General features: G+C 51.6%; 99 protein-coding genes, 1 tRNA gene and 1 pseudogene. 62 read left to right on the top strand and 39 right to left on the bottom strand.

The annotated features are described in order from the left end of the window. Nucleotides 1–245 precede the first annotated feature (245 nt). From V6E55_RS16060 to V6E55_RS16050, 3 genes are all read right to left on the bottom strand, one after another. Nucleotides 246–668 (bottom strand): hypothetical protein, encoded by a 423-nt coding sequence (locus V6E55_RS16060; protein ID WP_316943351.1) that lies wholly within the window; start codon nt 666–668, stop codon nt 246–248. Continuing rightward, the gene (locus tag V6E55_RS16055; RefSeq protein ID WP_017384395.1) at nt 668–868 is read right to left on the bottom strand and encodes a hypothetical protein; all 201 of its coding nucleotides are present in this window, start codon (nt 866–868) and stop codon (nt 668–670) included. Before V6E55_RS16055 ends, V6E55_RS16060 begins: the two co-directional genes overlap by 1 nt. 413 nt (nt 869–1281) lie before the next feature. Beyond that, nucleotides 1282–1989 carry an XRE family transcriptional regulator gene (locus tag V6E55_RS16050; RefSeq protein ID WP_023337033.1) on the bottom strand — a complete coding sequence of 236 codons (708 nt, stop codon included), beginning with the start codon at nt 1987–1989 and terminating at the stop codon, nt 1282–1284. A gap of 114 nt (nt 1990–2103) precedes the next feature. On the opposite strand from V6E55_RS16050, the gene V6E55_RS16045 reads away from it, so the two are divergent. The 13 genes from V6E55_RS16045 to V6E55_RS15990 all read left to right on the top strand — a co-directional run bounded on the left by V6E55_RS16045 (nt 2104) and on the right by V6E55_RS15990 (nt 10229). Next, nucleotides 2104–2322, top strand: a complete 219-nt coding sequence (locus V6E55_RS16045; RefSeq protein WP_032645228.1) for a transcriptional regulator — start codon at nt 2104–2106, stop codon at nt 2320–2322. Nucleotide 2323: 1 nt separating this feature from the next. Then, nucleotides 2324–2533 (top strand): DUF4222 domain-containing protein, encoded by a 210-nt coding sequence (locus tag V6E55_RS16040; protein ID WP_023306765.1) that lies wholly within the window; start codon nt 2324–2326, stop codon nt 2531–2533. Continuing rightward, nucleotides 2463–2891: an HNH endonuclease gene (locus tag V6E55_RS25865; protein WP_078310739.1), complete on the top strand. Its 429-nt coding sequence runs from the start codon at nt 2463–2465 to the stop codon at nt 2889–2891. Before V6E55_RS16040 ends, V6E55_RS25865 begins: the two co-directional genes overlap by 71 nt. Next, nucleotides 2878–3888, top strand: coding sequence for a hypothetical protein (locus V6E55_RS16035; protein ID WP_316943350.1), 1011 nt, complete (start codon nt 2878–2880; stop codon nt 3886–3888). Before V6E55_RS25865 ends, V6E55_RS16035 begins: the two co-directional genes overlap by 14 nt. 103 nt (nt 3889–3991) lie before the next feature. Next, nucleotides 3992–5863, top strand: a complete 1872-nt coding sequence (locus V6E55_RS16030; protein WP_316943349.1) for an AAA family ATPase — start codon at nt 3992–3994, stop codon at nt 5861–5863. A gap of 1 nt (nt 5864) precedes the next feature. Then, a complete protein-coding gene (locus tag V6E55_RS16025; RefSeq protein WP_001325077.1) occupies nt 5865–6176 on the top strand; it encodes a hypothetical protein in 312 nt (103 codons plus the stop codon). Continuing rightward, entirely contained in the window at nt 6173–6955 is a 783-nt protein-coding gene (locus V6E55_RS16020; RefSeq protein WP_316943348.1) for an antitermination protein, read from the top strand. The genes V6E55_RS16025 and V6E55_RS16020 overlap by 4 nt, the downstream gene beginning before the upstream one ends. Before the next feature lie 294 nt (nt 6956–7249). Then, complete coding sequence (locus V6E55_RS16015) at nt 7250–7735, top strand: HNH endonuclease (protein WP_023150205.1); 486 nt, start codon at nt 7250–7252, stop codon at nt 7733–7735. A gap of 779 nt (nt 7736–8514) precedes the next feature. Beyond that, nucleotides 8515–8904, top strand: coding sequence for a phage holin family protein (locus V6E55_RS16010; RefSeq protein WP_023150206.1), 390 nt, complete (start codon nt 8515–8517; stop codon nt 8902–8904). Beyond that, nucleotides 8894–9172, top strand: a complete 279-nt coding sequence (locus tag V6E55_RS16005; RefSeq protein WP_016042194.1) for a phage holin family protein — start codon at nt 8894–8896, stop codon at nt 9170–9172. Before V6E55_RS16010 ends, V6E55_RS16005 begins: the two co-directional genes overlap by 11 nt. Then, entirely contained in the window at nt 9172–9801 is a 630-nt protein-coding gene (locus tag V6E55_RS16000) for a glycoside hydrolase family 19 protein (protein ID WP_062676570.1), read from the top strand. Before V6E55_RS16005 ends, V6E55_RS16000 begins: the two co-directional genes overlap by 1 nt. 7 nt (nt 9802–9808) lie before the next feature. Beyond that, nucleotides 9809–10084, top strand: coding sequence for a hypothetical protein (locus tag V6E55_RS15995; protein ID WP_316943346.1), 276 nt, complete (start codon nt 9809–9811; stop codon nt 10082–10084). Continuing rightward, nucleotides 10035–10229 carry a hypothetical protein gene (locus tag V6E55_RS15990; protein ID WP_316943355.1) on the top strand — a complete coding sequence of 65 codons (195 nt, stop codon included), beginning with the start codon at nt 10035–10037 and terminating at the stop codon, nt 10227–10229. The genes V6E55_RS15995 and V6E55_RS15990 overlap by 50 nt, the downstream gene beginning before the upstream one ends. 214 nt (nt 10230–10443) lie before the next feature. Here the strand turns inward: V6E55_RS15990 and V6E55_RS15985 are convergent, their stop codons facing one another. Continuing rightward, a complete protein-coding gene (locus tag V6E55_RS15985) occupies nt 10444–10677 on the bottom strand; it encodes a hypothetical protein (RefSeq protein WP_063855691.1) in 234 nt (77 codons plus the stop codon). Between the two features lie 82 nt (nt 10678–10759). Between V6E55_RS15985 and V6E55_RS15980 the strand changes: the two genes are divergently transcribed. The 3 genes from V6E55_RS15980 to V6E55_RS15970 all read left to right on the top strand — a co-directional run bounded on the left by V6E55_RS15980 (nt 10760) and on the right by V6E55_RS15970 (nt 13224). Then, complete coding sequence (locus V6E55_RS15980) at nt 10760–10957, top strand: hypothetical protein (protein ID WP_316943344.1); 198 nt, start codon at nt 10760–10762, stop codon at nt 10955–10957. Nucleotides 10958–11203: 246 nt separating this feature from the next. Then, nucleotides 11204–11764, top strand: a complete 561-nt coding sequence (locus tag V6E55_RS15975; RefSeq protein WP_148748575.1) for an HNH endonuclease signature motif containing protein — start codon at nt 11204–11206, stop codon at nt 11762–11764. Next, entirely contained in the window at nt 11764–13224 is a 1461-nt protein-coding gene (locus tag V6E55_RS15970) for a glycosyltransferase family 2 protein (RefSeq protein WP_316943342.1), read from the top strand. Before V6E55_RS15975 ends, V6E55_RS15970 begins: the two co-directional genes overlap by 1 nt. Before the next feature lie 114 nt (nt 13225–13338). On the opposite strand, the gene V6E55_RS15965 is transcribed toward V6E55_RS15970, so the two are convergent. Next, on the bottom strand, nt 13339–13869 hold the full coding sequence (locus V6E55_RS15965) for a YkgJ family cysteine cluster protein (protein WP_126525340.1): 531 nt from the start codon (nt 13867–13869) through the stop codon (nt 13339–13341). A 133-nt stretch (nt 13870–14002) separates the two neighbouring features. Between V6E55_RS15965 and V6E55_RS15960 the strand changes: the two genes are divergently transcribed. The 15 genes and pseudogenes from V6E55_RS15960 (at nt 14003) to V6E55_RS15890 (ending at nt 23118) form a co-directional block, all read left to right on the top strand. Then, nucleotides 14003–14590 carry a hypothetical protein gene (locus tag V6E55_RS15960; RefSeq protein WP_410493460.1) on the top strand — a complete coding sequence of 196 codons (588 nt, stop codon included), beginning with the start codon at nt 14003–14005 and terminating at the stop codon, nt 14588–14590. After that, on the top strand, nt 14587–14928 hold the full coding sequence (locus V6E55_RS15955) for an HNH endonuclease signature motif containing protein (RefSeq protein WP_042863315.1): 342 nt from the start codon (nt 14587–14589) through the stop codon (nt 14926–14928). The genes V6E55_RS15960 and V6E55_RS15955 overlap by 4 nt, the downstream gene beginning before the upstream one ends. Continuing rightward, nucleotides 14928–15164, top strand: coding sequence for a hypothetical protein (locus V6E55_RS15950; protein WP_022648757.1), 237 nt, complete (start codon nt 14928–14930; stop codon nt 15162–15164). Before V6E55_RS15955 ends, V6E55_RS15950 begins: the two co-directional genes overlap by 1 nt. 149 nt (nt 15165–15313) lie before the next feature. Next, a complete protein-coding gene (locus V6E55_RS15945; RefSeq protein ID WP_316943341.1) occupies nt 15314–15799 on the top strand; it encodes a terminase in 486 nt (161 codons plus the stop codon). Between the two features lie 6 nt (nt 15800–15805). Further along, complete coding sequence (locus V6E55_RS15940; protein WP_000196671.1) at nt 15806–17320, top strand: terminase large subunit; 1515 nt, start codon at nt 15806–15808, stop codon at nt 17318–17320. Continuing rightward, on the top strand, nt 17320–18594 hold the full coding sequence (locus V6E55_RS15935) for a phage portal protein (protein ID WP_316943340.1): 1275 nt from the start codon (nt 17320–17322) through the stop codon (nt 18592–18594). The genes V6E55_RS15940 and V6E55_RS15935 overlap by 1 nt, the downstream gene beginning before the upstream one ends. Nucleotides 18595–18611: 17 nt before the next feature. Beyond that, entirely contained in the window at nt 18612–19289 is a 678-nt protein-coding gene (locus V6E55_RS15930; RefSeq protein WP_016063561.1) for an HK97 family phage prohead protease, read from the top strand. 2 nt (nt 19290–19291) lie between these two features. Further along, nucleotides 19292–20449 carry a phage major capsid protein gene (locus V6E55_RS15925; RefSeq protein ID WP_248200541.1) on the top strand — a complete coding sequence of 386 codons (1158 nt, stop codon included), beginning with the start codon at nt 19292–19294 and terminating at the stop codon, nt 20447–20449. Nucleotides 20450–20482: 33 nt separating this feature from the next. Next, nucleotides 20483–20809: a head-tail connector protein gene (locus tag V6E55_RS15920; protein ID WP_080396471.1), complete on the top strand. Its 327-nt coding sequence runs from the start codon at nt 20483–20485 to the stop codon at nt 20807–20809. Beyond that, nucleotides 20809–21147, top strand: a complete 339-nt coding sequence (locus V6E55_RS15915) for a phage head closure protein (RefSeq protein WP_016042205.1) — start codon at nt 20809–20811, stop codon at nt 21145–21147. The genes V6E55_RS15920 and V6E55_RS15915 overlap by 1 nt, the downstream gene beginning before the upstream one ends. Next, a complete protein-coding gene (locus tag V6E55_RS15910; protein WP_163373930.1) occupies nt 21144–21593 on the top strand; it encodes an HK97-gp10 family putative phage morphogenesis protein in 450 nt (149 codons plus the stop codon). The genes V6E55_RS15915 and V6E55_RS15910 overlap by 4 nt, the downstream gene beginning before the upstream one ends. Then, entirely contained in the window at nt 21590–21937 is a 348-nt protein-coding gene (gene gp17, locus V6E55_RS15905; RefSeq protein WP_045347753.1) for a tail completion protein gp17, read from the top strand. Before V6E55_RS15910 ends, gp17 begins: the two co-directional genes overlap by 4 nt. Nucleotides 21938–21995: 58 nt before the next feature. After that, nucleotides 21996–22415 (top strand): annotated as a pseudogene (locus tag V6E55_RS15900) (phage tail tube protein); the annotation flags it as partial. Nucleotides 22416–22447: 32 nt separating this feature from the next. Continuing rightward, a complete protein-coding gene (locus V6E55_RS15895) occupies nt 22448–22831 on the top strand; it encodes a phage tail assembly chaperone (protein WP_059444879.1) in 384 nt (127 codons plus the stop codon). Between the two features lie 8 nt (nt 22832–22839). Next, nucleotides 22840–23118, top strand: a complete 279-nt coding sequence (locus V6E55_RS15890) for a phage tail assembly protein T (RefSeq protein WP_032645834.1) — start codon at nt 22840–22842, stop codon at nt 23116–23118. Nucleotides 23119–23138: 20 nt separating this feature from the next. Here the strand turns inward: V6E55_RS15890 and V6E55_RS15885 are convergent, their stop codons facing one another. Next, nucleotides 23139–23558, bottom strand: a complete 420-nt coding sequence (locus V6E55_RS15885; protein WP_063154039.1) for a hypothetical protein — start codon at nt 23556–23558, stop codon at nt 23139–23141. An 84-nt stretch (nt 23559–23642) separates the two neighbouring features. Here V6E55_RS15885 and V6E55_RS15880 point away from each other — a divergent pair, with 84 nt between their 5' ends. The 7 genes from V6E55_RS15880 to V6E55_RS15850 all read left to right on the top strand — a co-directional run bounded on the left by V6E55_RS15880 (nt 23643) and on the right by V6E55_RS15850 (nt 35056). Further along, the gene (locus V6E55_RS15880) at nt 23643–27107 is read left to right on the top strand and encodes a phage tail tape measure protein (protein WP_316943353.1); all 3465 of its coding nucleotides are present in this window, start codon (nt 23643–23645) and stop codon (nt 27105–27107) included. Nucleotides 27108–27109: 2 nt separating this feature from the next. Beyond that, nucleotides 27110–27448 carry a phage tail protein gene (locus V6E55_RS15875; protein ID WP_045350813.1) on the top strand — a complete coding sequence of 113 codons (339 nt, stop codon included), beginning with the start codon at nt 27110–27112 and terminating at the stop codon, nt 27446–27448. Continuing rightward, complete coding sequence (locus tag V6E55_RS15870) at nt 27445–28203, top strand: phage minor tail protein L (protein ID WP_200923581.1); 759 nt, start codon at nt 27445–27447, stop codon at nt 28201–28203. The genes V6E55_RS15875 and V6E55_RS15870 overlap by 4 nt, the downstream gene beginning before the upstream one ends. A gap of 2 nt (nt 28204–28205) precedes the next feature. Further along, nucleotides 28206–28916 carry a C40 family peptidase gene (locus tag V6E55_RS15865; RefSeq protein ID WP_023296258.1) on the top strand — a complete coding sequence of 237 codons (711 nt, stop codon included), beginning with the start codon at nt 28206–28208 and terminating at the stop codon, nt 28914–28916. After that, nucleotides 28916–29503 carry a tail assembly protein gene (locus V6E55_RS15860; RefSeq protein WP_256044333.1) on the top strand — a complete coding sequence of 196 codons (588 nt, stop codon included), beginning with the start codon at nt 28916–28918 and terminating at the stop codon, nt 29501–29503. Before V6E55_RS15865 ends, V6E55_RS15860 begins: the two co-directional genes overlap by 1 nt. 53 nt (nt 29504–29556) lie before the next feature. Beyond that, the gene (locus V6E55_RS15855; protein WP_316943337.1) at nt 29557–33714 is read left to right on the top strand and encodes a phage tail protein; all 4158 of its coding nucleotides are present in this window, start codon (nt 29557–29559) and stop codon (nt 33712–33714) included. 175 nt (nt 33715–33889) lie between these two features. Then, nucleotides 33890–35056 carry a tail fiber domain-containing protein gene (locus V6E55_RS15850; protein ID WP_316943336.1) on the top strand — a complete coding sequence of 389 codons (1167 nt, stop codon included), beginning with the start codon at nt 33890–33892 and terminating at the stop codon, nt 35054–35056. Nucleotides 35057–35179: 123 nt separating this feature from the next. On the opposite strand, the gene V6E55_RS15845 is transcribed toward V6E55_RS15850, so the two are convergent. Next, nucleotides 35180–35443: a DinI family protein gene (locus V6E55_RS15845; RefSeq protein ID WP_316943335.1), complete on the bottom strand. Its 264-nt coding sequence runs from the start codon at nt 35441–35443 to the stop codon at nt 35180–35182. Between the two features lie 424 nt (nt 35444–35867). On the opposite strand from V6E55_RS15845, the gene pepN reads away from it, so the two are divergent. After that, a complete protein-coding gene (gene pepN / locus V6E55_RS15840) occupies nt 35868–38480 on the top strand; it encodes an aminopeptidase N (RefSeq protein WP_316943333.1) in 2613 nt (870 codons plus the stop codon). Nucleotides 38481–38530: 50 nt separating this feature from the next. Here pepN and ssuB read toward each other — a convergent pair whose 3' ends face one another. The 5 genes from ssuB to ssuE are packed head-to-tail and all read right to left on the bottom strand — an operon-like array spanning nt 38531 to nt 42771. Continuing rightward, entirely contained in the window at nt 38531–39301 is a 771-nt protein-coding gene (gene ssuB / locus V6E55_RS15835) for an aliphatic sulfonates ABC transporter ATP-binding protein (RefSeq protein WP_316943332.1), read from the bottom strand. Then, a complete protein-coding gene (gene ssuC, locus V6E55_RS15830) occupies nt 39298–40089 on the bottom strand; it encodes an aliphatic sulfonate ABC transporter permease SsuC (RefSeq protein WP_236920395.1) in 792 nt (263 codons plus the stop codon). The genes ssuB and ssuC overlap by 4 nt, the downstream gene beginning before the upstream one ends. A gap of 9 nt (nt 40090–40098) precedes the next feature. Next, complete coding sequence (gene ssuD / locus V6E55_RS15825) at nt 40099–41244, bottom strand: FMNH2-dependent alkanesulfonate monooxygenase (RefSeq protein ID WP_316943331.1); 1146 nt, start codon at nt 41242–41244, stop codon at nt 40099–40101. Next, entirely contained in the window at nt 41241–42203 is a 963-nt protein-coding gene (locus V6E55_RS15820) for a sulfonate ABC transporter substrate-binding protein (protein WP_316943330.1), read from the bottom strand. Before V6E55_RS15820 ends, ssuD begins: the two co-directional genes overlap by 4 nt. Continuing rightward, entirely contained in the window at nt 42196–42771 is a 576-nt protein-coding gene (ssuE, locus tag V6E55_RS15815; RefSeq protein ID WP_316943329.1) for an NADPH-dependent FMN reductase, read from the bottom strand. Before ssuE ends, V6E55_RS15820 begins: the two co-directional genes overlap by 8 nt. Before the next feature lie 248 nt (nt 42772–43019). Between ssuE and pyrD the strand changes: the two genes are divergently transcribed. Together pyrD and zapC are read left to right on the top strand one after the other, a co-directional pair. Continuing rightward, complete coding sequence (gene pyrD, locus V6E55_RS15810; protein WP_028019223.1) at nt 43020–44030, top strand: quinone-dependent dihydroorotate dehydrogenase; 1011 nt, start codon at nt 43020–43022, stop codon at nt 44028–44030. A 165-nt stretch (nt 44031–44195) separates the two neighbouring features. After that, entirely contained in the window at nt 44196–44738 is a 543-nt protein-coding gene (gene zapC, locus V6E55_RS15805; RefSeq protein ID WP_316943328.1) for a cell division protein ZapC, read from the top strand. Here the strand turns inward: zapC and V6E55_RS15800 are convergent. After that, complete coding sequence (locus V6E55_RS15800; RefSeq protein WP_316943327.1) at nt 44735–45844, bottom strand: YcbX family protein; 1110 nt, start codon at nt 45842–45844, stop codon at nt 44735–44737. The two genes, zapC and V6E55_RS15800, sit on opposite strands and share 4 nt — an antisense overlap. A 98-nt stretch (nt 45845–45942) precedes the next feature. Between V6E55_RS15800 and rlmKL the strand changes: the two genes are divergently transcribed. The 6 genes from rlmKL (at nt 45943) to rmf (ending at nt 53869) form a co-directional block, all read left to right on the top strand. Then, nucleotides 45943–48051 carry a bifunctional 23S rRNA (guanine(2069)-N(7))-methyltransferase RlmK/23S rRNA (guanine(2445)-N(2))-methyltransferase RlmL gene (gene rlmKL, locus V6E55_RS15795; RefSeq protein ID WP_114978358.1) on the top strand — a complete coding sequence of 703 codons (2109 nt, stop codon included), beginning with the start codon at nt 45943–45945 and terminating at the stop codon, nt 48049–48051. Between the two features lie 12 nt (nt 48052–48063). Then, entirely contained in the window at nt 48064–49971 is a 1908-nt protein-coding gene (locus tag V6E55_RS15790) for an ABC transporter ATP-binding protein (protein WP_114978357.1), read from the top strand. A gap of 13 nt (nt 49972–49984) precedes the next feature. Beyond that, a complete protein-coding gene (gene pqiA, locus V6E55_RS15785) occupies nt 49985–51238 on the top strand; it encodes a membrane integrity-associated transporter subunit PqiA (RefSeq protein WP_316943325.1) in 1254 nt (417 codons plus the stop codon). Between the two features lie 4 nt (nt 51239–51242). Then, nucleotides 51243–52883 (top strand): intermembrane transport protein PqiB, encoded by a 1641-nt coding sequence (gene pqiB / locus V6E55_RS15780; RefSeq protein ID WP_129996287.1) that lies wholly within the window; start codon nt 51243–51245, stop codon nt 52881–52883. Continuing rightward, complete coding sequence (gene pqiC / locus V6E55_RS15775) at nt 52880–53446, top strand: membrane integrity-associated transporter subunit PqiC (RefSeq protein WP_236920400.1); 567 nt, start codon at nt 52880–52882, stop codon at nt 53444–53446. Before pqiB ends, pqiC begins: the two co-directional genes overlap by 4 nt. Before the next feature lie 255 nt (nt 53447–53701). Continuing rightward, on the top strand, nt 53702–53869 hold the full coding sequence (rmf, locus tag V6E55_RS15770; protein ID WP_013097261.1) for a ribosome modulation factor: 168 nt from the start codon (nt 53702–53704) through the stop codon (nt 53867–53869). 70 nt (nt 53870–53939) lie between these two features. On the opposite strand, the gene fabA is transcribed toward rmf, so the two are convergent. Both fabA and V6E55_RS15760 read right to left on the bottom strand, forming a co-directional pair. Next, nucleotides 53940–54458 carry a 3-hydroxyacyl-[acyl-carrier-protein] dehydratase FabA gene (fabA, locus tag V6E55_RS15765; protein ID WP_008499931.1) on the bottom strand — a complete coding sequence of 173 codons (519 nt, stop codon included), beginning with the start codon at nt 54456–54458 and terminating at the stop codon, nt 53940–53942. Nucleotides 54459–54526: 68 nt separating this feature from the next. Beyond that, nucleotides 54527–56287 carry a Lon protease family protein gene (locus V6E55_RS15760; protein ID WP_316943323.1) on the bottom strand — a complete coding sequence of 587 codons (1761 nt, stop codon included), beginning with the start codon at nt 56285–56287 and terminating at the stop codon, nt 54527–54529. 185 nt (nt 56288–56472) lie between these two features. Here V6E55_RS15760 and matP point away from each other — a divergent pair, with 185 nt between their 5' ends. Further along, nucleotides 56473–56925, top strand: a complete 453-nt coding sequence (gene matP / locus V6E55_RS15755) for a macrodomain Ter protein MatP (RefSeq protein WP_008499929.1) — start codon at nt 56473–56475, stop codon at nt 56923–56925. Nucleotides 56926–56988: 63 nt separating this feature from the next. Here the strand turns inward: matP and ompA are convergent, their stop codons facing one another. Together ompA and sulA are read right to left on the bottom strand one after the other, a co-directional pair. Then, nucleotides 56989–58044, bottom strand: coding sequence for a porin OmpA (gene ompA / locus V6E55_RS15750; RefSeq protein ID WP_316943322.1), 1056 nt, complete (start codon nt 58042–58044; stop codon nt 56989–56991). A gap of 354 nt (nt 58045–58398) precedes the next feature. Next, nucleotides 58399–58908: an SOS-induced cell division inhibitor SulA gene (sulA, locus tag V6E55_RS15745; RefSeq protein ID WP_129997117.1), complete on the bottom strand. Its 510-nt coding sequence runs from the start codon at nt 58906–58908 to the stop codon at nt 58399–58401. Between the two features lie 216 nt (nt 58909–59124). Here sulA and V6E55_RS15740 point away from each other — a divergent pair, with 216 nt between their 5' ends. Beyond that, on the top strand, nt 59125–59751 hold the full coding sequence (locus tag V6E55_RS15740) for a TfoX/Sxy family DNA transformation protein (RefSeq protein WP_129996283.1): 627 nt from the start codon (nt 59125–59127) through the stop codon (nt 59749–59751). Here the strand turns inward: V6E55_RS15740 and yccS are convergent. Then, a complete protein-coding gene (gene yccS / locus V6E55_RS15735; RefSeq protein ID WP_316943321.1) occupies nt 59708–61870 on the bottom strand; it encodes a YccS family putative transporter in 2163 nt (720 codons plus the stop codon). The two genes, V6E55_RS15740 and yccS, sit on opposite strands and share 44 nt — an antisense overlap. Before the next feature lie 19 nt (nt 61871–61889). Further along, nucleotides 61890–62336, bottom strand: a complete 447-nt coding sequence (locus V6E55_RS15730) for a YccF domain-containing protein (RefSeq protein WP_023335159.1) — start codon at nt 62334–62336, stop codon at nt 61890–61892. A 123-nt stretch (nt 62337–62459) separates the two neighbouring features. Between V6E55_RS15730 and helD the strand changes: the two genes are divergently transcribed. Next, nucleotides 62460–64514: a DNA helicase IV gene (gene helD / locus V6E55_RS15725; RefSeq protein WP_316943320.1), complete on the top strand. Its 2055-nt coding sequence runs from the start codon at nt 62460–62462 to the stop codon at nt 64512–64514. Between the two features lie 57 nt (nt 64515–64571). On the opposite strand, the gene mgsA is transcribed toward helD, so the two are convergent. Then, nucleotides 64572–65030 carry a methylglyoxal synthase gene (mgsA, locus tag V6E55_RS15720; RefSeq protein ID WP_049006707.1) on the bottom strand — a complete coding sequence of 153 codons (459 nt, stop codon included), beginning with the start codon at nt 65028–65030 and terminating at the stop codon, nt 64572–64574. An 80-nt stretch (nt 65031–65110) separates the two neighbouring features. Beyond that, nucleotides 65111–65773 (bottom strand): curli synthesis inhibitor, encoded by a 663-nt coding sequence (gene csgI, locus V6E55_RS15715; RefSeq protein WP_114978348.1) that lies wholly within the window; start codon nt 65771–65773, stop codon nt 65111–65113. Between the two features lie 173 nt (nt 65774–65946). Here csgI and V6E55_RS15710 point away from each other — a divergent pair, with 173 nt between their 5' ends. Then, nucleotides 65947–66360: a CoA-binding protein gene (locus tag V6E55_RS15710; protein ID WP_316943319.1), complete on the top strand. Its 414-nt coding sequence runs from the start codon at nt 65947–65949 to the stop codon at nt 66358–66360. 36 nt (nt 66361–66396) lie between these two features. Here the strand turns inward: V6E55_RS15710 and hspQ are convergent, their stop codons facing one another. Next, nucleotides 66397–66714, bottom strand: a complete 318-nt coding sequence (hspQ, locus tag V6E55_RS15705) for a heat shock protein HspQ (protein WP_013097248.1) — start codon at nt 66712–66714, stop codon at nt 66397–66399. A gap of 60 nt (nt 66715–66774) precedes the next feature. Then, the gene (gene rlmI, locus V6E55_RS15700; RefSeq protein WP_316943318.1) at nt 66775–67965 is read right to left on the bottom strand and encodes a 23S rRNA (cytosine(1962)-C(5))-methyltransferase RlmI; all 1191 of its coding nucleotides are present in this window, start codon (nt 67963–67965) and stop codon (nt 66775–66777) included. A 172-nt stretch (nt 67966–68137) separates the two neighbouring features. Here rlmI and V6E55_RS15695 point away from each other — a divergent pair, with 172 nt between their 5' ends. The 3 genes from V6E55_RS15695 to yccX are packed head-to-tail and all read left to right on the top strand — an operon-like array spanning nt 68138 to nt 69787. Further along, nucleotides 68138–68695 (top strand): kinase inhibitor, encoded by a 558-nt coding sequence (locus V6E55_RS15695; protein ID WP_316943316.1) that lies wholly within the window; start codon nt 68138–68140, stop codon nt 68693–68695. Between the two features lie 10 nt (nt 68696–68705). Then, nucleotides 68706–69494, top strand: coding sequence for a helix-turn-helix transcriptional regulator (locus tag V6E55_RS15690; protein ID WP_316943314.1), 789 nt, complete (start codon nt 68706–68708; stop codon nt 69492–69494). A gap of 11 nt (nt 69495–69505) precedes the next feature. Further along, the gene (yccX, locus tag V6E55_RS15685; RefSeq protein WP_316943312.1) at nt 69506–69787 is read left to right on the top strand and encodes an acylphosphatase; all 282 of its coding nucleotides are present in this window, start codon (nt 69506–69508) and stop codon (nt 69785–69787) included. Here yccX and tusE read toward each other — a convergent pair. The 6 genes from tusE to V6E55_RS15655 form a co-directional block, all read right to left on the bottom strand. Further along, nucleotides 69784–70113, bottom strand: a complete 330-nt coding sequence (tusE, locus tag V6E55_RS15680; RefSeq protein WP_316943311.1) for a sulfurtransferase TusE — start codon at nt 70111–70113, stop codon at nt 69784–69786. The genes yccX and tusE overlap by 4 nt on opposite strands. A gap of 69 nt (nt 70114–70182) precedes the next feature. After that, nucleotides 70183–70734, bottom strand: coding sequence for a LuxR C-terminal-related transcriptional regulator (locus V6E55_RS15675; RefSeq protein WP_316943310.1), 552 nt, complete (start codon nt 70732–70734; stop codon nt 70183–70185). Nucleotides 70735–70744: 10 nt separating this feature from the next. After that, nucleotides 70745–71902, bottom strand: coding sequence for a CfaE/CblD family pilus tip adhesin (locus tag V6E55_RS15670; RefSeq protein WP_316943308.1), 1158 nt, complete (start codon nt 71900–71902; stop codon nt 70745–70747). A 1-nt stretch (nt 71903) separates the two neighbouring features. Continuing rightward, nucleotides 71904–74621: a TcfC E-set like domain-containing protein gene (locus V6E55_RS15665; protein ID WP_316943306.1), complete on the bottom strand. Its 2718-nt coding sequence runs from the start codon at nt 74619–74621 to the stop codon at nt 71904–71906. A gap of 72 nt (nt 74622–74693) precedes the next feature. Beyond that, nucleotides 74694–75200 (bottom strand): CS1 type fimbrial major subunit, encoded by a 507-nt coding sequence (locus V6E55_RS15660; protein WP_316943304.1) that lies wholly within the window; start codon nt 75198–75200, stop codon nt 74694–74696. A gap of 75 nt (nt 75201–75275) precedes the next feature. Beyond that, on the bottom strand, nt 75276–75995 hold the full coding sequence (locus tag V6E55_RS15655; protein ID WP_316943352.1) for a fimbrial protein: 720 nt from the start codon (nt 75993–75995) through the stop codon (nt 75276–75278). Between the two features lie 333 nt (nt 75996–76328). On the opposite strand from V6E55_RS15655, the gene V6E55_RS15650 reads away from it, so the two are divergent. Both V6E55_RS15650 and V6E55_RS15645 read left to right on the top strand, forming a co-directional pair. Beyond that, nucleotides 76329–77084: a winged helix-turn-helix domain-containing protein gene (locus V6E55_RS15650; protein ID WP_410493459.1), complete on the top strand. Its 756-nt coding sequence runs from the start codon at nt 76329–76331 to the stop codon at nt 77082–77084. After that, entirely contained in the window at nt 77081–77557 is a 477-nt protein-coding gene (locus tag V6E55_RS15645; protein ID WP_316943301.1) for a hypothetical protein, read from the top strand. The genes V6E55_RS15650 and V6E55_RS15645 overlap by 4 nt, the downstream gene beginning before the upstream one ends. A gap of 56 nt (nt 77558–77613) precedes the next feature. Here V6E55_RS15645 and yccA read toward each other — a convergent pair whose 3' ends face one another. Then, entirely contained in the window at nt 77614–78273 is a 660-nt protein-coding gene (yccA, locus tag V6E55_RS15640) for an FtsH protease modulator YccA (RefSeq protein ID WP_316943299.1), read from the bottom strand. A 269-nt stretch (nt 78274–78542) separates the two neighbouring features. Between yccA and V6E55_RS15635 the strand changes: the two genes are divergently transcribed. Both V6E55_RS15635 and V6E55_RS15630 read left to right on the top strand, forming a co-directional pair. Continuing rightward, nucleotides 78543–80171 (top strand): ABC transporter substrate-binding protein, encoded by a 1629-nt coding sequence (locus V6E55_RS15635; RefSeq protein ID WP_316943297.1) that lies wholly within the window; start codon nt 78543–78545, stop codon nt 80169–80171. Between the two features lie 130 nt (nt 80172–80301). Next, nucleotides 80302–80389 (top strand) — tRNA-Ser (locus V6E55_RS15630). A 104-nt stretch (nt 80390–80493) separates the two neighbouring features. Here the strand turns inward: V6E55_RS15630 and V6E55_RS15625 are convergent. The 3 genes from V6E55_RS15625 to V6E55_RS15615 all read right to left on the bottom strand — a co-directional run bounded on the left by V6E55_RS15625 (nt 80494) and on the right by V6E55_RS15615 (nt 82977). Next, nucleotides 80494–81024: a LuxR C-terminal-related transcriptional regulator gene (locus tag V6E55_RS15625; protein ID WP_316943296.1), complete on the bottom strand. Its 531-nt coding sequence runs from the start codon at nt 81022–81024 to the stop codon at nt 80494–80496. A gap of 120 nt (nt 81025–81144) precedes the next feature. Further along, nucleotides 81145–82026: a LysR family transcriptional regulator gene (locus tag V6E55_RS15620; protein WP_316943294.1), complete on the bottom strand. Its 882-nt coding sequence runs from the start codon at nt 82024–82026 to the stop codon at nt 81145–81147. Nucleotides 82027–82038: 12 nt separating this feature from the next. Continuing rightward, a complete protein-coding gene (locus tag V6E55_RS15615; protein WP_236920411.1) occupies nt 82039–82977 on the bottom strand; it encodes a LysR family transcriptional regulator in 939 nt (312 codons plus the stop codon). A 588-nt stretch (nt 82978–83565) separates the two neighbouring features. Here V6E55_RS15615 and V6E55_RS15610 point away from each other — a divergent pair. From V6E55_RS15610 to V6E55_RS15595, 4 genes are all read left to right on the top strand, one after another. After that, the gene (locus tag V6E55_RS15610; protein ID WP_316943291.1) at nt 83566–84090 is read left to right on the top strand and encodes a fimbrial protein; all 525 of its coding nucleotides are present in this window, start codon (nt 83566–83568) and stop codon (nt 84088–84090) included. A gap of 66 nt (nt 84091–84156) precedes the next feature. Then, nucleotides 84157–84858, top strand: coding sequence for a fimbrial biogenesis chaperone (locus tag V6E55_RS15605; protein ID WP_316943290.1), 702 nt, complete (start codon nt 84157–84159; stop codon nt 84856–84858). A gap of 20 nt (nt 84859–84878) precedes the next feature. Beyond that, nucleotides 84879–87359 carry a fimbria/pilus outer membrane usher protein gene (locus V6E55_RS15600; protein ID WP_316943289.1) on the top strand — a complete coding sequence of 827 codons (2481 nt, stop codon included), beginning with the start codon at nt 84879–84881 and terminating at the stop codon, nt 87357–87359. After that, complete coding sequence (locus V6E55_RS15595; RefSeq protein WP_316943287.1) at nt 87359–88258, top strand: fimbrial protein; 900 nt, start codon at nt 87359–87361, stop codon at nt 88256–88258. Before V6E55_RS15600 ends, V6E55_RS15595 begins: the two co-directional genes overlap by 1 nt. 8 nt (nt 88259–88266) lie before the next feature. Here V6E55_RS15595 and V6E55_RS15590 read toward each other — a convergent pair whose 3' ends face one another. The 6 genes from V6E55_RS15590 to V6E55_RS15565 all read right to left on the bottom strand — a co-directional run. Beyond that, nucleotides 88267–88959 carry a fimbria/pilus periplasmic chaperone gene (locus V6E55_RS15590; RefSeq protein ID WP_316943285.1) on the bottom strand — a complete coding sequence of 231 codons (693 nt, stop codon included), beginning with the start codon at nt 88957–88959 and terminating at the stop codon, nt 88267–88269. Continuing rightward, on the bottom strand, nt 88952–89479 hold the full coding sequence (locus V6E55_RS15585; RefSeq protein WP_316943284.1) for a fimbrial protein: 528 nt from the start codon (nt 89477–89479) through the stop codon (nt 88952–88954). The genes V6E55_RS15590 and V6E55_RS15585 overlap by 8 nt, the downstream gene beginning before the upstream one ends. A 9-nt stretch (nt 89480–89488) precedes the next feature. Next, a complete protein-coding gene (locus V6E55_RS15580; protein ID WP_236921698.1) occupies nt 89489–90028 on the bottom strand; it encodes a fimbrial protein in 540 nt (179 codons plus the stop codon). A gap of 9 nt (nt 90029–90037) precedes the next feature. Continuing rightward, nucleotides 90038–91075, bottom strand: a complete 1038-nt coding sequence (locus V6E55_RS15575) for a fimbrial protein (protein WP_316943282.1) — start codon at nt 91073–91075, stop codon at nt 90038–90040. Then, on the bottom strand, nt 91075–93648 hold the full coding sequence (locus V6E55_RS15570) for a fimbrial biogenesis usher protein (protein ID WP_316943281.1): 2574 nt from the start codon (nt 93646–93648) through the stop codon (nt 91075–91077). Before V6E55_RS15570 ends, V6E55_RS15575 begins: the two co-directional genes overlap by 1 nt. 46 nt (nt 93649–93694) lie before the next feature. Further along, nucleotides 93695–94193, bottom strand: a 499-nt coding sequence (locus V6E55_RS15565; RefSeq protein ID WP_316943279.1) for a fimbria/pilus periplasmic chaperone, incomplete at its 5' end; no start/stop codon positions are given.

Below are 94193 nucleotides of genomic sequence, written 5' to 3'. Positions count from 1 at the left end.
GAACGGTCTGCGTTGTCGGGAAGATGCGTGATCTGATCCTTCAACTCAGCAAAAGTTCGATTTATTCAACAAAGCCCATGAAAAGGTTAGAGATATGGCGGTATTCCTCACCATAGGTCGCGAAGAAAAGCCGTGCTGTTAAATACGCAGATTTATCTTTGATTAATGTCATTTTTAACCTAATCCTGTTTTCAGGTTGCAGGAAGCCACACCAGTGAAGGTGTTATTTGTTTTATTGTTTAGCGTTACTTATTGAATTCGATCTTGTCCGCTTTAGAGCTAATAATGCTCTGCATTTCATCCAGTTTTTGGGAGACGAGACTTAAAACCCCAATTGAGTTTGATTCTGTTGGTATATCATCCATTGCATTATAAACGGCAAGCTTACAATCGCCGATATCACAAGCCCAAGAGTTAAGTTGATTAGCTAGCGCTGTTAGCGACTCTAATTTTTGTCCCCGTTGACATTCAGCTCCAGCATGGATGCTAAGTTGCTCCACATACTCGTAAGCAGTTTGGCTGGTCTTTAGCATAGAACGAATCAGGCAGGCAATTGTGTTATCGGCTTCCGGTGAAAATTCATTTATGCGGTAAATAACCTCCAGTAACGAAGCATTCTCAGTGATTTCCGCAGCAATATCATTTAGCATTTCGATTGGATTTTTCATTATCGTTTATCCCATTCATTTTTATGGGCCTCGTTTGCATAGTTGCAGACAAACGCGAGAAGAATGTCGCTAATTTCTCTATACTCGTCATCATCAACCGCCGATAACAAACTAGCTGCTTCAACAATCAAGGACATATTCTTGAAGGCATCACAAGGATGGATGGACAACCCCTTAAATGTTTTTATCTTCTGAGACATTTTCTATCACCTCTGAGTTGATTTGATAGAATGATGATAGAGCCTGCTATTGGCCTTTGCAATAGGTATTGCTATTTAAATTGCTATTGATTTTTATGTCATTGATATCAAAAATAAAAAAATCTATTGCTGATGTGTTTGTAACAGCACGGTAGAAATAATTGTCCTTTAGACAGTGATCTACCAATACATGAGATATCGGGAGTTGGAGCATCGAAGCTTGAGAATAAAATGGACTGTGAAAGGGCGAGATACTCGCAGAGAGAAAGAGGGTAGGAGTTCCGATCAGGTAGTCGCCCGCCTGGTTGACTGGTGGTTACTATTGTGGGGGCACATAGAAAACCCGGCGCACTGGCCGGGTTAAGAATCTACTCAGCTTGTTATGCGTAAGTTTTTATTTTCATTTGCATTATTCACCCATGCTTCCTGTAGGTCTGCGGCATGCTGCCGATCACCTTTCCGAAGATGAAAATTTTGTTCATCTCTTCCTTCTCGATTGGTTCCCATGGCAGATAGGTATGGTTGTCAGAGATAACTAAGAGTTTGTCTTTCATCTTTTGTAAGCGCTTAACATGCGATGTGTCATCGTAGATGAACGCGTATATACCGTCGCCGTCGAAATGCTGAACGCTGATATCGACGAAGAGTAAGTCCCCTGGCTCTATGGTGCCAGACATGCTATCGCCTCGAACGTTGATGATGCGTATCTGCTCCTGTTTCCGGCCATTAAACATTTGACGGGCATCTTCAACTGAGTATTCCACGGAGCGCAGCACCTCCACGAATTCGCTGTTAATTATGCCCGGGCCAGCACTTACAGTAAGGTCGAGTACGTCAACTCTGAAGATGGCTGGATCTTTTTTGTTATTCATCGGTGGGGGTGGTTGTTGGTCGTCACCCCTCATTGGTCCAGTACCGTTTGATAGCCACTCCGAACGAACACCCAGGGCATTAGCTATTTCAACGATTTTAGTTGTGCCTCTAGCATTTCCAGATGTTATTCGCCATATGGTTGGTTGTGCCATATTCGCCGCTTTGGCTAACTGACCCTGGCTCATGCCCATCTCATGCATTGCGTAGTTAAGTCTGTCAGCTAGCGTCTTAAGTGTTCTCTCTTGCATATTTATAGCCTCCGCTATCACATTCTAGTCAAGCATGATAAACAAGTCTATTGCTCATTCCAATAGCAATTGCTATCATAATTTCGATAGCAACTGAACGGGATTAGCAAAAAAATGAAATCAGCAATTGAAAGAGCTATTGATGCTGCTGGAGGAGTAAATGCTCTAGCTCGCGCTATAGGTGTAAAACAACCCTCTGTCTCTCGCTGGAGAAAAGTTGGTGTTGTTGGGGTGGAACATGTGCCTGATGTTGCGGCCTTTACTGGGATTCCCGCCCATGAACTGAGACCTGACAAACCAAAATTATTCCCGCACCCGGGCAATGAGGTGTGATATGTCGCACTCAATCACTACCGAAAACCAAATTAAGCCATTGGATATCGATTATCGCGATCCGCGCGGTGTGATTGTGCATGTCACCGGCTGGAATCGGGATAAGCAGCAGGTGTATTTCACCAGGCAGAATTATCCGCATGAATGCATGCAGCCTGTCTGGAAGTTCCAACAATATTTTACGAAGGTCTCGGAGGCGCAAAATGCGTGATTACGGAAAGGTGCCGTCTGAGTTTTGGTTAGACCAGAACGGCAACAAATGGAAAGTGCCCACGATCAAAGGTCGCCTGAAAATGCGCGTACCTTGCCATCGCGCACTACGCGAATTTGTTCTTTGGCGCGACGGTTTCAAATGCCGTCATTGTGGCAGTCAAGACCGCATTAAATTGGTCGCAGATCACATTGTATCGCGACGTAATGGTGGTGCTCACCACCCAGACAACATGCAATGTTTGTGTGATTCCTGCAATGCGCGCAAGGCCTCCCTGGTAGATGCCAAATTCCAGTCAAAGTCTGATGTAAGTGGGGTTATTTGTGCTGATGGAGGGCTGATAGATGGCACGCATTAGAACAATTAAACCTGAGTTCTGGACCGATGAAAAGATTGTCGAGTGCTCATTTGAGGCGCGCCTGATGTTTATAGGCATGTTCAATTTTGCCGACGACAAAGGCAATCTGGTGCGCTCCCCGAAGCGTATCAAAATGCAGATTTTCCCTGCCGACATGATCGACTGCGAGCCGTTAATTAAAGAACTTAGCCAGGCTGGGTTAATCAGTGAGTATTCAGTGAGTGGTGTTGAATATATTCACATTGATGGTTTTTCTAAACACCAGAAAATTAACCGACCATCCGCAACAACAATACCTACTCCTGAAGACGTTGCTGATAACTCACGGAAACCAGCACCGAATTACATGTATGGCTCAGTGAGTGATGTTGATAAACAAACACATGATTCACATACAAGTAATGGAGCTAGCACTGAGGACTCAGTGAGTGCTCACGAAGAACTCACTGACGGAAAGGAAGGGAAAGGAAGGGAAGAGGAAAGGAATAAAACTAATTTGTCCGATTCGAATCGGACCGATGGCGATAAATCTGATGAGTCTAAAGGTAAACCTGCACAGGAAAAGCCTGATTCAGAATCAGATGATGCTGAAGGCCAAGATCCAGTCGATGTCGCTTTCGAAAATATTTTTTGGGGGGCAGGTCTGAGAAAGGATGCCAAGGTCAAGGCTAAGTCAGCGTTCAGGACCAAATATCGCGACTGGAAAAAAGCGAACCGAGGTACGCCTGAGAACTTCGCCGTTATGCTGGCTGAAGATATCAGCCTCCGGGTGAAAACACAGCAAATGGGGTTCGACAAACTCCTGCCAGCGTCATACCTGAACGGAGAGCGCTGGAACGATGAAAAACCAAATGGAGCTCCTCAGATATCCGCAAGCGCAAACGCCATCGGTGGGACAGGGGCTTCCTGGTTCGCAAAACCAAGTGACGGTTCGGCTGAGGTATTTATCAGCCAGGCAGCCATTGACCGCATGAAGCGCGGAGCTAACCGCCCATGAAAAGAATCCTCAAACGTCTACTGGTTGCTGGCTATAACCGCGGCTTTTTGCGTGAGGAATTCGTGACTATGTGCTTTATAAAATTCGATTTACGGAGTGTGTGATGACCCCTGCTGAGTTATCTGAAAAATTGTGGGACAACGCCGAAAGAGTTGCGAAATACCTGCTTCCACGAGGACACCTCGAGGGCAAGGAGTGGTGCGCTGGTAATACCAATGGTGATGCCGGTAAGAGCCTGAAAATTAATCTCGGTGGTAAGAAGACTTGGGCAGATTTTGCAAGCGGCGACAGCGGAGACCTGCTTGATCTTTGGGTGCTGGTGCGTAACTGCCAGCTGCACGACGCTATGCGGGAAGCGAAAGAGTTCCTTGGGCTGAAGGACGACGATAACCACTTCGAGGCGAAGAAAAAAACCTTCTCACGGCCAACCAAAAAAGGCGTTAAAAAGGCGAGCCATTGCTACGACTACCTCTCTTACCGTGGCATCACCCGAGAGACAGCTGATCAATTCCGTGTTTCGGACGCAGTCGTCTGGTACCACGATGAAAACCGCGAAATTCCGGCAGTGGCGTTTCCGTATCTTCGCAACGGTGAGCTGTTGCAGGTAAAGCGAATCGGCACTGAACGACCAAATGGCAAAAAGTTGATCATGGCTGAAGCTGATTGCGAGCCATGTCTGTTTGGCTGGCAGGCTATGGACGCGAAAGCTCGCGCTGTTGTGCTTTGCGAAGGAGAGATTGACTGTATGACCTACTCGCAATTCGGTATCAGTGCTCTATCGGTACCGTTCGGCGGTGGAAAAGGGGCCAAACAGCAATGGATCGAATACGAGTATCACAACCTCGACCGATTCGAAGAAATTTGGTTAAGCCTCGATAACGATGATGTAGGGCGCGAAGCCGCAAAAGAAATTGCTCGTCGTCTAGGGGAGCATCGTTGCCGCCTGGTAGAGCTGCCGCACAAAGATATCAATGAATGCCTGACCTCCGGGATGAGCGAGGATGAAATCTGGCACTACTTGGGGACCGCTAAATTCTTTGACCCTGATGAACTCTGCTCTGCGGGTGATCTCCTTCAGGAAACACTGGATGCGTTCGAGCATCGAGACGTTGGATTATTTTCCAGCCCGTGGGATTCGCTGAACAGTAATTTCAAATTCCGCGCCGGAGAGCTGACGCTGGTTAACGGAGTAAACGGCCACGGAAAAACCGAGCTGGTGGGACATATCGCCGTCAATGCCATGAGCCAGGGAGTCCGGGTATGCATTGCCTCGCTGGAGCTTAAGCCTGGGAAAATGTTGGCTCGTCTTACCCGGCAAACCATTTGTAGAAAAAACCCAGAACGTACTGAAATCATCATGACTAACGAGTGGTTTTCTGATCGTCTTTGGGTGTTCAAACTCACCGGAACAGCCAAGGCCGATCGACTGTTGGAAATATTTGCCTATGCCAGACGCCGCTATGGAATCGATCTTTTCGTTATCGACAACTTGGCAAAATGTGGACTCGATGAGGAGGACTACGGTGGACAAAAAGAATTTATCGATACCCTCTGCGACTTTAAAAACGAGCACAACTGCCATGTTCTGCTGGTAACGCATGCCAGAAAAACAAACGAAGCTGCACCAACAGGGAAAATGGATGTTAAAGGCACTGGCGCTTTAACTGACATGCCCGACAACGTTATGGCCGTCTGGCGTAATATCCCGCGCGAACTGGCGCAGCGCAAAGCTGAAAGAATGGGGTATGAGAGCCTTGATAAGGACGAACAGACTGCTATCCAAATGCCCGCTTCGATGATCCGCCTGTTGAAACAACGTGAAGGGGAAGGCTGGATCGGAGACATAGGGGCTAACTTTGATTCCCGATCACACCAGTTTATCGAGGGTGATAAAGGGCCCTTCAATTACTTGGCCGGCAAAGAGCAAAGTGAACTTGATATTGAGTGGGAAGCCACTAACGCAACGAGGTATTAAAATGGATCGCCTAATTAGAGAAATGTCGTATCTCTTTACCAAGCAGCGTTTTATGGAGCTTCAGGAAACGGCAAAAGACATCGCAATCGGTCATAGTGATTTTCCTGAGTGTTTCGGTCTTATTGCTGACGCCATCGCTGAATTTGTTGAAGACACTCCTGATGATGAGTGGCGAGAGCACGAAAAAATCCTTATGCACTACGTTGCTATGCGTGTTCTGACGCTGTGGGGTAACGGCGATAAAGTGACTGATGTCCAGTGGGCGCACCCTGGCTGGTTTGGCACTGCTGAAAAGGGGGAAACCATTCAATGAAGTTGGAAACATCACTCAAACATTTCAGCCCTCAGGGAATGCACATCAGCGACGACGTGAAGGGAACCTCTCCGGAGCGTCTCACCGGTACAGATGTTATGGCGGCGATTGGGACCACCAGCAGCCGTGCGCGCTTCGGCCTGGCGGCGTTCTTCGGTAAAGCGGGAATCAGCAAAACGGATGAACAGCTCGCAGTTCAGGCGCTGGCGCGATATGCGATGGATGTCGCACCGAAGAATGTTCGCAAAGCAGCTGGTGGGCAGTTCGGATGGTGTATGCAGATGCTGGCACAATTTGCCTTTGCTGATTACTCCCGTTCGGCGGCTACCAGCGTGACATGTCATAGTTGCAGCGGTACCGGGTTTATCTCCGGGAATGAGGATGTGGTTAAACATCCTGGTATTTTCGACGCCGACGGTGCCGAAGTGGTGGCTCCGAAGATTAAAAATGAGCTGGTGAATAGGGTTTGCGGAACATGCGGAGGAAAGAAAGTGATCCTTGCCCGGTGCAGGTGTGGAGGTAAAGGCGAAGTGTTGGACCGCAAAGCGACTAAAGACCGCGGCGCACCGGTTTTCAAAACGTGTGAACGTTGCTCTGGTAATGGCTTCTCTGCTATCTCCTCGGCGACGGTACACCGAGCCATTCTGAAGCGTCTCCCGGACCTCCATCAGTCCTCATGGTCACGTAACTGGAAACCATTCTATGAAATGCTGGTGGACACTTTGCGTCAGGGGGAGCGTCATGCAGCAGTAGAATTTGAGAAGGCGACAACTTATTAATATGATCGGAGCAAATAGCGACACTTTTTTGCACGTTAGTGTTGACTTTGCATAAGGTTGTCTTGTAAGCTTCTGATTATGGAGTATAACGCCTGTAGATAATTAACCTCGAAAAGCCCGCCACGTTGCGGGTTTTTTTGTACCCGCATTTCCCGCGCACCGCCCGCGCATTCAATACGTCGAACCAATCCATTTGAAATGAGCCTTTGAGGAAGTCAGTTAGCGCTGGCGAGCCTCGACGGGCTGGTTTCCTGTGCGGCAAAGGTTCATTTCAAAGTAAGGCATACGCATATCATGAGCATCACGCAAGAACGGCTGAAAGAGGTTCTGAAGTACGACCCTTTGACTGGTTTATTTGTTTGGATCAAGCGAACAAACTCTCGGTCTACGCCAGGCAATATAGCCGGGAACGCAGATACGTACGGCTATATCCAGATAATGATCGATAAGAAATTAATCTTCGCTCATCGGTTGGCTTTTTTATACATGGATGGTGCGCTGCCGCCAGCTGATAAGTGTGTCGATCATATCAATGGCAATCCCAAAGATAACCGATGGGACAACTTACGTATCGTTACCCAGTTTGTTAATCAGCAGAACAGGCATAAGGCCAGAAAAGGTGCGAAATCTGGGCTAATTGGAGCAAACTGGTGCAAGGATCGTGGCCTGTGGCGTTCTGCGATTAGCGTCAACGGGAAACGCAAAGATCTCGGTAGTTTCCAAACTGCGGAGTTGGCTCACGAGGCTTACATGAAAGCTAAAGCTGAAATGTGTCGTTAACGCCTACACGAATAAAATAAATTAAGCCCTGCCTGTATTAGTGGGGCTATTTATTTTCTACACAACGGAAATCGCTTTGAGTATGTGACGACATCCCGGTGAGACCAGGCACACTTCCCTGGCGCGGCAAAGCGATACCCATTGTGATGAAGCTCAGCGGCGAGCTAGGGAATAGTTTTGCGGTGAATATTCTGGATAAGTAGCCACAAGGCGCGCGTAACCCAATCGGCAGCGCACCGATGGAAGCTGGTTCGACTCCAGCCTTCACAATCATTACTACGGGCTACCTTCGGGTGGCCTTTTTTGTTTCCCCTCCTTCTGAGAGAACTCACGGCAATGAAGTATTGACCGGCGGAATGATTTCGGCGTAATTTGTTTGTGTGGTGAATCCTTTCTAAGCGAAAGGGCGTTCCAGTCAACTGCTATCTGCAGGTATGCGCGCGGCTTTGCTGACTGGGGTAGAGTCACCGGGAGGCACCCGGCACCATGACAACAACAATACAAGTTTCAAATTCCTTGAGAGCCTGCCATAAAACGCAGGCCTTTTTTTATGGTTTTGCAAACTGCTGCTACGCTTTGAGTTGTGGGAAGTAACTGAATGCCCGGTGGTTCTCCTGGACCGATAGTGAATCAGCCGATACAGCTTCACCTCTGAGCATAAGTCTTACTCACACCTACCTTACAAATAGTCAACTCATTAGCCCGCCATCAACAGCGGGCTTTTATTATTTCCCCTCAAACTTACTGAGAGGATTCATAGCAATTACAGAGGGGGCGTAATGTCCGATCCATTAACCGGCACTGGTGCAGTTCTCGGCGGAGGCCTGCTGGGTTCAGTCCTGTATGGTGTCTTTACTCATACAGATTTCGGCGTGGTGTTTGGAGCGTTTGGTGGTGCGGTGTTTTACGTCGCGACAGCTGCAAACCTTACGCGTGCTCGCCTGGCTGCATATTTCCTTACATCATTCATTGTTGGAGTGCTTGGCGCCGGGTTTGTTGGTTCATGGCTAAATGCTGCCTCGAGTTATGAAAAACCACTGGATGCACTCGGTGCAGTGATTTTGTCTGCACTGTGTATAAAAATCCTAACTTTTCTTAATAACCAGGACCTGAACACCCTGTTCGGTTTTTTCTCACGGTTACGCGGAGGAGGGGGAAATGGTAATTGACCCATCAGCTGTCTTTAACGCGTTTATCTGCTCGGTGATCGTCGTCGTTCTGATGTTCTACCAGCGCCATGGTGCCCGGCACCGTCCTTTCATCTCAATCCTGGCGTATATAACCATCCTGGTTTACGCAGTAATCCCGTGGCAATTCATCTTCGGTCTCTATCGTGACTCCAGTTGGCTGGTGGTGGTGGCAAACCTCCTGATATGCGCAGCTGTTATGAAGGTCCGGGGAAATCTGGCGCGTCTGGTTGATCTACTGAGGCACTAATGAACCAAATACTATTTCAAAAGGCGGCAGGTATAAGCGCCGGTCTAGCCGTGCGCTGGTTTCACTATATCGATGCTGCAATGAAGGAATTCGGCATAACCGCGCCGCTCGATCAGGCCATGTTTATAGCGCAGATGGGCCATGAGTCCGGCGGTTTCACCCGGCTGGTGGAAAATCTGAATTATGCGGCAGAAAACCTGGTACCTACGTTCGGCAAGCATCGCATTACTGCACAGCAGGCCGCTGCACTCGGCAGAACGGCAACGCAACCGGCAAATCAGAAAGCGATAGCCAATCTGGTTTATGGCGGTGAGTGGGGCAAAAAGAACCTGGGCAACCAGGTTGCTGGTGATGGCTGGAAATATCGCGGCCGAGGCCTTAAGCAAATCACCGGGCTTAGCAACTATCGCAACTGCGGCCAGGCTCTCAAACTGGATCTGGTTTCGTATCCCGAACTACTGGAACGAGATGAATACGCTGCGCGCTCCGCCGCATGGTTCTACGTCTCGCACGGATGCCTGCTCCATTCAGGCGATGTGGAGCGCGTCACGCTGCTTATCAATGGCGGCCGTAACGGTCTGGATAAACGCCGTGCGCTGTTTAACCTAGCAAAATCAGTGCTGTTGTGAGGTCACAATGGGGTTTGAAACTTTAATTGGTATTGCTGCAGCTGTCATTGCCGCCATCGCTGGCGCTTTCGGCCTGGGCCATATTCGCGGCACAAGCAAGGCTGAAGCGAAAGCAGATCAGCAGCGCACCGAAGATAACGCAGCGGCAATGGTCGCAGCAGCAGAACGCCGGGTAGAGACAACGAAAGAGGCCAGTAATGTGCAAGAAGCTGTTAAGCGTATGTCTGATGACGATGTTGATCGCGAGCTGCGCGAAAAATTCACCCGCCTCGGTGGTGGTTGATACAGGCTGCCTGTGGTCGCGAATTATCTACCTGACAGACCACGATATCGACGTGCTGGATAAGCAGACGAAGCGCGACATCCTGGCGCATAACAAAGCGTGGCAGGCGAACTGCCAAAAACCAAAAGAAGTGAGGCCCAAGTGATCGCAACCATCGGAACAATTCTTGTTTGGGCTCTAATCGTTGTTGCGGCAGCCGCTGGGCTGTTTTTCGCATTCATCGGCTTTATGTTTTTTATCAGCTGGCCTAAATGAATTCTCCAATATATCAGGAGGTATTATGGATAAAAAAGAGGCCAGCAATGTGGCCCCTTCGACGTTAGACAAATCCATTCAGCGTAGTGCTGAAGCAGCCATATCTAACTATCAGTCGCTGCTGAAGCAATATCAAACGCGGCCTGACGAACAACTTCATTAATCTGTACAGTCTCTTCTGGCTGCATTTTCTCGATTACAGCAAAGGTTTTCTCTAAGTTTGCCCTGAAATCCTTCGCCTGTTGCGCATCCAGCGTAGCGAGCAGGCTACGCACAACGACTTCCAATGCGCTATTTCTCACGCCAGTATCATGAACAGTGAATGGTGCAGTTTCCATGTGTAATCCCTCTTGTTAAGGAGTGGGAAGAATATCATTGTGCCTCGCAATAGCGGGGCTTTTTTCTAACTGAGGAATGAGCATGACAGTAGTTCTGACCACTAAACAGATTGAAGACCTGGCTACCTTCGCAAAAGAAGACGGTGCGCCTCAATACACCATCACCACCGGGACAATCCCGGAATTCGAAGCAGATGATGGTGAAATTATTCCTGAATATTCTGGTCTGATCGCGTATTCAGATTCACTTGAGCGTGGCGTGTTACAACTCGACGATTAAGTGGCCATTACAAAGCTCACCTGCTGGTGGGCTTGATAATGGTTATCCCCACAAGCGGATAAGGCAGCCATTATCCCCTGCAAGGTATAAAACGGCCTCGCACCCGCGGGGTTTTTTAATGCGCATCGCACGCGCACATCCTACTCAGAACCTTTCAGGATGACCCTTGAGGAACCGGCTGGCGTCGGAGCCTTCTGAGGGCTGGATCTCCTGTGCGACAAGGTTCATCACTAAAAGGTAACTCCGATGAGCGGACTTGTTAGAAATGCAGGAAAAACCTGTTCCGTTAATTCATGTGAACGGCCAGCGCATTGCAAAGGCATGTGCCAGATGCATTATCTGCGACTCTATAAAACTGGCTCCCTCGAAGCAAAATCACCACTCGATAGATTGAGCAGCAAGTATATGGTTGATGATTCAACCGGATGCTGGAACTGGCTTGCATATATAAATCCAGACGGATATGGAATGTTTAAACACAAAGGGATGATGACCCTGGCTCACAAAGCCAGTTATGAGCTATTGGTCAAGAATGTTCCTGATGGCTTTGAACTTGATCACCTCTGCCATAACCGAAAGTGTGTTAATCCAAAACACCTCAGGGTGGTTACACACACAGTAAACGTCTGGAACCGAATAAAGCCGGTGAGTTCCACTGGGGTAATGGGCGTATCTATCAGGGAAAGCGGAAAGTACAGGGCAACACTTACGCGAAACGGCGATGTCATTTTTCGAAAGGAATTTGGGACATTATCCGAAGCAACGGCTGCGGTTGAAAAAGCACGATACGAATTTGAGGGGAAATAATGGACGTCATTGTTGATGGGGTTCCTTATGTCCGCGCCGATAGCGTTTCTCACAATAAAATTGGGATCGCGATAACTACGTATAACAGACCGCAGGTACTTGCAAATTCACTTGAGCAACATCGTAAACATTTACCTGCCGGCGCTGTGGTATTCGTCATTGATGACGGGTCCAACCCTCCAGCAAAAGTGCCGGATTGGTGCAAGTTAATCCGGCACGATAAGTCACTTGGGATTGTCGCATCTAAAAATGCCAGCCTTGAATGCCTTATGGACTCAGGATGCGAACATTTATTTTTGTGGGATGACGATGCGTATGCCATCGCCGATAACTGGCATCTTCCCTACATCGAATCACCCGAGCCGCACCTGGCTTACCAGTTTCTCGATCTGGCAGGGACGAATAAGCTGAAGGATATGGCGGTCCTGTACCGGGATGATAAGCACATCGCTTACACCGGGCAGCGTGGCGTGATGCTGTACTACCACCGCAGCGCTATCGAGAAGGTGGGCGGATTCGATCCTGTTTATGGTCGCGGTATGTACGAGCACAGCGACCTCGCCCTACGGATTCATAACGCTGGCCTCACGACGTGGACTTACGCTGATGTCGTGGGTTCAGAAAAGCTGATTTATTCTCTCGATGAGCATGAGGCCGTGGAGCGTTCGGTACCGAAACCAGACCGGCAGGCGCTGGTGGAACGTAACGTTAAAATCCACAACGAACGGCGTGATGCCGGGTTTACCGGTTACGTGGAGTATCGGCGGCAGCGCGACGTGGTTATAACTACGTTACTGACCAGCCAGCCTGACCCTCAGCGCGGCACGAAAATGACGGCCTCGCCTGACATGCTGACCCGGTGGGCGGCCTCGCTTCGGAATTGTGGACGTATTGCGCTGGTGGATGAATTACTGACGGCCCCGGCAGATGTTGAGCTGTATCTCGTACCTGACGTGAAGATGAATGTCTACTTTCGTCGCTGGCTGCACATCTGGCAGCACCTGCGAGATCACCCGGAATACCGGTTCGTCTGGTGTACTGATGGTACCGATGTCGAAATGCTTCACGCGCCTTGGGAAGAAATGGAGCCCGGAAAGGTGTATGTCGGTTCTGAACCGAAGACCTACGCCGACACCTGGGCGAAACAGAATCATCCTGAGCGTATCTATCAGGAATTCATTGAAGCGCACCGCGGCGATGTGATGCTTAACGCTGGCCTGCTTGGTGGTACTCGCGCTGATGTAATGGCGTTCGCTCACGGCATCATTCGTCTTTACTACCGGATAGAGAGTTATCGCTTCTGGAAGAAAGAACAGGCTGGCGCCGCGGTGGGGGATATGATCGCTTTCTGCATTGTCGCGCAGTCATTTGGCGATCGAGTTGTCACCGGCCCGCGCATCCACACAGTGTTTAAGTCTGATGGTATCGGTAAGGAGTTTGCTTGGTGGAAGCACAAATAAGTGACCAGAAATTAATGAACGATATAAGTCAGCAACAAGGTTTTGATCTGGCAAAACTGAAAAAGATAAATTGTTTTAGTTTTAGCCAGCCAAAACCCAAGCTGATTATCCATCCTAATCATGTTCAGGAAGAGTCTGAGAGTGACGTGAGTGAAAAATAACGTTTCTCATGACTTGTCTGGCGGCCTGTAGATCTAAGTTGTCAACTGCAACCTTAATATGTTCATTGATGTTCATCATTGCGTTGCAATAGCCAGGGCGGGTTGGTATTGAAGTTTTAACTTCGATACCATTTGAAACCAGTGAACCTATAGCTTCTAGCACATTCTCATGAGTGAGGTTATTCATGTTTTCAGAACGCAATGGCTGAAATACAAAACCTGTTTCGTCTTGTTTGATTAGTATTTTTGAACGGTCTGGGCGCATGTCATCACGAAGGAAAGGCATCACCCGCCAGCCGCAATACCATGTCCGACAAACATCAGGCCTTTGATCATAGATACTGCAGCCTGTTTGGTTAGATAGGTAAGGGCAGCGTACATCTGCTTTCTTTGTTAACGCTGGGTTTTCAATCCGCAAGTTTATGCAGCAAACATTGCACTCATTGCACTGCCGATCTGCAACTAAGTAATCACTTAACGACATCTTGGCCTCATTAGTGTGATAGGAAAGTCTCAAGCTTTGTTTGCCCATACTTTATAGATGGGTAATGTTCATTCATATCCTGACAAATGATCAGTAGCCGCCATCGTGCGGCTTTTTTATTGGAGATTTGCTGGTGGCTGAAGACATAAAGTTTGTGGTGGTCGGCCATCACACCCGCTTAAGTAATGCACAACGTCTTGCTGCGCTGCTGGATGCCCATCTGCTTATTGATGACGGTAACCAAGGTGCGAACTGGAATCATCGCCGCGCGCTTGAGTGGGCAGCAGAACAAACCTGCCGGGTAGTGGTGCTGGAAGACGACGCGATACCGGTACCCGGATTCATCGAAAAGGTAACCGACTGGTTAGCGCGCTGCCCGGATGACCTTCTGAGTTTTTACCTCGGAACTGGTCGGCCTCCTCAGTATCAGAAAGAGATTGCCGGAATGCTGGTGGAATCAGACAGAGTAAACGCTGATTACCTTGTTCTTAGCAAACTGATTCACGGCGTATGTTATAGCCCTCCTCAGGGCAGGCTGGCGCGCATGCTTAACGCATGGAATAAAACGCTGGCAGCTGATTACGCCGTCGGTGAGGCATTCGGTGGCCGGGTGATTTATCCGTGTTACTCGCTGGTGGATCACGCTGACCTCCCGACGGTTGAGCGTCACCCTGACAACGAACCGAGGACGGAACGCCGCCGCGCATGGAGACTGGCATGAACAAAGAGCCCCGCGTATATGGCAGCCGATGGGATAAGGCCCGTCTGCGTTTCCTGCAGCAGCACCCACTATGTGTGATGTGCGAGCAGCAGGGGCGCATAACCCCAGCAACGGTGGTTGACCATATCGAGCCCCACAAACTTAAAGATGCGCTTAAGTCAGGTAACCCTCTGGCCATATCGAAAGCACAGCACCTGTTCTGGAGTAAAGAGAACTGGCAGCCACTGTGCAAAGCGCATCATGACTCAACGAAACAGAGAATGGAGAAGAGCGGCGCGGTAATAGGCTGTGATGCCAACGGCTACCCGCTCGATCCTGCGTCTCACTGGAGCACGTAATGAAAGACCTCATCATTGAATACCGAGACGGTAAGTTTGTTCAGCTGGCGATTGATGGCGTGGAGATGAAGCACGTAACGTCTATCCAGTTCTCCCACACCGTAGGCGAGAACGTACCGACACTGACCGTCTCAGGGCATGTGTGGTCCGAGTACGGGAAAGGCGATCAGAAACTCGAACAGGTTGATAAACAGACGTCCTGGAATGATGAAGTGAAGCGGATAATGAATGAGTGAAATCATTTCATATGCAATGAAATCAAATGAGAACGAATCGCATCAGGGCAGGGGGGGGATCAAATCTTCAAAACCTTTGCCCCAAATGACCGCCGCCAAAGTTTGATTTTAACGCTAACCCGATTTTTTTAGTTTTAAGGTGTTGACATATGGCAGATAAACGAACCCGTTCCGACAGTTCGGCGGCAGCGGTTCAGGCCATGAAAAATGCAGCAGTGGACACCATCGATCCTCCGTCCCATGCAGGTTTGGAAAAAAAAGCCGAACCATTCTGGCATGACAATATCAGATCGAAAGCTCTGGACAGCTGGACGCCAGCCGACCTTCTGGCCGCCGTAGAACTGGCAAATAACCAGCTCTATCTCACCGTTTTACGCAGAGATTTGCGTAAAGAAGAACGCGCGCGCGGTGAAGCGAGAAATGAGGCACTGATTAAAAATCTCCGCAAACAAATTCCTGATTTGCAGCGAACTATCCTGGCTCAGCGCCGTGACCTGCAGATCCATTCCCACGCAACCAACGGTGAAAGCCGCGACCAGAAGAAACGCAATCAGAATGATCGTGATGCACGAAACACGAAAAACGAGCATCAGGACCAGGACGACAACCTGATCGCCTTTCCCAAGCACGGATAAAAGACTATGACGCGAGGTGAGCGTGTAATAGCGTTCATTGAGCGCTATTGCATCGTGCCGGAAGGCAAGCTTCTGGGTAAGCCTATGAGGCTTGATCCCTTCCAGAAAGAATTCATCCTGGCGGTTTACGACAATCCAGTCGGAACCGATAAAGCGATACTGAGCATCGCGCGCAAAAACGGAAAGACAGGGCTGATAGCCGGTATCCTGTTGGCGCATCTGGTGGGGCCAGAGGCGGTACAGAATACCCAGATCGTAAGCGGCGCGCTTAGTCGCGAGCAGGCATCCATCGTTTTCAACCTCGCGGTGAAGATGGTGAACCTGAACCCGGACCTGCAGGTGTTAGTGCATATAATTCCCAGTGGCAAAAAGCTAATAGGGTTGCCGTGTAATGTCGAATACAAGGCGCTATCTGCTGAGGGTAAAACCACACACGGCCTTTCCCCGATTCTGGCGATTCTGGACGAAACCGGACAGGTAAGGGGGCCGCAGGATGATTTTATCGACGCGATTACTACAGCCCAGGGTGCGCATGAGAATCCGCTTCTTATCGTTATCAGCACCCAGGCGGCGAACGATGCCGACCTGTTGAGCATCTGGATTGATGATGCGGTCAAATCGAAAGACCCACACATTGTCTGCCACGTTTACGAAGCGCCAAAAGACGCTGATATCAGTAAGCGAGAATCCTGGCTTGCTGCGAACCCGGCGCTGGGAACGTTCAGATCTGAAAAAGACATGGCGCGCCAGGCTGAAATGGCAGGCCGAATGCCAAGCTTTGAGAACACTTTCCGCAACCTCAACCTTAATCAGAGAGTGTCGACCGTATCGCCGTTTATCTCCCGCAGCGTGTGGGAGTTGTGCGGTGGAGTACCGGTTAACACACCGAGGAAATGGTATGCCGGGCTGGATCTGTCGGCCAGGAACGACTTAACGGCGCTGGTTATCGCTGGTGAGGCTGATGATGGTGTCTGGGATATCTTTCCCTTCTTCTGGACCCCACAAAAGACATTGGAAGCACGGTCCAAAACAGACCGCGCGCCCTATGACGTATGGGCAAGGGAGGGGCTTTTGCGTACCACGCCCGGTGCGTCCGTCGATTACTCATTCGTGGTCGCCGACATCGCCGAAATCATCGGTGATTTTGACCTCACTTCGATGGCCTTCGACCGATGGCGCATTGACCAGTTCAGGAAAGAGGCTGACGACATCGGCCTGAGCCTTCCGCTGGTCGAGTTCGGCCAGGGCTTTAAGGATATGGGCCCGGCTGTAGACACCCTTGAGTCACTGATGCTTAACGGGCGGGTGAGGCATGGCATGCACCCGGTGTTAACCATGTGTGCCTGGAACGCGGTGATCGTAAAAGATGCTGCTGGCAACCGTAAGCTGGATAAATCCAAAGCAACGGGCCGTATTGATGGCATGGTCGCAATGACAATGTCCGTTGGTGCTGCTAATGGGGAAGTTACCGAACAGGGTGGTGACTTCGACGACTTCATTTTCCGACCGCTGAGCATGTGATGGAAGAACCTAAATACACGATTGACCTGCGAACCAATAACGGCTGGTGGGCAAGGCTGCAGTCCTGGTTTGTCGGCGGGCGTTTAGTCACCCCAAATCAGGGCTCACAAACGGGCCCCGTTTCGGCCCACGGACACCTGGGCGATTCATCCATTAACGATGAACGGATACTGCAAATTTCGACGGTGTGGCGCTGCGTGAGCCTGATTTCAACGCTCACGGCATGCTTACCGCTTGATGTCTTCGAAACCGACCAGAATGACAACCGTAAAAAAGTGGGTTTGAGCAATCCGCTGGCGCGACTGCTGCGCTACTCACCGAATCAGTACATGACCGCCCAGGAATTCAGGGAGGCCATGACGATGCAGCTCTGTTTCTACGGTAACGCGTATGCACTGGTGGACCGCAACAGCGCGGGTGACGTGATAAGCCTTCTCCCGCTTCAGTCTGCCAATATGGATGTGAAACTCGTGGGAAAAAAAGTGGTTTATCGCTATCAACGCGACAGCGAATACGCCGACTTTTCGCATAGAGAGATTTTTCACCTTAAAGGCTTCGGATTCACCGGGCTGGTCGGCCTGTCACCCATTGCTTTTGCCTGTAAATCGGCAGGTGTGGCAGTTGCGATGGAGGACCAGCAGCGAGATTTCTTTGCCAACGGCGCCAAGTCTCCGCAAATCCTCTCAACCGGCGAAAAAGTGCTAACTGAACAGCAGCGCTCGCAGGTCGAAGAGAACTTCAAAGAGATCGCCGGCGGTCCGGTTAAAAAACGCCTCTGGATTCTGGAAGCGGGCTTTTCCACATCGGCAATTGGCGTAACGCCGCAGGATGCCGAAATGATGGCGTCCCGAAAATTTCAGGTAAGTGAACTGGCGCGATTCTTTGGCGTACCGCCTCACCTTGTCGGCGACGTCGAGAAATCAACAAGCTGGGGATCGGGCATCGAGCAGCAGAATCTCGGCTTCCTGCAGTACACCCTGCAGCCCTATATCTCCCGGTGGGAAAACAGCATTCAGCGGTGGCTTATTCCTGCTAAGGATGTTGGCCGCATTCATGCTGAGCACAACCTCGACGGCCTGCTGAGGGGCGATTCGGCATCCCGCGCTGCCTTTATGAAGGCAATGGGAGAGGCAGGGCTACGCACCATCAACGAGATGCGACGAACGGACAACCTCCCGCCATTGCCGGGTGGCGATGTGGCAATGCGCCAGTCGCAATACGTGCCGATCACCGATTTAGGAACCAACAAAGAGCCCCGTAATCACGGGGCTTAATTTTTATGGGGGCCGTAATGCCTGAGATCGTAAAAACGCTGTCCTTCGACGAGACAGAAATCAAATTCACCGGTGACGGTAAACAGGGGATTTTTGAAGGCTACGCCTCTGTTTTTAATAACACCGATTCCGATGGCGACATCATTCTGCCCGGGGCGTTTAAAAACGCACTGGCGAACCAGACCCGCAAAGTGGCGATGTTTTTCAACCACAAGACGTGGGAGCTGCCGGTTGGTAAATGGGACAGCCTGGCCGAAGACGAAAAAGGCCTGTATGTGCGCGGTCAACTTACCCCAGGGCACAGCGGCGCCGCCGACCTGAAAGCGGCAATGCAGCACGGTACGGTTGAAGGTATGTCGGTTGGCTTTTCCGTTGCGAAAGACGATTACACCATCATTCCAACAGGCCGCATTTTTAAGAATATCCAGGCTCTGCGTGAAATTAGCGTCTGCACTTTCCCCGCCAACGAACAGGCTGGCATCGCAGCCATGAAGAGTGTCGATGGCATTGAAACGATTCGTGATGTGGAGAACTGGCTGAGGGATTCAGTCGGGCTCACCAAATCACAGGCAGTTGGGTTAATAGCCCGGTTTAAGTCAGCGATTCGGAGCGAGTCCGAGGGCGACGGAAACGAAGCACAAATCAACGCTCTGCTTCAGAGCATTAAATCTTTCCCTTCCAATTTAGGTAATTAATTATGTCTGAACTCGCTCTCATTCAAAAAGCAATCGAAGAATCCCAGCAGAAAATGACCCAGCTGTTCGATGCGCAGAAAGCTGAAATCGAAAGCACGGGCCAGGTTTCCAAACAGCTGCAGTCCGACCTGGCAAAAGTACAGGAAGAACTGTCCAAATCCGGTACACGCCTCTTCGATCTGGAACAGAAACTGGCTTCCGGTGCTGAAAATCCGGGTGAGAAGAAATCCTTCTCTGAACGTGCTGCTGAAGAGCTCATCAAGTCATGGGACGGTAAACAGGGCACCTTCGACGCGAAGACGTTTAACAAGTCTCTCGGCAGTGACGCTGATTCTGCTGGCTCACTGATCCAGCCGATGCAGATCCCTGGCATCATCATGCCGGGCCTGCGCCGTCTGACTATTCGTGACCTGCTGGCTCAGGGCCGAATTTCCAGCAACGCTCTCGAATACGTGCGTGAAGAGGTGTTTACCAATAACGCCGACGTAGTGGCAGAGAAGGCGCTTAAGCCAGAGTCGGATATCACCTTCAGCAAACAGACCGCGAACGTAAAGACCATCGCGCACTGGGTGCAGGCATCACGTCAGGTGATGGACGATGCGCCAATGCTGCAGTCCTACGTTAACAACCGCCTCATGTACGGTCTGGCACTGAAGGAAGAAGGTCAGCTGCTGAACGGCGACGGCACCGGGGATAACCTGGAAGGTCTGAACAAAGTGGCAACCGCCTACGACACCTCGCTGAATGCCACTGGCGACACCCGCGCTGACATTATCGCTCACGCTATTTACCAGGTGACAGAGTCTGAGTTTAGCGCTTCCGGTATCGTCCTGAACCCGCGCGACTGGCACAACATCGCGCTGCTGAAAGACAACGAAGGCCGCTATATCTTCGGTGGTCCTCAGGCGTTTACCAGCAACATCATGTGGGGCCTGCCAGTGGTTCCTACTAAGGCGCAGGCCGCAGGCACCTTTACGGTGGGCGGATTTGATATGGCCTCACAGGTGTGGGATCGCATGGATGCCACCGTGGAAGTCAGCCGTGAAGACCGCGATAACTTCGTGAAAAACATGCTGACCATCCTCTGTGAAGAGCGCCTGGCGCTGGCGCACTATCGCCCGACGGCAATCATCAAGGGCAGTTTCTCTTCTGGCTCATGATGGAGGGGGCGGGGAGACCCGCCCTTTTAACGTATGGCGATAGATGTTCTGGATGTAATTGGCCTCCGCCTGTTTAAGCAGCAGATTGAATTTGAGGAAGACGACAGGGACGAGCTGATTACCCTGTACGCTCAGGCAGCTTTTGACTACTGCATACGCTGGTGCGATGAACCAGCATGGAAAGTTGCAGCTGATATTCCTGCAGCCGTTAAGGGCGCCGTTCTCCTTGTCTTTGCTGACATGTTTGAACACCGCACCGCGCAAAGCGAAATACAGCTATATGAGAACGCTGCAGCAGAACGCATGATGTTCATCCATCGCAACTGGCGCGGTAAATCTGAACCTGAGGAGGGCTCCTGATGGAACCTGGACGATTCAGGCACCGGGTAAAAATTCTCACCTTCACGACTTCGCGCGATCCATCTGGTCAGCCGGTTGAATCGTGGACAGGTGGCAACCCGGTCCCGGCTGAGGTAAAGGGGATCAGCGGCAGAGAGCAGCTTTCAGGCGGCGCGGAAACGGCGCAGGCAACGATTCGCGTCTGGATGCGCTTCAGGTCAGAGCTGAATGCCTCTTCTCGTCTGGAAGTGCTCAGCGGCCCGTATAAAGGTCAGGTGCTAAATATCATCGGTCCTCCTGTAGCAAATGCGACTGGCACTCGCCTGGAAATTCTTTGCAAAACGGGAGCTGAAAAATGATTGAAACGAGCCTCGACTTTTCTGGTTTAAATGACATCGCAAAAGACCTTGAGGCGCTCAGCCGCGCTGAGAATAACAGGGTTCTGCGTGATGCCACGCGCGCCGGCGCCGAAGTGCTTAAGGAAGAAGTGATCGCCCGTGCACCGGTGCGCACCGGGAAACTGAAAAAAAACGTGGTGGTGGTGACCCAAAAAAGCCGCCGCCGCGGGGAAATTTCTTCCGGTGTCCACATTCGTGGTGTTAACCCGCGCACCGGAAACAGCGATAACACGATGAAGGCGAATAACCCGAGAAACGCCTTTTACTGGCGCTTTGTAGAGCTGGGCACTGCGAACATGCCTGCACATCCGTTTGTGCGACCCGCTTACGATACGCGCGAGGAAGAGGCCGCCAGCGTCGCCATTGCCAGGATGAATCAGGCTATTGATGAGGTATTGAGCAAGTGAATGAAGATAATATCTACGCCTTGCTTTCTCCCCTGGCAGAGGGGCGGGTATACCCCTATGTTGCGCCATTAGGTAGTGACGGGAAACCGTCTGTCTCTCCACCCTGGATTATCTTTTCCATCGTCGATGATGTTTCCGCTGACGTGCTGTGTGGCCAGGCAGAGAGCAGGGTTTCCGTTCAGGTCGATGTGTATTCCACAACGATCACTGAATCACGATCCCTGAGAGATTTGGTGCTCGCTTCGCTTGAGCCGTTAACCCCTACAGAGGTGGTAAAAATCCCCGGGTACGAGCCAGATTATCGGCTCTACCGTGCCACCCTGGATTTTAAAGTTACCCCCTGACAATTAATTCACCCACGAACCCGCCTGATGGCGGGTTTTCTTTTTCCAGGAGACAGCTATGTCTGCACTTTATGAAAAATCGCAGCTGACGAAGATCCTTATTTCCTCCCTGCCAGCCACCAAAGAAACGATGGATTCCGCAACCTTCCTCGATCTGAGTTGCACCATCAAAGAAATTCAGTTCACCGGTGGTCAGAAGCAGGATATCGACGTAACAACACTTTGCTCTACCGAGCAGGAGAACATCAACGGCCTGCCTTCTCCGTCAGAAATCTCTCTGTCCGGCAACTTCTACAAGAATCCGGCGCAGGACGCCTTGCGTGATGCGTATGACAACGATACGACCTACGCTTTCCAGGTCATTTTCCCGTCCGGCAAGGGCTTTAAGTTCCTGGCTGAAATCCGCCAGCACACCTGGTCTTCCGGTACCAACGGCGTAGTGGCGGCAACGTTCTCCCTGCGCCTGAAAGGTAAGCCTGAAAACATCGAGTCTGGCTCCTGAGAGGTCGCATGAAGAATATTAAAAATCTCGCCCTGGCTAAGATGTCGGGTTTTCGTCATAAGACGGTCGCCGTTCCTGAGTGGGAAGGCGTCAAAGTGGTTCTTCGTGAGCCGTCTGGTGAAGCCTGGCTGCGCTGGCAGGAAGTGGTGAAAGCGGGTGCTGATGATGAAAATGTGTCGGTATCGGAAAAGGCACACCGTAATCTTTGCGCTGACGTGGTGCTCTTCATTGACGTTCTGTGTGACACCAATAAGCAACCGGTATTCAGCGTAGACGAAGAAGAGCAGGTGCGTGAAATCTACGGTCCCGTCCATTCACGCCTGCTCAAACAGGCGCTTGACCTGATCAACAACGCGGACGAAGCGCGGGAAAAGTCTCAACCCCCGGCGTAAAGTTTCTGATGTCGCTTGCGCTCCGGATGGGGCGCACGCTCTCAGAGCTTCGGCAGAATATGACGGCAAGCGAGCTTCTGATGTGGATTGAGTTCGACAGGCAAAGTCCGGTTGGCGATATCCGTGGCGACATTCAGGCAGCCCAGCTCGTCTCTGCCATCTACGGTTCTCAGGGGGCAAAAGTACCGCTGGACGATGCGATCCTGCGCTGGGGTGGTGACGAGCAATCAGCACCGAAGGATCCGTTTGCGGGACTTGAGGCTGCTTTAATGGCTGCATCAAATTAGGGCGGTAAACCGCCCGTAACTTAGTTTATTTGCGATAATATAAAAACTATAAAGCCTATAAGAACTATAGCCCCTATAACTTTACCAATGTTCTCTGCTACATTTTCTGTCTGTTGTGCCTGCGCATTCAATTCTGAAGTTTTATCTAAAATGGTATCAGTAATTGCGTTAAATTCTTCGGAAAGAGTATTGTAAATAGAAACTTGAGCCTCTTCCGGCTCATTTTCAAAAAAATCGTTGATGACATCATTGCTCTCAAGTGTGGCTATATGAATATTCTCACCTAAAGAGGATATATAATCAAAATAGTCACACTGAGTTTTTGCTAACCCCCTTATTTTTAGGCGGTTAGGCTTATAGGAAAGCGTTCCATCTTCCTTTTCCCTAACTTCGTAGTAGTCATCCGGGTTGCCGGGAACTTCAAAGTTCAAGCTCAACATATATGTCTCCATGTGCAAAAAAAATCAAGCCTCTCAGGTGTTAGTCCGAGTGGCTATTCTATTTTCATTATTAAGGTACAAGAGATGGCGGCTCTACGCGAACTAATAATTAAAATCTCCGCGAACTCTCAGTCTTTCCAGAGTGAGATTGCTCGCGCCTCACGAATGGGGCAGGATTATTACCGCACCATGCAGAATGGCGGTCGGCAGGCCGCTGCTGCTGCCAGAGAGAGCGAAAGGGCGCTCTCTGATTTGACTGCCGGATTTGCATCTGCTGGAAGGGCTGCTGCCGCAGCTACGGCAGCTTTTGCAACTGGTAAAATTGTGCAGATTGCTGATGAGTGGAACTCCGTAAACGCTCGTCTTAAACAGGCATCATCTTCTGCTGATGATTTTGCCGCTTCACAGCGTCAGTTAATGGAAATCAGCCAAAGAACCGGCACGGCATTTTCAGATAACGCAAACCTTTTTTCCCGTGCAGCAGCCTCAATGCGCGAGTACGGTTATAGCTCTGACGAAGTTCTGAAAATTACCGAAGCTGTCTCTACCGGCCTCAAACTTTCTGGGGCTAACACTCAGGAGGCGAGCTCTGTTATTACTCAGTTCAGCCAGGCGCTCGCACAAGGCGTTCTTCGTGGTGAAGAATTTAATGCCGTTAACGAAGCCGGTGATCGGGTAATCCGCGCTCTGGCTGCGGGAATGGGTGTAGCCCGTAAAGACCTCAAGAGCATGGCTGACCAGGGACAGCTTACGATCGATAAGGTTGTCCCAGCTTTAATGAGCCAGTTAGGAGCATTGCAGGGCGAATTTGCCAGCATGCCACAAACGGTTTCCGGATCCCTTCAAAAAGTAACTAACTCATTCATGGCCTTGGTGGGCGGTGTAAACCAGGCAACCGGTGCTACTGATGCGTTGTCTGGCGGATTGGATAATGTTGCCCAGACGCTTGATTCTTTTACTTCATCAGCAGTGAGCGGCGCTCTGAATGACGTTGCTGACAATATGTCAACAATTACAACAGTCGCTGGGGCGCTTGTTGGTGTTGGGTTGGCAAGATACCTCAGCGGAGTTGTAACCAGCGCCAGTAGCGCAACAGGTGCGCTAATTTCAGCTGCGAAATCAGAGGTTGCCCTTGCTGTCGCGCAGGATAAAGCGGCTCAGTCTGCTGTTGCAGCTTCAAGGGCAGAAGTTTATCGAGCCCAGCAAGCTGTTCAAAGATCGCGAAGTGCAGATGTTCAGGCCGCTCAGCAAGAAAAAATTGCGGCAGCGGAAGCCAAAGTCACAGCAGCTCAAGCCAGGCTGACCACTGCTCTTGCAAGTGGCTCCGCCACAGAAAAAGTCAGGGCCAGAACTGCGCTTGAGCGTGCGCAGGCAGGGCTGGTGGCTGCAAAAAATGCCGACGCTCAGGCTATTGCTGAAAGACGGCTGGCTTCTGCGGAGGCAGCCAGAGACAGGAATCTGGCAAATCGCGTCTCCACCCAGCGAAATCTCAACAATGTAACATCAGTTGGTACTCGCCTGATGAGTGGTGCACTTGGTCTCATCGGTGGAGTTCCTGGTTTAGTTATGTTGGGTGCTGGAGCCTGGTATGCGATGTATCAAAACCAGGAGCAGGCACGTCGCTCTGCCCAGGAATACGCCAGTCAAATCGACGAAATACGAGAAAAAACTTCCCGCATGTCTTTGTCTGAAACAGACGACAATAGGGGGAGAACTGTTGGTGCTCTGGTAGAGCAAAATCGTTTGGTTGATGAGCAAGCCAAAAAGGTTGGTGAGCTGAAGAACCAGATCGACGATTTGAATGCATCGCGTGGAAAACCGGGCATTACCAGCGAGAACGATGCAAATATACTGAGAGCGATAGCTATCGTTACGGATCAACTTGCTGTTGAAGAGGGAAAATTAAATGACATGCGAGATAAATCTCGCGGCATACAGCAGGCTCTCGAAGAAATTGAGCGACGTCGCAATGATTTAATACGCGAACAAGCCTGGCGACAGAATGCGGTATATCAGTCGATGATCATGATGAATGGTCAGCATACTGAATTTAACCGTCTGCTGGGGCTGGGAAATCAGCTATTAATGGCCCGGCAAGGGCTGGCTAACGTCCCGCTCAGACTTCCTCAGGCCGACCTCGACAAAAAGCAAACTGATGCCCTCGAAAAGAGCCGCCGGGATCTGGAGTTGTCACGCCTGAAGGGTGAAGCAAAAGAGCGCCTGCGACTGAGTTATGCAGCCGATGACCTGGGGTTAACCAGTGATCCGCAATTCCAGACAGGCCGTCAGGAGTTGATTAATAACGGTCTTGCTGAATGGCGGAATAATGAGGCCAACAAACCTAAGGCGAAGGGTGGTAAAACCGAAGGCGAGAAAACCGAGGATGTGTATAAGCGCCTTATCAAGCAGCAAAAAGAGCAGATTGCCCTGCAAGGCCAGAATACTGAACTGGCGAAGGTTAAATACCAGGTCAGCCAGGGCGAACTTGCTTCTCTGACAGAAGCCCAGAAAAAGACGGTATTGCAGAATGCTGCGCTGATTGACCAGGTTAAATTACGTGAGCAACTGCGAAATTACGAATCCAACCTTGCCGACAGTAACGCCAGCGCCCGCGCAGCCAATGAAGCGCAACTGCTGGGATACGGGCAGGGCTCCCGGTTCCGTGAAAGACTTCAGGAGCAGTTCAATCTGCGTAAGGAGTTTGAGCAGAAGAATACCGATCTTCTCCGCCAGCGTCAGGCTGGTGAAATCGACGAGACGTTCTATCAGCAGGGGCTGGCACTTAATAAGCGCTACCTCGAAGAGCGCCTGCGCGACCAGGAGGGATATTACGCAGCTTCTGATGCGCAGCGTGACGACTGGATGACGGGACTGTCTGAGGGTTATGCGAACTGGGTGGACGAAGCTACTGATTATTCTTCCATGGCTGCTGACGGCATGAAGCAGGCCATGGGTGGCGCGGTCACCACGATCACCGACATGCTCAATGGCAACGTTGACAGCTGGAAGGACTGGGGCGTGAGCGTACTGAAGATCATCCAGAACGTTCTGGTGAACATGGCTGTTGCTAATGGCGTGAGCTCAATTGGATCACTGTTCAGTTTTGGTGCCTCGTCAGCCGCAACCGCCAGCAGCGGTACCGCTATTCAGAATGCCGGCGCGAACTTTACCTTTAATGCGAAGGGTAATGTTTACGACTCTCCGTCCCTGAGCGCTTACAGCAATGGCGTTTTCCAGACGCCTCAGCTGTTTGCTTTTGCCAAAGGCGCAGGGGTTTTTGCCGAGGCTGGTCCGGAAGCCATTATGCCGCTTACGCGCGCCGCTGATGGTTCGCTGGGAGTTCGGGCAGTTGGTACTCCGCAGGTCTCCGGCGGTGTGCCTTCAGTTAACTTCGGCGATATCAATATTCAGGGTGGATCACCACAGGCAGCCAGTCAGGGAACCGCCGGAGCAGCAGGCAGGCAGCTTAAGGATGCCATCACTGGTGTCATTAACGAACAGGCCAGCATGCCGGGCTCGCCTCTGTGGCGATTAATCAAGGGAGTTTAACCATGGCAGTCGAAACCTTCAGCTGGTGCCCAAAGGTTACCTCTCAGGTTGATACAAGTTTTCGTACCCGAAAGGCGCAGTTTGGCGATGGCTATACACAGGTGGCCGGGGACGGCATCAACCCGGTAACACCTCAGTGGAGTGTGAGCTTTACCGGCGATGAGGCTTACATTCAGGCCATTAAAAACTTTCTGAACAGACATGCAGGGTGGAAGTCATTTATCTGGAAGCCACCGCTTGAGCCTTCAGGTTTATGGCGCGCGGAATCCTTCCAGATATCTACCCACGGCAACAAAAAATACACCCTCAGCAGCACATTCATACAGGCATACCATCCATGAGTATTTCATCTGATGTCCAGAAACTGGAGCCGGGTAAGCGCGTCCGCCTGATTGAGGTAGACGGCTCAGCGTTCGGTGCGGGTATTCTTCGCTTTCACAACGAGACAATCCCGCATACCGAGGCGGAAATCATCGCCGCAGGCGGCGACGAGTCAAAACTTGAGCCGAAGTCAGTGTGGTGGCAGGGGCAGGAGTATGGCGCGTGGCCGTATGAACTGACCGGCATATCTGTAAGCAGTGACGGCCAGAGTTCACGGCCGTCACTCACTGTTGCAAACATCAGCGGTACGATTGGCGCGCTGTGCCGCAGGTTTCAGGGGATGGCTAAAGCAAAGGTGATCATCCATGACACCTTCGCTCACTACATGGACGCAAGAAATTTTCCTGGCGGGAACCCGACTGCGAATCCCAACGAGGAGCGCAAACAGGTTTATTACATCGACCGTAAATCAGGGTCAGACGATGAAACCGTAGAGTTTGAGCTTTCAAGTCCAGCCGATTTGCGAGGGCAACTCATTCCGACCCGGCAAATTCAGCCAATGTGCACGTGGTGCATGCGGGGCTGGTACAAAACCGGGAACGGCTGCACCTACGCCGGGCAAAACGGCTGGTTCGATAAAGACGGCAATCGGGTGGACGATCCTTCACAGGATGTTTGCTCCGGATTGCTGTCAACGGGCTGTAAACCTCGCTTCGGAGAGAATGAACAGCTGGATTATGGCGGGTTCCCCGGCTCTTCACTTCTGAGAGGATAATCATGCGCGACAAAACAGTTAGCGCCATTCTGGCGCATGCCGCCGCATCCTTCCCCGAGGAGTGCTGTGGCGTGGTTATTCAGAAGGGGCGGGTGGAGAAATACATCCCCTGCAAAAATAATGCTGAGTCGCCGACTGAGCAATTTGAACTTAATCCTGAGGATTATGCGGCCGCTGAAGAGCAGGGCACTGTGGTGGCGATCGTCCACAGCCATCCCGGCGACGGGGCAACAACTCAGCCGAGCGAGCTCGACATGCTGATGTGTGATGCCACGGAACTGCCCTGGATTATTGCATCGTGGCCGGAGGGCGACATTCGCACCGTCATGCCTCGCGGAGACCGTCCCCTCACAGGGCGCCAGTTTGTACTCGGGTATGCAGACTGCTGGTCTCTCATCATGGACTATTTCCGCATCGAGCACGGCATTGAACTGCCCAACTACAGCGTAGATCGCCACTGGTGGGAGCAGGGTGAAAACCTCTATATGGATAACTGGCAGGAATGCGGTTTCCGTGAGTACGACGGTCCCGCTCAGCCAGGTGACATGGTTATCATGCAGGTTCAGTCCACCGTCCCGAACCATGCCGGGATTTTGCTTGATGGCAACATGCTACTGCATCACATGTATGGCCAGCTAAGCCAGCGTATTCCCTACGGTGGCTATTACCGTGACCGTACCATCAAAATTCTGCGTTATAAGGATTTGATGTAATGGAAAGAAAAACCGTTATCAAACTCAGCGGCTCAATGGCTCAGCGATTTGGCAGGACACATCGCCGTGCACTAACGTCCGCCAGCGAAGTTTTCAGGGCGCTTTCTAACACTATTGATGGATTTGATTCCTACCTGCGCGAGACCAGAGCGAAAGGGCTGGACTTTGTCATCTTCCGAAACCAAATAAACATAGGCAAGGAAGAGTTTGATCTTCTTGGGCCTGGTGATGAGCTCCGCATTATCCCTGTCATACGCGGTAGTAAAAGGGCGGGGCTCTTTCAAATTGTTACTGCCGCCGCAATTGCGGCCTTTACCTGGTGGAACCCAATAGGATGGGCAGCAAGCACACAAATGGCACTATATGCCGCAGCTGGCTCTATGGCCGTTGGCGGTGTAGTGCAAATGCTCTCTCCTCAGGTCTCAGGTCTGCGAATGCGGCAAGATCCTGATAACAAACCTTCCTATGCGTTTGGTGGACCCGTTAATACGACAGCTTCCGGTAATCCCGTTCCCCTGCTTTATGGTCAGCGAGAAATAGGCGGCGCTATTATCTCCGCCGGGATATATGCAGAAGATCAGCAATAAACCAAACCACCCACTGTAAGCCACCTAACGGTGGCTTTTTTTATGGATGCGATATGACGACGACAATCATCAAAGGCCGCGGCAAAGGTGGCAGCAATCAGACCCGAACGCCTGTTGAGGCACCGGACAGCATTCAGTCCATTGCCAGGGCAAAAGTGCTTATTGCTCTTGGGGAGGGGGAGTTCGCCGGTGGGCTTGATGGTAAAAATATTTTCCTTGGTGACTCATCTTCATACACGCCTCTCCAGAACGCCGACGGAAGTTACAATTTCAATAATGTAAAATACGAGTTCCGTTCCGGTACTCAGGACCAGGATTACATTCAGGGCTTTCCGGGCATTGAAAACGAACTTCAGGTTTCATATGAGCTGAAACAGGCTGTGCCGTACGTGCGCGCGGTATCCAACACGCAGCTCTCTGCGCTGCGAATTCGCCTGGGATGGCCAACTCTTTTACTCCAGAAAAACAACGGCGATAAAGTCGGCACCCGCGTTGAGTATGCTATCGATCTGTCGGTCGATGGCGGGCCGTATGAAACGGTGGTTAACGGTGCTGTTGATGACAAAACCACGTCGCTTTATGAGCGCAGTCACCGCGTCAATCTTCCGAAAGCCTCGACTGGATGGCAGTTGCGGGTTCGCAGAATCACGCCGGATTCCACGAGCGTGAATATCGTCGACACCATGCGCGTTGTGGCCGTTACTGAAATTATTGACGCCAAACTTCGCTACGTTAACACAGCGCTGCTGTATGTAGAGTTTGACGCAAAGCAGTTCCCTAATGGCATTCCTCAGGTTGTGTGTAATCCGAAAGGGCGAATCATCCGTGTACCTGATACTTATGATCCCGAAACCCGCACTTATTCTGGTACATGGGAGGGCGTATTTAAATGGGCGTGGACGGATAACCCTGCCTGGATTTATTACGACATCATTCTGAACGAGCGCTTCGGGCTGGGTCAAAGAATCGATGCGACTCAGATAGACAAATGGGAACTTTATCGCATCGCCCAGTATTGCGATCAACTGGTACCAGACGGCAAGGGCGGCAGCGGGACGGAGCCTCGTTTTCGTTGCAACGTTTATATCCAGGACCGTAATGACGCCTGGACCGTACTTCGTGATCTGGCGGGTATATTTCGCGGCATGACGTACTGGGGCGACAATAAGATGTATGTCCTGGCCGATATGCCCCGGGATGTGTGGCACATCTACAACCACGCCAGCGTTGTTGAAGGAAAATTTACCTTTGCGGACCCGAGTGAAACCACCCGAAACACTGCCGCGCTGGTGAACTGGTCAGACCCTGCCAACCACTACAAAGATACGCCTGAGCCTGTTTACGATAGCGATCTGGCCATGCGTTTCGATTATCGTCAGCTCGAAATGACTGCGATCGGCTGCACCAGGCAGTCAGAGGCAAACCGGCGGGGGCGCTGGGCGCTGCTTACCAACGGTATCGGCGAGGTGGTGACCTTCAGCACAGGCATGGACGTCCCCCCTGTTGGTGAGGTGATCGGCGTGGCTGCTAACGAGCTGGCCGGAAGAACTATCGGCGGCAGGGTGAGTGCGGTTAACGGCCGCAACATAACCCTCGATCGCGCTGCTGATGTGAAAGCCGGTAATAGGCTGTTTTTGAATCTTCCGTCAGGCACAGCTCAGGCCAGAACCGTCCAGGCCGTTAACGGAAACACAGTCACTGTCACCACACCCTACAGCGAAACGCCGGAGGCTGAATGTAACTGGGGTGTGGACTCTGACGATCTGTTTATAGCGCTTTTCCGTGTTACGGGAACGCGGGACAACAACGACGGTACTTTCGAGGTCACCGGGACGACTTACAACCCTGATATCTATTCCGCTGTTGATACCGGCGCAAGACTGGACGAGCGGCCAGTCAGTGTCATTCCACCGGGGGTTCAGGCTCCCCCAGGAAATATTGTCGTAGACAGTTACTCTACGGTTAACCAGAACATTGCGATTACCACTATGCGCGTTGCCTGGGATTCTGTTCAGGGTGCAGTTGCGTACGAGGCGGAATGGCGGCGTGACAGCGGCAACTGGATTAGTGTGCCCCGAACGTCTTCTCTCGGCTTTGAAGTGCAGGGTATCTACTCGGGTCGCTATCTGGTCCGTGTCAGGGCGGTGAACGCCAGCGACGTTTCATCAGTATGGGCGACATCATCAGAAGTAAATCTTACGGGTAAAGTGGGCAATCCGCCGAAACCGGTCGGCTTCATCGCTTCTGATAATGTGGTTTTCGGTATCGAGCTTAGCTGGGGATTCCCGGCGAACACCGACGACACGCTGAAGACGGAAATTCAGTACAGCCCGACCGGTACCGAGGACGATGCGATGCTGCTGGCCGATGTGCCTTATCCGCAGCGCAAATATCAGCAGATGGGCCTTAAGGCTGGGCAGATATTCTGGTACCGTGCGCAGCTGGTTGACCGCAGCGGCAACGAGTCAGGTTATACCGGCTGGGTGCGTGGGCAGGCCAGTATCGATGTCTCCGATATCACCGATGCAATCCTGGAGGACATCAAAAGCTCTGAAGTCTTCAAGGACCTGATCGAGGATGCAGTAGCCAGTAGCGAGAAACTGGCCGAACTTTCAGAGGCAATTAAGGAGAATGCCGATGGTCTGGCTGCGGCAGTAGGCTCGAATAAACAAACAGCAGAAGCAATTATCGGCAATGCGCTGGCTATTGCTGATGTTGTCGTGCGACAGACCGCACAGCAGGGAGCTAATTCTGCGACATTCGAACAGCTCCGCGAGGTGATCGCTACTGAGACGGAGGCGCGTGTAACGGACGTAACACGTCTGGAGGCTAAGACAGAGCAAAACGAAGCGGGTGTTACCGAGGTTCGACAGGCTCTAGCAACAGAAGCGGAAGCTCGAGCCTCTGAGGTCAGTCAACTCACCGCGGCCACGAAGGTCGCTTCTGATAAAGCGGATTCTGCTGCTGCAGTCGGTGCGCAGAATACAGCTTCAATCACCAACCTTAGCCAGGTTGTCACAGACCTGGATTCATCAATGGCGTCACGACTTGAAGAGCTTGGAGCGAAAACAGACAAGGCCAGCGGAGGTATTCAGAACAATGCTATTGCGCTGATCACCAGTACTCTCGCACAGGTTAACCAGCGCAACCTTCTGAGCGTTCAGTATGGTGATAACAAAGCCAGTATAGAGCGAGTCGACAATGTCATGGCCGACGCAAGTAAGGCTGTCGCTGAGTCTCTGCGTACCCTGGATTCCAGCGCCGGTGGAAACACGGCGAATGTCACCGACCTGTCTAAGACGCTTGCTGATTTCACCAAGGCATCTGCTGCGCAAATTAACTCGCTCAAGGTCACGGTAAACGGTCAGTCTGCAGCTATTATCCAGAACAGCCAGGTATCAGCCGACATCAATAATAACCTCAGTGCGATGTACAACATCAAAGTAGCAGTTGATGCCAACGGGCGACAGTACGCCGCCGGGATGGGGATCGGAGTTGAGAACACGCCAGCTGGTATGCAATCCCAGGTGCTTTTCCTGGCTGACCGCTTCGCTGTTATGACTCAGGCCGGAGGCAACGTTACGCTGCCGTTTGTAATTCAGAACGGGCAAACGATAATCCGGGACACGGTCATTGGTGACGGGACAATTGGCAACCTCAAAATCGGCAGCTACATCCAGTCGACAACCTGGGACGGAACGGGAAATGTTGGCTGGCACATTAACAAATCAGGATATGCTGTTTTCAATAACGTAACAGTAAGAGGGATGGTTTATGCGTCAGGAGGAAAATTTACCGGAACAATAGAGGCAACGTCATTTGTTGGGGATATTGCCAACGTTGGTGTCGGTTCGGATGCTTCATTAAGCGGAACTGCTAATTTAGTTAAAAATATTACTTATACTGACTCAGGATCAAGTAGTCTCGCTAAGAATGCTCTTGTAGAAGCAACCTTTTATTCATCAGTGAATGCCGATTCCAGTATGAATGTCATTATTGATATTAATGGGACATCCAAAACATTTTCAAACCTTCCAGTGAAATCCGGCGCGTATGCTAATAATTTTTACACATTTAGATTTGGAGTTAAGGGAATAAATGCAAGCACGGTAACGGCAACATTAACTATCGTTAATGTTAACTCAGTAAGCAAAGTCATTTACTCCCCAAGTTTAACAATAACAAGAGGTACAGGATCGTTTGTTGGCTAGAAATAAAAAGTTTAAATAGTTTTTATTATTAGGGTGGAATGGCAATCCCTAGTTTAGGTAGTAATTAAAATATTCGGCTCGGTTATTTATTATGTCTGGTCCACCCTCGCTTTCAAACATTTAATCTAAATTATGCAAAGCCTGCTCAGGCGATGCACCGAGAACAGGAGAAAATATGCTTTATAACACCGGCACTATTGCCATCAGCGGAAATACCCTTACAGGTACGGGAACAAACTTCACTGCAGCTGGCTCGCTGATTCGTAACGGCTGTACCGTCATCGCGCTGACCAGCCCAGCGCAGGTTTTCCAGATCACCGCTATCGGCGGGGCAACCAGTCTCACCGTGACACCTGCGGCAAGTCCTGCAATACCGGCCGGAACGAAGTATTCCATTTTGCTGAGCGACAGCCTGAGCGTGGATGGCCTGGCGCAGGATATTGCTGAAACCTTCACTATGTACCAGCGTTACATGAGCGGTTTCGCTGATGTGATGAACGGTACTACAGACGTCACGATCACTATTAATGGTGTGGCCGTCACTGTTCCGGGTCAGAAATCGCTGGCGAAGAAAGGGGCAAACAGCGACATCACCAGCCTTTCCGGGCTGACTACAGCTCTCAGCGTTGGCCAGGGTGGAACAGGAGCTAAGACTGCCTCAGATGCTCGTACAAACATTGGTTTGGGAAGTTCAAGCGATGTTGGTTTCGCAAAGGTAGTTAGTACCGTAGTGGATGGCCGCGGGCTGAGCCACGTTGGCGCAAGACCAAACGTAAACGATATTTATACTTTTCAACCGGCAGACACCTCGACCGTTGGTGCTTATCCTAATGAAATTCGGGGGCAGTGGTTCAGTGATTTATGGCGAATTGGCGGTATTCGTGGTGGCGGGCAAGAGCTGGAATCCTTCTCAATCCGCATTACAGGGGCTACCACTCAATACTGGACCTTCAACCGCTCTAACAGCGCAGTAACAACAGCAGCTGGCACAATCACTCCAGTTGCTTCTGATGAGCGCGTGAAAAATATCATCAGAGAAATATCAGAGGAGGAGGCAGTTCAATTTATCCAGGGGTTAAGACCGATTCGTTATGCGTTCAAATGGAGTCCCGACCAGGTAAGGGTTGGGTACAGCGCCCAGAACGTGGAGGCCCTGGACGCAGAACTGATAGCTACCTCGTCACTCACGGTAAATGACGAGGAAGGCGAAACCACGACTTACGAAGACGGTAAGATTGTTGACCCTGGGGAGATTGGGGCGGCGTACCTTGTTCCCGTCGTTCAGCAACTTCTACGACGCGTAAGTGAGCTTGAAACCAGACTTACTCAGATGGTCAGTTAGGATGGACAGAAAGTTGATGGTAATAATTAATGATATGGCTGGGTGCACGCTTTATAGAAGTTTCCGGAGTGGCGTGCGTAAATGACAAAAGGGCAGCTGCTGAACTGACTGCCCGATATGGTGCTACCTATGCTGGCGAACAGTAGGATATTCAGAGGTCAGCCACATGTCAGAATCTTCAAACATTTCCTCCAGCATACGGTTCAGCTTTTCCCGATCGCTTTTGCTGGCATCGCTATTCAGGGCGTTTGCCTGCATCGGCTTCACCTTCACTTCGGCATCAGGGAAAATCTGGTGCACCCGCTTCGTCAGCTCGGCCAGAATGATTTCTCTGGCCCCTTCGAGCCCCTCAACATTACGCTTGTCATAAACCAGTTCTACGAACATAAATGCTCCGCTAATCACTGTTTGAATATACAGTATTTTTGCTTTGGCGGTTTTGTCTGTCAAGGCATGAACAACTTGTTTTTAAATTTTGGGGAACGTACTGCTGGCGTGTTTGTTATCGATTAGCCCTACAGGGCTGATGTGGTCTGGCGCTGACTAAAATTATGCGTGGGGCATGGATGGGGCAAAAGTGGTCTGTGAAGTTCGTTAAAGTTCGTTAATCAAGCTTTATCTCGATCTCGCTCATCCCATGTTTAAAGCGCTCCTGGACGATCTTTATCGATTTTAAAAACTATGAGTTCATATTATATAAATGTAGCAAAAAAGAGTTTTGTACCTGAAAAGATGAACATTCTGCATAGCGTGTTTTACACAACAGGAATATATTGAAACGTTACTCGACAAACGATGCATAAGGTTTTCTATGACACAACAGCCACAAGCCAAATACCGCCACGACTACCGTGCGCCGGAATACCTGATTAGCGATATCGATCTGACTTTTGACCTGGATGCCACTAAAACCGTTGTGACGGCGGTAAGCCAGGTGACGCGCCACAGTGCGACTGCTGTGCCACTGCGTCTTGATGGTGAAGACCTGACGCTGGTCTCCCTGCATATTAATGATGAAGCCTGGTCTGACTATAAAGAAGAAAACAACCAGCTGGTGATCGACAACCTGCCGGAACACTTTACGCTGCGCATCGTGAATGAAATCAGCCCGGCCGCCAACACGGCACTGGAAGGACTTTACCAGTCTGGTGTGGCGCTGTGCACTCAGTGTGAAGCGGAAGGTTTCCGTCACATCACATGGTATCTCGATCGCCCGGATGTGCTGGCACGCTTCACAACGAAAATTATCGCCGATAAAACGCTCTACCCATTCCTGCTCTCCAACGGTAATCGTGTGGGCGAAGGCGAACTGGAGAACGGCCGTCATTGGGTGCAATGGCAGGATCCGTTCCCGAAACCATGCTATCTGTTTGCGCTGGTGGCGGGTGATTTCGATGTGTTACGCGACACTTTCAAAACGCGCTCCGGCCGCGGAGTGGCACTGGAGCTGTTTGTTGACCGGGGCAACCTGGACCGTGCACCGTGGGCGATGACGTCGCTTATCAACTCCATGAAGTGGGACGAAGAGCGCTTTGGTCTCGAATATGATCTCGACATCTATATGATTGTGGCTGTCGATTTCTTCAACATGGGCGCGATGGAGAATAAGGGCCTTAACATCTTTAACTCTAAATACGTGCTGGCCCGCACTGATACTGCCACCGATAAAGATTACCTCGATATCGAACGTGTTATCGGTCACGAGTATTTCCATAACTGGACGGGTAACCGCGTCACGTGCCGCGACTGGTTCCAGTTGAGTCTGAAAGAGGGCCTGACCGTCTTCCGTGACCAGGAGTTCAGCTCCGATCTAGGTTCTCGTGCGGTTAACCGCATCAACAACGTGCGTACGATGCGCGGCCTGCAGTTTGCGGAAGATGCCAGCCCAATGGCGCACCCGATCCGCCCGGATAAAGTCATTGAGATGAACAACTTCTACACCCTGACGGTGTATGAAAAAGGTTCTGAAATTATCCGCATGATCCACACTCTGCTGGGTGAAGAGAACTTCCAGAAAGGTATGCAGCTCTACTTCGAACGTCATGATGGCAGCGCGGCCACTTGCGACGATTTTGTTCAGGCGATGGAAGATGCCTCCAATGTGGATCTCTCTCACTTCCGCCGCTGGTACAGCCAGGCGGGTACACCGATTGTCACCGTCAAAGACGATTACAATCCGGAAACCGAACAGTACACCCTGACCATCAGTCAGCGCACGCCGCCAACGGCAGAGCAGGAAGAGAAATATCCGCTGCACATTCCGTTCAGTATTGAACTGTATGATAACGAAGGTAAAGTGATCCCACTGCAGAAGGGCGGCCATCCGGTGCATTCCGTGCTGAATGTAACCCAATCTGAGCAGACCTTTATCTTCGACAACGTGTACTTCCAGCCGGTGCCTGCGCTGCTGTGTGAATTCTCTGCGCCAGTGAAGCTGGAGTATAAATGGAGCGATCAACAGTTGACGTTCCTGATGCGTCACGCGCGTAACGATTTCTCCCGTTGGGATGCCGCGCAAAGTCTGCTGGCGACTTACATCAAGCTGAATGTAAATCGCCATCAACAGGGGCAACCGCTGTCGCTGCCTGTCCATGTGGCTGACGCGTTCCGCGCAATCCTGCTGGATGAGAAGATTGATCCGGCTCTGGCGGCTGAAATCCTGACGCTACCATCGGCCAGTGAAATCGCCGAACTGTTTGACATCATCGACCCAATTGCCATCGTCGCGGTGCGTGAAGCGCTGACTCGCACGCTGGCGACCGAACTGGCAGATGAGTTCCTGGCTATTTATAACGCCAATAAACTTGATGCTTATCGCGTAGAGCACGCAGACATCGGTAAGCGTTCTCTGCGTAATACTTGCCTGCGCTATCTGGCGTTTGGTGAAACCGAGCTGGCGAACGCCCTGGTAAGCAAGCAGTATCACGAAGCGGATAACATGACTGACGCACTTGCTGCCCTGGCTGCAAGCGTCGCCGCCGAACTGCCGTGCCGTGATGCGCTAATGCAGGAGTATGACGACAAGTGGCATCAGGATGGCCTGGTGATGGACAAATGGTTCATCCTGCAGGCGACCAGCCCGGCGCAAGACGCACTCAGCAAAGTACGCAGCCTGCTGAAGCACCGTTCGTTCACTATGAGCAACCCGAACCGCGTACGTTCCCTGATTGGCGCGTTTGCCAGCAGTAACCCGGCTGCGTTCCACGCCGAAGACGGCAGCGGTTATGAGTTCATGGTGGAAATGCTGACTGAGCTGAACAGCCGTAACCCGCAGGTGGCGTCACGTCTGATCGAGCCGCTTATCCGTCTGAAACGCTACGATGCGAAGCGCCAGGCGAAAATGCGTGCTGCACTTGAGCAACTGAAAGGGCTGGAAAACTTGTCTGGCGATCTGTACGAGAAGATCGCTAAGGCACTGGCCTGATAGAAAGCTTTACCCGCCCTCTTCCTGTTGGAGAGGGCGGGGTGAGGGGTTCAGGCATTAGCCTTAACGCGCTGTATCTCTGTTTCCCCACGTTTCATTACCCGATCCAACACCTCTGCCTCCAGCTCCGCCAGTCTTGCTGATCCTACGCGGCGAGGACGCGCAATATCCACCATCAGATCCAGACCCATTTTCCCTTCTTCTATCAGAAGCACGCGGTCGGCCATCGCTACCGCCTCAGATACGTCATGCGTCACCAGTAGCACCGTAAAGCCATGCTTCTGCCACAGGGAGCCAATCAAATCCTGCATTTCGATTCGTGTCAGGGCGTCGAGTGCGCCGAGCGGCTCATCAAGCAACAACAGGCCCGGACGATGCATTAACGCCCGCGCCAGCGCTACGCGCTGCTTCTGCCCACCTGACAGCGTCGCAGGCCATTCATCCGCACGATTTTCCAGCCCTACAGCGGCAAGCGCCTGGCGGGCCTCATCTCGCCAGTTGCCTTTAAGCCCCAGCCCAACGTTATCAATTACCGTTTTCCAGGGAAGCAGGCGCGCATCCTGAAACATCATGCGGGTGTCGTTCTGAATATTTGCCAGCGGCGTTGTACCAGCAAGAATTTCTCCATCGTTGGGGGCCTCCAGTCCGGCTAACAGGCGTAACAGCGTACTCTTACCGCCGCCGCTGCGCCCGACAACAGCTACGAATTGTCCGGCAGGAATGTGCAAATCCAGCGCATTTAGAATGGTGTTTTCGCCATAGCGTTTGGTCACACCGCTGAGCAGCAGCGGTGTACCCTGAGTCAGTCGGGCTGTGTTCATGCTTTCGCCTCCTGAGTGGTATAGGCCGGGTTCCAGCGCAGCCAGCTGCGCTCCAGCCACTGGGCGCTGACGTCGGCGAGTTTGCCGAGCAGGGCATAAAGGATGATCGCGACCACCACCACGTCCGTTTGCAGGAATTCGCGGGCGTTCATCGCCAGATAGCCAATGCCAGAGTTGGCTGAGATGGTTTCAGCCACTATCAATGTTAGCCACATCAGGCCGAGCGCAAAGCGCACCCCGACCATAATGGAGGGTAGGGCACCTGGCAGAATCACGTGGGTAAAAAGCGCGAAGCCTGATAAACCATAGCTGCGCGCCATCTCGACCAGACCGCGATCGATGTTACGGATCCCATGCCATGTATTGATGTAAATCGGGAACAGCGTACCCAGCGCCACGAGGAATATTTTGGCGCTCTCATCAATACCAAACCACAAAATCACCAGCGGGATCAGCGCCAGATGCGGCACGTTGCGCAGCATCTGAATAGACGTATCCAGCAACCGTTCACCCCAGCGGGAAAGACCGCTCACCAGACCCAGCGCCAGCCCGATGCTGCCGCCGATGGAAAAACCAATCACCGCGCGCCAGGAACTGATCGCCAGATGTTGCCACAGCTCTCCGCTGACGCTCAGCGACCAGAACGCTTTTACGACGCCCTCCGGGGAGGGCAAAATGCGGCTCGACAACCAGCCTGTAGACGACGCGAGCTGCCAGACAGCCACAATGCCGACGGGCAAAAACCACGGGGCGGCACGCAGGAGCCATTTTTGTGAGGTGGCAGACATGGTCACTCCTTAGCTTTGCGCCGCTTTTCGTGGAATAAACTCGTTCGCCACGGCTTCGCCCTGAAGCTGGAGCGGTTGCGGCTGCGGAATTTCCGGGATGGCGACATCCAGATGGGGGAATAACAGCTCACCCACTTTGTACGCCTCTTCGAGATGCGGATAACCGGAGAGAATAAAGCTATCAATACCCAGGTCAGCGTATTCATTAATACGTGCTGCCACGGTCTCACCATCGCCAACCAGCGCCGTGCCCGCACCGCCACGAACCAGACCGACACCCGCCCACAGGTTTGGGCTGATTTCCAGGTTCTCGCGCTTGCCGTTGTGCAGGGATGCCATCCGGTGCTGCCCGACGGAGTCGGTTTTGGCAAACGCAGCCTGTGCTTTCGCGATGGTGGCATCATCCAGATGGGAGATGAGACGATCGGCCGCCTGCCAGGCTTCTTCGTTGGTCTCACGCACAATCACGTGCAGACGAATGCCAAAGCGCACTGTGCGACCATAGGCTGCGGCCTTAGCACGCACCTGGGCGATTTTCTCTTTGACCAGGTCTGGCGGTTCGCCCCAGGTCAGATAGAGATCAACCTGTTCTGCCGCAAGGTCCTGCGCCACGTCCGATGACCCACCAAAATAGAGAGGAGGGCGTGGTTGTTGGACGGGCGGGAAGTAGAGTTTCGCGTCACGAACATGAATATGTTTACCTTCGAACGTCACGGTTTCACCTTCCAGCAGACGTCGCCAGACGCGAGTGAATTCGGCAGAGGCTTCATAGCGCTCAGTGTGATCGAGGAACACACCGTCACCCGCCAGCTCCTGCGGATCGCTGCCCGTAACAAGGTTAAACAGGGCGCGGCCGTTGGACAGTCTGTCCAGGGTTGCCGCCTGACGCGCCGCCACGGTGGGTGAGACGACGCTCGGACGCAATGCCACCAGGAACTTCAGACGCTGAGTCACCGGAATCATTGATGCAGCAACCAGCCAGGCATCTTCGCACGAGCGTCCGGTCGGGATCAGTACGCCAGTGAAACCGATTCGGTCCGCTGCCTGCGCAATCTGTTGCAGATAGCCATGGTCAACCGGGCGTGAGCCCTCTTCCGTACCAAGATAGTGGCCATCACCATGGGTGGGTAAAAACCAGAAAAGATTCAGGCTCATGATTTTGTTCCTTCTTTACCGGCGGGCTGCCAGATACGTTCGCGAATATTCACCTGTTTTGGAACAAGGTGGTTTTGATAGAAGAGGTCGGCCGTTTGTTGCTGAAGTGCGGCGACGTGCGCGTCTAAGGGTGTAATGGTGGTCGGCGGACGGTGGTTGAGATAGCTCGCGATCACCGGTTCAGGTAAGCCCATGGTTTTGGCCAGCAGGGCGATACTCTCCTGACGCTGGTTTTGCGTCAGTGCGTCGGCCTGAGTAAAGGTATTGAGGACGTCCTGAACGAAGGCACCGTATTTTTCCGCATACGGTCTTGCTGCAAGATAGAACGAGCCGGTCTGTTTCAGCGTGGTACCGTCTTTCAGAACGCGAACGCCGCCCTGTAGCAATGCGGCGGAATAGTAAGGATCCCAGATTGCCCAGGCATCAACGTCCTTCTGCTGAAACGCGGCGCGCGCGTCGGCAGGCGTCAGATAAACGGGTTGAATGTCGGTAAACTTGAGCCCGGCTTCTTGCAGAGCGCGCAGCAGCAGGTTGTGTGAGCTGGAACCTTTCTGGAAAGCAACTTTATGCCCTTTAAGGTCGGCGACGCTTTTAATGTCGCTATTTTCAGGCACCAGGATCACTTCGGCCTTCGGTTTGGGCGGTTCAACGCCAACATAGAGCAGGTCTGCTCCCGCTGCCTGGGCGAATATCGGCGGAATATCGCCTGTGCTGCCCAAATCAATACTGCCAACGTTAAGCGCTTCCAGCATCTGCGGACCAGCCGGGAACTCAACCCAGGAGAATTTGGTGTCCGGGAAGCGTTTTTCCAGAAGCTGGTGGCTTTTTGCCAGCACCATGCTGACGCTGCCTTTCTGGTAACCAATGCGTAAGCTTTCAGGTGCAGTTTGCCCGGCATGGGCCAGCGACGTCAGCGCCATCAGTCCGGCCAGTCCAATACGGGTTACGGTTTTAAACATGTGCGACTCCTTGCGGATGACCAAACGCAGGTGCCTGGATATCCCTGCGATGCAGGGCATGCCAGAAGGTTTCCAGGGCGTTATCGAGGCGGGTTTGCAGATTGGGTGTAAAGTACGGTTTATGTTGATAGTCAATGACCTGGGAGTCGTCCGCGAACACTCCGTGAAGGATCTCCTGTGCTTTCAGGGCGTTCAGGACCGGCTTCAGGGCATAATCCACGGCCAGTAAATGCGCCACTGTGCCGCCGGTTGCCAGGGGCAGCACTACTTTGCCATCCAGCGCACGTTCAGGGAGCAGGTCAAGCAGGGTTTTCAGTGCCCCGGAAAAAGAGGCTTTATAAATGGGTGTCGCCACAATTAACCCATCAGCGCCTTTAAGCTGTTCAGTCAGGGTGTGAAGCGCCGGGCTGTCAAAACGGGCATAGAGCAAATCTTCAGGTTCGAAGTTATGCAGGTTCCAGTGGCACACTTCCACATCCAGGGCATTAAGTTTTTCACGGGCATATTCCAGCAGGGCGCTGGAGCGCGAAGGGAATCGTGGACTTCCGGCCAGAGTAATGACGCGCATACGTTCTCCTTATAACCAATTGTTTGCTTTTATCTAACATTCATAACAATTTTCAGGAGTGTGACACTGCGCGGTTATTCCACTAAATGATTTATCTGCAATTTAAATGCGAAAAAGTGCATAAGAAATGAGCCGGAAGGTAAACGATTGCGTTTTACGCTGATTTTTTGCCGCAGGTCAATTCCCTTTCGGCGTCGGATCGCCCATAATCCCCTCCCGGTTTGCACACCGGGAATCCAGGAGAGTTCATGTACTACCCCTTCGTTCGTAAAGCCCTTTTCCAGCTCGACCCTGAGCGCGCTCATGAATTTACATTCCAGCAATTACGTCGTATTACAGGAACGCCTCTGGTCGCTCTGGTGCGTCAAAATGTGCCGGAAAAACCTGTGCAATGCATGGGACTGACCTTTAAAAACCCGCTGGGTCTTGCGGCAGGTCTGGATAAAAATGGCGAGTGCATTGATGCCCTGGGCGCGATGGGCTTTGGATCTATCGAAATCGGTACTGTCACGCCGCGCCCACAGCCGGGAAATGACAAGCCGCGTCTGTTCCGTCTGGTCGAAGCCGAAGGCTTGATCAACCGCATGGGCTTTAATAACCTCGGTGTCGATCACCTCGTTGAGAATGTAAAAAAAGCCCATTTTGATGGTGTATTAGGTATCAATATTGGCAAAAATAAAGACACACCGGTAGAGCAGGGTAAAGATGACTATCTGATTTGTATGGAAAAAGTCTACGCCTATGCTGGTTATATTGCGGTGAATATTTCTTCGCCCAATACCCCGGGTCTGCGTTCTTTGCAATATGGTGAAGCGCTGGATGATCTTCTGAGTGCCATTAAAAATAAACAAAATGAGCTCCAGTCGATCCACCATAAATATGTTCCCGTCGCGGTTAAGATCGCCCCGGATCTTTCTGTCGAAGAATTGATCCAGGTTGCCGACAGTTTAGTTCGCCATAATATTGATGGTGTGATTGCGACCAATACCACACTCGATCGCTCCCTGGTTCAGGGAATGAAAAACTGTGACGAAGCGGGTGGGTTAAGTGGACGTCCGGTACAATTAAAAAGCACCGAAATTATTCGTGCATTGTCAGCGGAATTAAAAGGTCGTTTACCGATTATCGGCGTCGGTGGTATCGACTCAGTGATTGCTGCGCGTGAGAAGATGGCGGCAGGTGCATCACTGGTGCAAATCTATTCCGGCTTTATTTTTAAAGGACCGCCGCTGATTAAAGAAATCGTTACTCATATCTAATCTTTTCTCTTAATCAGACAACCAGGGCTTTATTTCCGGCCCTGGTTGTTTTATATTCCGTCATTGTTGCTTATTTAGACATTATAGTCTTTTATTAAATGGTGTTAAAAACGAAGCGACGAGCAGGACATTTTTAGTACAGGACGTTTGGGACGGGAGAGAAACATGCGAATTAAACCTGACGATAACTGGCGCTGGTATTTTTGCGACGAGCATGACCGTATGATGCTCGATTTAGCCAATGGTATGTTGTTTCGTTCTCGTTTTGCCCGCCGAATGTTAACCCCGGACGCTTTTTCTCCGTCAGGATTCTGTGTTGACGATGCTGCGCTTTATTTCTCCTTTGAAGAAAAATGTCGCGATCTGATGCTCTCTAAAGAGCAGCGTGCCGAACTGGTATTAAATGCACTGGTGGCTATTCGTTTTCTGAAACCACAAATGCCAAAAAGCTGGCATTTCCTGCCGCATGGCATGAGCTGGACGCCAGCAACGGGCGACGCGGCCAGTGTCAGTCTGAGTGATAGTGCAGAAGAGGTAAGCCTGCTGGTGGTTGAGCCTGGGGAAAATGCTGCGCTCTGTTTGCTGGCTCAGCCCGGCGTGACAATTGCCGGGCGGACGATGCAACTTGGGGATGCCATCAAAGTCATGAATGACAGGCTGAAACCCCAACTTCGTGTGGATTCTTTCAGCCTGGAACAGGCTGTTTAAGCTTCCAGTTGTACTGATGTTTTTGGGATACAGCTACAGCACAGAATTGTCCCGTCGTCGGCTATTGCGGATTTTTTCAGCGCACTGACTTCCCCCTCAACCAGCTTGATTCGACAGCAGCCACAGATCCCCGCACGACAGGAATACGGTATGCGGATACCTGCTTGTTCCAGCTGTTCAAGTAAAACCTGCTGATTATTGCCCCGGATGATGTTGCCCTGCCAGTGAATATCCACTGATGAGCTGACCTGTGTCTCAAGGTCTACGAACTCGTCTTCCTGACCGGAGCCATATACTCTTGCGGGTCCACGGGCAAGAATTTCTACCTCGTCACCGACACGGATCACGCCGCTGGAACGGGGGATCAGGTTCAGGCCAAAATCCACATCGCCATTGTCCTGCGCAGTGCGGAACGATTGCAGGGTTTTCAGCGGCTCTCCGGAAGGGTGCTTCTGGCCTTTTTCCGGGCTTACGGTGGTAAAAATACAGCGGCTGCATGGCTTCGCGACATCGAAAATCACACTGCCGATGCGAATCACTTTCCAGGTGTCTTCTTCCCAGGCTTCTGTACCGGTTACCACCAGATTGGGGCGAAATTGCTCCATCTGAACGCTGGCTTTACAACGGCGCTGCAGGTCGCGCAGGGAGGCTTCGCTGGTCAGCAGGAAAGGAAAACCGTCCGCAAATGAGAGCGGAACTGCGTCGTGACGCTTCACGCGGCGCGTCAGCGACGGGCCTACCCAGCGTAACTGCACATCGCGCGAGAAGAAGCCGCTAAGCCAGCGGTTAATCTCGTCTGTGGCAATACGCGCGGTAAAATGATTGCCCCACACTTCTGTTGGCGCATCCACAGGCGCAAAATCAGCAAAGCGGATCACCACACTGGAACCATCCGGCGCGGTAAGATGCAAACCGTCATGAAGGGGGGAAGGGATAAAGCGAACCATCTGCGGGAACTGGCGTGCAGTAATGAACGTACCGTCAGGCTCGGTGATCATAAAGATACGATCGAAGGCAAATCCGCTCATGTCGGCAAGTGCGTGAGAAATGCCGATGCCGCGCATGGATTTCACCGGATGAATAAAAAGCCTGGATAACGTCGCCACTGCACACTCCCTCGAATGAAAATAAGCCTTCAACTTTATGACATACACGCCATATTAGCTATAATGCGCGACAATTTTCTAAGAGTAAAAGTGACGATATGAATTCTCTGTTTGCCAGTACGGCCCGTGGGCTGGAAGAGCTGTTAAAAACTGAACTGGAAGCCCTGGGTGCGCAAGAGTGCCAGGTAGTTCAGGGTGGTGTCCATTTTGAGGGCGACACGCGGCTTATTTACCAGAGCCTGATGTGGAGCCGTCTGGCGTCGCGCATCATGCTGCCGATGAAAGAGTGCAAGGTCTATAGCGACCTTGATCTCTATACCGGCGTACAGATGATCGACTGGACAGAGATCTTCACACCTAATGCCACTTTTGCAGTGCATTTCAACGGCGTGAATGATGAGATCCGCAATAGCCAGTACGGTGCCCTGCGCGTTAAAGACGCCATTGTGGACTGCTTCACCCGTAAAAATAAGGAACGTCCGAACGTCGATCGCGAAAATCCGGATCTGCGTATTAATGTCTGGCTGAACGGCGACACCGCAAGCATCTCTCTGGATCTGAGCGGCGCAGGCCTCCACCTGCGCGGTTACCGCGACCGCACGGGTATGGCACCAATCAAAGAAACCCTCGCCGCAGCTATTGTGATGCGCTCCGGCTGGCTGCCGGGTACCCCACTGCTTGACCCGATGTGTGGTTCCGGAACATTGCTGATTGAAGCTGCCATGTTGGCCACCGACCGCGCGCCGGGCCTGCACCGTGGTCACTGGGGCTTCAAGGGCTGGGCACAGCACGATGAAGCACTGTGGAAAGAGGTCAAAGACGACGCGCAGACCCGTGCGCGTAAGGGCCTGGCGGAATACACCTCCCATTTCTATGGTTCGGACAGCGACCCGCGCGTAATTGAACGTGCTCGCAGCAACGCCCGTCGCGCCGGTATTGGCGAGCTGGTCACTTTCGAAGTGAAAGACGTGGCGAACCTGACCAACCCGCTGCCAAAAGGTCCCTACGGTACCGTTATCAGTAACCCGCCATACGGTGAGCGTCTGGACAGCGAGCCAGCGCTGATTGCCCTGCACAGCCTGCTGGGTCGCAATATGAAAGATTACTTTGGCGGCTGGAACCTCTCCCTGTTCAGCGCTTCACCTGAATTGCTGAGTTGCCTGCAGTTACGTGCCGATCGCCAGTTTAAGGCGAAAAACGGCCCGCTGGACTGTGTGCAGAAAAACTACCACCTGGCAGAGAAAGCAGCGGACAGTAAGCCATCCGGCGTGGCGGAAGATTACGCCAACCGTCTGCGCAAGAATCTGAAGAAATTCGAGAAATGGGCGAAGCAGGAAGGTATTGAATGCTATCGCCTGTACGATGCTGATCTGCCGGAATACAACGTGGCGGTTGACCGCTATGCGGACTGGGTGGTGATTCAGGAATACGCCCCACCGAAAACCATTGATGCGCAAAAAGCGCGTCAGCGTATGCTGGACGTCATTGCGGCAACCATCGCTGTGCTGGGTATTGCGCCAAACAAACTGGTGCTGAAAACCCGCGAACGTCAGAAAGGAAAAAATCAGTACCAGAAAATGGGTGAGAAGGGCGACTTCATTGAAGTGGGCGAATACAACGCTCGTCTGTGGGTTAACCTGACTGACTACCTTGATACCGGTCTGTTCCTTGACCACCGTATCGCCCGCCGCATGCTCGGACAGATGAGCAAGGGCAAAGATTTCCTCAACCTGTTCTCCTACACCGGCAGCGCCAGCGTGCATGCGGGTCTGGGTGGCGCGCGGAGCACGACCACGGTGGATATGTCCCGTACCTATCTGGAGTGGGCGGAGCGTAACCTGCGTCTTAACGGCCTCACCGGGCGTCAGCATCGTTTGATGCAGGCCGATGTGCTGGGCTGGTTGCGTGACACCAATGAACAGTTCGATCTGATCTTTATCGATCCGCCAACCTTCTCCAACTCCAAGCGTATGGAAGATAGCTTTGATGTACAACGCGATCACCTGCGCCTGATGACCGACCTGAAGCGCCTCCTGCGTAAAGGCGGCACCATTATGTTCTCGAACAACAAACGCGGCTTCCGTATGGATCATGACGGCTTAGCAGCCCTGGGGCTAAAAGCACAAGAAATCAGCCAAAAAACGCTGTCTCAGGATTTCGCCCGTAACCGTCAAATCCATAACTGCTGGTTGATTACCGCGGCCTGAAAGGAAAAATAAATGTCTTTAATTAGTATGCACGGTGCGTGGCTCTCTTTCAGCGACTCACCGCTTCTCGATAATGCAGAACTGCACATCGAAGATAACGAGCGTGTCTGTCTGGTGGGCCGTAATGGCGCAGGTAAATCCACGTTGATGAAAATCCTGAACCGTGAACAGGGTCTGGATGACGGCCGTATTGTTTACGAGCAGGATCTTATCGTTTCCCGCCTGCAACAGGATCCGCCGCGTCATGTGACCGGTAGCGTTTACGATTTCGTGGCTGAAGGTATTTCTGAGCAGGCTGAATACCTGAAGCGTTATCACGAGATCTCCCATCTGGTGATGACTGACCCGAGCGATAAGAATCTCAACGAACTGGCGAAAGTGCAGGAGATGCTCGATCACCACGGTCTGTGGCAGCTGGAAAACCGCATTAATGAAGTGCTGGCTCAGCTCGGTCTGGAAGCCGATATGGAGTTGTCAGCGCTCTCCGGCGGCTGGCTGCGTAAAGCGGCTCTGGGCCGTGCGCTGGTCAGTGGGCCGAAGGTTCTGCTACTGGACGAACCGACGAACCACCTGGATATCGAAGCGATTGACTGGCTGGAAGGGTTCCTGAAAACCTTCAGCGGCACCATCATCTTTATCTCTCACGACCGTTCGTTTATTCGCAACATGGCGACGCGCATTGTCGATCTCGATCGCGGCAAGCTGGTTACCTATCCTGGCGATTACGATACCTATCTGCTGGAAAAAGAAGAAAACCTGCGCGTGGAAGAGCTGCAGAATGCGGAGTTTGACCGCAAGCTGGCGCAGGAAGAAGTCTGGATCCGTCAGGGCATCAAAGCCCGTCGTACACGTAACGAAGGTCGCGTTCGTGCGCTGAAGGCGATGCGCCGTGAGCGTAGCGAGCGCCGCGAAGTGATGGGCAGCGCCAAAATGCAGGTGGAAGAGGCGTCCCGTTCCGGCAAGATTGTCTTCGAAATGGAAAACGTTAACTATCAGGTTGACGGTAAAGTGCTGGTGAAAGACTTCTCGGCACAGGTTCAGCGTGGTGACAAAATTGCACTGATTGGTCCGAACGGTTGCGGCAAAACCACGCTGTTGAAACTGATGCTGGGCCAATTGCAGGCTGACAGCGGTCGTATCCACTGCGGCACCAAGCTTGAAGTGGCCTACTTCGATCAGCACCGCGCAGAGCTGGATCCGGACAGAACGGTGATGGATAACCTCGCTGAAGGTAAGCAAGAGGTGATGGTAAATGGCAAGCCGCGCCATGTGCTGGGCTACCTGCAGGACTTCCTGTTCCATCCGAAACGTGCGATGACGCCGGTACGTGCGCTGTCAGGCGGTGAGCGCAATCGTCTTCTGCTGGCACGTCTGTTCCTGAAACCAAGTAACCTGTTGATTCTCGATGAACCGACGAACGACCTGGATGTCGAAACCCTGGAATTGCTGGAAGAACTGATCGACGGTTATCAGGGGACGGTGATGCTGGTTAGCCACGATCGTCAATTCGTGGATAACACCGTGACCGAGTGCTGGATCTTCGAAGGTGAAGGGCGAATTGGTCAGTATGTCGGCGGTTATCACGATGCAAAAGGGCAGCAGTCGCAGTCTCTGGCGCAGAAACAGTCAAAGTCCAAAATAAGTTCTGAACCTGCTGTAACAAAAGCAGAAACTGTCAAGAAAAGCTCGGCTAAACTAAGCTATAACCTGCAGCGCGAACTGGAGGGGCTACCGCAGCGTCTGGAAGAGCTGGAGGCCGCGCTTGAAGATCTGCAAGCTCAGGTTGCTGATGCGACATTCTTTACCCAATCGCACGACTATACTCAGAAAATACTGGCTGAACTGTCCGCGGCTGAAAAGGCCCTGGAAGAAGCATTTGAGCGCTGGGAGTACCTTGAGTCTCTGAAAAACGGCGCATAAACAGGGATAACATATGTGTGACCAGCACCATGCCGACAGGCATATATTATGCTCGCAATGCGATATGCTCGTGGCGTTGCCAGAGCTTGGTCACGGACATAAAGCGCTGTGTCCACGTTGCGGAGCAACGTTGACAACCGAGTGGGACGCGCCGCGGCAGCGTCCCACTGCTTACGCTCTGGCAGCATTGTTCATGCTGCTACTCTCCAATCTTTTCCCGTTTATCTATATGAAAGTGGGCGGGATCACCAGCCAGGTGGATTTACTTGAGATCCCGGGCGTCATGTTTTCGGAAGACTATGCCAGCCTCGGCACCTTCTTCCTTCTGTTTGTGCAGATCGTCCCGGCCTTTTGTCTGGTTGTCATCCTTTTGCTGGTCAACCGGGTAAAAATGCCTGCTGCGCTGAAAATCAAACTGGCGCGTATCCTGTTTCAGCTTAAAAGCTGGGGGATGGCCGAGATTTTTCTGGCGGGCATTCTGGTCAGCTTCGTGAAGCTGATGGCCTACGGTGACGTAGGGATTGGCAGCAGTTTTATTCCGTGGTGTCTGTACTGTGTACTGCAACTGCGTGCATTCCAGTGCGTGGACAGGCGTTGGGCATGGGACGATATCGCTCCGGCCCCTACACTTGCTCAGACGGTAAAGGTCGGCGTACCGGGGATCCGTCAGGGTCTACGCTCTTGCTCCTGCTGTACAGCCGTGCTGCCTGCCGATCTGGACGTCTGTCCGCGCTGTGAAACGAAAGGTCATTTACGACGTAAAAACAGCCTGCAGTGGACGATGGCACTACTGGTGACCTCTGTCATGCTGTATCTGCCAGCCAATATCTTGCCGATTATGATCACCGATTTGCTGGGCGACAAAATGCCCTCGACGATTCTGGCCGGGGTGATATTGCTGTGGGGTGAAGGTTCGTATCCGGTCGCCGGTGTAATCTTTATCGCCAGTATTATGGTGCCAACCCTGAAAATGATCGCGATCGCCTGGCTCTGTTGGGATGCAAAAGGTCACGGTAAACGCGACAGCGAACGCATGCACCTGATTTATGAAGTGGTCGAGTTTGTCGGACGCTGGTCAATGATTGACGTGTTTGTTATTGCCGTTCTCTCTGCACTGGTGCGGATGGGCGGATTGATGAGTATTTATCCCGCGATGGGGGCATTAATGTTTGCACTGGTCGTGATTATGACTATGTTTGCGGCCATGACCTTCGACCCTCGTTTATCGTGGGATCGTGAGCCTGAATCAAGCCATGAGGAAGAGTAAGAGCATGGAAAATAAGAGTGGAGAGGCGAAAGTGCAGAAGGTCAAGAACTGGTCACCGGTGTGGATTTTCCCCATCGTGACGGCGCTGATCGGGGCATGGATCCTGTTTTATCACTACAGCCATCAGGGGCCGGAAGTGACGCTGATTACCACCAATGCCGAGGGGATTGAGGGCGGTAAAACGACCATCAAGAGCCGCAGCGTGGATGTGGGTGTGGTTGAAAGCGCAACCCTGACCGATGATTTAACGCATGTGGAAATCAAGGCGCGCCTCAATGCTGGCATGGAAAAATTGCTGCATGGCGACTCGGTGTTTTGGGTGGTTAAACCTCAGGTGGGGCGTGAGGGGATTAGCGGGTTAGGAACGTTGTTGTCGGGTGCCTATATTGAGTTGCAACCTGGCGCTAAGGGTAACCAGCCAGCCAAATATCAGCTTCTGGATTCACCGCCGCTTGCACCGCCTGATGCCAAGGGCATCCGCGTGATCCTCGACAGCAAAAAAGCAGGTCAGCTCACGGCGGGTGATCCGGTGTTGTTCCGCGGTTACCGTGTCGGCTCGGTTGAAACCAGTACCTTTGATCCTCAAAAACGCGCCATCAGCTATCAGCTGTTTATTAATGCGCCAAATGATCGACTGGTTACCAGCAATGTCCGCTTCTGGAAGGACAGCGGGATCGCGGTTGATCTCACCTCAGCAGGTATGCGCGTTGAAATGGGGTCTCTGACAACACTGTTTGGTGGTGGCGTAAGCTTTGATGTGCCAGAAGGGTTGGATCTGGGTCAACCGGTTGCCGAGAAAACGGCATTCAGGCTCTTTGACGATCAAAAAAGCATTCAGGACGCGCTCTATACCGATCACATCGACTACCTGATGTTCTTCAAAGATTCCGTTCGCGGTCTGCAGCCGGGCGCACCTGTAGAATTCCGTGGTATCCGCTTGGGTACGGTAGGACAAGTACCGTTCTTTGTGCCGGGCCTCAAGCAGATGCTGGATGATGATTACCGCATCCCGGTGCTGATTCGCATCGAACCGGAACGTCTGCTCAACCAGATTGGTGGGGAGCAGGATATTGGAGAGCATATTACCACTCTGATGAATCGTGGTCTGCGTGGGTCGCTGAAAACCGGTAACCTGGTGACTGGCGCACTCTATGTGGATATGGACTTCTATCCAAAAGCACCGCCATTTACCGGTATTCATGAATTTGGTGGCTACAAGATCATCCCAACGGTGAGTAGTGGTTTGGCCCAGATCCAGCAACGCCTGATGGATACCCTGGACAAGATCAACAATCTGCCACTGAATCCGATGATTGAAGCAGCGACAGGCTCGTTGCATCAGAGTCAGGAGACAATGCGACGTCTGCAAGCCACGCTGGATAACATCAACAAGATCACGGCGAGCCAGAGCATGCAGCAACTGCCACAGGATATGCAGAAAACTCTGCGTGAGCTGAACCGCAGTATGCAGGGCTTCCAGCCGGGTTCTGCGGCTTACAACAAGATGGTGGCTGATATGCAGCGCCTTGATCAGGTCTTACGTGAACTGCAACCAGTGCTGAAGACGCTCAACGAGAAGAGCAACGCGCTGGTGTTCGAAGCGAAAGATAAAAAGGATCCTGAGCCTAAGAGGGCAAAAGAATGAATAAGTGGCTATTGATGGTTGGTGCTCTGCTGTTAACGGCGTGCAGTTCAGGGGTAGATAATAAAAGCTACTATCAGTTGCCTGTGGCGACCCACAGCGACGGGCAAAGCACGGCGAGTCAGGGAAACCGTCAGTTGTGGGTTGAGCAGGTTGCCGTGCCGGATTATCTGGCAGGAAACGGCGTGGTCTATCAGACCAGTGACGTTAAATACGTGATTGCGACCAACAATCTGTGGGCCAGCCCGCTGGATCAGCAACTGCGCAACACGCTGGTGGCCAATCTGGGCAGTCAGCTTCCGGGCTGGGTTGTCGCTTCGCAGCCGCTGGGTAACGATCAAGATACGCTGAACGTCACCGTAACAGGCTTCCACGGCCGTTATGACGGTGCGGTGGTGATCAGCGGGGAGTGGTTGCTGAATCATCAGGGGCAGCTGATTAAGCGTCCGTTCCATCTGGAGCTGAAGCAGCAGAAAGATGGCTATGACGAAATGGTGAAAGTCCTGGCTCAGGGTTGGGCACAGGAGTCGGCCAGTATTGCCAGGGAAATTTCCCGGCTGCCATAAGTAAAATTCATCGTCAAAAACCGCAATCGGTCTGCCACTGATTGCGGTTTTTTTTTCGTTTTCACTTCAGGTTGTTACTTGTGCCGGGTCACAATTTTTGTACAAATGATCTTCCAGCTAGCTCACAAATATGACACCCGTATGAATTTTGAACATTGACGCTGCGACTAATTCGGGGTATTCGTTATCTGTGCCTGTGCATTTGTGCAGACACTGTTTTCTTTCCACCAGACAAAAGAATGAGGGAAACGAGGCATGAAGAGACAGAAACGAGATCGCCTGGAACGGGCTCATCAACGTGGTTATCAGGCCGGCATCGCTGGACGTTCTAAAGAAATGTGTCCTTATCAGACGATAAACCAAAGGTCACAATGGCTTGGAGGCTGGCGAGAAGCCATCGGCGACAGGGCACTCATAGCCTGATAACGTCTCTTTAAAAAAAGAAACCTCCGCATGCGGAGGTTTCGCCTTTTTGAGATTGCGAAAAGCAATATCAGAACGCGGAAGTATCCTGGAACAGACCCACTTTCAGGTCGCTCGCGCTATAGATCAGGCGACCATCGACCAGCACTTCGCCATCCGCCAGGCCCATAATCAGGCGACGGTTAACAATGCGCTTGAAGTGAATACGATAGGTCACTTTCTTCGCAGTAGGCAGAACCTGGCCGGTGAATTTCACTTCGCCAACACCCAGTGCGCGGCCTTTACCTTCACCACCCAGCCAGCCCAGATAGAAGCCAACCAGCTGCCACATTGCATCCAGGCCCAGACAGCCAGGCATTACCGGATCGCCAATAAAGTGGCAACCGAAGAACCACAGGTCCGGATTGATATCGAGTTCTGCTTCTACGTAACCCTTATCGAAGTTGCCGCCGGTTTCGGTCATTTTCACGACACGGTCCATCATCAGCATGTTCGGGGCCGGTAACTGTGGGCCTTTCGCACCAAACAGTTCACCGCGACCAGAGGCAAGAAGATCTTCTTTTGTATAGGATTCGCGTTTATCTACCATGTTCTCAGTAAGCCTTATTTTAGTGAAGGACGCAGGATAGCTAACACGTGTACGCTGAACAAGTCCGATCAGTTCGAACCAAACCAGCCCAACCAGCGTAACGGCCATGGATAACGATGACGAGCATCCTGCTGTGTCGCCTGAGCAATGCGTTCCTGAATAGTCTGCATCAGGGTGGTTTGCCCTTCGCCATCCCATACCAGGTTTGTCAGTAAGGGTAGTGCATCCTCAATCCCTTCGATGGCCCAGATGGCGAATTGCTCTTGCTCCACCGCATCCAGAATATCCTGACTGAGGCTCAAATGGCGTGCATTGGGAGCAGGAATAATCACACCCTGTTTGCCATTTAAACCGCGCTGCTGACAGATAGAGAAGAAGCCTTCAATTTTTTCGTTGAGGCCTCCCACTGGCTGGGCACGACCGAATTGGTCCACCGAACCGGTGATCGCGATGTTCTGATTGATGGGCACTTCGGCCAGGGCGCTGATTAGGGCGCACAGTTCTGCCATAGAGGCGCTATCACCATCAACTTCGCTGTAGGACTGCTCAAATGTCAGCGAGGCGGAGAAGGGGATCTGTTGCTCGAGCTGCAGCTCTGACATCAAAAACGCCTGCATGATCATCATGCCTTTCGCGTGAATGTTTCCGCCCAGCTCGGCTTTCCGTTCGATATCGGTGAACTCGCCATCACCAATATGGACAACGCAGCTGATACGGGACGGTTCGCCGAAAGCGCGCGGATGGCCAGGAAACTCAATCACCGACAGGGCGTTGATCTGTCCAACGCGTTCGCCTTCGGTCTCGACCAGAATTTGTTCCAGCAGAATTTCATCCTGCATACGGTCAGCAAGATAGCCTTCTCGCCACTCACGCTGAGCCAGCATCTGTGTGAGCTGTTCTCCGGTGAACGCACCGTTACCGCTGACCACACCCACTTCACGCAGCTGTTTGCTGATCCAGAGTGGACAGAGGGGCAGCGTTTCCTGGTCACCGGTATAGCGCACCGCTTCGCGAATCAAGCCTGGCCACGCGTCAGCCGCAGGTGTTGGCAGCGAAAAACGTTCAGCAACCGCCATTACCCACTGGCACCACTGCGCCATATCGTCGGCATCGGCAATCTGGATGTTGTCTTCGTACTCGCTGTAGACTGCCTGCTCAGCCAGTTCCGGTTCCATTTCCTGGAAGTCTGCCAGAGATTCGCGGTCACCCGTCAGCACGACGGTCAGCGACAGAGGCATAGAGGGAACAGAGACAGGCAGAGGACGGGACTCATCGTAGCCGACCCAGTCAAAACGTTGCTGGTTCACAATCGTTTTCAGACGCATCCACAATAGCGGCTGCGAGAGTAGGGTACGCAGTGAGATGATAAGCACACCGCCATTTGCGCGATGTACCAGCCCCGGTTGCAGCGAAAGTTCACCATTAAACTGGCGCAGACAACCAAAGAGTTGTTCAGCCTCGACCCAGTTAGCGGTAATCACTTCACCTTTAACGGCAAAACGCCCATCAGCCTGAGCTGCTGGTTCGAAAGTGACATCATGTCCCGCGATACGATATTCGCCGCCAAAGACTGCATTCGCTTCCGGCTGCAACTGGCGCATGGCGTCCCCAAGAAGCGTCAGGTATTCCGCTTCTTCCGGGGCTTTAAGCAGCATGAAGGGCGCTGTTGCCCATGGGCTTAACACCTGCTCCAGCGCATAATGCAAACGTGGTTGCGTATCGCTAAGGATGAATTCGTGTTCTTTTGCGAGATCTGGCTGTGCAAACAGTTCCTGATAACTTTCGGTATCCGGAACAAGGTCACGCCATGCAAGTTTCGTAATGGTCAAAGTTGATGTTTTTTAGTCAGATGTAAAAGCGTGGAGTATACCGTAAGCGAGGGGGACTACCCAAGCAGGATTGGGGATTTCGACAGGGGGATTGCCTGCATTCACTCACAGATATGATTTCTTTTCAGCAGATTGCTAAAAAACTGATATTCTGAACAGAGTTACGTGGTAACACTGAGATCGCAATGAAATATCAACAACTGGAAAATCTCGAAAGCGGCTGGAAATGGAAGTACCTGGTCAAAAAGCACCGTGAAGGGGAGTTGATCACCTGCTACATCGAAGCCAGCGCTGCGCAAGAAGCCGTGGATATTTTGCTGACCCTCGAAAATGAACCGGTACAGGTTAACGGCTGGATTGAGAAGCACATCAATCCTGCGTTGTTAAACCGAATGAAGCAAACTATCCGCGCGCGACGCAAACGACATTTTAATGCGGAGCATCAGCACACGCGCAAAAAATCTATCGACCTTGAGTTCGTGGTCTGGCAGCGCCTGGCGGGGCTGGCACAACGGCGTGGTAAAACGCTGTCGGAAACGATCGTGCAGTTGATTGAGGATGCCGAGCATAAAGAGAAGTACGCCAACCAGATGTCGACGCTGAAGAACGACCTTCAGGCATTGTTGGGCAAAAAATAGACTTTAGTTTTCTTCAGATAATAAAAAACCCCGCATTGCGGGGTTTTTTTATAAGACGATAACTTATGCCGCTGGCTGAGTTACAACGTCTTTGATGCCTTTAACTTCGATCTCAACGCGACGATCTGGAGCCAGGCAGTCGATCAGTGCAGCGCGAGCTTTCACGTTGTCACAGGTGTTGCCAGTAACTGGGTTAGATTCGCCCATACCACGTGGGGAGATCTTGTTAGCTGGGATACCTTTAGAGATCAGGTAATCAACAACAGACTGAGCACGTTTCTCAGACAGTTTCTGGTTGTAAGCGTCAGAACCGATACGGTCGGTGAAGCCCAGAACCACTACAGAACCATCTTTAGGATCCAGATTGCTCAGCTGAGAGTACAGCTGATCCAGTGCCTGCTGGCCTTCTGGTTTCAGAGTTGCTTTGTTGAAGTTGAACAGAACGTCAGACTTCAGAGTGAAGTGCTTGGTCTGTACTTCTGGAGCTGGAGCCGGCGCTGGAGCAACAACTGGTGCTGCTTCTTCCTGCTGGCCGAAACGGTAGGAAACACCTACGCTCAGCATGCCGTTGTCTGGACGAACACCAACGGTGTTGCCGTCGCCGATGTTGTTAACCCACTGGTATTCCAGACGAGTAGCGATGTCACGGGTCATAGCCCACTCAACGCCACCAGCGAATACTGGGGAAACACCGGTGTCATGTTCGTCACCAGACTGGTTGTTGCTGGAGTCAGCGCGCCATACCATGCCGCCCAGACGGGTGTACACGTCCAGATCGTCAGTTACTGGGTAACCCAGTTTAGCGGTCAGCTGAACGCCCTGTGCTTTGAAAGCGCCGTTGTATTTATCGCCTTTGTATGGCATACGACCTAACCAGTCGTAACCCATTTCAAAACCAACATACGGGTTAACCTGATAGCCACCGAACGCACCTGCACCAAGCTGGCTCTCGTGAGTCGGGCCATCGTTGTTCAGTTTGCTGTTGTACCAGCCAGTGTCGTGGAACTGAGACCAGCCCAGTTTACCACCTGCATACCAGGTATTATCTTTCGGAGCGGCCTGCGCTACGGTAGCGAAGCCAGCCAGTGCCACTGCAATCGCGATAGCTGTCTTTTTCATTTTTTGCGCCTCGTTATCATCCAAAATTCGCCATGAAAATCTCAAGAGAGAATCACGGTTAAATCCTTCACCGGGGGGCGTGGTCAAATATAAATCTACCGATATCTTCGGCTTAGGCCGAGCACCCCTGGCGATGTAAAGTCTACAACGTAGCTGAAAACTTACAAGTGTGAAGTCCGTCAGGCATATGAAAAAAAAAGTTCCGTATACCTTTTATTTAACATTTTTCGCGCGAATTTTGTGCAATAAAATTAAGGAGAACCGCACCAGACAAGCCTTGCCGCAATTTTGAGGCCGGGAACTAAAAACACATCTTGTGGTCAAAAAAAATTCCAGGAAAAATCTTAATTTCACTCAATGATACAAATTTGAGTGAATTTTTAGCCCAGAAAGTTGTCCTCTGCGGTAAGAATCTGGACGAACCGGGCGCATGATAAACCCGATCGCACTCCCTTCTTCAGCCGCCTCAGTCAGACGAAAATGTTCCTCTTCAGTCAATTCCTCTGGTAACCATCCAATCACTACACTGTAATTTCCAGTGCGTAAAGCCCGGATCATCGACTCGACGGTATCGCAAGGAGAGAGTTGATTAATTTGCATGACCTTTGTCAGCGGAAGGCCGGCAGACTGAACCCATTCACGGCTCAGTTTTTGCTGTGGCGTCAGCCAAAGCTGCCAGCGAGACTGCTGACCAAGCTGCTGTAATAACGGCAGCAGCAGTAGTTGAGTTAACAGAGGCTGATCCTCACGATAAACCACTTCGCTAATAAGCCCTGTCGAAACACTGCCGACGGTGTTCTGCGCTACGTTGCCAGCGGTAGAAGTGATAAAGGTTGAGCGATTTGCATAGCCTGAAGTGTGCATATTCATTCCAGCTCTGTAGTTACTGTATGAATATACAGTAACCCCTGTATGCATAAAGATCAACCTCATTTTCGGAAAGCGACTCGCAAAATTCATTCAATCTTGATGCCCCTTGAAAAATCATCTTGCCCAACAGCGATAAGTTGCCTATTTTCCTGCTAACGGATCCGCTAGTAAGAAACTTCGTTGTTAATTTATGATTTATAAGGAAATATCATGAAAAAGATATCTTATGAACGGATCTATAAATCCCAGGAATATCTGTCTCCGCTGGGGGACATTCAACATCGTGCACTGTTCGGTGGCTATACCCTGGCAGTGGATGATGCGGTCTTTGCCATGGTGTCAGAGGGAGAACTCTACCTTCGCGCCTGTGAGGAAAGTGCGAAATACTGTGTAAAGAATGCCGCCTCGTTTTTGACACTCATGAAACGGGGGCGTCCGGTGCTTCTGAACTATTTTCGAGTTGATGACGGATTGTGGCAGGACAGGGAGCGTTTGCTCCAGCTCTCCTCGTTCGCACTGAGAGCGGCAAGAAAAGAGCGCTTTCAGCGCCATCAACGAAACCGGCTAAAGGATCTCCCGAACCTGACGTTTCAGCTTGAGGTCTTGCTTTTTGAAGCGGGTATTACCGACGAAGAAACACTTCGGACGCTTGGTGCGAAAGCGAGCTGGCTGAAGATGCGGGCAAAAAATAAAGCACTCAGTATTAAAGTGCTTTTCGCGCTGGAAGGTGCCATTGAGGGACTTCATGAAGCGGCACTCCCGGCGGGAATACGCCGGGAGCTGACGGAGTGGTTTAATGCGCTACCTGAGCCACAGGAGAATCACTCCTCCAGGTAGCGATTTGCTGTTGCAGTCGGCAAATTTCTGGCAGCAGAGCGATAAGCAGACCAATTTGCTGAAGAACCAGTGGCGCTTTGCTGTCGTTTCCTGGATCAAGATGGATAATGCGCTGGGCCAGTTCGTCCAGAGCCTGTTGAACACGCGGTTCATCGGCTGGCCGGTGATGAAGTGCGTCATCGACATAACAGACGGCATCATCCAGCAAAGTGAGGATACCCGGGTTGGTGAGTTTCTCACGGTGGGCACCCAGCGTGGAAATATAGCTGGTGAAGGTATGATTCAGACAGAGCAAGCGGAACGCCGTCTCACGAATCTCTGCGGTGGCACGAGGCTCTGTTGACATGTTAGAGACAACCGAGGCCAGTTCAGCATCGCTGTTGTGCGCATCGCGGCGTGCTATTCGGTAAGCCAGACGGTTATCCCGGCCCTGATGGTACTGTTCAAGGATGGCATCAAGGTACCGGCAGTTGGCATTCATAGCCCTGTCTAACACGCGCGGCAAATTACGGAAACGCCAGTCTGGCCAGATAAAGCTGACAGCCGCCCAGGCAATTGCACAGCCAATCAGGGTATCGATCACACGTGGCAGGGCGACCTCAAACCCTTCACCCAGCAGGTTAAAGCAGAGCAGAACCAGCAGCGTGATGAACATGGTGGCGTGGGCGTACTGCACATTGCGAAAGGCGAAGAACAACACACCGGTGATCACGATCAGGATCAGTTGCCCCTCAACGGACGGCACGAAATAGAGGACCGGCAGCCCAATGGCGACACCGACCAGCGTGCCGAGAATACGCAGTGCAAGGCGGTGCCGGGTGGCGTTGTAGTTCGGCTGGCAGACGAACAGGCTGGTCAGCAGGATCCAGTAGCCATGTTGCAATCCGGTTATTTGGATAAAGGCATAGCCTACGCACAATACCAGCGACATTCTCACCGCGTGGCGAAAGAGAGCCGACTCCGGCGTAAAGTTGCGGCTCAACCGCAACCACATATCGCTAAAGTTGTGGACGCTGTCATCTGCAAGCTGATTTTCTGCATCACTACCGGGTAACGCCATCGCCTGCTCTGACTCAATGGTCGCCAGCTGAGCATCTATCGCCCGCAGGTTATTCAGCAGATATCCCAGAGCTTTAATATGTTCCGGTGACGTTCCGCTGGCCTGAACGCGGTCAATTGCCGCATCAAGATGGCTAAACACACGTTCAAAACGTGGGTCATGCTGATAAGGCGTGCGCAGCAGAATAGAGCGTGCGAGCTGCTGGCATGCCTGGGACTGCATGGAAAGCAGTCGCTGGAAACGGAACATCACGTCGCTGTAGCGGAACTTCTCGCGCAGGGCGGCATACTGAACATGCGAGGAGCTGGCACGTTCATGTATATCCTGAGCGGCAAAGTAATAGTGTAAGGTTCTTCGGGTTCCGCGTTGACCGCGATCGCCACGCAGACGGGTAAGTAGCGATGCTTTAGTCTGGTTAAGGGTGGCAACTAACTGGCCGTTTGCCAGAGCCAGATCGTAGAGCGGGGCCTGGCTTTCTTCCTCGATATCCGGGTCGAAAAGCCGGGATTTTAGCTCCAGATAGTGGGCTAACTGCTCGTAGCTGCGGGCAAGGTTATCCTGCAGAGGGCGAACCGGGAAGATCAGATGGCCGGTTAGCGTCAGCAGGTTATACCAGATGGCGCCCAGCAACAGCAGAACGGGTTGCTGATACCACTGGTCATAAAGGGAAACACCCAGCATGGTATAGATGGCAATCAGCAAGGCACCAAAAGCGATGGTGGCGTAGCGCTGCCCAAGGCCGCCCAGCAAAATAAAACCACTGGTTGAGAGCGTAAGACCGAGGGCAAACAGCCAGGGCCACGGAAAGAGCAACTCAACGGAAGCAGACGCAATAAAAAAACAGACCAGCGTAATCACCAGGTTACGCAAACGTCCGGCCAGACGGTCATCCAGATCCGCAAGCGCCCCCGCAACCACCCCCAGCGTGAGCGGAATGGTGAGCTTGACATCATTCAACCACCACGGCAGGGCTACCGTGCCGCAAAGCGCGATAAAAATCCTGACGTTATAAAGCCAGGTGCTGTTCCAGGTATAACGGCGAAGCAGTGGGCTTAGCATAAGCGCGGCCAGTCCTTATTTACTGAAAACGACGACGAGCATTTGCTTCACGTGCTGCCTGAGCCACTTCAACCGGAACAACCCTGCGCCCGACGGGCCAAAGGGCGATCGCAGCGATTTTAAAGTTCGCGATCCCGACCGGAATACCAATAATCGTGATGCACTGCGCAATACCCGCAAAAATATGCATGATGCACAGCCACCAGCCGAAGAATATCAGCCACAGAATGTTGAGCAGGGTGCCCCCCGTGTTCATCAAGGCGTTTTTGCTCTCCGGATTCAGCTCGTCAACGTGGATGGCTTCATTTCCATACGGGATGAAGGAGAGTTTGGTGATTTCCCAGCATGAGCGGGTCAGGGGGAGTGTGAAAATCAGGACGATGCTCACCAGCGTGGCAAAAAGCCAGGAAAGGGTGGTGGCAAAACCGCCCAGTACAAAATTCAACACATTCAGAACGGTACGCATAAATCCTCACTTCCTTTCGATAAAATTAACGCCTGATGATTGTAACGTTTTTTTAGGCTGGAGCACCTTAAAACTGGCAGTTAAACTGTCAGGTAAACTATCTCTTCGTGGATTTGGCGGGACATGGAACTTAAAGCAACTTCATTAGGCAAACGCCTGGCGCAACACCCCTATGACAGGGTTGTTCTCCTCAACGCCGGGGTGAAAGTCTCCGGAGAACGCCACGAATACCTTATTCCGTTTAATCAACTTCTGGCTATCCACTGCAAACGTGGGTTGGTGTGGGGGGAACTGGAGTTCGTTCTGCCTGACGATAAAGTGGTGCGTCTGCACGGCACCGAGTGGGCGGAGACCCAGCGTTTCCATCATCATCTTAACGCGCTCTGGCAGCAGTGGAGCCACGACATGAGTGTGATTGCTGCCCAGGTACTGCAGCAGGTGCTGGATGATATCGCCCAAAGCAACGCGCAAAACACGTGGCTTACCCGCCAGCAGACCGCCGGGTTACAGCAAAAAATCAGGCAGGCACTCTCGGCGCTGCCGTTATCCGTGACGCGTCTCGATGAGTTCGATAATTGCCGCGATGCCTGGCGTCAGTGTCAGGCCTGGCTAAGCGATATGGATAAGAGCCGGTTCGCCCATAATCAGGCCTGGACTGACACCATGCTCACCCGATACGCCGATTTTTTCAGTACGGTTGAATCTTCTCCACTCAATCCTGCCCAGGCGCGTGCGGTGGTTAACGGTGAGCAGTCCTTGCTGGTGCTCGCGGGAGCCGGGAGCGGTAAAACGTCGGTGCTGGTGGCGCGCGCGGGCTGGTTGCTGACAACCGGGGAAGCCGTTGCTGAACAAATTCTGCTTCTGGCTTTTGGCCGCAAGGCTGCCCAGGAGATGGACGAGCGTATCCAGGAACGCCTGCACACCCAGGATATTACGGCCAGAACCTTCCATGCTCTGGCGTTGCACATCATTCAGCAGGGCAGCAAAAAAGTGCCAGCGGTGAGTAAACTGGAGAACGACACGCAGGCGCGCCAGGCTTTGTTTATCAAAACATGGCGCCAGCAGTGCAGTGAGAAAAAGGCGCAGGCAAAAGGATGGCGTCAGTGGCTGGAGGAAGAACTTAACTGGGAGGTGCCTGAGGGCAGTTTCTGGCAGGATGAAAAACTGGCGCGGCGTCTGGGCTCGAGACTTGACCGCTGGGTAAGCCTGATGCGGATGCACGGTGGGTCGCAGGCTGAAATGATTGACAGTGCGCCGGAGGAGATCCGCGATCTGTTTTCTAAGCGGGTTAAGCTTATGGCACCGTTGCTGAAAGCCTGGAAAACTGCCCTGAAAGCGGAAAATGCTGTCGATTTCTCTGGCCTGATCCATCAGGCCATTATCATTCTTGAGAAGGGGCGCTTTGTCAGCCCGTGGAAACATATTCTGGTGGATGAATTCCAGGATATCTCGCCGCAACGCGCAGCATTGCTTTCAGCGTTACGGGCACAAAACAAGCACACGTCGTTGTTTGCCGTGGGTGACGACTGGCAAGCCATCTATCGCTTCAGCGGTGCGCAGCTTTCACTGACGACCGCATTTCACCACTATTTTGGCGAAGGCGATCGCAGCGATCTGGATACCACCTACCGCTTCAACTCCCGTATTGGTGAAATCGCCAATCGCTTTATCCAGCAGAACCCGTATCAGCTGGCCAAGCCGCTTAACAGCCTGCGGTCAGGGGATAAAAAAGCGGTCACTCTGCTGGCGGATGACCAGCTGGAACCGCTGCTGGACAAGCTCAGCGGCTATGCAAAGCCTGAAGAACGTATTCTGGTGCTGGCGCGCTATCATCACCTGAAACCGGCTGCGCTGGAGAAAGCGGCCACCCGCTGGCCGAAACTGCAGCTTGAATTTATGACGATTCACGCCAGTAAAGGTCAACAGGCCGATTATGTGATTGTGATAGGGCTGAAAGAAGGTAGCGACGGTTTTCCGGCTCCGGCTCGTGAGTCAGTGATGGAGCAGGCTTTACTGCCTATGCCGGAAGATTTTCCGGATGCCGAGGAACGACGTTTGCTGTATGTGGCCATCACCCGCGCGCGTCATCGTGTGTGGCTGCTGTTCAATAAAGAAGAACCGTCAGTGTTTGTTGATATTCTGAAGAGTATTGATGTGCCAGTAGCGCGCAAGCCATAACGACGTCAGGCTTGTTTTTGGGGCCGGGTAAGGCGTAGCCGCCACCCGGCTTAAAATTTACTTTAATCTTTCAGACAGATAACGCTGGTAGTCCGGAATAAGGATATCAACCGGCGAGTTAAACTGCGGCGATTCGATGATGAAATCTGCCGTTGAAAGGTTAGTCGCCACTGGAATATTCCAGACAGTGGCAAGGCGCAGCAGTGCTTTCACGTCCGGGTCATGCGGAACCGCATTCAGCGGATCCCAGAAGAAAATCAGCACATCAATTTTCCCCTCAGAAATCTGCGCACCTACCTGCTGATCGCCGCCCATCGGGCCGCTCAGCATGGCATTGACTTCAAGACCCGTTTCGCGCTGGATCAGATTACCGGTTGTACCGGTCGCCGAGAGGGTGTGCTTTTCCAGCAAAGACTGATGGCGGCGAACCCAGTTAAGCAGCATTTGTTTACAGTGGTCGTGCGCAACCAGAGCAATGTGTTTGCGTTCAGGTAGCGTGCGTGTTGTCAGTTCCATAATCGTATCCATCAGGTTAACTGGCTACACGATGACGGGAACTGTCTGACGCTGCAAGAGAAAGGCGAAAAAAATGTGGCTTATGATGAAGGTTGTTGCTTCGCCCATTGTAAAAAGCGGGCTCGCGTGTCCGGATCGGCCTGCTGGAACCAGAATTTAAGGCGTTGTTCCGTCAGGGTTTGGGACTGAGGAGGAATGACATCCAGTTCAGATACACCGGATAACAGCGTACTGTCGTCTGCCATCATAGTGGCAAACTGGGGAAGCGATGCGCGTTTACCTGCTTTATTATAGGTCTGGGTCGCGGCCTCATAATCCGGGCCTTTAGGGGACGTGGTCAACGCCAGAATATCAAGCTTCACCGGAATCGGCATCGCATCGCCATCCAGCAGCTCAACGCGCGGTGAGGTGTCAAAGGCCGAAGATTCTTTCTCCGTTTCAAGGCGAGGCAGGGTGATGTTCACCTGACTGATTTGCCGGGTATTAAAGCTGACGATCAGCGGCGGGGAGATGTACATCCGTTGTTCATGATTAGCGAGACCGATCGACTTTTCTACCCGGAAGACCAACTGATGAGGCCCGTTATCTAGCTCGATGCTGTCTGCGCCGCGTAATAATGAACTGGAGACTTTTTTTCCATCCAGAACCAGCAGATCAATGTCGGTAGAGAGCCGGAGCGTGGTCGCAAAAACGCAAACCGGCATCACTAATGCAATCACAGCAGTGGCAATTCCGGTTTTCATAGAAGGCTCCTGTCAGAAATACTGATGTTGCATTAATGTATCTAAATCTTTCGAAAATCATCTTTACTAACATATAGACATATTTCACGGTTTTGCCCTCATACATCTGTATGGGATGGATGGTTGAGATATGCGCTTTGGCGTACACTTTGAAAAAAACCAGGAGAAAAACCATGAAAGAGAACGATATTGCCGAGATATTGACCTCCACGCGCACCATTGCGTTGGTGGGTGCGAGCGATAAACCGGATCGTCCAAGCTATCGGGTCATGAAGTACCTTCTCGATCAGGGTTATCACGTTATTCCGGTGTCGCCAAAAGTGGCCGGTAAAAGCTTACTGGGCCAGCAGGGATACGCCACCCTAAACGACGTACCTGAAAAAGTGGATATGGTAGATGTTTTCCGCAATTCTGAAGCCGCGTGGGAAGTGGCGCAAGAGGCCATCGCTATCGGCGCGAAAACGCTGTGGATGCAGCTAGGCGTCATTAACGAGCAGGCTGCTGTGCTGGCGCGCGATGCAGGTTTGAATGTGGTTATGGACCGCTGCCCGGCGATTGAACTCCCCCGCCTGGGGCTGGCGAAATAACAAAAAAAAGCCCGATTATCGGGCTTTCTTACACACTTAGTTCCGCAGGCGCGGAGCCTGTAACTGTTTGCGGATAGTCTGAGCAAGTTCATCCATCGTGGGTTGCTCCGGATGCTCATCCTGTAGTTCGCTACTCAGCTGCGCTTCAGCAAGATAGGTGTGAACGGGTTGTCCATCGTCACCTTCCATCACCACATGATACCAGGGCGCAGCGCGAAGCTCGGCGTTGACCGCCAGCTCGTCTGCAGACGGTTCATCAAGAGAATACTCCGGGTCGATATCCACGACCACACCCAAATACCCTAGCAAAGTGTGGCGGACCTGCTGGCCGATACCGAATTTGCTGGCAATCATAGTCACCTCCCGGGAAATACGACTTACACGTTATGTGCGGGCAATATTTCTCTTTTCAAGTTACATGACGCGACAGGCAAACCCTTTCAGATAGAGCCCTTCCGGGTAGGTAGCAATCACCGGGTGATCGGCTGCCTGACGGAACTGCTCTATAAATTGTACATCACGGCCAGCATCTATTGCGGCATCGGCGATGATTTTCTGAAATAAATCTGTGGTCATCAGGCCAGAGCAGGAGAAGGTAAGCAGAATGCCGCCCGGGTTCAGTAGCTGAATGGCCAGCATGTTGATGTCCTTATAGCCACGGCAGGCACCCATCAGCTGACTTTTGTTTTCCACAAACTTAGGGGGATCCATGACGATAACGTCGAATTTCTCGCCCTGATCGCGATACTTACGCAGCAGTTTGAAGACATCATCGCGAATAAATTCGGCTTTGCTCACATCCAGCTTGTTCAGCTCGACGTTCTGTTTTGCCACGTCCAGCGCTTCCTGCGAGGTATCCACACTGACAACCTGGGCACAGCCACCCATCAGCGCTGAAACGGCAAAACCGCCGGTATAGGAGAAGCAGTTCAGCACGCGTTTGTCGGCAACGTACTGACGCGTAGCCAGACGACTGTCGCGCTGGTCGAGGTAGTAACCCGTTTTGTGGCCGCCCTGAATATCCACCAGCAGTTTCATGCCGTGCTCTTCAATCGGCAGCAGGGCAGGCGGCAACCCGCCTGTCACTGGACCCTGGGTCAGCTCCATGCCCTCTTTTTTACGCACGGCCACATCGCTGCGGTCGTAAATGGCGCATTCCGGGAACAGCGTTTGCAGTGCGCTAATCAACGCCGCACGTTGATATTCCGCGCCAGCACTCAGGAGTTGCAGCACCAGGAAGTGACCAAAGCGGTCAATGGTGACGCCCGGCAGGCCGTCGGACTCACCAGCAATCAGGCGGTAGCTGTCCAGCCCGTCGCGTTTTGCCAGCCAGTCACGCCATTGCTGTGCCTGCTGCAGACGGCGAACGAAGAAGTCGATGTCGATGGTTTCATCTTTATCAAAGGTCCAGACGCGGGCACGGATCTGGGACGCTGGCGAGTAAGCACCTCGCGCTAACCATTTCCCCTGATGGTCAACGATATCAATGGTTTCACCGAGGCTGGCTTTACCTTCCATACGGGCAACCGCGCCGGAAAAGACCCAGGGATGACGGCGCAGTAATGACTTCTCGCGCCCTTTGGCTAACACTAAACGTACACTCATAATTTGCTGTTCTGTCGATTTCAGGAAATGGCGCGTAGAGTAGCACATTCAGCAAGGCGCAATCATCTGCGGATACCATTGAGCGTTTCGGCACAAAATCAAATCGCTTAAGCACATTACGGCATTGTCGCGTGCTTTACCTTAGGGCTTCCGGTTCAGCAAAGGAAACCCCATGAAAAAGCGCAGTGTAATCGCAATAACCGCTCTGGCGGCAATGAGTTTTCAGGTTTTAGCAGCAACACCTTTCAGCATCACCAGCCAGGATATTTCTGGCGAACGCCGTTTAGCGCAACAGCAGGTGTTTGAGGGATTTGGCTGCCACGGTGGGAATATCTCTCCGCAGCTGGCGTGGAAAAATCCGCCCGCTGCTACGAAAAGTTTTGCCGTCACGGTATATGACCCGGATGCGCCCACTGGCAGCGGCTGGTGGCACTGGACCGTAACCAATATTCCAGCGAGTACAATGATGTTGCCAGCCGATGCCGGTAACCCGAATGGTGAGAAATTACCTGAAGGCGTTGTGCAGGGACGTAATGATTTCGGCTATTCTGGATTCGGCGGTGCATGTCCGCCCGCAGGTGATAAGCCTCATCGCTATCAGATTACCGTCTGGGCTCTGGACGTGGATAAACTGCCCGTCGACAAAAATGCCAGCGGCGCGCTGGTCGGCTTTATGATCAATAGTCATGTTCTGGCGAAGGCCCAGTTAACAGCAACCTACAGCAGATAAGGATGGCGGGGTGCAGGAGTTCCATTTTCGACATAAACATCTCACGGCGGGTGAAGTGAGTGCCAGCAAAATGCATCGCCTGCACCAGGTTAAACTCTTTTTTCCGGCGATTTGTCATATCACTCACGGCAGTAAGGTGATTGTTCAGGATGACAACCGACTGGTGGCGACACGGGATGAGCTCATCATTATTCCTGCCAATACGGCGATGGAGATTATCAATCAGCCTGCGAACGGTATGTTTCGCTCGGACTTGCTGATGTTGTCTCCGGAGATCGTTACCGAATTTAAAACGCATTACCTGAAATCCTGGCCGCGCACGACGTTGCATTCGCTCTGCGCCCCGCTGAGCGAGGGGCTGGCGTTTATGTGGGATAACCTGCTGCAAGCCGTGCGTCAGGGTTTACCGGAAACGCTACAAAAGCATCAGGCCTTCGGTCTTTTGCTGGCATTGCTGCATGATGGCGTGGCAGGTCCGCTGCTTATTGAGCGAAATATTAACCTGACCGAACAGGTGCGGCAGTTCATTATGCTGTCGCCCGCCAGAGCCTGGACCGCGCAGGACATCGCCAGCCGTCTGGCCCTGAGCGTGCCGACGCTGCGCAGACGGTTACGTGAAGAGTCACAGAGCTTTCGCCAGATTGTGGAGGAGGTGAGGATGGCCGTTGCGCTGTCACAGTTACAGTCAACCCGATTACCGATTGGCGAAATCGCATTACAATGTGGGTATCTTTCCAGCTCTCGTTTCACCGCTCGTTTCCGGCAACACTATGGCTGTTTACCGAAAACGCTACGTTAAGGAGAAGAAAAATGGCAAAAGTCTGCACCATCGCCTGGGTTAACGGTGTCGTCCAGGGCGTCGGCTTCCGCTACAGCACCCAGCGTGAAGCGATTGAGCTTGGGCTAACGGGATACGCGCGAAACATGGATGACGGCAGCGTTGAGGTGGTCGCCTGTGGCGAAGCGGAACAGGTCGATAAGCTGGTGGCGTGGCTGAAAGCGGGGGGGCCGCGCAGCGCTCGGGTTGATAAGGTTTTGACGGAACCGCACCAACCCGGCCGGGAGTACGTTAACTTCGGTATTCGCTACTAAATGCATTTCACCGGTTTTGGCAGGCCGGCAATTTTGGTGGCCTGCTTTGCCGGGCCTTTAGGGAACAGACGATACAGATAGCGGCTGTTGCCTTTCTCTTCACCGAACTTATTGGCCATGGCCTTAACCAACATGCGGATGGCTGGAGAGGTGTTGAATTCGAGGTAGAACTCGCGCACAAAACGCACCACTTCCCAGTGTTCGGGGGAGAGGGTAATCCCTTCGTTTTCCGCAATTCTCTCCGCCAGCGGCTCGCTCCAGAGCATTGTATCTTTCAGATAGCCTTCGCTATCGGTCTCAATTTCCTGGCCTGCAAAAATCAACATAATCTTCTGTCGTGTGTGAAAAAATCGGCAACAGTGTAGCAAAAAAACGGCCGCAGGATAAACCGTGACCTACAGGAGTAGCTGTAGCAGATTGTTGGCATTGAGCTTTTTCAGTGCGTTGCATTTATGGGTCGAAACCTGTTTCTCTGACATATCCGTCACGATGGCAATGTGGCGTACCGGCAACCCGGTAAGCATGAGATCGAGCACGTTGAATTCAAGGCCGGTAAGACAGCAGTCAAGACTTCGAACGCGGCGAGGCTCCTTTGCCAGCAAATATGCCGCATCTGCGACAGCGATCCTGTCATCGATGATATAAAGGGTTAACGTACTGAAACGCTTGCGTAAATGCGTCGCCAGCGCCCACCCCTTTTCATTGCAGACCAGATAAAGGCTGCCTTTCCAGCGGGCGGTTTCCAGTCTGAGCAAAATGTTTATCAGCGCCTGATGCGTAGCCGCCACGGAAAAACGGCAGCGCACAACAAGCACGCGGCGGGTAAGCAGCGATGGTTGCCATTGTACGGTGTCGCTTTGGACCTCTAACTGAACGCCCCGACGAAGCAGCGCGTAGCGCAACCCTTCGGCGTAAAATCGATTATTGTCGAGAATGGCGTAACTCACGGTGACCTCGTTATAACGTGCTGGGCGTATAGATAACGCGCAGAGTGCCGGTATAGTCGCCCGCGTTTTTGCTGCTGGCAGCAAACGCAGGGGTTTTCAGGATAATAGGCGCAGGAATGCACAGTACGCTTTCTCGTCCGCCGGGCAGCACGACCTGGCGCAAATACTGCGGATCGTTAGTGCCTTGCCAGACCATCGTTTTACCGTTTGCGACGGATTCGGTTGCGCCTGTTATTGGATTGGTGACGGAGACCCGATAATCGAGACGATCCCGCGCATCCGTCTGGCTACCACCGCGCCGCCTGATAGAAAACGCGCCTTCGGCACGGACCGTAGACGTAAGTCCATCGTCCTCAAACCGAAGATAGGCGCGGGTGCTAGTACTGTTTTTGCCGTCGTACAGGCACATATCCAGCGTGTTTTCCCCCTGGATCTCGCTGCCCCCTGGCCGTCCCGGAAAATTGGTCAGGTTGAGGTTAACAATGGGCGTTGAGTGCGGAAATGCCGGCAAATAAATCTGCTGATTACCCGGATCGACCACTTCAATGCGTATATTTGCCTGCCAGTTGGCGATGGTGAGATAGCCAGGACAACCGACATTAACGTCATTGAAGTTCCCGCCGCAGTCGGCGCTTCCCCATTGACGCAGGTTCTGCTTCAGCGTTGCGGTCCAAATCCCCGGCAGGGCGAGCTTATCCAGCTCGCTTTTCACGATATAGAAATCGAAGTAGGGCTCTCTGTTCCAGGCGCTGAGATCGCTCGTTCCACCCGTGACAAAGCTGGCGAAGGTAAACACTTTATTGTTGATAAACATGTAGTGATCGCCATACACCTTGATATCCACCGTTTTGCTGGTGAGGGCATGCGTAAAACGTAAATTGATGGCGTAGGGCGCGGCCGGGTTCCCGGAGAACCAGACGGGAGCGTTCATGCAGGCTCCGTACGTGGTGTCAGTCCTGGAAAGACAGGTCAGTGTATTACGCCCCCACTTTTGCGGATCGGCGGCATCATAACCGCCTGATTCATGAAGCCAGATATCGAAACGCGCGGGCGGTGCCGTGCGGTCGAAGCTGATCCCTGCGCTGGTGTTTCGTCCCGCGGGGGCGCCCGCCAGCGTCTGGCCGGCCCACAGGCTTAAGAACAGTAAAAAAAAGAGGTACTTAATCACATCATTTCCCTTTCGTGAGGTTGTCGGCGTTCATGGCAGTTGGACCGGTTGGTACCGATCGTCCGGCGAGCATCAGCTGTGCCTGCTGTTGGACGGCATCCGGCAGGGCAGAGAAGGTTAACTCCCGGCAAGGAATTGAACCCACATAGCGCACCACGTCGCGCATACTCTTCACGTTGAGCGCGCACTGATAAAACTGCTGTTGACGCACCAGGTAGAGGTTATGCAGCAGGGCGTCGCTTTGGGCGCTAAACCCGCCGTTGCCAAGGTCGCTCCAGCCGTTCACGTTCAGGGGCACGCCACCAATAAACGGCGAATGGTGCTCGTCAGTTAACTGGCCGAGCCAGGTGTAGCTTGCGGTAGTTTGCACGTCCCGGCGCAGCAGTTTGCCTGGCACCATAAACAGCGTTCTGCTGCCTGAACCTTGCGTAATCTCACTGCTGGCCCCCCGCGAGACATCCAGCGATTCGTTAATCGTCAGCGTCGTCTGCTGATAGCCCGGTACCGCGAAGAGAGCGCGGCTATTACCCGGAATGTCTGCACTGCCGCTGTTATCCAGCGACACGGCGACGCTTGAAGCCTGGGTATCTTCCGGTGTAGCAACGTTAACCGCGATGGCGGAAGCAGGACGACCGTCGCTCCAGCGGCCCAGCCACAGGCCAGAACGAGACAGCGCAAGGGTCGAGCTGTAGTTGCCGCTGCTGCTCAGCGTGTGGCGGCTGTCCTGACGATCCCATGCATCGCTTACGGTCAGGCTACCGTTGCCGTATCGCCCACCCTGGCGCGTATAGGCTGAGGTATTCAGCGAGTCGCTGTTGATGCCAGACGCGCTAAGGCCGTACTCATTTTCGCCGCGGGCATCGGCATACCAGTTATGCGCAACGTTATAGCTCAGCTGGTTTTTTTCACGCTGCTGGTGCTGCCATGTCGCCCCAAGAGAGGTGTAGCTTGACGCATCACCCCGACGGTTATGCGCCATGGACAGGCTCATGCTTAGGTAGCCGCCTTTATCCCTGCCTTCGCGGGAATCATCGTTACGCATAAACAGGTTAATGCTGCTGTTAATGTTCAGGCCATGGGTGCTAAAGGCATTGCTCAGGCCTCCCTGCCAGGCACGCGTGCGCGTGCGGGTCATATAGACCGATTCCCACGGTAAACCCGCATCGTGGCGATCGTCGTTATCCGGGAGCTCCCGACGTGAAACGTACCGTCCTTCGTTACGGTTATCCGAATACCCCAGGCTCGCATACCAGGCGCCGACAGGCACGGAAAACATCACCGAGAGGGTTCGATAACAGCCGTTCACGGCGTCAAACCCCGCGCTTCGGGTGTTGCAGTTTTCCGCTGATAACGCGTTGCGATAGAGGCTCAGTGAAAAGCCGTCGTTGTAGCTGATTTGCTGGATATTGCCGCGCTGGCCTTCGCTGCCGTAAAGGTAGCTAAACCGGGTACTCAGCACGCCGTCGATCGGGCCCGCGTTGAAGCCCCGGCTCCAGTCGAGCGCATTTTCCAGGAAACGCTGGTTTTTCTTTATCGTTGCACCGCTGGTCAGCGCCAGCGTCGGGGTGACGGGCAGGCGTACGCCTGCCTGCGCAACCGCGCTACGTTCTTCGTTTTGATCGCTATTGTCGGTTTCGCCCGCCTGCAGGAACCACTCGACGCGGTCGAATGGCGTAATACCGGTTCGGGTAAACGGCACCTGCTCGGTACGTGTCAACCGGTTATTTTCATAGACCGACAGCGTGACGGTGTAGCTCCCGTCCGGAAACGATCGCGTGTCGAGGGTTTGCGCCCCGGCATTCAGATAAAAGCTGGCCAGCAGCTGATTGCCACGGCGCGCGTCGATACGCGCGTCATGGGAAAGCAGTACGGTGACAGGAGTTCCCTTTGACTGCTGAACCGGATTAATCCACGCTCGTGTTGAACCCGTGCGCAGACCGCGAATTTTGCCCAGCGGCAGCTGGCTGAGGTTGATATTCCCGCCGGCATTACTGAACAGATCGCGGGTATCCATCTCGCCCAGCTGGACATAGTACTGACGCAAGATATCCTGGCGGAACCAGGCGTTGTTGACTGTGATTTCCTGTTGCTGCTGGTGCCTTGAACGCTGTCCCAGCCAGGTCCAATCGAGGTTAACATAGCCGTCCTGCGTGAGCGCCAGGGCACCATTGCCCTGTACGGTAGCTGACTGATAGTCTCTGTCGGCAACAAAATTAACATTCTGCTGATGGATCAGCGCATTTTCAGTGTCCTGCGTGGGCTGATACCACTGATTTTCCGCGGTGGCTTTAGGCAGAAATTTCTTGTCCAAAAACAGGCTAATACGGGCGTTATTCTCGTCATAGATAATGGCCGCGCGGTCGGTATCAATGTAATCGCAGCCTGCTGCGGAGCCGTTGCTGCTGCAGGCCAGGTTGCCGTTACGGGCAAGCGGAACGGACAGCGCGGCAGACACGGTGGCCACCAGAGCAGGATCGTTATTAAACCGGCGTTTGATGGCCGCTATTACGGTTTCAGGTGCGACAAAGCTTACCGTTTCAAGCGTGATATCCGTTTCAAACAAGCCAAGCGACTCGCCGTAGAGGTTCACCTCTGTCCACAGGCGCTGCGTCTTCGCCAGATCTTCAAAACCCGGTGGGACGGCCATCCCTGCACAGGCGAGTTGGATGGATGCGGGTAACAAAGCAACAAAGAGGAGAGTATTTCTGTGAAACGCCATGAACGAGCCTCGACATCATCCTGACGTCAGAGGGTAGGCACCCTCTGACGTTATTCCTTAGGTGCTGTGGTGTTACGCACCGCCTTCCGTGGTCGTCGCCTGCGTCAGCATCAGGCTGACAACGCCGCTGTACTGACCGGTTTTCAGAATGCCTTTGGTTGTCTGAGAAATGGTCAGAGGTAGTACCGCTGAACCGTTTTCAATGCTCCCTGGGAACAGCTCGGTGCCGGTGTATTCAACATCGGTGGTGGAGAGGGTTTTATCGCCCAGCATCACCGTCATTGGGATGGCCTCAGCGCCGTCGGCATTCGCCAGTTTAGCCGCGCTAACCAGACGGACTTTCACGTTGCTGGTGGCGGAGTTAGACCACACCTTGGTATTCAGGCGATAGCTTTCCAGACCGCGGCCTGGCAGGTACTGCATATCGATGCTTGCTGGCAGCGGCGTGTTATCGGCCTGGGTCATGTCCAGCTGTGAATCAACGCTGGCGTTGACGGTAATATCTTTTTGGATCGCCAGCGCGCTAACGGACGTGGTCATCGCGGCAACAATCATCAGAGGTTTAAAATACTTACGCATTGATATCTCCATATTTACAAATGAGCCCCCTGGCTCTTTAAACAAACCCTTTTGGGTCTTTACGGTAACGTCGTGTTATTGCACGACGGGTAAATCAGCTTCTTCAGCGGTTTTATTCACCCAGTTGAAGTAGCGGAATTTATATTTCTGGCCTTGTATCTTTGTGAGCGTTTTTAATTTCCGTTCGGTGTCTGGATAAATCGTCGCGTCTTCTTTAATCCATTTACACGACGAGTCGGCATCACATATTCCAATCTCTCTGAGCGGCACTCGCAGCGTACCGCTATTTTTTAGCGTCCCCTTGAGCGGGTCTATCGACAGAGACACCACGCTTTTTTTCGGGGCGAGGTGGATCAGGGCACCCCAAATGACGTTGACGCCCAGCGTCGCCGTCGCAGCCGGGCTTTCTGTCTTGCCGGGAATAATGCTGTCAGGCTGCTTTACCCCTTCAAAATAGACGCGCCAGGTGGTTTCTTTTTCCGGTGGCGTAAGCGATACCAGACGAACGACGCGCATTGCGCCTGCCGCGAGGGCAAATTTTTCGGGCGTGACAACAACGCCACCTTCTTTCCACGAGGCCACATCAATCTCTTTTTCCTGGGCCGTGCCGGGATTAAGAATTTTCTTTTGCCTCACCCGAATGAACTGAATATCATCCGTTTTCGACGCTACCTTAATTTGCGCCGCACCGGACCTGTCCACATTCAGTTCCATGGGGTACACGCTCATATTGGCCATTGCCATTTCTGAGAAAAATGGCAATGACAGCGCGGCGGCATAAAAGGCGGTTGTCATGTTCACTCTATTTTTCTGTTTCACATTCAGTCTGCCTGCTCTGAGTTCATCGGCGGCGCGTTAACACCAGGACACCGTCTGCTTTCGTATTGCTTCAGGGCAGGGAAACTTTAACCAGAACAGCGGTTTGTGAAAATTTGTATTAATTAACTCGTTAAATACAGGTTTTTATCCTGCTTTTCTGTCTTTAAGGTTGTATAGTTAAGCGAAAATACCGCGACCAGGGATAGGAAGAAAATTCCTTCTGATGAAAAAACAAGCAGGTCAGGAGGCGGTTTTCATGTCGATGTACCAGGGATTAAAAAAGCATGCGGTAACAACCGAGAATAAAAGATGTTTTTTATATGCAATAATTCGTTGTTATTCGATCCTGAAGCACATGCAATAAGCCTTGTTGGACAACCAGAATCTGTATTAACGATTTCGGCGCCAGCCGTTCGGCTTTTGCAGGAATTTATTAAATACAAAGGACGCGACCTGAGTCGGGAGGAATTGATTGCTCGCGTGTGGGAAGAGTTTGGCTTTACGCCATCGGGAAATAACCTCAATAAAGCGGTTAGCGAATTACGTAAAAGCTTCCAGTCTCTGGGAGAGGGATACGAATTTATCGTGACCGTGCCCCGTTACGGGTTCCGTTTTGAGGCCGATGTGATTTTTCAGCCTGGAGAGACTATTCAATCCGCCGCACCTCAGCCCTCATCCGCGCCGAAAGAGGTAACGCCGCAGCGGCTGTCTCTGAAAAGATGGGCGCTCGTGGCCGTATCGATCGTCGTTGCATTGGGGGCGAGCCTTTACTTTAGCCGACAGCAGGGGATTTTCGTTCCGGCGAAGCTCAATCCGGTTAAGGATAAAATCGTACGTTGCAGTATCTGGATTATTAACGATCACGGACGTCCGTTGGTGCTATCGAAATTAGCGGAGCGGCTGGAGGCCAATAACGTGGCGTGCGAACGCGAGGAGTACGACATTTATTATTTCAGCGCCCGTTTTTCTATTTCCGCAGCAGATGAAGTGTTCATTGGCGCCTGCCCGGTCAGCAAAACTAGCCTGTGCAAAACCATACGTTATAAAAGCGGGGCACAAAAATGAAAATAAAACTTCTTTTTGGCATGGGAGGTGTCCTGGTTGGTAGCTCGCTGGCATATTTTTACTACTCTGGCGGCGTGTTTAAAAAGGATATGCTGGCGTGTAGCACTGAATTTAACTTTACGCGCAATGAGGGTAAAGCCAGTGAAGTGAAGGTCAATACCGTTGCCCAGTTCTATTTTCATCGGGACGGTACAGGGGTGACCACCTATAAAGGTGCGGCAAGGGCTGGCGGGCAAAATTTGATCGTTGACAGGGATGTGGATTTTACCTGGGAGCAGCGGGATGATGATAACGTCATTGTGTTGAGCTACACCAAAACCTGGCGCCGGCATAATGACAATACGGCGGATGCCCAGTGGGGTAGCTTCGCCTATCCGACCGCACGCTACTATCTGACGATCTCTGAACTCTCGCCTTCAGTATGGCTGATTCAGGATCGGCGTTACCCCACCTATATTTGCCGGGGTGAGTAGGGCATAAAAAAAGGAGAATGCCGCCGGCATTCTCCTTTTCGTTTCAGCAAATCTGCTTAATCGCGGCTGGCGAAGCCCAGGATGCTCAACAGGCTGACGAAGATGTTGTACAGCGACACATACAGGCTCACGGTAGCACGAATATAGTTCGTCTCACCGCCGCGAATGATGTTGCTGGTTTCAAACAGGATCGCGCCTGAAGAGATCAGAATAAACACCGCGCTGATCGCCAGATGCAGGGCCGGCAGCTGCAGGAAGATGTTTGCCACCATACCCACCAGCACCACCACAACACCTGCCATCAGCATACCGCCGAGGAAGGACATGTCCTTACGCGTGGTCAGCACGTAGGCCGAGCAGCAGAGGAACACCAGCGCAGTACCGCCCAGTGCCATACCGATGAGGTCACCCATTCCGGCAGACAGATACGCGTTCAGCATTGGCCCCAGGATGTAGCCCAGGAAGCCGGTGAAGGCAAAAGCAGACAGAATACCAACCGGTTTGTCAGCGGTTTTGTAGGTCAGGAACATCAGACCATACATGCCTACCAGCGTCAGGATCAGCCCCGGAGACGGCAGCATCAGCACGGTGCTGGCAGTTGCGGTGATCGCTGAAAACGCCAGCGTCAGGCTAAGCATGAAATAGGTATTGCGCAGCACCTTGTGGGTACTGAGTAGCGATGTGCGGTCGCGTGAGGAAGTAATAATACGATCCATGAGTCACTCTCTTATGACAGATGTAATTAACGGAAAGAATAGGAAACGGCACGCCAGTCTCAAAGTGGTTTTACCCATCTTTACTCAGCACGTTAGCGCTCGAGGTGGTTGTTTCTTCTGCAGAAATACGTTTCACCAGTATGAACAGTGGTTTGCGAGAATTTACCAGATCAACCTCTTATAGGTTACTGAAAAATATTGCGTTATTACCATTAGAACGCTAAGAGTTATCTCCGGATCGTCATAAAACAGACAATAAGGCGAAGGAAATGAAACCACAAACACGCACTCACTTTACCCTCTCTTTGTTAACCGCCGGGATCCTGTGCGCCAGCACGGTAACCTGGGCGGCTAATGTGCCAGCAGGAACCCAACTGGCAGAGAAACAGGAACTGGTCAGGAATAATGGCAGTGAACCGGCTTCGCTCGACCCGCACAAAGTCGAAAGCGATGTCGAATTCAATATTATCAGTGATTTATTCGAAGGTCTGGTGAGCGTTTCACCGCAAGGTGAAATTCAGCCCCGTCTGGCGGAAAAATGGGAGAACAAGGGCAACACCGTCTGGACGTTCCATTTACGCCCGGGCATCACCTGGAGCGATGGTACGGCCATTACCGCAGAAGATGTGGTCTGGAGCTGGCAGCGCCTGATCGACCCGAAAACGGCGTCACCGTATGCCAGCTACCCGGGCAACATGCACATTGCTAACGCAGCCGATATCGCCCAGGGGAAAAAAGCGCCGGATACGCTGGGCGTGAAAGCAATCAATGACACGACGCTGGAGGTGACGCTCACGCAGCCAAATGCGGCGTTCCTCGCGATGCTGGCGCACCCGTCGCTGGTGCCAGTGGATAAAGTGCTGATTGGTCGTTTCGGCGATAAGTGGACCAAACCGGAGCATTTCGTCAGCAGCGGGGCGTATAAACTGTCGCAGTGGGTGGTCAACGAACGCATCGTGGCGGAGCGTAACCCGCGCTACTGGGATAATGCACACACCGTCATCAACAAAGTGACGTATCTGCCCATCACGTCTGAGGCCTCGGATGTGAACCGCTATAAAGCGGGCGAAATTGATATCGTGTACACGGTGCCGATCAACCAGTTTGCGCAGCTCAAGAAAACCCTTGGCACGCAACTGGATGTCTCTCCGCAGCTTGCGACCTATTACTATGAATTCAACACTACTCGCCCGCCATTCAGCGACGCACGCGTGCGCAAGGCGCTGAATATGGCGCTGGATAAAGACATTATTGCCGGGAAAGTATTAGGGCAGGGACAGCGTCCGGCGTGGCTTATCAGTCAGCCCGATATCGGCGGTGTTAAGTTACAGAACCCGGATTACGCCAGCTGGCCGATGGATAAACGGATTGCTGAGGCCAAAAAATTGCTGGAAGAGGCCGGGTACAACGCCAGCCATCCTCTGACCTTTAACCTGCTCTACAACACCTCTGAATCGCACCAGCGTATCGCGATTGCAGCCAGCTCCATGTGGAAGAAAAACCTCGGCGTGGAGGCGAAGCTGCAAAATCAGGAATGGAAAACCATGCTGGATAGCATGCATACCCACAACTTTGACGCGGTGCGTTACGCCTGGATTGCCGATTACGACGACGCGGCGACGTTCCTGAACAACTTCCGTACCGGTGACAGCGAAAACACCAGTCAGTACAGCAACCCGGAATACGATCAGGCGCTGGTGAATGCCGCAAAAGCCAAAACCACGGCTGAGCGCGGCAAGTTTTATCAGCAGGCAGAAGATCTGCTGGGGCGTGATGTGCCAGCCATTCCGGTTTATCACTACGTCCGTACGCACCTGGTGAAACCCTGGGTAGGGGGATTTACGCCGGATAAGCTGGGGTACTATTTCACCAAAGACATGTACATCAAAAAACATTAAGCCGGTGCTGATAAAATCGTCGATGTGTCGTCAGTTCAACCGATTAAACACGTTTTGACTATTTTTACAGCGAACGAATGCCTGCACTCTTTACAGCACGCGGTGAGGTGTTTATAGTTCGCCTCACTTAGGAAGTGTGGCCGAGCGGTTGAAGGCACCGGTCTTGAAAACCGGCGACCCGAAAGGGTTCCAGAGTTCGAATCTCTGCGCTTCCGCCAAATTAGAGCCCCTGCGATAGTTCTATCGCAGGGGCTTTTTCTATGTCCAAATCTCACCATTGAACTCAAAGTTAAGTCGATAGGCACGTTTTCCCGTCCCACAATCACTCTGATTCTGAAGCTATATTGATGGTGTTTAATGCCCGGCACATTAACAGGTGATTTGATGAACGTAAGTTCAATTTATTTCTCACTCTGATGCGATACGCACTGGTGGTTTTTTCTGAAATGTTCATTAGCCTGGCGATACGATGATTGCTTAAATGAGCGAGTTTAAAAAAATCATATTCTCGGTTCGTCAAATACGTTTGTTTGACTTTTTCTCTGTTATTGGCCAGGTTGCTGATATACTTCATCGAAGATCGTAATGACGAGTAAATACCACTCTCGATCTTGACCGCTGTGTCTTTTTTTATTTCATCTAGCATAACAATATGTGGTGTGCTCAAGTCTCGTAGTAGACTCGTCGTTCTGACTCGTAACACTTCATTTTCAATAGCAACGATGACGGAATTTGGGTTGTTTAAATAACATAACCTCTTGATCTCTAAAATATTGCTCACATAGCTAACAAAGAATACAGTAGAGGGGATTCCTTTGCATAAAAAATAATTATCGCTCACAAATGATATCATAAATCAACCCCTTTTTTATCTGCTATGGCGAAATGATACTAAAGTGATAATTATAATTGGAAGTGTTTAATGTTTAGATTATTTAAATTTTAAATTTAAATATCGAAAATCGTGTGAGCACTATGTTTCAGACCCACTAGCTATGGGGTGTTGAATCGTTAATGTATCTGAAATACGATCAAGGGCCAGCATGGCGATATTTTTCTCCATCGCCTGGTGATAATGGATAAAACAGTCAAATGACATGTTAAAGCGTTCTGGCAATTGACATCCCTGAAGAGGAAAACGCTTTTGCAGTGGGGCTAAAAACACCTTTGGCACCACCATAAGGTATTTTGATATAGCGCAATGCCATGCAAGTGACAGGAGATTTGGGCTCGTCCACACCACTTTGCGTTGCATAAAAAGGTCATAATCTATTTGCTCGACAAACCCTCTGATGCTGTCTAACCCGCGTTGCCAGTTGATAAATTCATACTCGTTCCAGTCATCCAGTAGTATGCCATCCTTTATCCGAGGGTGATCCCGGTTAGCCAACGTACATATATCCGAGATAACCAGTCGCTTGCAGACAATGGCGCGGTCATCCGGCAATCTGCCTCCAATATCGATATCCACCTCCCGGTGTTTTAGCTTTTTAAGGCGCTCTTCCTCTGTGCTTCCCATCACCGTAAAGTGCATTAAGGAATCAGTTTTAGGGTGCAAGTGGTCGGCTAACAACATCTCTATCAAGGAATAGGTGGCGATAACGAACTCACTCTTTTCGGCATTAATTTCAGCAATTTCAGCGTATTTTTCCTGTAACTTGACTGCATATTCGGTAGGGCGTAATCCCTGGCGCGTGCGTAAAAATAACACCTGTCCGGTTTGCTTTTTCAGTTGGTTAAGCGCATAGCTGATTGAAGACGGTGAAATATTAAGTTCTTTAGCTGCACTGACAGCACTCTTTTGTTCAATAAGTGCATTGATGATTTTTAATTGCCGCATATTTATCTGGCACATTGAATAAATCCTTTAAGGAGGGGTTACAAAAGCGTCTTGATCGACCTGATTTATATTTTTAAAATGAGAAACGATCTCATTAGCGGTGAGTTTCATCTCTTCGTAATCAAAAAGTGTATTGCTAAAATGGAAATAGCAATCGTATTTAAGAGACAGTTCCGGTGGCATAGACAGCTTTTTTACTGGAAACGTCGACGTAAAAACATGGGCAAAATAATCAGGGATCATCATAATGCATTTACTGTTTGCACAAAAAGCAACCATGTTAATGATACTGGCGGAAATCATGGCTATTTTTCTCTCATCCATATATCTGACAACATCTTGTGAAGATAAAACATTATCGCAATAGTAATCGCTGAAAACTGACCAAACCGCATGTTTTCTCTCCTGCCAGTCGGTGAGCGTGACCGTATCTTCTAACCCTGAATGTTGACTCGCCAGGAGAGAGACGGGAGTCGAAAACAGCTTGATCTTATTAACGAGTTTGTCGGCCGGCAGTTTGGAACCAATATCAATATCGATCAGACCATTTTTTATTCTTTCGAGGCGATCGTTGCTATTGGAGTCATAGGGAAAAAAGTTGAAGCGTAGATCGCTGTTCCAAAAGCGACTCTCTTTAACGATTTTCGCTAACATCATTTCGACGGGGGTGAACGTCATAATATTCAAGGTATTCTTGCCTGTCGCACTCTCGCTAAAAGTGGGGGGCATACTGTTACCCGTAAATTTCTGATACCGTTGGCTTAGTTCTTTAGCTGTCGTATCAGGTTTCATACCATTCCGTGTACGAATGAAAAGATGAGCGCCTGTGATGCTGCGTGCTTTTTTCAACGCATAGCTGATGGAGCCCGGACTCAATTTTAATTGTTGAGCCGTTTTAGTGACACTTTGTGTCACGACCAGGGTATTGATGATGTTAAGTAGTTTTATATCTATTTCTTTTTTCATGCCACTCTCACTAAAATTTGGATGCGCAGCGTTTGAATCAAACCGCCAGATGCTGAAAGATTAAGTGATATTTATATTGTGATGTTTTTAATAATTCTAACCTCGATTTTTTAGAAAAAACAACAATAAAAATATGTTTTTAAAAATTACGTATGACTATTTGTAATTTACCGGCGCTAACGCTATGTATCTGCAGGGTATTTTTTAATTTAAATTCTTTTAAAAATACATTTCAACGTACTGCTAATTTAATTTTGAACTAAGAATGTATGAACACTTTCTTTTTGTATGGTATGGGAAGAGGAAATGCCCTTCGTCTCTCCGCGAAAAATTATTTAAAATTAAATTATCAATATTATCTTTTCATTGTTAAATTCAACGTAACCTCTTAATTTTAAATGTTTAAATGATATCCGGTTGGCTTTTTTTAAAAATCAGTGGCGGGTTGTTTGGGTTTTTAAAATAGTTATATTTAAAGGGCTGAAGGATGTTGATGAATAGCGTTATCAATACTCAGCAGACAAAGATTGTTTATATTCAATAAGTGCGTGGATGATCCAGATCCACCACAAAAGCACAGGTAATGATATGAAAAAATACTTGCTCACTATTGCTGCGTCCATTGCGGCAGTAACCACTATTAATGCCTATTCTGCGGATGGGACTATTCACTTTACAGGCAGCATTTCAGATGAGGCTTGTACTGTTGATGCGGCCTCTCAGGATATGACCGTCGATTTAGGAAAAATATCTCAGTCCACACTGAATGGTTCTGCAGGTTTGCGTGCGGCACCCACCAACTTTGTTTTGAGCCTGAGCAATTGTCCTGCAACGCTGACCGCGGCGAACGTGAAATTTGATGGGACAAGTGACAGCACGGATAGCTCACTTCTGGCGCTTGATTCAGAAGCGGGGGTGGCATCCGGTGTCGCTGTTGAATTGTCTGACGCTTCTGGCAATCCACTTAATCTGCAGACTTCATCAGTGGACTACCCGATTACCACAGGGGTCACAAATAATCTGCAATTCACGGCACGTTATATCTCTACGGGCTCGACGGTTGTGGCAGGGACGGCTAATGCCACCACGGAGTTCACTGTGAGTTATAAATAATGCGCAGACACTAAAAAGGAATCACTACAGGGATGTAACTTATTTACTCTATTCCAAGAGGATATTATGCACGTATTTCATAAAAAGGCAGCCGTAACGGCTTCGTTGCTTGCGGCTACGCTGTTGATGGCTATCTCCGTTCCTGCAGAAGCGGGTATATCTATCGGCGGTACGCGAGTGATTTATCATGCTAAAAACAAAGAAGCTACGCTCTCTATTAAAAATCCTGCGAACTCATCAGTCTATTTAGTCCAGAGTTGGGTAGAGGGGGACAATAGTTCCCGCAAAGCCCCATTTATTGTTACACCCCCGTTATATCGTTCAGAGCCGGGTAAGGAAAATATTCTACGTATAGTGCATACCGGTGGGCAAACGGAGGGAAATAAAGAGACTCTGTATTGGTTAAATGTAAAGTCAATTCCCGCGACGGACAGTGAAGCAGCAAATAACAATACGCTGCAGATGGTGGTGAAGTCGCGTATCAAAATATTTTACCGCCCTGCTGATATCAAAGGAGATCCGCAGGATGCCTATAAATCGTTGCAGTTCAGTCGCAATGGTTCGCATTTGCATGTGAGTAATCCTACGGGTTACTACGTTACCTTTTATTCTCTGAAGGTTAACGGCAAAGACGTTAAGAAAGCTGATATGGTCCCACCCTTTGGCCAGTCCGATTATGTCGTACCTATGAGTGGTCGTGTTGGTGTCACCTGGCAGGCAATTAATGATTTTGGTGGTATCACTGAGGCCGCCAATACAAGCGTATAACTCTACGCAGGTTATTTATCATGTTTATTAATACCAGATTAAAAATTCTGGCGGTCGCCATTATGGCGATTTCAGGCAATACTTCTGCGAAAGAAGTATTTAACCTGCATGCGCTGGAAATAGGTAATCCAGCAGGGCAGCCGGTAGACATTTCCCGGCTCATTATGCCTGGTGGACAGCTGCCTGGTGTTTATCATGTGCGTATCACCGTCAATGGCACACCGTTAGTTGATGCTGAAAACATAACCTTCGTTGAAAGCGATAAGGGAAACCTTGCGCCACAAATTACACCGGCCATGCTTTCTCGCTGGGGCGTTAAAGTTGAGGCCTTTCCTGAACTGAATCGTGCGCCACAGGAAAAACCTTTGCAGGATATTGGGGAATATATCCCCGATGCAACAGCCGTGATCGACTTTGAGGCGATGAAACTCAATGTCACGATTCCACAGGCGGCGATGGATAAACAGGCTCAGGGGTGGGTCGACCCTTCGTTATGGGATGAAGGTATTCCTGCGGTACTGCTGAATTATAACCTGAGTGGTTCAGATACCTGGCGGCGCGATCAACCGGGTAAAGCCGAAAAATCGTATTACGCTAACCTTCAGGGTGGGATCAATATCGGTCCGTGGCGTTTGCGTAACAGCTCAACCTGGGACTACAACGAAACGGATGGGGGCCACTGGAATACCATCAGTACCTCTTTGTCCCGTGATATTCAGTCATTGCGCTCACAGTTTACGGTAGGGGATACCTACACAGACGCCGAAATCTTCGACAGCGTTAAAATGCGCGGGCTTCAGCTGGCGTCAGATGACAGCATGTTGCCGGACAGCCAGCGCGGATTTGCCCCGGTTATTCGTGGGATCGCCAAATCAAATGCGCAAGTGACCATCAAACAGCATGGTAACGTCATCTATCAAACCTACGTTGCGCCAGGAGCCTTCGTTATCGACGATCTGTATCCCACCTCTAACAGCGGGGATTTAGACGTTACGATCAAAGAGGCAGATGGCAGTGAACGTCATTTCACCCAGGCATTTTCCTCGGTTCCTGTGATGCAGCGCGAGGGGCAATATAGCTATGCTCTTGCCGCGGGGAAATACAGCTCTCCCTCATCGGGAGCAAATGAACCTGACTTTATTCAGGGAACATTAATTTATGGCTTGCCTCATGGCCTGTCCCTGTATGGCGGCGTACTTTATTCCCGTGATTATGCCTCTGCGGCAATCGGGGCGGGGATGAGTCTTGGTGAGTTGGGTTCGGTTTCCGCTGATCTGACTCAGGCCAAAACAACGTTTAACACCGGTGATAGTGCTCAGGGGCGTTCAGTACGTGTTCAGTACGCGAAGAACATTGATTCTACGGACACGAATCTGACGCTGGCGGCCACGCGTTTTTCAACGGCGGATTACTACTCCTTCGAAGATGCGAATGAAAATTTTTATGGTCCGGACGCCCAGGACAATACAGACAGCCATAAACGTCAAAAGTTACAGCTTCAGATTAACCAGTCTGTCGGCGACTGGGGCTCCTTCTATTTAAGTGGCTATCGCCAGAGCTACTGGGATAACAGTGATTCCGAGCGCACGTTGAGTGCTGGCTGGAACGGAAGCGTGAAAGGTATCACCTACAGCCTGAGCTATACCCACACCCACTCGCTGGACAGCGATGAGGATGATGACCGTCAGGTAGCATTCAGTCTGCAGATACCGCTTTCCCGGTTCTTACCAAATGCCTGGGCCAGCTACAACATGAACAGCAGTACTCACGGAAGTACCCGTCATCAAATTGGACTCAGCGGTACGGCACTGGAAGATAACAATCTCAGCTACAGCGTTCAGGAAAGCTTTAACGGTCACGACGTGGGGACAAGCGGAAATGCCAGTGCCAGCTGGAAAGGGACTTACGGCGAGGTGCGTGGTGGCTATAACTATGATGCCGATAGCCATCAAATTAACTATGGCGCGCAGGGCGGGATCATTGTCCACCCCTGGGGTGTCACCTTCTCACAAAGTCTGGGTGATTCGGTCGTACTGGTCAAAGCCCCTGGCGCGGCAGGCGCGAAGGTACAAAACAACACTGGTGTGCGAACGGACTGGCGGGGTTACACGGTTGTCCCTTCTGCGCAGGCTTATCGCCTGAATCGCGTGGCGATCGATCCTGAATCACTACCCGATAATGTGGATCTGGATAACGCAGTAAAAACCGTGGTTCCCACAAAAGGGGCGGTTGTCGTTGCAGATTTCAACACCCGTAAGGGATATCGCGTGCTGATGCACTTGACCCATCATGCCAAACCCGTGCCGTTTGGGGCTATTGCCACGATGGAAGGTGGTGCAAATGGCATTGTTGACGAAAAAGGTCAGGTCTATCTCAGCGGCGTGCCGGCTAAAGGTCATGTCACCGTTTCGCTGGGCCAGAAGACCTGCTCGGCCAATGTTTCGATCCCAAAAAGCAAAATCAATCAGCCGGTCATTGAGATCGATGAGGTATGCAAGTGATGAATATTTTGAAAATAACCCTTTTGTTGGTTGGGGTTGCACTGTCCCGACTGGCCCTGGCTGACTGCGATACGCTGGCACCAACACTGGCAATGCCGGAAAGTCATATCCAGTTTGGTAAAATTACCGTGGATTCGACTTTGCCTGTCGGCGGTGTCATCGCCAGTATCAGTCAGCCGCAGAATGGGGAGGCCGGGTGCGCCTGGTCTGCTGAGAAGTGGAGCTCCCCGGGAGCGGGTGGGGAGGGTGTCTATCAGACGAACCTGAAGGGCGTGGGGATCCGCATGACACAAGGCGGAAAAGTCATCTCCACCACAACGCGTTCACCGGACGCAGCCATACAAGGGCCATTAAAAATTGAATTAATCAAGACAGGTGAGATTTCCGGCGGGGTGCTGGAAAATGGCATCATTGCGGAACAGAAAACACGAGAGGCTGAGCCGGTACGGTCATTGAAACTGAGTGGGGTCAACGCTCTGGCCGCAGCAACCTGTACCGTTACGACCCCCGATGTGAATGTCAATCTTGGCTTTCACCGTCCGAGTGAACTTGCTGAGAATACGGTCACCGCATGGCAAAAGTTCGCGATAGGGCTGGACTGCGTTCAGGGTACCATTGTCTCTGTGCAGTTCGACTTTAGCGTAGCTCCAGGGCGCATTGTTTCGACAATGCCACTGGACGACGCGGCCAGCAGTTCTACCGCTCAGGGGGTGGGCGTTCAAATGTTTTTTGCTGACGACACGCGTATCTACCCAGGTGAAATCGTTCAGGATTATTTGACTTCCACCAACGGCGGCACCGAATACATTAACCTGAAGGCGCGGTATATCCGGATCAGTTCGCCAGTTACTGCCGGCAAGGCCGACGCAACCGCGACCTTTACCATGACCTACCGCTAGTTTCCTGACTATTTATCTGATAGCTCAACGGTAGTTTTGGGCATCACGCGGCCGTAATCATTAATACTTTGCCAGCTCAAAATGCAACGTGAAGCCGGGTCGCACTCTGCCAACTGGCGGGTACTGAAGGGGGCGACCATGCCTGGGTCACGAACAATCAGCCCATTAACGTTAAGATTTACCAGCGTGACGTAATAGGGCGTAGGGTTGTTGACCTCAACCTTTCGGTCCACTTGTCTCCAGCGTAGCTGTTTACTGGCATCCTGGGGCTTACCCTGTAGCCCCGTCGGGCGGTAAAACAATTTCAACAGGGAACGGGGCGCAACCTGCACACTATTGCCTGTGGCGTTTCCGGCAGGAATAGCTGCAATGCTGAGTGTAAAAAGCGTTTCCCTATCTTGCCGCAACGTCTGCGTGGTTTTCAGTATTCTCAGCGTACCTTGTTTCTTCCCTTTTAACGCAAACAGGGGAGGGGCAATAATAAACGGCGCGGGTTGTGGCGAGGGGCGGACACCGTTCCATGTTCCCCCCGAGGTGATATGGGTGTTAATCAACCAGGTTTCAGTACTGCTGTTCATGACAAGTACTGTCAACGCACGAGCTTTCTCACTATATATAAAACGTGTTCCACCAATGCTGACGCCAGCAAGGGCGGTAGTGGTATAAGCGGTCAACAATACTGCGGCGAGAAGTTTAATCATAATTCATGGTGAAGGTCGTAGAGGCCGTTGCAGAACCAGAGCGAACCGGGCTGCCATTGGCGAGGAAGCGAGCATAGAAAGAGAGGGTGACGTTTGCCTGGTTCGTCACCAGATCGGTCGCCGCTGATGGCGTATTCAGCGGAATAAGGGTCTGATCGCTATTATAGAGGGCGAGGGCAACGCCCTGTGCGCCAGATGTATTCGTGTCCAGCCTCAGAAAGTCCGGTGCCACTGTGTCCTGGATACCTGAAAAGGTAACACTTACCCGCTTTGCAGCTTCCCCGCATCGTTCAAGATGAAGTGTAAAAGGTTGATAGGCCCCCCCTTCTCCAGCACGCGTAAACTGCGCTTTTGCAATATTTCCCATATCTACGGTCAGGGCGGTCGAATCTGCCGAAACGACACAGGTGTTATCTGTGATCCTGCCGGTGATATTTACCGTGCCATCATAGGCATGCGTAGTCAGCGTAAAGAGCAGCAATGTTGCAGAGACGGATAAACCCACAGAAAAGCGTGTCACGTGATCGTCCTATTGATATTGAATATCGAAATACATCACTGCCGAGGCATTTCCGGGAGTGACACTGTTTTGTGTGGATTTATATCGCAGATAAAACGGCAGCATGACGTCCCCTGGTGTAAGAGGAAAGTTACCCGACGTTGCCGTATTTACTGCGATAGGTTGCTGTGTATTATCAAGTATCTCTATGGCGACGCCTGATGCCATACCGCCCTGACCAGACGTATCTGACAGTGCCAGTAATGCCGGGTTAGTGGCATCGGACGTGCCGGAAAACACCATTTTTGCCCCAGATGCTTTCGAGCCACAGCCAGTTAAATGGATGTTGAACTGAGTGGCTGGCGAGGTGGCACCGGTGGAGGTGAACGAGCTGGCGCTGAATTGTCCCATATCGACGTCCATATTCTGGCTATCGCTGGCAACATCGCAGGTCCGTGACAATATCGTGCCAGTGATCTGCAAATTAGGCGAGCTGGCAAGGGCTTGTACGCTTAACCCTGTTGATATCACGCAGGCCAGAACTGCCATTGAATAATGTTTAAGTTTCATTTTTTATCCTCAGGCGAAATCAATGCGCAATATCGCGAGGGCCGTAAATGTCCCCTCGGCGGGAGGCAGGCCAGTGGTGCTGACAGGATAGGCCTGCAGCGAGACGTTGGTGGTGTAAGTATCACTGTCGACCATGTCCAACGTAATCGGAATGGCGCTGCTGGTATCTGCGGGGCGTAGCGTCATACCATCTGAAGCGGTGATTTTGACGCCGACATCCGGGTTAGTGGTCTCCAGGGCATCGGGTACACTGGCGGCAGGCGTTCCGTCCACACGCAAGGTCAGATTCGCCAGCGACGCCCCATAGTTACATGACACAGGGACGTTAAAGGATTTGGCATTGACATTACGTGGCTTCTCGCCCACGGAGATAAAATCCAAACTGTACATTTCCCCCAGATCCAGCGAGATCACCGTTCCGGCATTGATGACGCAATTCTGGGGTACCACCACCGTACCGCTTAAGAAAATTTGTGCGACGGGCTCAGGGCTGGTGGCAGTTGTACTCTTGGTGACATAAAAATCGGCCACATGGACATTTTCAAAACTGCTGCTACCCATAACGGCTTTCTTGAAACGGAGATCGATTTTACCTGACCCTCCGCCGTTGACCTGGGTATTTGTGGCCGCATCATTCGCCATACCGCCGCGAACATTCCTGAAGGGGACGTAGTGTGCCGCCCCCATAATATTCAGTGCGACAGTACTGTCCAGGTACTCATTGATATAGTACCACTGGTGTCCGTCATTGGTGGTCGGTGTGAGCGTGGAGTCCGCAGAGAAGTAACGATAACGGTTGCCGGTAGTCGGTTCATCGCATCGAATGTGGCTACTGACGCTCTGGCTCCAGGTGGCTGCCGACATAAAGGTCTGACCCGGCACGTTCTCAGAGGGGACTGTAATCGTGTAAGTCCCAAAATTGGCGATGATAGGGTTAGGCGTTCCCGTACGGGAATAACAGGTATAGGTATAACCCCAGGCATTTTGCAGTGATAAGGCGACGAACAAGAGTCCGCTTGCGATGAGAGTATGTTTCAGGGCTTTCATTATCGACACTCTATGTTCAATGTATTTATGGTATTCCCGGCAGCATCCTCAGGAAGACGGTAATGACCAGTACATGTTTGTTGGGCTCCCGCACCCCATTTGGCAACGATATCACTCTCAGGCGACAGCCCTGACAGATAGGCCTGGCCGGCATCGCCAACAATGCTGCTGTTTTGGTCTGTGCTAACCATTGTTCCGAAGGGAAGCGGTTTACCATTGTGGGTGAGGTTAATTAACGCGCGGGCACCCACATGAGGATTGAATTCGGCACGCACCAGCGCACCACGGGTAGGGACAACGTTGACCACGTTCTCTTCCAGCTCAACATTAGCTGGCATATTAGTGGTATCCAGCGACATCCGGTTGCGACGATATGTCGTGGCAAAAGGCACGACGGCATAACCCCGCCAGTCCGTTTTAAGGCCTTCAACATCATCGACTTTGACATTTTTCGCCCCTGGTGCGGCGATAAGAACATTGGTGTCACCCAACGGCTGACTGAAGGTTACACCCTCGTCATGGATGACAATTCCGCCACGCAAACTGTAATTAAGCTGTTGGTAGTCGCCGTTATCGCTGTAGTTATATCCCACGCTGGAGCTTCCCCAGGAGGTGTCGTAGCCGATGTTCACCGCACCGTTTGCGTTGCTTTCACTGCCGGTTTGATATCCTTGCTGGACGCTATAGTTGAGATTATTGTCCTCCAGCAACGTCCCGTTAATTCCTGCGCTGTGAGAAGAATTACCGTGTTGGTCATGGCTGAAGTTATAGCTGGCGTAGGCTTCGTGATGCTGCTGGGTAATATCATCGCCTGATGAGAGCCACAAACTCAGAGGAACAGAGAAACCGAACGCAATACGCTTGTCGGCATCGCCTAACCCCGGAATTTTGTTGTAACTGTAGCTGACATTCCAGGAGATACCCTTGAGGCTCCCGCTGTAACCTGCCTGTAACAACGTATTGGATTCATTCGTTTTCCAGTAGCTTTGACGGCTGCCACTGAGATAAATCGACCCGTACTGACCTAATTGTTGCGACACGTTAACCTGGAACTTTGCACGCTTATTGTTTTTTAAATTGTAATAGTCGACATACGGTGACTCGTCGTTATTATCCGTATTGCTTTCATCCTCGATAAACCCGGACATCTTTTTCCAGGTCGTTTCTTCGAGGGTATAAAAACCTTCTGTCGAATAGCGATAACCAAGTAACTGGAAGTTTGTACCCAGTTCATTCAGGGACTTCGCATATAAAAAACGAAGAGAAGCACCGCTGTGGTCGCTTCCGTCGATAAGCCTGCTTGTGGCCTGTGTCACGTCAGCTGAAATGGCGCCAAATTGGCCAACATTGATTCCAAGACCTAATGCGAAGGCCTTGTACTGGCTGGCCAGTTGCGTACCACCATAGGCTGTCACACCGGCGGGTAAACCGTAGATCAACGTAGATTGCACAAACCCAACACTGTCTTGCTGATCGTTATTACTGCGGTAATCCCCGGCGGTCAGGGCATATTTTATGTGACCTTCTCGCTGTAAAACCGGCACACTGGAATAAGGCACGCTGTAAACGTTCACGCTGCCATCAGCTTCTTTTACCTGCACGACAAGATCGCCACTTGACGAGGTGGGGAAGAGGTCATTAATTTCGAAAGCACCGGGCGGAACGTAAGTCTGATAAAGGGTATAACCGTTCTGTTTAATGGTGACCTGTGCGTGACTTTTGGCAATACCTCTCACGACCGGCGCAAAACCGCGCAGGCTATCGGGCAGCATATTATCGTCAGACGCTAACTGGACGCCCCTGAAACCAATGCTGTCAAACACATCTGATGGGGTCGTGCTGTCGCCGATCACCAGTTCACTACGCAGTGGAATGATCGCGCGCTCCAGATAGGTATTAATATGGTTCCAGTGGTTTTCACCAGACGACCCGTCGCTGTAGTTCCAGGTAGCGTAATCCCGCAGACGCCAGGGACCATAGTTAAACCCGCTATTCAGCCCCAGGAAATAATTTCGGTTTGATTCGTCATCATGCGTATCCGATCCCGAGAAGGTGTAATTAAACATCAATGCGGTGATACCTTCATCCCAGCGAGAGGGAGGAATATAGCCACGGGCGGTATTAAGCATGGCAACCTGGGGAACGGTAATGTTCAGGCGCTGTTGGTCGAAGGCAAATTCCGTGTGAGCACCAGGGATAACCCGGGCGATATCGATGGTTGCGTTCGGGTTCGATGCAGTAAGCTCAGGGATCGCGGTGACATTCAATCCCATCGATTTAAGCATTTTCAGGGTAAGTTGAGGCCGAAGACCGGTATCGTCCAGTGAGGCTTGATCGTTGGTATCCTCTACAAAGGTAACATCTTGCGAGGACTGAAAAATATCATTTACCCATATATCCACGCGATATTGACCGGGAGCCTGATTACCATTTTGAAATCGGGAAAGGTCGGCTACGGCATCAGGGTCGGCAGAGAGAAACGCCGGGTTGAAAATATTTTCTGCGTAGCAATTGATGGTGGCAAGCGATATAAAAAACGCAAGTGTAGTTCTTTTATAATATTTGTTAACCATCGTCGACAAGTTTCCTTTTAACGTGTTCGGCAAAGCGGAGCACCTGTCAGGTGCGACAGTGCTGTTGCGGCGTATTCGCACCGAAATCATTAAGGGTGCTGAATTTGACGTCGCCCTGGCCTGCCACTGTTAATGAGGATTTTGGGGCAACCATATTGTTCGCTATCTTTTTCCCGCCGATGCTGAGCTGTACTAACGTCACGTAATAAGGAGAAGGGTTATTGATCACTGTTTTCCCGGACTCGACATGGCAGGTTATTGTTGCAGGAGCATCGACAGAACGTGACGGTAAGCCTTCCGGACGCATGAACAATTTGATGACACTTTGTGTAGCAATCTGCAGGGTATTACCCTTAAGCGATTCTTTCGGGACTGAAGGTATGGCTTTGCTATTGATATAAAAAACGGATTCCCGATCCTGAGGCAGCATTGGACCGGTGTAAATAATACGTAACTTATTCTCTTTTTTAGGGAAGGTGCGAATAAGCAGGTCATTTCTTCCCAAGCTGACTCGCTGATTAAAATTTCGCGGATCTGGGCCGATT

Origin of the sequence: Enterobacter sp. 342, from assembly GCF_036663495.1 — a bacterium.
Lineage (GTDB): Bacteria > Pseudomonadota > Gammaproteobacteria > Enterobacterales > Enterobacteriaceae > Enterobacter.
This window is presented reverse-complemented; position numbering and strand designations above follow the sequence as displayed.

What these genes read in the sequence shown, in the direction of transcription:
- V6E55_RS16060 (WP_316943351.1), bottom strand. Translation starts at nt 668, where the DNA reads ATGAAAAATCCAATCGAAATGCTAAATGATATTGCTGCGGAAATCACT.
- V6E55_RS16055 (WP_017384395.1), bottom strand. Translation starts at nt 868, where the DNA reads ATGTCTCAGAAGATAAAAACATTTAAGGGGTTGTCCATCCATCCTTGT.
- V6E55_RS16050 (WP_023337033.1), bottom strand. Translation starts at nt 1,989, where the DNA reads ATGCAAGAGAGAACACTTAAGACGCTAGCTGACAGACTTAACTACGCA.
- V6E55_RS16045 (WP_032645228.1), top strand. Translation starts at nt 2,104, where the DNA reads ATGAAATCAGCAATTGAAAGAGCTATTGATGCTGCTGGAGGAGTAAAT.
- V6E55_RS16040 (WP_023306765.1), top strand. Translation starts at nt 2,324, where the DNA reads ATGTCGCACTCAATCACTACCGAAAACCAAATTAAGCCATTGGATATC.
- V6E55_RS25865 (WP_078310739.1), top strand. Translation starts at nt 2,463, where the DNA reads ATGAATGCATGCAGCCTGTCTGGAAGTTCCAACAATATTTTACGAAGG.
- V6E55_RS16035 (WP_316943350.1), top strand. Translation starts at nt 2,878, where the DNA reads ATGGCACGCATTAGAACAATTAAACCTGAGTTCTGGACCGATGAAAAG.
- V6E55_RS16030 (WP_316943349.1), top strand. Translation starts at nt 3,992, where the DNA reads ATGACCCCTGCTGAGTTATCTGAAAAATTGTGGGACAACGCCGAAAGA.
- V6E55_RS16025 (WP_001325077.1), top strand. Translation starts at nt 5,865, where the DNA reads ATGGATCGCCTAATTAGAGAAATGTCGTATCTCTTTACCAAGCAGCGT.
- V6E55_RS16020 (WP_316943348.1), top strand. Translation starts at nt 6,173, where the DNA reads ATGAAGTTGGAAACATCACTCAAACATTTCAGCCCTCAGGGAATGCAC.
- V6E55_RS16015 (WP_023150205.1), top strand. Translation starts at nt 7,250, where the DNA reads ATGAGCATCACGCAAGAACGGCTGAAAGAGGTTCTGAAGTACGACCCT.
- V6E55_RS16010 (WP_023150206.1), top strand. Translation starts at nt 8,515, where the DNA reads ATGTCCGATCCATTAACCGGCACTGGTGCAGTTCTCGGCGGAGGCCTG.
- V6E55_RS16005 (WP_016042194.1), top strand. Translation starts at nt 8,894, where the DNA reads ATGGTAATTGACCCATCAGCTGTCTTTAACGCGTTTATCTGCTCGGTG.
- V6E55_RS16000 (WP_062676570.1), top strand. Translation starts at nt 9,172, where the DNA reads ATGAACCAAATACTATTTCAAAAGGCGGCAGGTATAAGCGCCGGTCTA.
- V6E55_RS15995 (WP_316943346.1), top strand. Translation starts at nt 9,809, where the DNA reads ATGGGGTTTGAAACTTTAATTGGTATTGCTGCAGCTGTCATTGCCGCC.
- V6E55_RS15990 (WP_316943355.1), top strand. Translation starts at nt 10,035, where the DNA reads ATGTTGATCGCGAGCTGCGCGAAAAATTCACCCGCCTCGGTGGTGGTT.
- V6E55_RS15985 (WP_063855691.1), bottom strand. Translation starts at nt 10,677, where the DNA reads ATGGAAACTGCACCATTCACTGTTCATGATACTGGCGTGAGAAATAGC.
- V6E55_RS15980 (WP_316943344.1), top strand. Translation starts at nt 10,760, where the DNA reads ATGACAGTAGTTCTGACCACTAAACAGATTGAAGACCTGGCTACCTTC.
- V6E55_RS15975 (WP_148748575.1), top strand. Translation starts at nt 11,204, where the DNA reads ATGAGCGGACTTGTTAGAAATGCAGGAAAAACCTGTTCCGTTAATTCA.
- V6E55_RS15970 (WP_316943342.1), top strand. Translation starts at nt 11,764, where the DNA reads ATGGACGTCATTGTTGATGGGGTTCCTTATGTCCGCGCCGATAGCGTT.
- V6E55_RS15965 (WP_126525340.1), bottom strand. Translation starts at nt 13,869, where the DNA reads ATGTCGTTAAGTGATTACTTAGTTGCAGATCGGCAGTGCAATGAGTGC.
- V6E55_RS15955 (WP_042863315.1), top strand. Translation starts at nt 14,587, where the DNA reads ATGAACAAAGAGCCCCGCGTATATGGCAGCCGATGGGATAAGGCCCGT.
- V6E55_RS15950 (WP_022648757.1), top strand. Translation starts at nt 14,928, where the DNA reads ATGAAAGACCTCATCATTGAATACCGAGACGGTAAGTTTGTTCAGCTG.
- V6E55_RS15945 (WP_316943341.1), top strand. Translation starts at nt 15,314, where the DNA reads ATGGCAGATAAACGAACCCGTTCCGACAGTTCGGCGGCAGCGGTTCAG.
- V6E55_RS15940 (WP_000196671.1), top strand. Translation starts at nt 15,806, where the DNA reads ATGACGCGAGGTGAGCGTGTAATAGCGTTCATTGAGCGCTATTGCATC.
- V6E55_RS15935 (WP_316943340.1), top strand. Translation starts at nt 17,320, where the DNA reads ATGGAAGAACCTAAATACACGATTGACCTGCGAACCAATAACGGCTGG.
- V6E55_RS15930 (WP_016063561.1), top strand. Translation starts at nt 18,612, where the DNA reads ATGCCTGAGATCGTAAAAACGCTGTCCTTCGACGAGACAGAAATCAAA.
- V6E55_RS15925 (WP_248200541.1), top strand. Translation starts at nt 19,292, where the DNA reads ATGTCTGAACTCGCTCTCATTCAAAAAGCAATCGAAGAATCCCAGCAG.
- V6E55_RS15920 (WP_080396471.1), top strand. Translation starts at nt 20,483, where the DNA reads ATGGCGATAGATGTTCTGGATGTAATTGGCCTCCGCCTGTTTAAGCAG.
- V6E55_RS15915 (WP_016042205.1), top strand. Translation starts at nt 20,809, where the DNA reads ATGGAACCTGGACGATTCAGGCACCGGGTAAAAATTCTCACCTTCACG.
- V6E55_RS15910 (WP_163373930.1), top strand. Translation starts at nt 21,144, where the DNA reads ATGATTGAAACGAGCCTCGACTTTTCTGGTTTAAATGACATCGCAAAA.
- V6E55_RS15895 (WP_059444879.1), top strand. Translation starts at nt 22,448, where the DNA reads ATGAAGAATATTAAAAATCTCGCCCTGGCTAAGATGTCGGGTTTTCGT.
- V6E55_RS15890 (WP_032645834.1), top strand. Translation starts at nt 22,840, where the DNA reads ATGTCGCTTGCGCTCCGGATGGGGCGCACGCTCTCAGAGCTTCGGCAG.
- V6E55_RS15885 (WP_063154039.1), bottom strand. Translation starts at nt 23,558, where the DNA reads ATGTTGAGCTTGAACTTTGAAGTTCCCGGCAACCCGGATGACTACTAC.
- V6E55_RS15880 (WP_316943353.1), top strand. Translation starts at nt 23,643, where the DNA reads ATGGCGGCTCTACGCGAACTAATAATTAAAATCTCCGCGAACTCTCAG.
- V6E55_RS15875 (WP_045350813.1), top strand. Translation starts at nt 27,110, where the DNA reads ATGGCAGTCGAAACCTTCAGCTGGTGCCCAAAGGTTACCTCTCAGGTT.
- V6E55_RS15870 (WP_200923581.1), top strand. Translation starts at nt 27,445, where the DNA reads ATGAGTATTTCATCTGATGTCCAGAAACTGGAGCCGGGTAAGCGCGTC.
- V6E55_RS15865 (WP_023296258.1), top strand. Translation starts at nt 28,206, where the DNA reads ATGCGCGACAAAACAGTTAGCGCCATTCTGGCGCATGCCGCCGCATCC.
- V6E55_RS15860 (WP_256044333.1), top strand. Translation starts at nt 28,916, where the DNA reads ATGGAAAGAAAAACCGTTATCAAACTCAGCGGCTCAATGGCTCAGCGA.
- V6E55_RS15855 (WP_316943337.1), top strand. Translation starts at nt 29,557, where the DNA reads ATGACGACGACAATCATCAAAGGCCGCGGCAAAGGTGGCAGCAATCAG.
- V6E55_RS15850 (WP_316943336.1), top strand. Translation starts at nt 33,890, where the DNA reads ATGCTTTATAACACCGGCACTATTGCCATCAGCGGAAATACCCTTACA.
- V6E55_RS15845 (WP_316943335.1), bottom strand. Translation starts at nt 35,443, where the DNA reads ATGTTCGTAGAACTGGTTTATGACAAGCGTAATGTTGAGGGGCTCGAA.
- pepN (WP_316943333.1), top strand. Translation starts at nt 35,868, where the DNA reads ATGACACAACAGCCACAAGCCAAATACCGCCACGACTACCGTGCGCCG.
- ssuB (WP_316943332.1), bottom strand. Translation starts at nt 39,301, where the DNA reads ATGAACACAGCCCGACTGACTCAGGGTACACCGCTGCTGCTCAGCGGT.
- ssuC (WP_236920395.1), bottom strand. Translation starts at nt 40,089, where the DNA reads ATGTCTGCCACCTCACAAAAATGGCTCCTGCGTGCCGCCCCGTGGTTT.
- ssuD (WP_316943331.1), bottom strand. Translation starts at nt 41,244, where the DNA reads ATGAGCCTGAATCTTTTCTGGTTTTTACCCACCCATGGTGATGGCCAC.
- V6E55_RS15820 (WP_316943330.1), bottom strand. Translation starts at nt 42,203, where the DNA reads ATGTTTAAAACCGTAACCCGTATTGGACTGGCCGGACTGATGGCGCTG.
- ssuE (WP_316943329.1), bottom strand. Translation starts at nt 42,771, where the DNA reads ATGCGCGTCATTACTCTGGCCGGAAGTCCACGATTCCCTTCGCGCTCC.
- pyrD (WP_028019223.1), top strand. Translation starts at nt 43,020, where the DNA reads ATGTACTACCCCTTCGTTCGTAAAGCCCTTTTCCAGCTCGACCCTGAG.
- zapC (WP_316943328.1), top strand. Translation starts at nt 44,196, where the DNA reads ATGCGAATTAAACCTGACGATAACTGGCGCTGGTATTTTTGCGACGAG.
- rlmKL (WP_114978358.1), top strand. Translation starts at nt 45,943, where the DNA reads ATGAATTCTCTGTTTGCCAGTACGGCCCGTGGGCTGGAAGAGCTGTTA.
- V6E55_RS15790 (WP_114978357.1), top strand. Translation starts at nt 48,064, where the DNA reads ATGTCTTTAATTAGTATGCACGGTGCGTGGCTCTCTTTCAGCGACTCA.
- pqiA (WP_316943325.1), top strand. Translation starts at nt 49,985, where the DNA reads ATGTGTGACCAGCACCATGCCGACAGGCATATATTATGCTCGCAATGC.
- pqiB (WP_129996287.1), top strand. Translation starts at nt 51,243, where the DNA reads ATGGAAAATAAGAGTGGAGAGGCGAAAGTGCAGAAGGTCAAGAACTGG.
- pqiC (WP_236920400.1), top strand. Translation starts at nt 52,880, where the DNA reads ATGAATAAGTGGCTATTGATGGTTGGTGCTCTGCTGTTAACGGCGTGC.
- rmf (WP_013097261.1), top strand. Translation starts at nt 53,702, where the DNA reads ATGAAGAGACAGAAACGAGATCGCCTGGAACGGGCTCATCAACGTGGT.
- fabA (WP_008499931.1), bottom strand. Translation starts at nt 54,458, where the DNA reads ATGGTAGATAAACGCGAATCCTATACAAAAGAAGATCTTCTTGCCTCT.
- matP (WP_008499929.1), top strand. Translation starts at nt 56,473, where the DNA reads ATGAAATATCAACAACTGGAAAATCTCGAAAGCGGCTGGAAATGGAAG.
- ompA (WP_316943322.1), bottom strand. Translation starts at nt 58,044, where the DNA reads ATGAAAAAGACAGCTATCGCGATTGCAGTGGCACTGGCTGGCTTCGCT.
- sulA (WP_129997117.1), bottom strand. Translation starts at nt 58,908, where the DNA reads ATGCACACTTCAGGCTATGCAAATCGCTCAACCTTTATCACTTCTACC.
- V6E55_RS15740 (WP_129996283.1), top strand. Translation starts at nt 59,125, where the DNA reads ATGAAAAAGATATCTTATGAACGGATCTATAAATCCCAGGAATATCTG.
- yccS (WP_316943321.1), bottom strand. Translation starts at nt 61,870, where the DNA reads ATGCTAAGCCCACTGCTTCGCCGTTATACCTGGAACAGCACCTGGCTT.
- V6E55_RS15730 (WP_023335159.1), bottom strand. Translation starts at nt 62,336, where the DNA reads ATGCGTACCGTTCTGAATGTGTTGAATTTTGTACTGGGCGGTTTTGCC.
- helD (WP_316943320.1), top strand. Translation starts at nt 62,460, where the DNA reads ATGGAACTTAAAGCAACTTCATTAGGCAAACGCCTGGCGCAACACCCC.
- mgsA (WP_049006707.1), bottom strand. Translation starts at nt 65,030, where the DNA reads ATGGAACTGACAACACGCACGCTACCTGAACGCAAACACATTGCTCTG.
- csgI (WP_114978348.1), bottom strand. Translation starts at nt 65,773, where the DNA reads ATGAAAACCGGAATTGCCACTGCTGTGATTGCATTAGTGATGCCGGTT.
- V6E55_RS15710 (WP_316943319.1), top strand. Translation starts at nt 65,947, where the DNA reads ATGAAAGAGAACGATATTGCCGAGATATTGACCTCCACGCGCACCATT.
- hspQ (WP_013097248.1), bottom strand. Translation starts at nt 66,714, where the DNA reads ATGATTGCCAGCAAATTCGGTATCGGCCAGCAGGTCCGCCACACTTTG.
- rlmI (WP_316943318.1), bottom strand. Translation starts at nt 67,965, where the DNA reads ATGAGTGTACGTTTAGTGTTAGCCAAAGGGCGCGAGAAGTCATTACTG.
- V6E55_RS15695 (WP_316943316.1), top strand. Translation starts at nt 68,138, where the DNA reads ATGAAAAAGCGCAGTGTAATCGCAATAACCGCTCTGGCGGCAATGAGT.
- yccX (WP_316943312.1), top strand. Translation starts at nt 69,506, where the DNA reads ATGGCAAAAGTCTGCACCATCGCCTGGGTTAACGGTGTCGTCCAGGGC.
- tusE (WP_316943311.1), bottom strand. Translation starts at nt 70,113, where the DNA reads ATGTTGATTTTTGCAGGCCAGGAAATTGAGACCGATAGCGAAGGCTAT.
- V6E55_RS15665 (WP_316943306.1), bottom strand. Translation starts at nt 74,621, where the DNA reads ATGGCGTTTCACAGAAATACTCTCCTCTTTGTTGCTTTGTTACCCGCA.
- V6E55_RS15660 (WP_316943304.1), bottom strand. Translation starts at nt 75,200, where the DNA reads ATGCGTAAGTATTTTAAACCTCTGATGATTGTTGCCGCGATGACCACG.
- V6E55_RS15655 (WP_316943352.1), bottom strand. Translation starts at nt 75,995, where the DNA reads ATGACAACCGCCTTTTATGCCGCCGCGCTGTCATTGCCATTTTTCTCA.
- V6E55_RS15650 (WP_410493459.1), top strand. Translation starts at nt 76,329, where the DNA reads ATGTTTTTTATATGCAATAATTCGTTGTTATTCGATCCTGAAGCACAT.
- V6E55_RS15645 (WP_316943301.1), top strand. Translation starts at nt 77,081, where the DNA reads ATGAAAATAAAACTTCTTTTTGGCATGGGAGGTGTCCTGGTTGGTAGC.
- yccA (WP_316943299.1), bottom strand. Translation starts at nt 78,273, where the DNA reads ATGGATCGTATTATTACTTCCTCACGCGACCGCACATCGCTACTCAGT.
- V6E55_RS15635 (WP_316943297.1), top strand. Translation starts at nt 78,543, where the DNA reads ATGAAACCACAAACACGCACTCACTTTACCCTCTCTTTGTTAACCGCC.
- V6E55_RS15625 (WP_316943296.1), bottom strand. Translation starts at nt 81,024, where the DNA reads ATGATATCATTTGTGAGCGATAATTATTTTTTATGCAAAGGAATCCCC.
- V6E55_RS15620 (WP_316943294.1), bottom strand. Translation starts at nt 82,026, where the DNA reads ATGTGCCAGATAAATATGCGGCAATTAAAAATCATCAATGCACTTATT.
- V6E55_RS15615 (WP_236920411.1), bottom strand. Translation starts at nt 82,977, where the DNA reads ATGAAAAAAGAAATAGATATAAAACTACTTAACATCATCAATACCCTG.
- V6E55_RS15610 (WP_316943291.1), top strand. Translation starts at nt 83,566, where the DNA reads ATGAAAAAATACTTGCTCACTATTGCTGCGTCCATTGCGGCAGTAACC.
- V6E55_RS15605 (WP_316943290.1), top strand. Translation starts at nt 84,157, where the DNA reads ATGCACGTATTTCATAAAAAGGCAGCCGTAACGGCTTCGTTGCTTGCG.
- V6E55_RS15600 (WP_316943289.1), top strand. Translation starts at nt 84,879, where the DNA reads ATGTTTATTAATACCAGATTAAAAATTCTGGCGGTCGCCATTATGGCG.
- V6E55_RS15595 (WP_316943287.1), top strand. Translation starts at nt 87,359, where the DNA reads ATGAATATTTTGAAAATAACCCTTTTGTTGGTTGGGGTTGCACTGTCC.
- V6E55_RS15590 (WP_316943285.1), bottom strand. Translation starts at nt 88,959, where the DNA reads ATGATTAAACTTCTCGCCGCAGTATTGTTGACCGCTTATACCACTACC.
- V6E55_RS15580 (WP_236921698.1), bottom strand. Translation starts at nt 90,028, where the DNA reads ATGAAACTTAAACATTATTCAATGGCAGTTCTGGCCTGCGTGATATCA.
- V6E55_RS15575 (WP_316943282.1), bottom strand. Translation starts at nt 91,075, where the DNA reads ATGAAAGCCCTGAAACATACTCTCATCGCAAGCGGACTCTTGTTCGTC.
- V6E55_RS15570 (WP_316943281.1), bottom strand. Translation starts at nt 93,648, where the DNA reads ATGGTTAACAAATATTATAAAAGAACTACACTTGCGTTTTTTATATCG.